Origin of the sequence: Phenylobacterium sp. LjRoot219 (assembly GCF_964252995.1) — a bacterium.
Taxonomy (GTDB): domain Bacteria; phylum Pseudomonadota; class Alphaproteobacteria; order Caulobacterales; family Caulobacteraceae; genus Phenylobacterium.
The window spans coordinates 1,046,707-1,159,439 of record NZ_CAXUQI020000001.1 but is presented as its reverse complement, the minus strand read 5'-3'; the positions used below and the strand labels follow the sequence as shown (position 1 = coordinate 1,159,439).

Here is a 112,733-nt window from a genome sequence, read left to right as displayed (position 1 = left end):
TGGAGTCGCTGTTCAGCGGCGGCCGCAGCAGCCTGTTCGACGACTTCTTCGGCGATTCCTGGGGCGGGCGGTTCGGCGGCGATCCGTTCGAGCCCGCCGCGGCGGAGGAAGGCGGCGCCCGGAGCGGCGCGCCGCGACCGCGCCGCAGCTCGACCGAGAACCTCAGCGAGCACGCCAAGGAGATCCTGCAGAAGGCCGCGCAGGAGGCGGTCGAGATGGGTCGCCGCGAAGTCGACACCCAGCATCTGCTGCTGGCTTTGACCGAGAGCGACGTGGTCCGCACCATCCTGGACCAGTTCAAGGTCTCGCCCGACGAGCTCCGCCGGCAGGTGCGTGCCGAGGCTCCGGCCGCAACGCCGACGCCGGCGGAGGCCGGCGACGAGGTCGGCGTAGCCCCGAGGGTCAAGGACGCGCTGTCGCGCGCCTTCGCCGCCGCGCGCGACTTCGGCCACTCCTACATCGGGCCGGAGCATCTTCTAATCGGCCTGGCCGAAGAGGGCGAAGGGATCGCCGCCGACGTGCTGCGACGGCTGGGCCTGACGCCGCAGGCGATCCGCCAGCAGGTCACCAAGGTGGTCGGCCGCGGCGCGGAGGAAGGCCGCGTCGATGCGCCGACCAACACCCCGAACCTCGACAAGTACTCGCGCGACCTGACCAAGCTCGCCAACGCGGGCAAGCTCGACCCGGTGATCGGCCGGGCGTTGGAGATCGAGACGACGATCGAGGTGCTGGCCCGGCGCAAGAAGAACAACCCGGTGCTGATCGGCGAACCAGGGGTCGGCAAGACCGCCATCGTCGAAGGCCTCGCCCAGCGGATCATCGCCGGCGAGGTGCCCGAGGCGCTGCGCGGCAAGCGGCTGGTGGAGCTGTCGGTGAACTCGCTGGTCGCCGGCTCCAAGTACCGCGGCGAGTTCGAGGAGCGGGTGCAGCAGATCCTGCAGGAGGTCACCGACCGCCAGGACGAGCTGATCCTGTTCATCGACGAGATCCACACCATCGTCGGCGCCGGCTCCGGCGGCGGCGAAGGTGGACTGGACGTGGCCAACACCTTCAAGCCGGCGCTGGCCCGCGGCGAGCTGAACCTGATCGGGGCGACGACGCTCAACGAGTACCAGAAGCACATCGAGAAGGACGCCGCGCTGGAGCGCCGCTTCCAGCCGGTGTTCGTCCCCGAACCGACCGTCGCCCAGACGATCATGATCCTGCGCGGCCTGCGCGACACGCTGGAGGCGCACCACAAGGTGACGATCACCGACGAGGCGGTCATCGCCGCGGCCGAGCTGTCGGACCGCTACATCACCGGCCGCTTCCTGCCGGACAAGGCGATCGACCTGATCGACCAGGCCGCCGCGCGGGTGAAGATGTCCTCGTCCTCCCGGCCGGTGGAGGTGCAGGACCTGGAGGCCGAGAGCCGCCAACTGAAGCGCGAGCAGGACTACGCCAGCTCGCGCAAGCAATTCGACCGCGCCCACGACCTGCAGGCCCAGCACGAGGCCAAGGCCAAGCAGCTCGAGGAGGCCACCGAACGCTGGCGGCGCGAGCGCGGCTCGGGCTCGGCCGACGTCCGCGTCGAGCACATCGCACAGGTGGTCTCCAAACTGACCGGCGTGCCGGTCAACGAGCTGACCAGCGAGGAGCGCGAACGGCTGGTGAAGATGGAGGACCGGCTGCGGCAGCGGGTCGTCGGCCAGGAGGAAGCGGTGAAGGCGGTCAGCGACGCCGTACGGCTGGCTCGCGCCGGCCTGCGCGAGGGCCGCAGCCCGATCGCCACCTTCCTGTTCCTGGGCCCCACCGGGGTCGGCAAGACGGAGCTCGCCAAGACGCTCGCCGAGACGGTGTTCGGCGACGAGGACGCGATGATCCGCATCGACATGAGCGAGTACATGGAGCGTCATGCGGTCGCCCGGCTGATCGGCGCGCCGCCGGGCTACGTCGGCTACGAGGAAGGCGGCCAGCTGACCGAGCGGGTCCGCCGGCGGCCCTACAGCGTCGTGCTGCTGGACGAGATCGAGAAGGCCCACCCGGACGTCTACAACGTGCTCCTGCAGGTGTTCGACGACGGCCGGCTGACCGACGGCAAGGGCCGGGTGGTGGACTTCACCAACACCGTGCTGATCGCCACCAGCAACCTTGGCTCCGACATCATCCAGCGCAACCTGCGCCACCGCGGCACCCAGGAGGAGGACCCCGCCCGGCTGAAGCGCGAACTGATGGACGTGCTGCGCGGCCACTTCCGGCCGGAGTTCATCAACCGGATCGACGAGATCATCGTCTTCCACGCGCTGGGCCGCGAGCAGATCCGCTCGATCGTCGAGCTGCAGCTGGAGCGCGTGCGGCGCACCGCCCACGGCCAGGGCATCGAGCTCGCGGTCGCCGACTCGCTGGTCGACCACCTGGCCGAGGAGGGCTTCCGGCCCGAGTTCGGCGCCCGCGAGCTGCGCCGGCTGATCCGCTCCGAGCTGGAGACCGAACTCGCCCGGGCGATCCTGTCCAACGAGGTGCAGGAGGGCGACAAGGTGCTGGCCCGCTGGGACGGGGCGACGAACACGATCGTCCTGGAGGCGGAACGCCGGCCAAAGCCGGCCAGGCGCAGCGCGACCGGCGAGCCGGCGAGCTTCACCGCCCAGCCGGGCGACGGCGCCGGGACCGAGCCGCCGCCGGAACCGCCGAGCCGGCCAGAACCGGACGCCGGAACCGGGCCGTCGGTGCACTGAGGCCGAGATAAAACCCCGTCATCCCGGACGGCCGAGTGGCCGATCCGGGACCCAGGGGCCGTGCCCGCCGCCCTGAGTCCCGGCTCTACGCTACGCTCCGGCCGGGATGACGGAGGATGTGAAGCCGATCACATCCCCTGGACGATGATCGCCCGGAAGTCGGCGGCCTTCTTCCGGTGCGGCAGCGCCGCCTGATAGGCCGGGCTCTCGTACCAGGCCCTGGCGTCCTCGACGGTCGGGAACTCCAGCATGATGACCCCGTCCGGGGCCTGGCCTTCGAGCGGCGTCACCGCGCCGTAGATCACCCGCGGCGTCAGCTTCCAGTCGCCGCCGGACATCTGCCGGGTCTGGGCCTGGTACCGCTCCATCTCGGCCGGGTCGCGGACCGGGCTCTCGCGGTAGACGATCAGATAGGCCGCCATGGTGTCTCCCTGGGTTCTTGTCTTGGACCCTGTTCGTTAGCCGCCGGCGGGCCCAGCGACCTGACAGAAGCCGACAAAATACCCGGTGGCGCTACGGATGACGGGCGCGACGCGCGGCCGCCACCACCCGCCAGGCGATCAGGCCGGCGACCAGCAGCACCACCGGCACCAGCAGCGGGGCCGCCAGCGCCAGGATCGAGCCGCCGAACGCCGCCACGTCCTCGGCCAGCGACAGCGCCGGATTCGCCAGCCCGCCGGTGGTCGCGGTGCTGGCCACCCGGGTGGTGGCCTGGGCCGAGTGCACGGCCAGCGCCGCGGGCGCGCCGATGATCAGCCCGGCGATCGCCGCGGCGGTCGGGTCGAGGTTGCTGAAGGCGGCGGCGGCGACCAGCGCGCCGGCCGCGGGGCGCGCCAGCGTGCCGACCAGGCTGAGCGCGTGGTCGACGAACGGGATCTTGTCGGCCGCCAGCTCGACCGTCGTGGCGACCGCCAGGGCGGCGACCGCGGCGGTCGAGCCCAGCCAGGCGAACGGGCCGGAAAGCTCCAGGCCGAACAGATGGAACCGGGCCGCCACCGCCATCATTAACAACGGAACGAGGTCTTCAGCCCCGTCGACGCGGCGAGGCCGAGCCCGAGCAGCGCTGGTAAAATCCAGGTGTCCATCACCGCCTAACGCCGGCCGCCGCCAGGCGCCCTCGAAAAGTTGACCGCCGTCGGGACACAAAAGCGTCGCCTGCGGAGTTTAGTTTCAGTCAGGTTTCCTAAGGCGCGATTCGGATGGACTGCATGAAATGGCGTCGGGTCCTGATCTGGGCCCTCCCCGCGGCGATCTTCGCCTTCTGCTGGGCCTGGGCGGCTGCCTCCTGGGGCCCGACGGGCGTCTATGTCGGCTGGATTCCCGCAGTGATCGCGGGCCGTCTGGCGGCGATGGTCACGTCGCTGGCGTGGGGGGTGGTGATGCTGGCGGTGCTGCTCTCCTGGCACCTGCGCGCCGCCGAGCCCGGCGAAACCGACCAGTCGGGCCTGTCGGCCTGACCCCCGGGGCCTGACCCCGCCCCGATCCTCAAGCCAAGCTTGTCCCACACGGCGCCGCGCGCTGTTGGCGCGGGCCGCCGCCGTTGCGCGGCTGGCCGATCCGGTGATACGCGTCCGGCCACCATCAGTGTCCGGGATTTCCCGGATGGGTGGGACGGCGTGGCGACGTGCTCGCACACGGCGGTAGGTCGTGAATGCGGGCGTCGCCTTGGCATGCGCACCGCCAAGGGCCACATCCGCTGGAGCGCACGCGCCGTCTCAAATCGAAGGACCGAAGCGATCCCCATGACCTTCCGCACGCTGCTCCGAGAACAGGCCTACATCGACGGTCGCTGGTGCGACGCGGACAACGCCTCGACCTTCGCCGTCACCGATCCGGCGACCGGCGAGACGCTGGGCCAGGCGCCGAACATGGGCGCGGCCGAGACCAAGCGCGCGATCGCCGCGGCCGAAGCCGCCCTGCCGGCCTGGCGTGCGCTGACCGCCGGCGCGCGGTCGAAGATCCTGCGCAAGTTCTACGACCTGATGATGGCCAACCAGGACATCCTGGGCGAACTGCTGACCCGCGAGCAGGGCAAGCCGCTGGCCGAGGCCAAGGGCGAGATCGCCTACGCCGCCGGCTTCCTGGAATGGTTCGCCGAGGAAGGTAAGCGCGCCTACGGCGAGGTCATCCCGAGCCACGCCGCGGACAAGCGGATCGTCGTGCTGAAGCAGCCGATCGGCGTCATCGCGGCGATCACGCCGTGGAACTTCCCCTCGGCGATGATCACCCGCAAGATCGGCCCGGCGCTGGCCGCCGGCTGCACCGTGGTGCTGAAGCCGGCCTCGGCCACCCCCTACTCCGCCCTGGCGCTGGCGGTGCTGGCCGAAGAGGCCGGCGTGCCGAAGGGCGTGTTCAACGTGATCACCGGCAGCGCGCGGGCCATCGCCGGCGAGCTGACCGCCAACCCGGTGGTGGCGAAGATCAGCTTCACCGGCTCGACCGAGATCGGCGCCGAGCTGATGCGTCAGTCCGCCGACACCATCAAGAAGCTGTCGCTGGAGCTCGGCGGCAACGCGCCGTTCCTGGTGTTCGACGACGCCGACGTCGACGCCGCGGTCGAGGGCGCGGTGGTGTCGAAGTTCCGCAACGGCGGCCAGACCTGCGTCTGCACCAACCGCTTCTACGTGCAGGACGGCGTCTATGACGAGTTCGTCGCGAAGCTCGCCGCCCGCGTCGCCAAGCTGAAGGTCGGCTCCGGCCTGGAGGCCGGCGTCGACGTCGGTCCGCTGATCGACTCCAAGGCCGTCGCCAAGGTCGAAGAGCACCTGACCGACGCGGTCTCCGGCGGGGCGAGGGTGCTGGTCGGCGGCGAGCGCGGGACGAGCGAGAACTTCTTCCTGCCGACGGTGCTGGCCAACGTCACCGCCGACATGCTGCTGGCCCGCGAAGAGACCTTCGGCCCGCTGGCCGGGGTGATCCGCTTCAAGGACGAGGCCGACGCCATCCGCCAGGCGAACGACAGCGAATACGGCCTGGCCAGCTACTTCTACGCCCGCGACCTGTCGCGCGTCTGGCGCGTCGCCGAGGCGCTGGAGGCCGGCATGGTCGGCATCAACACCGGCCTGATCTCCACCGAGGTCGCGCCGTTCGGCGGCGTCAAGCAGTCCGGCCTCGGCCGCGAAGGCTCGCGCCACGGCCTCGATGACTACATGGAGATCAAGTACCTCTGCATGGGCATCTGAGGCCCGCCCGAGGACCTGAAACGCCAAAGCCGGGGAGCCTCGCTCCCCGGCTTTTTTGCGTCCGCCCTCACGGCATGGTCGGCGTCTCGACCGGCCGCCGGGCGCCCAGCAGGCTGCCGAGGGCGGCTGGGGCCACCAGCGGCGCGACCGCCAGGATCAGCAGCGGCAGCCTCGGGTCCTGGGATGCGTAATGCCCGTATTGCAGGGCCGGGCCGATCCCCGCCGCCAGCGGCAGGATCAGCGGCAGGAGCGAGGTTCCGGCGGCCGCCGACAGCCTCATCCCCAGCGACCGTGTTGCGGCGGCGTGGTTGATGAGCCAACCGATCGCGGCGAACACGCCGCCGCCGATCAGATAGAAAAGCGCGTTCACCAGGATGGAGGTGCTCACGTTCAGGCCCTCGAGTTAGCTTGGAGGCTTACTCAACTCTGAATTGCCACAATCGCCCATAACACAACTTTTACGATTGGTAGAGTCCGCCTCACTAGGCGCGCGAGGGCTGCGCGCAAGTGACCGCGTTTAAGCCCAATCGAAGGCCAGCGGCGCCTCGCGGAAGGCAAAGCGGTCCAGGTGGGTGGCGACCACCTGCTTCATGCGCTCGACCGTGGCCGGGTCGGCCGCCTCGATGGCGACGGTCAGCGCCTCGGGCCCGGCCTTCAGGGTGGCGACGGCGTCGGGGAAGCGCACCGTCCCCTCGCCGTCCGTGAACTCGACCTCCAGCTTGTGCGCCCAGTGCTTGCAGAGCTGCTGCAGGTATTTCGCGCCGGAGGTCGTCGGCACGTGGGCGGTCGCGACGGCCATGATCAAAGCCTCTCGACGTTGCTCGCCGCCTGGTCGATCAGCGCGGCGACTTCCAGGATGATCGCCTTGTCCACGCCCTCTTGGCTGAGCCGGTTGTGGACGGCGGTCTTGAGGTTCTGCATCGCCCGCGCCACCGGGGCGGCGTCGGTGCGGCCGCGCACCTCGGCGAGCATCTGCAGCTTGGCGAACGCGGCCTGGGCCTCGGCCTCGTGTGCGGCGAGGTCCGCGCGGCCCGCCTCGGTGATGGCGAACAGCTTGCGGGCGGTCTCCCCGCCGGTCTCCTCGATCAGCCCCATGTCCAGCAGCAGGGTGGTCATCGGATAGACCACGCCCGGGCTGGGGGCGTAGGCGCCGCCGGTGCGGGCCTCGACCTCGCGGATCAGGTCGTAGCCGTGACGCGGCTGCTCGGCGATCAGGCTGAGCAAGACCAGCCGCAGCTCGGTGGAATCGAACATCCGGCGGCGACGGCCGCCGTGGCCCTCGCGTCCGAAACCTTCCTCCGCGCCGCCGCGGCCGCGCCGGCCTTCATGCCCGTGATGTCTGTGATTGCGCATGTGAGATCCTCTCTTAAGACGCATCTTGATGCACTCAAGATATATCTTGATAGTTAGTTTGCAAGGGGTCGAGCGCAAACGGCGTCAGAAAATGACGGCTGAGGGTGAGCGGAGACGGCCTGCGCACACGGACAGGCCAAAAAAAAGCCGCGCCCGAAGGCGCGGCAAGTAAGGGAGGAAACGCCCAGGAAGGGCAGCCCCAATCTGAACGATGCTTAGACTCGCTGCAAGCGAGAATCCGGCCCGGATCCCGCCGGAACCTGCGACAAAATGGCCGACGCCCGCAGGTCACGCGCCTCAAGCTCGGCCGGGCCGCGCACGCCGCCCGCCAAAAGATTGCGGAGATCAAATCTTCCCAAGAGCCGTTCCCCAGCCGGCGGCGCCTAACGTCGCGCCGACTTCGAGGAGGCTCGAGTGGCGGCGTCACGTCCTGTACTTCTGTTCTGCGGCGACCTCGGCGGCACCGGCGTCGCGCGCAACACGGTGCTGGCCGCCAACGCGCTTCACGCGCGCGGCGTCGTGGTCGAGGTGATCGCCGCGCGCAGCGGATTTCTCGCCGACGAGCTCGCCGGACCGCGGCTGACGGTGCTCGACCCGCCCTTCCCCCGGCCGCGGCCGCTGGCGCTGGCCAGCGCGACGCTGCAACTGCGTCAGGAGATTGTGGCACGGGTCCCGCGCCTGGTGGTCTCGATGGGCAACCACGCCCACCTGTGCCTGTGGGCAGCGCTGCGCGGCCTGCCGGAGTTCAAGCGCGCCTACCGGATCAGCAACGACCTCGAACACGGCAAGCCCGGCAGCCTGTCGGCCTGGCAGCGGCGCGCCACCGCCGCCCTGCTGGCCGCCGACGCCGACCGGCTGCTCTGCGTGTCCGAGGCGCTGGCGCACACCCGCGCCTTCACCGCCGCCCGACGCCAGGGCCGCGTGGCCGTGCTGCCGAACGGCGTCAACGCCGAGCGCGTGCGCGCCCGCGCGGCCGCGCCGGTCGCCGAGGCGGCCGCGCCGCCGGGGCCGCCGCTGATCGCCGCGGTCGGGCGGCTGCATCCGCAGAAGAACTACCCCGCCCTGCTGCAGGCCCTGGCTGTGTGCCGCGCCGAGGGCCGCGAGCTGCAGGCGGTGATCATCGGCCAGGGGACCGCCCGCCAGCGGACCGAGCTGCAAAGGCTGGCCCGTCGCCTCGGCGTCGCCGACCTGGTCCGCTTCACCGGCGAGCTCGACAACCCCTTCCCGCTGGTGCGGCGCGCCTCGGTCTTCGCCCTGCTCTCGCTCTGGGAAGGCAATCCGAACAGCCTGCTGGAGGCGCTGGCCTGCGGCACGCCGGTCGTCGCCGCCCGCAGCGCCGGCGCGGCGACGGAGATCCTCGGCGGCGGCGCGTTCGGCCGGCTGGTCGATCCCGCCGATCCCGCCGGGATCGCCGCGGCCCTGATCGCCCAGGCCGACGGCGGCGGCGCCTGCGTGCGCCCCGGAGACCGGGCGCTGGCCTTTGACCAGCGCGCCGCCTCGACCCGCTTCGTCGGCGAGATCCTGAACCTGGTCGCCGCCGACGCCGGACTGGCGGCCAAGCCGCGCGCCGGCTGGCGGCTGTCTGACGAAGTTCAAATCCTGGCGCGAACAGAAGGCCATCGCTCCTGACGAAGATGATCCTGGTTGGGAGGCGAAGGAGATCGACCCCATGAAGATGCTGCTTGCAACCACGGCCGCCGCGGCGGCCCTCGCGACGACGGCGCTGGCCCAGCCCCCCGCTGCGCCGGCTGTTGTCCCGCTGAAGCAGGCCGTCGCCGCCGCCGAGCGCGCCGTCGGCGGCAAGGCGTTCGACGCCGAGCTCGACACCGAACACGGCCGGCTGGTCTACGAGATCAGCCTGGTGAAGGACGGCCGCGCCGTCGAAGCAGAGATCGACCCCGCCACCGGCAAGCTGTTGCGGCAGAACCGCTCGGCCCCGCCGCTGCCGTGGGATTCTTCGAGCCTGAAGGCCGCACAGAGCGCGCCCAAGTCGCTGACCCAGACCATCTCCATGGTCGAAACCTCCACCAAGGGCCGGGTGACCGACATCAGCCTGGAGCGGCGCAACGAGCGGCATTACTACGAGGTGGAGCTCGCCGGAGCGCAGGACCGCGAGGTCCGGGTCGATCTCCAGACGGGCGCGATCACGCCGGTGATCGACGACTGAAGGGTCAGGTGCAGGTCGGATGCATGTGCTTGTGGTCGAGGATGACGCGCGGGTCGCCACCCATGTGGTGAAGGGCCTGAAGGGCGCGGGCTATCTCGTCGACCACGTCGCCGACGGCCGTGAGGCGCTCTTCCGGGTCGCCAGCGAGAGCTACGACGTGATCGTGCTCGACCGCATGCTGCCCAACGTCGACGGGCTGAAGATCCTGCAGACCATGCGCGCCTCCGGCGACTCCACGCCGGTGCTGATCCTCAGCGCCCTGGGCGACGTCGACAACAAGGTGAAGGGCCTGCGCAGCGGCGGCGACGACTATCTGGCCAAGCCGTTCGCCTTCTCCGAGCTGCTCGCGCGGGTCGAGGCCCTGTCCCGCCGCAAGGGCGCGGTCGAGGAGGTCACCGAGCTGCGCCTGGCGGACCTGGAGATGAACCTGCTGACCCGCGAGGTGAAGCGCGCCGGCCGGCCGATCGACCTGACCCAGCGCGAGTTCCTGCTGCTCGAGCACCTGATGCGCAACGCTGGGCGGGTGGTCAGCCGCAGCATGCTGCTGGAGGCGGTCTGGGACTACAACTTCGACCCGCAGACCAACATCATCGACCAGCACGTCAGCCGGCTGCGCCAGAAGGTCGACCGCGATTTCGGTCCGCCGCTGATCCAGACGGTGCGCGGCCTGGGCTATGCGATCCGGGCATGATCTGGCCGCGTCCGTTCCGGAACCTCACCTTTCGCCTGACCCTCGCCTACATGGCGCTGTTCTGCGGCTCGTTCGCGCTGATGCTGGGGGCGAGCTATGCGGCCGGGGTCTGGCGGCCGCTGCAGCAGGTCGAAGCCGAGGTCCGCGTCGAAAGCGACGCGCTGGTCCGCACCTATGAGGCCGGCGGCCGCAACGCGCTGATCCGGGCGCTGGAGGCGCGCGCGCAGAACGCCGCCCCGCGCGCCCGCTACCATGTGCTGCTCGCCCCCAACGGCGCGGTCGTGGCGACCAACCTGATCGACTGGCCGCGGCAGCAACAGCGCGAGTGGCTGCGCTATGAGTTCGGCTCCTACGCCAGCGGCTCGGAGGAGGAGCACGAGGCGGTGGTCCGCGACCTGCTGCTGCCCGGCGGCTACCGCCTGCTGGTCGGCATCGACACCGAGGATCTCGACGAACGCGAGGACATGATGCTCGACGCCCTGTTCTGGGGCGCGGGCATGACCCTGTTGCTCGGCCTGATCGGCGGGCTGGCGATCAGCGTCGCCGTCTCGCAGCGGCTGGAATCGATCAACCGCGCCGCCCGCGCGGTGATCGGCGGGGATCTGTCCGGCCGCGTGAAGCTGCGCGGCTCCGGCGACGACTTCGACCAGCTGTCGGCGACCCTCAACGAGATGCTGGCGCGGATCGAACGGCTGGTCGCCTCGATCAGCCGGGTCTCCGACAGCATCGCCCACGAGCTGCGGACCCCGCTCAGCCGCCTGATGGCGGAGCTGGAGGACCTCGCCGCCGCTGAGGACGCCGCCGAGATCGAGGCGCGCACGGCCGCGGCGCTGGAGGAGGCCGCCCGCCTGCAGCGGCTGTTCGAGGCGCTGCTGCGGCTCGCCCGCGTGCAGAGCGGCGGGCGCGTGGCGAGCGAGCCGGTCGACCTCAGCCGCCTCCTGGCCGACGCCGCCGAGCTGCACGGCCCCGCCGCCGAAGAGCGCGGCCAAGCGATCGCGCTCGACGTCGAGCCCGGCCTGGTGCTGCAGGGCTCGCGCGACCTGCTGTTCCAGATGGTCAGCAACCTGCTCGACAACGCCGTGAAGTTCTCGCCGGCCGGCGGGGTCATCCGGCTGGGCGCGGCGCGCCGCCCGCGCACGCTCGACGTCTGGGTCGAGGACCAGGGGCCGGGGATCGCGCCCGCCGAGCACGGCCGCGTCTTCGAACGGTTCTACCGGAGCCCCGGCGCCGAGGCCGCGCCAGGCTTCGGCCTCGGCCTCAGCCTGGTGTTGGCGATCGCCGAACAGCACGCCGCGACGGTCGCCCTGGAGGACGCCGTCCCGGGCCTGCGGGCGAAGATCAGCTTCCCGCTCGGCTAGTCGCGCAGGGTCGCGTCGAGGAAGGCCGTCGCCTGGGCCCAGGACAGCTTGTCGATGAGCGGGTCGTAGCGGACGCCCGGCACGCTCGCCTTCTCCGGGTTCGGGTCGGTGAAGGCGTGCCAGCCTTCGCCGTAGACGGTGAGCTGCCAGTCCACGCCGGCCTCGGTCAGTTCGCGCTGCAGGCCCGCCACCGCATCGGCTGGCGCATAGGGGTCGCGCCCGCCGGTCAGCACCAACACCTTGGCCTTCACCTCGCCGGCGCGCGCCGGCAGGCTGGTGTGCAGCAGGCCGTGGAAGCTGACCACCCCACGGGCCGCAGCCCCGCTGCGCGCCAGCTCCAGCACGCACTGCCCGCCGAAGCAGAAGCCGATCGCCCCCATGCGGGCTTGGTCCACCTCCGGACGGGCGCGCAGGGCTTCGAAGGCGGCGAGAACCCGGCCGCGCAGACGCTGCGGATTCTCCTGCAGATCGAGGAAGAATGGACCGACCTCCGTCTGGCCGGTGAACAGCTTGCCCCCCCCGTACATGTCGGTCGCCAGCGCCGCATAGCCCAGGTCGGCCAGCGCCAGCGCGCGCCGTCGCACGTGGTCGCCCAGGCCGTGCGCGTCGTGCATCACCAGCACCGCCGGATGCGGCCCAGGCCCGGCCGGCAGCGCCAGCTCGCCCTTCAGCAGAACGCCCTCGTGCTCGTAGTCCAAGGCGCGCAGCTCGCCCATGGCAGGCCTCCCTCCAAGTTTCTTGTCGGCGCGAGAGTGCTACGGTTTCGCCCGTTCGGCCAGCCGAACGGATGTTCGCATTCGGCGGATATCGCCCGGCTGATGACGGGCCCTCTTTCGCCGGGCCTGCGACATGCTAAGCGTATGCACAGCAACCGGGGCTGTGCGGCCTTGACGCTTCGGCGCGCGCCGCCTTATGAGCCACAGTGGATCGCAAAGAGCGGCCGGAGCGTGAACCGGCCCGAGGAATTCGGGGGAGAGCCATGAAGAAACGGATCTTGTTGGCGGCGGCCGCCTGCCTGCTTCTGGCCGGCTCCGGCGTCGGATCGCTCGCCCTCAGCAGCGACGATTCCACCGCCGCGGTGAACTGGACGAACACCGGCGGCCCGCTCGACGAGAGCGGCTTCAGCCGGCTCGAGCAGATCAACGCCAAGAACGCCGGCAAGCTCGGCCTGGAATGGGCGCTCGATCTCGAGGGCGAGGTGACGCTGGAGGCGACGCCGATCGCGGTCGACGGCGTGCTGTATTTCTCCGGCAGCTACGGCAAGGTCTATGCGGTCGACGCCGTCGCCGGAAAGGTGCTGTGGACCTACGACCCGCAGATCTGGAAGCGCACCCCTTCGAAATTCCGCTCCAACTTCGGGGTCAACCGCGGCGTCGTCTACGCCGACGGCCGGATCTTCCTCGGCGCGCTCGACGGCTACCTGACGGCGCTGGACGCCAAGACCGGCCAGGAGCTCTGGAAGACCCAGACGGTGCCGGAAAAATCGATCCACACCGTCACCGGCGCGCCGCGGGTGTTCAACGGCAAGGTGATCATCGGCAACGCCGGCGCCGACGCCAACATGCGCGGCTTCGTCACCGCCTACGACCAGAAGACCGGCCAGCAGGTCTGGCGCTTCTACACCACCCCGGCCAAGCCCGGTGAGAACGGCGGCGATCCGGTCATGGAGATGGCCGCCAAGACCTGGACCGGCGAGTACTGGAAGGTCGGCGGCGGCGGCGGCACCGTCTGGAACGGCATCACCTTCGATCCCGAGCTGAACCGCATCTATCTCGGCGTCGGCAACGCCGGCCCCTACAACCCGAGGGCCCGCAACCCGGGCGGCGGCGACAACCTGTTCGTCGCCTCGATCGTCGCGCTCGACGCCGACACCGGCAAGTACGTCTGGCACTACCAGCAGAACCCGAACGAGGCCTGGGACTACAAGGCCACGGCCAACATGATCTCGGCGACGCTGATGATCGACGGCAAGCCGCGCAAGGTGCTGATGCAGCAGCCGACCAACGGCTTCTTCTACGTGCTCGACCGCGAAACCGGGAAGCTGATCTCGGCGGAGAAGAGCGGCAAGGTCACCTGGGCCGAGCGGATCGACCTGGCGACCGGCCGTCCGGTCGAGGCGAAGAACATCCGCTACGAGACCGGCGAGACGATCATGTGGCCGAGCATGATCGGCACGCACAACTGGCAGGCCATGTCGTTCAACCCGAAGACCGGCCTGGTCTACATCCCGCACATGCAGCTCGGGGCTCGCTACACGACCAATGTGAAGCCCGGCGACTTCGCCTTCGGCGGCATGTCGGTGTCCGGCTACAAGGACCCCAAGGACCCGAACGACGGCAAGGGCGCGCTGCTGGCCTGGGATCCGGTGCGCCAGAAGGCGGCCTGGAAGGCGCCGCTGGAGACCATCTGGAACGGCGGCACGCTGACCACCGGCGGCAACCTGGTGTTCCAGGGCGCCGGTGACGGCTGGTTCCGCGCCTACAACGCCAGCAGCGGCAAGCCGCTGTGGAAGTTCAACGCCGGCCTCGGCATCGTCGGCGCGCCGATCAGCTACGCGGTGAACGGCAAGCAGTACGTCTCGGTGCTGGTCGGCTACGGCGGCACCACCGCCGCGCTCAGCGACTTCCTCAACGTCGGCTGGAAGTACGGCGCCCAGCCGCGCCGGCTGCTGACCTTCGCCCTCGACGGCAAGGCGACGCTTGCGCCCTCGCCGGGCCCGGACATGCAGGTGCACGCCGTCGACGACCCGTCGATCCAGATCGACGAGAAGGACGTGGCGGTCGGCCGGCAGCTGTCGATCGCCTGCATCGCCTGCCACGGCGTCGGCCTGAAGGCCGCCGGCTCGCCGGCGCCGGACCTGCGGGAATCGCAGATCGCGCTCAGCCAGGACGGCCTGAAGGAAGTGCTGAAGGGCGGCGCGCTGGCCGAGCGCGGCATGCCGCAGTTCGACTTCACCGACGGCCAGATCCGCCAGCTCCACGCCTATATCCGCGCCACCGCGCGCGAAGCGCTGGGCACCCGCAAAGCCTCCGACGAAGCGCCGCTGCCGTCGCGCTTCTGATCCTCCCTTCACCCCCAAGGAGCCTTCCAATGCGTGCAATCCTCGTCGCGGCCGCCCTCGCCGCCACCGCCCTGACCGCCGTCCCGGCGATCGCCGCCGACGCCGCCCAGCCGGCTTATTCGACCGCCGAGACCTCGATCGGCGACCTGGTGGCCAATCCCGAGACCAAGGCGATCTTCGACAAGTACCTGCCGGGCGTCTCCGACAACGAGCAGTTCGAAATGGCCAAGGCGATGACCCTGCGTCAGGTGCAGTCCTACGCACCGGACCAGTTCACCGACGAGGCGCTGGCGAAGATCGACGCCGACCTCGCCAAGCTGCCGGCGAAAAAGTGAGCCGACGGCGATCCGCAGGCGCTACCCTGCGGATCGCCGCATCGTCTGAGAGAGCGTTCCGCATGCGTAATTCCCGCCTGATCGCCTTGTCGCTGCTGCTCGCCGCAGCCGCGCCGCCGGCCATGGCGCAGGACGCAGCCGCCGGCGCCGTCGTCTTCCGGCAGCGCTGCCAGACCTGCCACACGACCACGCCGGGCCAGCGCCACGGGGTCGGCCCGAACCTCGCCGGTCTCCCCGGACGCGCCGCGGCCAGCACCGACTTCAACTACTCGAGCGCAATGAAGGGCTCGGGGCTGGTCTGGAACGCCGCCACCCTCGACCGCTTCATCGCCGCGCCAAGCAAGGTCGTCCCTGGCACCCGGATGCTGATCCCGGTCACCGACGCCAAGCAGCGCGCCGACCTCGTCGCCTATCTCGCCAGCCTGAAGTAGCCGCTCGGAACCTCGGACAGACCGCTCCGTTCCGCCCGAGCGCCGCCGTGCGGCGCCCGGAGCTTGCGATGTCCCGACCTGCGCCCGCCCCCCGCAAGGGCATGCCCAGCCCACAGCTGGACGAGGCGACCTTCAAGGCCAGGTTCCTGCAGCAGTTCATCGATCCGGCCTTTCAGCCGCTGACCGCCGAGCTCCATCGCATCGCCGCGGCGGCCTGGGACGCCTACCACCACCACCGCAAGGCGCCGCAGACCCGCGCCGCCGGCCCGGGCTACGCCGATCCCGCTTACGAGCTCGCGCTCGACTGGCTGGCTGCCAAGGCCGCGATCGAGGCGGCGCAGGCGCGCCACGACGACGCCGACGGACCGTGCCGGGTGCTGCTGATCAACGGCTCCTCGCGCAGCGAGCACACCTGCCCCGGCGAGATGTCGAAGTCCTGGCGGCTGCTGGAGATCGCCCGCTCGGCGCTGGCCGGCGAGAACGTCGCGGTTCAGGTGCTGGACCTCTCGCGGCTCGCCTCCGAGTACGGCCGCAACATCCACCCCTGCAAGGCCTGCTTCTCGACCGCGCCGGCGCTCTGCCACTGGCCGTGCTCCTGCTATCCGAACTACGCGCTCGGCCAGACCCAGGACTGGATGAACGAGATCTATCCGCTGTGGGTCGAGGCCCACGGGGTGATGATCATCACCCCGGTCAACTGGTACATGGCGACCTCGCCGCTGAAGCTGATGATGGACCGGCTGGTCTGCGCCGATGGCGGCAACCCCGACCCCACCCTGACCCACGGCAAGGACGCGCAGAAGGCCAAGGATCTGGAGATGGCGGGCTGGCCCTATCCCAAGCATCTCGACGGCCGGGTGTTCTCGGTGGTCGTGCACGGCGACGTCGAAGGGGCCGAGAACGTCCGCCGCAGCCTGTCCGACTGGCTGCGGTTCATGGACCTGTCGCCGGCCGGCGTGAACGCCGAGATCGATCGCTACATCGGCTACTGGCAGGAGTACGCGACCAACCATGAATCGCTCGACGCCGACCAGGCGATCCAGAACGAGGTGAAGAACGCCGCCCTGACCCTGGCCGAGGCGGCGCACGCCAATCACGCCGGACGGCTGCTGCAGGCCGGCCGCCACCTGCCGCCGGCGCGCCAGAAGTAACCTGTTCTCTCAGCCGATCACCCCGGCGAAGGCCGGGGCCCAGGTGAAACCCACCAAGCGCTCAGACTGGATCCGGATACCGGCCTTCGCCGGTAAGAGCGGGGCTTGGTCGCCTAGACCTTCGTCCGCTGCGGGGCCGGGCGGCACTTCAGCAGTTCGTCGCGCGTGGTGTTGAGGATTTCCGCGGCGAGGTCCTTGTCCTGGCCGACCTGGGCGGCCAGCGAGGTCGCGCCGACCAGGGCGGCGAAGCTCAGGATGGCGTGCGCGCGGTCGGAGCCGGCCTCTTCGCCGACCTTGTCGATCACCGCCCGCAGGTGGGCGACATAGGTGTCCTGAATCTTACCGGGCCGGCGCGCGACGTCGGCGCCGAGAATGGCCGCCGGACAGGCCGGATTGTTCTCCGAGGTCACCAGGTCGCCGGCCAGATAGGTGTCGAGGAAGCTCGCCCACTGCTCATCGTCGCCGAGCTTGCGGGCCAGGCCTTCCCACTGGTGCGCCGTCTCTTCCAGCGCCGCCACGCAGGCGTCGGAGATCAGCGCCTCCTTACTCGGGAAGTAGCTGTAGAAGCCGCCGTGCGTCAGCCCGCACTCGCGCATGATTTCGTCGACGCCTACTCGATCGACGCCCTTCTCCATGAACAGGCGGGCGGCGGTTTCGACGATCCGGCGACGGGTCTCGTCCTTCCGGCTGACGGCTAGATTCAAGGCGCTTCCTCTGATTTTCCCAACTCTTAGCAGCTTCCAACGCGCCACCAAGCGCGGGGGCCGCGCTGCAGCGCACAAAAATACTCACGTTACGCGTGCATCTTCCTCTTGATCCTACCCGGCCAAGCTCCACATGACGGTCATCATACCATGACGTACGTCATACAATATGACGCTCGTCATCTGGAGAGCCCGGGGGATCTGGCCATGCCGCAGCAACTTCAACGCCATTTGCCGTCGCTCGCCGCGGCCGCCGTGCTGCTGGCGACGACCGGCCTGCAGGGCTGCACCCGCGCCGAGGCGCAAGGCCCCGCGCCGGAACCGCCCGCCGTGACCGTGGCCGCGCCGCTGGTGAAGATGGAGGCCGAGTGGTCGGAGCACTCCGGCCGCTTCGTCGCCGTCGAGACCGTCGACGTCCGTCCGCGCGTCGCCGGCTACCTGCAGACCGTGCACTTCAAGGACGGCCAGTACGTCCAGAAGGGACAGCTGCTGTTCACCATCGATCCGCTGCCGTTCAAGGCCAGGGCCGACCGCGCCCAGGCCGAGCTCGCCCAGGCGGACGCCCGGCTGGACCGGGCGAAGAGCGAGCTGCGCCGCGCCGAGACGCTGCGCGCCGCCGACGCCATCTCGGCCGAGGAGTTCGACAGCCGCAAGGAAGCCCAGGCCCAGGCGATCGCCGCCCGCGCCGCCGCCCAGGCCGCGCTGCAGGGCGAGTCGCTCGACCTCAGCTACACCCGCGTCTACGCGCCGATCTCCGGCCGCATCTCCGACCGCCGCGTCGACCCGGGCAACCTGGTGCGCAACGGCGAGACGGTGCTGACCCAGATCGTCTCGGTCGACCCGATCCACTTCGAATTCTCCGCGCCTGAGGGCGCCCTGCCCGCCGAGGCCTTCAACCAGCCCCAGAAGGCGCTGCTGAAGCTCGAGGGTGAAGGCGGCTTCGACCATCCCGGGACGCTCGACTTCGTCGACAACCGCATCGACGCCGGCACCGGCTCGATCCGCGGCCGGGTGGTGATGGCCAATCCCGGCGGCGGCTTCACGCCGGGCCAGTTCGGCCGGGTGCGGGTGTTCTACGGCGCGCCCAAGCCGACGGTGCTGGCTCCGGACACGGCGATCGGCTCGGACCAGTCGCGCAAGTTCGTGCTGGTGGTGAACGCCCAGGGCCAGGTGGAGCACCGCCAGGTCGAGCTCGGTCCGCAGGTCGGGTCCCTGCGCGTCGTGCGCACCGGCCTGCAGCCCACCGACCGGCTGATCATCCGCGGCATCCAGCTCGCCCGCCCGGGCCAGAAGGTGAAGCCCGTCCCCGGCCGCATCGCCGATCTCGCCACCGCCTCCATCGCCCAAGCCGCCGCCCCGCGCGGCTGAGCTTGCGATCTCTAGAAAGGGTTAGGCGATGAGCCTGCCGCGCTTCTTCATCGACCGGCCGGTGTTCGCCGCCGTGCTATCGATCGTCATCACCCTGGCCGGCCTGATGGCCGTCGGGCGGCTGCCGATCTCCGAGTATCCGAACGTCGTGCCGCCGACGATCTCGATCACGGCCAGCTACCCGGGCGCCAGCCCCGAGACCCTGGCCGAGACCGTCGCCGCGCCGATCGAGCAGGCGGTGAACGGGGTCGAGGGGCTGATGTACGTCACCTCTCAGGCGACCACCGACGGCCAGCTGACGATCAACGTCAACTTCAAGCTCGGCACCGACCTGGATAAGGCCCAGGTGCTGGTGCAGAACCGCGTCGCCACCGCCGAGCCGCGCCTGCCCGAGGAGGTCCGCCGCCTCGGCGTGGTCGTCGACAAGAGCTCGCCGACCTTCCTGATGGTCGTGCACCTGCTGTCGCCGGACGGCCGCTACGACCCGCTCTACATCTCCAACTACGCCAGCCTGAAGGTTCGCGACCAGCTGGCGCGCAACTCCGGCGTCGCCGACGCCCGGCTGTTCGGCGCGCGCGATTATTCAATGCGGATCTGGCTGGATCCGGAGAAGATCGCCGCCCTCAATCTGTCGCCGAGCGACATCCTGGCCGGCCTGCGCCGCCAGAGCATCCAGGTGGCGGCGGGCTCGCTCGGCGCCGAGCCGCAGCCCAACGGCGCGGCCTTCCAGATGACCGTCGAGGCCCCCGGCCGCCTGATCGATCCCGAGCAGTTCGCCGAGGTGGTCGTGGCCCGCGGGCCCGACGGCGCCCTGGTCCGGGTGCGCGACATCGGCCGTGTCGAGCTGGGCGCCCAGACCTACCAGATCGACGCCTCGCTCGACGGCAAACAGGCGGTCGCCATCGGCATCTTCCAGCGCCCCGGCTCGAACGCGCTGCAGACCGCCGACGAGATCAAGGCGGAGATGGCCCGGCTGTCCAAGGACTTCCCGGACGGGCTGAAGTACGAGATCGTCTACGACACCACCCGGTTCGTGAACTCGTCGATCGAGAAGGTCGAGCACACCCTGTTCGAGGCGGTGATCCTCGTCGTCCTGGTGGTGTTCCTGTTCCTGCAGAGCTGGCGCGCGGCGATCATCCCGGTGCTCGCCATCCCGGTGTCGATCCTCGGCAGCTTCGCCTTCCTGTCGGTGACCGGCGGCTCGATCAACACGCTGTCGCTGTTCGGCCTGATCCTGGCGATCGGCATCGTCGTCGACGACGCCATCGTCGTGGTCGAGAACGTCGAGCGGAACATCGCCAGGGGCCTGTCGCCCAAGGAGGCGGCGCGGGTCTCGATGGACGAGGTCGGCGGCGCTTTGATCGCCATCGCCCTGGTGCTGACCGCGGTCTTCCTGCCGACCGCCTTCATGGGCGGGGTGGCCGGCGAGTTCTTCCGCCAGTTCGCCCTGACCATCGCCAGCGCCACGCTGATCTCCTGCTTCGTCTCGCTGACGCTGTCGCCGGCGCTCTGCGCCATCCTGTTGAAGCCGCATACCGGGCACGGTCACGGGCCGCTGGCGCGCTTCTTCGGGGCGTTCAACAAGGGCTTCGACTGGCTCAGCGAGCGCTACGGCCAGCTGACCGCCCGCTCGGTCCGCATGCTCGCCATCGTCGGCATCCTCTACGGCGGCCTGCTGCTGCTGACCGGCGGCGCCTTCATGGCCACGCCGAAGGGCTTCATCCCGCAGATGGACCGCGGCTACGGCATCGTGCTGGCGCAACTGCCGGAAGGCGCCTCGCTGCAGCGCACCCGCGCGGTGGTGCAGGACGCGGTGAAGCGGATCCACACGGTCGACGGCGTCACCCACGACGTCAGCTTCATCGGCTTCTCGGCCGCCACCGGCGCGCAGGCGACCAACATCGCCACCATCTTCGTGCCCTACGCCGACGCCGAGGAGCGCGCCCGCAACGGCCGCACCGAGGCGGCGATCCAGGCCGACATCCGCAAGGCGCTGGCGCCGATCCAGGACTCCATCACCGTCGTCGTCAGTCCGCCGATGATCATGGGCCTGGGCTCCAGCGCCGGGGCCAAGATGTTCATCGAGGACCAGGACGGCAAAGGCTACGCCGCGCTGGAGGCCGCCACCCAGGCGGTGGCCGGCGAGATGATGAAGGATCCGCACATCGCCTTCGCCTTCTCGCCCTACGAAGCGCGCACCCCGCGCCTGAAGGTCGACGTCGATCGTGACAAGGCCGAGGCCGCCGGCACGCCGGTGTCGGAGATCAACGACGCTCTGCAGGTCTATCTGGGCTCGGCCTATGTGAACGACTTCAACTACCTGGGCCGCACCTATCGGGTGACCGCCCAGGCCGACGGCGAGTTCCGCCGCACGCCGGAGGACCTCAACCGGCTGTGGGCGCGCAATCTCGACGGCCAGATGACGCCGCTCGCCAGCGTCATCACCGCCCACGACGCCACCGGCCCCGGCCGGGTGCCGCGGCACAACCTCTATCCCGCCGCCGACCTCAGCGCGGCGGCCGCGCCGGGCTCCTCGTCGGGCCAGCTGATGGAGGCGATGGAGAAGGCGGCGATCAAGGCCCTGCCGCCGGGCTTCGGCTTCGAGTGGACCGAGCTCGCCTACCTGCAGAAGACCGAGGCGAGCGGCGCCATCGCCGTCTTCGCGCTGGCCACCCTGTTCGTCTTCCTGGTGCTGGCGGCGCAGTACGAGAGCGTGACCCTGCCGATCTCGGTGCTGCTGGTAGTGCCGATGTCGGTGCTGGGGGCGCTGGCCGGCCTGCTGATCCGCGGTCTGGAGATCAACATCCTGACCCAGGTGGCGCTGGTCGTGCTGGTCGGCCTGGCGGCGAAGAACGCCATCCTGATCGTCGAGTTCGCCAAGCAGCTCGAGGACCAGGAGGGGCTGGATCCCCGCACCGCGGCGATCCAGTCGGCGAAGCTGCGCCTGCGGCCGATCCTGATGACCTCGCTGGCCTTCATCCTGGGGGTCATGCCCCTGGCGTTCTCGACCGGCGCGGGCTTCGAACAGCGGGTGGCCATCGGCACCGCGGTGTTCGCCGGGATGATCGGGGTGACCATCCTCGGGCTGATCCTGACGCCGGCCTTCTACGTGATGACCCGCGAACTGACGCGCCGGCTGCCGCCGGTCCGCCTCCCCTGGCGCCGCCGCGCCGCCCCGGCCGAATAGGAGCCCGCCGATGCGAAAGGTGATCATCGGGGCGCTGCTGGCGACGGCGCTCGCCGCGCCGGCCCTGCAGGCGGCCGAAGCCCCACGCCCGCCCCTGCTCGCCGGCCTGACGCTGGATCCGGCCGCCCCGCGCACCGACTGGTGGGCCGGGATGCAGGATCCGCTGCTCGACCAGGTCGTGAGCTACGCCCTGCGCCGCAACCGCGACCTCAAGGCCGCGGAGGCCGACGTGCGGCGCGCCCGAGCGCTGGCCAAGGTCGAGGGCTGGAACCTGATGCCGAGCGGCAATGTCGGGTTCGGCGGCGGCCGCCAACGGGTCGCCAACCTCGACAGCGAAGGCGGCTTCCTCGCCGCCGACGGCGAGGTCGCCTGGGAGGCGGACGTCTTCGGCCGGCTGCGCAACAGCGCCCGGGCCGCCAAGCTCGACGCGATCAGCCAGGACGAGGCCCGCCGCGGGGTGATGACCACCATCGCCGCGCAGATCGCCTCCACCTATGTCGAGCTGCGCGGAGCCCAGGTGCGGCTCGCCGCCACCGAGACCAACGCCGCCGCCCAGGCCGCCACCCTGCGGCTGACCGAAGTGATGCGCGACGCCGGCCGATCGACGCCGCTCGACGTCATGCGCGCCAAGGCCCAGCTGGAGTCGACGCAGTCGGCCGCCCCGCTGCTGCGCGCCCAGATCGACGGGGCGATCGCCGCCCTCGACGTGCTGGCCGCCGGGCTGACGCCGGAGATGACCGCGGCGCTGCGCGCCGACGGCGCCGTGCCCGAACCGCCGCAGCGACTGGCCATCGGCACGCCGCAGGACCTGTTGCGCCGCCGGCCCGACATCCGCCAGGCCGAGGCCCGGCTGCAGGCCTCCCAGTCCCGGGTGCGCGCCGCCCGCGTCGACTGGTGGCCGCGGCTGAGCTTCGTCGGCCAGGCGTCGAGCCTCGGCGCCAACCTCGCCGATCTCGGCCAGGAGACCGGCTTCTCCTTCCTGGTCGGGCCGCGCATCGACTGGCCGGCGCTCGACTTCCGGCGCAACGCCCTGCGCCTGGAGGCCGCGCGCGCCGGGGCCGACGCCGAGTACCAGCGCTACGAAAACCTGGTGCTGGGCGGGGCCCGCGACCTCGACGCGTCGCTGGCCAGCCTCGGCGGCGCGCTGCAGTCCGAGGCCCGGCTGACCGCGGCGGTCGACTCCGCCCGGCGCGCGGCCGAGGTTTCGCGGCTGCGCTATCGGGAGGGAGCCGAATCCTTCTTCGCCGTGCTCGACGCCGAGCGCAGCCTGGCCGGGTTCGAGGACAATCTCGCGGTGGCCCGAACCCGCTCGGCCCTGGCCTACGTCCGCGTCGGCCAGGCGCTGGGCGCCGGCTGGAGCGACGGCGAAGTGCGGCCCGAGCGGCGGGCGGACGTGCGCTCGGCGCGACTCGGCGGCTGAAGCCCCTCGCAAATCTCAGTCGTCATCCCGGACGGCCTGCAAGGCCGATCCGGGACCCACGGGCCGTGCGCACCGCCCCTGGGTCCCGGCTCTGCGCTGCGCTCCGGCCGGGATGACGGCGAAATTTTACCTAAGCCAACTGCCGCGCCGGGGCCGCAGGCTCGTCGAACAGACGGTAGAGCGTCGAGCGCCGGCGCAACGTGCGGCCGGCGGACTCCGCGGCCTCTTGCAGCTCGGCGACGCTGACTTCCTGGCCGTGCTCGGCGCCCGCGGCGCGGCTGATGCTCTCGTTCATCAGCACCCCGCCGAGGTCGTTGCAGCCGGCCGCCAGGCAGGCGGCCGCGCCTTCGAGGCCGAGCTTCACCCAGGAGCACTGGATGGAGTCGATCGCCCCGTGCAGCGCGATCCGGCCGACCGCGTGCATCAGCACCGACTCGCGCCAGGTCGGCCCGCGCCGGGCCTTGCCCTTCAGGTAGAGCGGCGACTGCATGTGCACGAACGGCAGCGGCACGAACTCGGTGAAGCCGCCGGTGTCCAGCTGCAGGCGACGGATCGCCAGGATGTGCCGCGCCCAGTGCTCCGGCCGGTCGAGGTGGCCGAACATGATGGTCGAGGTGGTCGGCAGGCCGACTTCGTGGGCGGTGCGCACCACCTCCAGCCACTCGGCGGTGTTCAGCTTGTCCGGGCAGATGTGGCCGCGGACCTCGTCGTCGAGGATCTCGGCGGCGGTGCCGGGCAGCGAGCCGAGGCCGGCGTCCTTCAGCCGCATGAGGTAGTCGCGCAGGCTCATGCCCAGGGTCTGCGCCCCGGAGCTGACCTCCAGCGGCGAGAAGGCGTGGACGTGCAGGTCCGGGACCGCCGCCTTCACCGCCTTGAGGATGCCGAGGTAGGTCTCGCCGGTGTAGCTCGGGTGGATGCCGCCCTGCAGGCAGACCTCGGTCGCGCCGTTGGCGACCGCCTCGACCGCGCGCAGGGCCACCTCCTCGTCCGCCAGGACGTAGGGCTTGTCGCGGGTGCCGGCCTTGGTCGAGGTCTTCGAGAAGGCGCAGAAGCCGCAGCTGTAGGTGCAGATGTTGGTGTAGTTGATGTTGCGGTTGACGACGTAGGTGACGACGTCGCCCTTCGTCGCGAAGCGCAGCGCGTCGGCCGCCCGCACCACCGCCGCGGCGTGGGCGCCGCGGGCGGAGAACAGGCTGACGATCTCGGCTTCGCTGAGCTCGCGACCCGCCGCGGCCTTGTCCAGCACCTTGTCGAGCGCGCTGCCCGGCCCAATCGCCGGCGCGCCGAGCGGCAGCTTCGCCGTGCCCGGCGCATGGGCCGGCGACCCCGGACACCAGGCGCCGTCGCGCGCCAGGCCTTCGGTGTCGCTGAGCTTCAGCGCCGGCGTGCGCAGCTTCGCGTCGAGCCAGTGCTCGCGCGCATGCAGGTAGCGCGGATAGACGGTCAGCCGCTCGACCAGCGGCCGGCCGGCCTCGGCGCAGACTTCGGCCAGCGCCTCGATCTGCGGCCAGGGCGCTTCCGGGTTCACATGATCGATGGTCAGCGGCGAGATCCCGCCCCAGTCATCGATGCCGGCGTCGAGCAGCGCCTCCAACCGGCTGTCGTTGAGGTTCGGCGGCGCCTGCACCGAGACCTCGTCGTCGAGGATGATCCGCGCCCAGGCGATCGCCCGATAGAGCGCCGCGTCGGACGGCTCCTCGGCCAACGCCATCTTGGTGTCGCTCTTGGCCCGGAAGTTCTGGACGATCACTTCCTGCAGGTGGCCGTGCTGGCGATGCAGATCGCGCAGCACGAGCAGGGCGTCGATCCGCTCCTCCTCGGTCTCGCCGATGCCGATCAGGATGCCGCTGGTGGTCGCCACCTTGGCTTCGCCGGCCGCCGCCAACGAGGCGATGCGCACCGCCGGCTGCTTGTCCGGCGAGCCGAAGTGCGGGCCGCCGCGCTCGCAGAGCCGCTCCGAGGCGCTCTCCAGCATCAGCCCGGTCGAGGCCGAGACCGCGCGCAGGCGCTGGTGATCCTCCAGCGTCAGCACGCCGGCGTTGATGTGCGGCAGGAGGCCGGTTTCGGCCAGCACCCGGGCGGCGACGTGCTCGAGGTAGTCGACGGTGCGTTCGAAGCCGAGCTCGGCCAGCGCCGCGCGGGCGGCCGGATAGCGGCGCTCGGGCGCGTCGCCGAGGGTGAACAGCGCCTCCTTGCAGCCCAGGGCCGCGCCCTTGCGGGCGATCTCCAGGACCTCGTCCGGCGAAAGGTAGGGCTTGGCCAGCTCGCGCGGCGCCTTGGCGAAGGTGCAGTAGTGGCAGACGTCGGCGCACAGCTGGGTGAGCGGGATGAAGACCTTGCGCGAATAGGTCGTGCGCGCCGGGCCGCGGGCGTCGCGGCGCGCGCGCGCCTCGGCCAGCAGGCTCTTGGTCGGGGCGGCCAGCAGACGGCGCTTGAGTTGGTCGTCCAGGCTCATGGTCACGCTCGCCTCCTCGGTACTTTTCTTATGGTTCGACGGCGACGCCAGCGGCCGCGAGGGTCGCTTTCGCCAAAGCGATGCGATCAGCTTGCGACCGCATGATGGCGGGCGCGGCGTCGACCGCAATTCCCAGGGCCTCGACCCGCGGGGCTTCCGCGCGGTCCGCCTCGTCGACGATCAGCTTGTCGATCAGGCCCTGATAGTGGCGCGCGACGCCGACCACGTCGACGCTGGCGCCCAGTTCGGTCATCAGCTTGGCCGTCGGACCCTTGATCGCCTGGCCGCCGACGATCGGCGAGACCGCCACGCGCGGGACGTGGAGTTCGGCGAGCTGCTGGCGCACGCCCGGCAGCGACAGCAGCGGGTCGATGCTGAGGTAGGGGTTGGACGGGCAGACGATCACCGCGCCCAGGTCCTTGCGCGCCAGCGCGGCGGCGAACCCCGGCGAGGGCCGCGCCTCGCGCGCGCCGGCGAAGCCGATCGCCCGGGCCACCGGGTGGCACTGCTCAGCGACGAAATAGCGTTGGAAATCCAGCAGGCCGTCCTCGGTCTCGACCTTGGTGCGCACCGGATCGTCGCTCATCGGGACCAGCGCGGGGCCGATGCCGAGGCGTTTGGCCAGGTCGGCGGTGATCTCGGACAGCGTCTCGCCTGCGCGCAGCCGGCGGGTGCGGGCGATATGCATGGCCAGGTCGCGGTCGCCGAGCCGGAACCAGTCGGGCTCGCCCAGCCGGCCGAGCTGCTCGATCGCCTGCCAGCTTTCGTCGGCGACGCCCCAGCCGCGCACCTCGTCGGCCAGGCCGGACAGGGTGTAGACGACGGTGTCGATGTCCGGCGACACCGACAGGCCGACGTGCTCGAAGTCATCGCCGGTGTTGATGACGATGGTCAGCCGCTCGGGCGGCAGCACGGCGGCCAGGCCGGCCGCCAGCTTGGCGCCGCCCACCCCGCCGCAAAGCGCAAGAACGTGCTGGCTCACCGGAACAGATCCTCTTTCGTCGGGCGCAGCACCGCAGCCGCCCCCGGCCCGTCGGCCGCGCTGACGAAGCGCTCCGCGCCGCGGACGATCACCGCCGGCACGCCTTCGGCCCCCTCGCCCATCACCAGCACCGCGGCGGCCGCCAGGCTGTCGGCGATCGCCACCAGCGTGGCCTGCAGGGTTCGGCCGAACAGGTCGGCCTCGCCGCGCCGGTCGTCGACGACCGCCAGGCCGGCGACGCCGATCGCCGTGCCGATCGTGCCCAGCCGCCAGGCGCGGCCCAGGCTGTCGGCGATCACCACCGCCGGCGCGACCCCGCTCAGTTGCTTGAGCTCGGCACGTATCGCCCGGGCGCTATCGTCCGGGTCGACCGGCCAGAGCAGCACCGCGTCGTCGGCGCCGCCTTCGACGTTCGAGGCGTCGATGCCGGCGTTGGCGGCGACGTGGCCGGTGCGGTGGCGAGCGATCACCACCGCCGGCGTGGTGCGCACCACCGCCTCGCTCTCGTCCAGCATCAGCTGCATCAACGGCGCCGGCCGGCCGGTCTCGGCGGCCATGGCCTCCGCCTGCGGACCGGCGGCCACGTCGCTCAGCCGCACCGCACGGCCTCCGCTCTTGGAGACGATCTTCTGCGCCACGACCAGCACGTCGCCGGCCGACAGCGCGATCCCCTGCCGCGCCGCCGCGGCCAGCGCCTCGCGCGCCACGCTCATACCGGCTGAGAACAGCGGCAGGCCCTCGAGCGGCAGGACGCTCAATGGCGCCGCAGCCCTGCGCACGCCCGCAATCCCTGATGCTTCACTCATGCGGCGTCAGGATGCGAATACGAAGATTGAGCGGAAGGGCGTTGCGCGGCCACGATGTGCGTCCGGTCGGGCCGCCCATCCCGGCGCGGCCGCATGCTGGTCGTTGAAAGCGTCGCCGGCCGCCCATCCCGGTGCGGCCGCGTGAAGTTGCGAGAGGCTGACGGAAGCGCCGGGGCTTTGCAACCTTGCCCGCGGTCCGATAGGGGCATAGCCCGACAAACATCGCTACTACGAACGAAACGTCACCGAGGGGAACACAGGAATGGCCAAGATCGCAGTCGTGGGCGGCACCGGGGATCTGGGCAACGCCATCGCCAAACGCTTGGTGAAGGCCGGCCATCAGGTCCTGATCGGCTCGCGCCGGGCGGAAGCCGCTGCGGACGCCGCCGCCGCGCTGGGCGCTGACGTCGGCCACGGCGTGAATCCCGAGGTCGCGAAGAACTGCGACTTCGTGATCGTCACCGTCCCCTACTCGGCCCAGGCCAACACCCTGAAGGACATCAAGGACTCGGTCGGCCAGGCGATCGTCGTCGACACCACGGTGCCGCTGGTCCCGCCTAAGGTGATGCGCGTGCAACTGCCCGCCGCCGGCTCGGCCGCGCTCGAAGCCCGCGAGCACCTCGGCCCCGAGGCGCGGCTGGTTTCGGCCTTCCACAACGTCGCCGCCCACAAGCTGGCGACCGACGAGGCCGTCGACTGCGACGTGCTGGTGTTCAGCGACGACGTCGAGGCGCGTGGCCAGGTGGTCTCGCTGGTCGGCGACATCGGCATGCGCGGCCTGGCGGCCGGCAGCCTCGCCAACTCCGCCGCGGCCGAGGCGCTGACCTCGATCCTGATTTTCTTCAACAAGACCTATCAGGCCGACGGTGCCGGCGTGCGCTTCACCGGCCTGAAGACCGCCCCGCCGATCGGCTGAGGCAAGCCCGAACCTGACATGTCATCCCGGAAAGCCGCGCCAGCGGCTTGTCCGGGACCCAAGAACACGAAGGCTCCCGGACCGCACGCAGCGGCGCCGCTTCTTCCAATCCCAGCTGCCGTGTTCTTGGGTCCCGGTCTTCGCTCCGCGAAACCGGGATGACAGCCTGGGAATCCCCTTGTTCCCCCTGCGAAAAGATGGTCTCGCCGCCGCCATGACGTGCTGGGTCGTGATCCCCATCAAGGCGCCTGAGGCCTGCAAGACGCGGCTGCGCCCGGCGCTGGGCGAGGCGGCGCGGCGCGAGCTGGTGGCCGGGATGCTGCGCCATGTGGTCGAGGTCGCCGGCGCCGAGCCGGCCGTCGACGCGGTGCGGCTGATCGGTCCATCGCGCCACGGCCTGCCGGCGGAAGTGCAGTTGCTGGCCGATCCCGGCCAGGGGCTGAACCCGGCGCTGGCCGCGGCCCTGACGGCCGCCGCAGCCGCCGGCGTCACCCGGCTGGTGGTGCTGGCCGGCGACCTGCCGCGGCTGGCCGCCGAGGATCTCGCCGCGCTGGCCAGCCTCGACGCCGGCGAGCTCGGCGTCGCCCCGGACCGCAAGGGGCTGGGCACCAATGCGCTCTCGCTGCCGCTGCCGCAGGCGCGGGACTTCCACTTCCAGTACGGGCCCGACAGCTTCGCGCGCCACGCCGCCGAGGCCGTGCGGCTGGGCCTGAAGCTTCAGACGGTGCGCTCCGAGACGCTCGGCCTCGACGTCGACGACCCGGCCGACCTCGCCGCCCTTCCGACAGCCCTGTCATCGCCGCTGCGATGACGGGCAGGCGGCGTTGACCCCCTCGGGGGCGGGCCGACATAGTCGCCCCCGCGGCGCCGCCAGAAGCTCCGCACCGGCCTTGCTCGCGCGGCAAGCCCACTGCGCGAGGAACCCCAGGACGTGAACCCGAACGACCTTCTGCTCAAGGACCAGGTGGCCGTGGTCACCGGCGGCGGCGGCGGCCTGGGCCGCGCCATCGCGCTCGCCCTGGCGGGCGCCGGCGCCGACGTGGTGATCGGCGACATCGTGCCGGCCCGCTGCGAGGAGACCGTCGCCCGCATCCAGGAACTGGGCCGCCGCGCCGTCGGCGTGCCGACCGACGTCATGGACACCGCCCAGGTGGAGGCGCTGGTCGCCCGCGCCGAGAGCGAGTTCGGCCGGCTCGACATCCTGGTCAACAACGCCGGCGGCACCGCGCTGCGCCCCTTCCTTGACCAGAACGAAAAGTCCTGGCGCAAGCACATCGACCTGAACTTCGTCAGCATGCTGGCGGCGACCTCGGCGGCCGCGCCGATCATGATCAAGGGCGGCCGCGGCGGGGCGATCCTCAACGTCTCCAGCATCGAGGGCTCGCGAGCGGCTCCGTATGCGGCGGTCTATTCGGCCTGCAAGGCGGCGATGAACAACTTCACCCGCACCATGGCGGTGGAGCTGTCCGACCACGGCATCCGGGTGAACTGCATCGCTCCGGACTTCACCGAGACGCCCGGCCTGCGCGGCAACGACCGCAACGGCCCGGTCGATCCGTCGACCTGGTTCCCGGTCAGCGAGACGCAGCAGGCCGGCATGGCCCGACGCATCCCGCTGCAGCGGGGCGGCGTCGACAGCGAATGCGGCCAGGCCGCGCTGTTCCTCTGCTCGCCGATGGGCAGCTACGTGACCGGGACCATCCTGCCGGTCGACGGCGGCACCTGGGCCTCGGGCGGCTGGGTGCGCAGCAAGACCGGCCGCTGGGTGCTGAGCGAGATCGACTAGCCCCGCCGCCACACCATCATCGCCACAAGACAGACAGAGAAAACCGAGGGAAGCGCCGTGAAGATCAACGTCACCATGCCGTTCGACAGGCTCGATGCGTATGAGGAGTTTGTGCGGCCCGAGGCGGTCGCCGAGATCGGCAAGGTCCTCGACCAGACGGGCTTCCACGCCGCCCTGGTAACCGATCACCCCTGCCCGACCGGCCGCTGGCTGGACGCCGGCGGCCACTACGCCCAGGACCCGTTCGTGATGCTGTCGCTGATCGCGGCGCACACCAGCCGCATCCGGCTGCAGACCGGCATCCTGGTGCTGCCCTACCGCAACCCGTTCATCACCGCCCGTTCGATCTCGACCCTGGACGTCTTCTCCGGCGGCCGGGTGACGCTGAGCGTCGGCGCTGGCTACCTGAAGGGCGAGTACAAGGCGCTCGGCGCCGACTTCGACAACCGCAACGACGTCATGGACGAGTACATCCTCGCCATGAAGGAGGCCTGGACCAAGGACGAGTTCACCTTCAAGGGCTCGACCTACGAGGCGCTCGGCAACCGAATCCTGCCGCGGCCGGTGCAGAACCCGCATCCGCCGATCTACATCGGCGGCAACTCCAAGCGGGCGATCCGCCGCGCGGTCGAGATGGCCGACGGCTGGAACCCCTTCTTCACCCCGGCCCAGCTGTCGGCGACCAGCCGCACCAAGGCGATGACCGACGAAATGGACCTGGCGGACAGCCTCGCCTACCTGCACGAGCACTGCGAGAAGGTCGGCCGGGCCACGCCGCCGGAGATCGTGCTGGCCAGCGTCACCCAGCCTGGCGAGAAGCTCAGCGCCCAGGAGTTCCTCGACCGGGTCGGCAAGTACACCGAGCTCGGCGTCACCACCGGCGCCACCAACTTCCACGTCGACACCCGCGCCGAGTGGATCGAACAGGCCCAGCGCTTCAACGAAGAAGTCATCGCCAAGCTGAGTTGAGCGCTCGCCTGCTTTTCCTTCGTCATCCCGGCCGGAGCGCAGCGGAGAGCCGGGACCCAGGGGCGGCGTGCACGGCCCTGGGTCCCGGATCGGCCTTTCAGGCCGTCCGGGATGACGGGGTTGTTTACCCCTCCAGCTCGCGGAGCTCCGCGGCGATCGACATCCGCTCCCAGAGGTTCGTGCCGCCGGTCTGCTGATTGAGCAGCTCCAGCGCCGCGCGCTTCACCTCGCGGGCGGGCTTGGAGCCCGGCTCGGCGACCAGCGCGATGTCCAGCAGGTGCAGCGCCTCCAGCGGCTTGCCCGCGGCGACGAAGCCGCGGGCCCGTTCGGCCAGCTTGTCCGCCCCGCCGGCCAGCTCGGCGATCGCCGGCGCCACGCTCGAGGCCGGAACCCCGTAGAGGTCGGTGATCCCCCGCGCCGGGTCCTGCCAGCCGGTGTACTCGTGCCAGATCGCCCGCACGTTCCAGGCCACCTTGCCGTACTCCTCGGTGAGCGTGAGCTCCGGCGGCGGCACGACCTCGGCCATCAGGGCGCGCAGGTCCTTGCCGGCGTTCATCCCCTCGACGGTGCGGTCGTGCACCCACTGCACCGAGTCGATGATCCGGGTGGTCTCGCGCTGGATGTGCTCGGCCCCGCGGATGTCCTCGTGGCCGGTCAGCACCTGCTCAGGCTTCAGGGCGCGCAGCGTCTTGATCGAGTCGATGAACTGCAGCGCCCAGCGGGGCTTGTCGCCGCGCAGGGTGTTGAGGTTCGGCTGGTTGCCGAACAGCGGGCCGAACAGATTGCCGACGACGGCGATCTTCTCGTCCGGCAGCCAGACGATCACCGCCGAACGGGTCTCGCCGCCGGGCGTGTGGATGATCTCGAACCGCCGGCCCCCGAGTTCGAAGGCGTAGCCCTCGTCGCCGATCAGCAAGTCGGGGGCGACCTCCTGCGTCGGCACGATGTCCTCGGTCCGGCCGGTGATGCCGCCGAAGATCCGTCGCGAGCCGCGCCGGTAATGTGCGCTGAGCGCCTCCGAATAGACCCGGTCCTCGGGATAGGTCTTGTGGGCGATGATCACATTGTCCGGCGTCTTGTAGACCTCCAGCCCGCCGTACTGGTTGGCGTGGCTCTGGGTCAGCACGATGTAGCGGACCGGCATCTGCGAAACCTGGGCGAACCGCTCGCGCCCGCGCCGCGCGTCGCCGAGCGTGCCGGCGTTGACCAGCACGTCGCCGGCCGGGGTGGTCAGCAGGTAGCTGTTGCCGACGCCGCGGCTCTCCCAGACGCCGGGCGCCCGCTCGATCGGCGCGGTCTGGCCTTCGCCGGATTGCACCATCTCCGCCACCTTCAGCCCCTTGGGCGACAGGCTCGTATCCGTAGTCATCGCAGGTCTCCTCCGTCTCCGGCAGCTTCCGGAAGCGCCGCGGCGGGCGCAACCGACCACGGCCGGCCTGCAGCCTCCGGCAGGGTCTAAGCGGCCCGGATTCGGCCATATGGCCCGCCAACGGCTTTGCGGCGGCGGACATCGACGCTCATCATTCGCGCCAGTTCCAACGACGGGCCACGGCCGCAGCGCCGGGACCCAGGGAGATGACGATGAAGGTGGCGGTGCTCCACGGTCCCGGCGACCTGCGGCTCGACGATGCGCAACGGCCGACGGCCGGCCCGGGCGACCTGGTGATCAAGGTGGCGGCGGCCGGGATCTGCGGCACCGACCTGCACTTCCGCAACATGGGCCCGCGGTTCGAGGCGCCGATGGCGCTGGGCCACGAGTACGCCGGCGAGGTGATCGAGGTCGGCCCCGAGGTGAAGAGCTTCAAGCTCGGCGACCGCGTCGCCTACAACTCCAACAACAGCCCCGCCGACATGGGCCGCGGCGGCGAGTGCGGCGGCTTCGCCGACTACGTCGTGCTGCGCGACATCGACAACCAGACCCAGGCGCTTTGCCGGGTGCCGGACAACGTCAGCCTCGAGCACGCCGCCCTGGTCGAGCCGCTGTCGGTCGCGGCGCACGCGGTCAACCGCGCCGACCCGAAGCCCGGCGAGAGCGTGGCGATCTTCGGCGTCGGGCCGATCGGCCTCGGCATCGTCGTCGCCCTGCGCATGAAGGGGATCGAGGACATCGTCGCCTTCGACCTGTCGCCGCTGCGCCGCGAGCGCGCCCTGGCGCTGGGCGCCAAGGCCGCCTTCGACCCGCGCGAAAATCCGCCGGCCGAGATCCTCCGGGAGCTGCGCGGCGCGGGGACGATCTGGGGCGTCGAGTACCCGAAGACCGACATCTACTTCGAAGTCAGCGGCGCGCCCGGCCTGCTGTCGCAGATCGCCGACTTCTGCATGAAGCGCAGCCGGATCATCACCGTGGCCATGCAGCGCCACCCGGTGACCTTCGACGGCACCAAGCTGATGAGCAAGGAGATCAGCGTCATCGGCGCCTCCGGCTATCCGACCGAGTTCCCGGAGGTGATGGAGGAGCTGGCGGCCAAGGTCGTCGATCCCGAGGCGATGATCACCCACCGCTTCCCCTTCAGCGACTTCCTCAACGCCTTCGAGGTCGCCAACGACGCGGACCATGCGGCCAAGGTCGTGCTGACCTTCGACTGAGCCGACCTCGCCTTCCGCACTTCCCTGTCACTCGGGCGAGACGCCCCCAGTTTTGGATTCACGATGGCTTTGACCTTTGACGACGTCGTCGACGCCGCCCGCGCGAAGACCGGCGGCCTGCCCCTGCCCGACATCGATTCCTGGCAGGAGGGCCTGCAGATCCTGCTGAAGGACCACGCCAAGGCCGACCGGCTGACCGAGCGTGGCTGGGGGATCGTCAAGAACCGCTACGTCGAGGCGCTGGCGACGCGGATGGCGGTCGACGACTACATCCGGCGGAATCCCGCCGTGACGGAGGTCGAGGTGAAGCGGCCGGTGTTCATCCTCGGCATGCCGCGCACCGGCACCACCGTCGCCAGCTACCTGCTCGACACCGACCCGGCGAACCGCTCGATGCTGCGCTGGGAGGCCTACAACGTCGCCCCGCCGGCCGCGCCGGGCGCGCTGAAGTCCGATCCGCGCTGCCTGGCCGAGGTTGCCAAGGACGAAATGATGCTGAAGGCGAACCCGAAGACGGCCGCGGCGCACTGGGAGCCGGGCGACGGGCCGACCGAATGCGTCCACCTGGTGGCGCAGGACTTCCGCTCGCTGATGCTGGCGGTGATCACCACCGCGCCGACCTATCACGACTGGATCCTGTTCACCGACATGGAGACCGCCTTCGCCCATCGGAAGCGCGTGCTGCAGATCCTGCAGAGCACCAACCCGGGGCGCTGGATGCTGAAGATGCCGTCGGACTCGCTGTTCATCCGCCAGCTGTTCAAGACCTTCCCCGACGCGAAGGTGATCTGGGCCCACCGCGACCCGTACGCGACCTTCGCCTCGTCCATCAACATGCGCGGCGGCTCGCGGCCGATCTTCGAGAAGGACGAAGGCCGCGAGTACATGCGCCAGCGCTTCCCGCTGCAGATGGCGCTGCATGTCGCCCGCCCGCTGGAAGTCGCCAAGGAGCGGCCGGACGACATCTACAACCTCTACTACGACGACATGCTGGCCGACCCGCTGGCGCAGATGCGCAAGGTCTACCGCTGGCTCGGCGACGAATGGACCGACGCGACCGAGACCGGCATGCGCCAGTGGCTGCAGGACAATCCGCAGAACAAGCTCGGCAAGCACAGCTACTCGCTGGCCGACTGGGGTTTCAGCAAGAAGGACCTCGAGCCCTACTTCTCCGACTATCTCCGGGCCCACCCGGTCGCCACCGGCCAGGAGGCCTGATCCATGTCGCGTAACCTCTTCGATCTCACCGGCCGCGTAGTGCTGGCCGCCGGCGCCAACAGCGGCATCGGCCTGGGCTTCCTGATGGGCTGCGCCAAGCAGGGCGCCGACGTGGTGATCTGGGGCCGCCGCGCCGACCGCAACGTCGAGGCGCTTGAGCAGCTGAAGGCCGCCGGCGCCGGGCGCACCCACCACGAGGCGGTCGACGTCGCCGACGAGGCGGCGGTCGAGGCGGCGTTCGCCTCGACGCTGAAGGCGCTGGGCCGGGTCGACTGCGTGTTCGCCAACGCCGGCTTCACCTCGCGGGCGCCGTCCTTCCCGGACATGACCAGCGAGATGTACCACGCGCTGCTCAACGTGAACCTGCACGGGGCCTTCTACACCCTGCGCGAGGCCACCCGGCACATGCGCGCCCGGGCCCAGGCCGGCGATCCCGGCGGCTCGCTGGTGGTCTGCGGCAGCCTGTCGATCTTCCACGGCATCCAGGGCATGGAGCACTACGCCGGGGCCAAGGGCGCGCTGGCGGCGATGGTCAAGGGCCTGGCGGTCGAGATGGGCCAGTACAAGGTCCGCGCCAACATGCTCGCGCCGGGCTTCATCATGAGCGAGATGACTGAGGGCTCGACCCAGGTCGCCGGCATGATCGAGCACTTCTCGAAGATCACCCCGCTCGGCCGGCCGGGCTATCCGGACGACATCGAGGGGCCCGCCGCCTACCTCGCCTCTGACGCCTCGAAGTTCCACACCGGCGACATCCTGGTGATCGACGGCGGCCGGACGGTGAAGTCGCTCTAACGCAAACACCGAACGCCCCCTCCGTCTCGGCGCTGTCGCGCCGCTCCACCTCCCCCGCTTCGCGGTGGAGGATCTGGGCGCAAGATGCTCCACCGCTTTAGCGGGGGAGCTGTCCGCGCAGCGGACTGAGGGGCGTTTTTCCTCGACACCACAAGGACAAAGACCGTGGCCAACCCCACCCTGAAATGCGGCTTCATCGGCATGGGCAGCCAGGGCGCGCCCATGGCCCAGCGGATGATCGACGCCGGCTTCCCCGTGACCCTGTGGGCGCGGCGCGCCCAGACGCTCGACCGCTACCGCGGCACCGCCGCCAGCTTCGCCGAGACGATCGCCGAGCTCGGCGCGGCGGTCGACCACGTCGGCGTCTGCGTGGTCGACGACAACGACGTGCGCGAGGTCTGCGCCCAGCTGATCCCGGCCATGCGCCCGGGCGCGCTGATCGCCATCCACTCGACCATCCACCCGGAGACCTGCCGGGCGCTGGAACGGCAGGCGGCGGCGCGCGGCATCCGGCTGATCGACGCGCCGGTCAGCGGCGGCACGCCGGTCGCCGAGCTCGGCGAGCTCACCGTCATGGTCGGCGGCGATCCCGCGGCGTTCGAGGCCGCCCGGCCGGTGTTCGAGAGCTTCGGCAAGCTGATCGTGCTGCTGGGCGAGGTCGGAGCCGGCCAGAAGGCCAAGCTGGTCAACAACGCCCTGCTGACCGCCAACCTCGGCCTGGTGCACAACGCCGTCGCCGGCGGCGTGGCGATGGGCGTCGACCGCACCGCGCTGATCGAGCTGCTGAAGGAAAGCAGCGGCCGGAGCTACGGGCTCCAGATCTATGCGCGGATGACCCAGCTGGCGAACTTCGCCCACCCGGCGATGCTGCTGGCCAAGGACGTGCGGCTGCTGGGCGAGACGCTCGGGCCTGACCACCCGGCGTTCGAGGTGATCCGCGATGCGGCGACGCCATTCCTGGCGGCGGTGGAGGGGGCGGCGAAGGGCTAAACGCCCCCTCCGTCTCGCGCCTGCGGCGCGATCCACCCCCGCTTCGCAGGGGAGGAGCGAGCGCACGCTGCTCCCCCGCGCGCGGGGAAGCTGTCAGCGAAGCTGACTGAGGGGGCATTCGGCCCGCGCGCTACATCCCCAGCCCGTAGCGCTGGCGCACGCCGTTGAACCGCGCGTGCAACTGGGCCACCCGCTCCTCGGGCGTGACCTTGGCGCTGTCGGCCGGCAGGGCGCTGGCCAGGTCGGCGCGCTTCACCAGCAGCGACGCGAACGGGGTGACGTTCTGGCTCAGCAGGTTGCGGTAGGTCAGGTTGCCGCGCTCGAAGCCCTGGGTGTCGAGCCAGTTGTGATAGCCGGGGTCGTCGTGGGCGATGATCAGCCGGACCTTGCCGTCACTGTCGACCTTGGTGCGGGCCGGCGTGTAGCTCACCGGCCGGTAGAGATAATCGAGGCTGTTGAAGAACACCCCCATCATCGCCGCCATCCAGAAGCCGTCATGGCTGTTGAACTCGACAATCAGCGCCTCGTCGGGCTTCAGCGCCCAGCACATGTTGACCGCCATCCGGCCGCGCTTCTTGTCGGAGGCGGCGTCGCCGGGCGGCTCCGGCGGGAAGGCGTTGAGGTTCACCGGGTCGGCCCCGCCGGAGATGTACGGGTGGTCCGGCCAGTCGCCCATCACGCCGGTGAGGAAGCTCCCGGCCCAGTCCATCGCCTGCACCAGGTCCGCCGGCGTCGCGGCCGGCCGCGGCTCGGCCATGTCGACCCGCTCGATGCGCATGGTCGCTGGCCGTTCGTCCCAGCGGTCGAAGCCCTGGCGCAGGAACAGCTTGCGCGAGCCCGGCGTGGTCGGCAGCCAGTTCGGCCCGCGCTTGGGCCCGCCGATGTAGAGCTCGAACGAGCCGTCCCAGCCGCACTCCAGCTGGTGGCCGAACAGGTTGGCCTCGGGGATGTCGCCGAACGGCTCGTGCAAGCTGCGGATCTCGGTCCCCGGCATCTTCTCCGGCCGCGGGCCCTGGACGGTGATGTTCAGGAACCGGCAGGTGCCGCGGTTGCCGGTGATCTTGTAGACCGACTGGCCGTCGATCCAGGCCTGCTGATAGGCGAAGTCGGCGGCGTCGCCGCCCAGCTTGCGGTGCGGGCCGGCGAAATGGTGCAGCTCCGGAAACCGCGTGTTCTTGCTCTCGAGCGACAGGTCGAAAGCCTGGCCGAGGTTCTGGGTCAGGAAGCGGAAAGCGTCGGCGCGGTGCAGCGGCGTCGCCGGATTGTAGTCCTTGAACACCTGCTCGCCGGCGGCCTGCAGCCGCTCGCAGAAGGTCTTCCAGGCGTCGCTCAGGGCCTGGTCGTCGGGGCTGTCGCGAAAGGCCATCGAAGAGCTCTCCTTGTATCCGTCCGGCCTGCAGGCAGGCCGCGCGCGCCTTACGTCACGCCCCGCGGGCGCTAAGAAAATCGCCGAGCCAGTCGGCCGTCCGCCGGCACGCCGCCGCCCGGCCCTCCTGGTCGATCCGGGGCCCCAGGAGCTCCAGGTCGAAGGCCCCGGCGTAGCCGGCGTCGAGCGCCCAGCCGAGGATCCGCTCCAGCGGAATGGCGCCGTCGCCCGGCACGGCGCGGCACGGCGAAGCCCGGTCGCCGAGCACATAGTCGGCGACCTGGATCAGATGGCAGCGCGGCATGGCGCGCGCGATCGACTGCTGCAGCCCGGCCTCGGTCCAGCAGGTGAAGACGTCGAGGCAGACACCGATGCCGGCCATCTCCGCCAGCTGCACCGTGTCGCGCAGCGAGTGGGCGATATGGATGTCGGCGAAGACCGTGGAGGCCGGCTCGATCATCAGCCGCACCCCGGCGTCGCCGGCGCGGGCGACGCACGGCGCGATCGCCTCGCTGAAGGCCGCGGCCGCGTCTTCCCAGGTGAGGCCGCCCCGGCCGCCGGTGACCATGTAGATCGACCCTGCGCCCAGCGCCGCGGCCGCCTGGATCACCTGGTCGAGCTGCGCGCGCGCCTCGCCCCAGGCGTCCTTCTGCGACAGCTGTCGCGGCGCCAGGAAGGGATGCATCAGGTATTCGAGCGTCCAGTCGCCGGCCTGCACCAGCTCGCGCAGCGCCGGCAGGCCTTCGCTGAACAGCATCGGGCTGACCAGGCTGGTCCGATGCGGCGCAAGCTCACGCAGGTGCGCCGTCACCTCGCGCGCGCTCTCGCCCGGGAAGCAGATGCCGCCGATAGAGATTCTCTCGTGCATGGTCTTCCCTGGTCCTCCCGCGCCCGGTCGGCTGCGCTCTGTGGCGAGGCTCGACGGTCACGGCCGCCACCGTGGGCGCCGGGGTCCAGGGCGTCAAGGCGACGGCGGTTCAATTTCCCTGTCAGCCCGGAAGCCGCGCGGCGTACAGCCGGGGCGTCGGAAAATGCCGATTGACAGCGGCGGTCGCCGGCGCGACCGGGATCCCAAAACAACGATACGCGAACGACAGGGGGACGAACCCGGCGGGCGCGACCCTGCGCTGGCCAAGGCAGGTGGAGGAAGTGATGTCTCTGAACGGCAAAGTCGCGGTGGTGACCGGCGGCGGACGGGGGATCGGCCGCGCGATCGCCCTGCAACTGGCGAAGGACGGCGCCGCCGTGGCGGTTTGGGACCTGCGGCACGAGGAGGCGGAGGAGACCGTAGCAATGATCGAGAAGGCGGGCGGCAAGGCGCTCGCCTGCCCCGGCGACGCCTCGGCCCCCCTCGACGTCAGCGCCAACGCCGAGCGCACCCGCAAGGCGCTGGGGCCGGTCACCATCCTGGTCAACAACGCCGGCATCACCGGCTTCGACGACTTCCAGACCATCAGCCTGGATCATTGGGAGCGGATGCTGCGCATCAACCTGACCGGGCCGTTCCTGTGCACCCAGGCGCTCATCCCCGACATGCTGGCCGCAAACTGGGGCCGGATCGTCAACATCTCCTCGTCGTCGACCCAGACCGGCGCGACCCACATGGCGCACTACGTCGCCTCCAAGGGCGGGTTGATCGGCATGTCCAAGGCGCTGGCGATGGAATACGCCGCCCACGGCATCACCGTGAACAATGTGCCGCCCGGCTTCATCGACACCCCGATGCTGCGGGAGTCGCCGGTCGACATCGAAGACTACGCCGCCACCATGCCGATGAAGCGGCCAGGCCAGCCGGAGGACATCGCCGCGGCGGTCGCCTACCTCGCCTCGGACGCGGCCCGGTACGTCACCGGCCACACCCTGAGCGTCAACGGCGGCCGCTATCTGAACTGAGGCCGAGTGGGGCGAGCGCAGGGGGCGTTAGGAAGATGCAGAAAGGCCTCCCCCGCGGGGCGGGAGAGGCCTTGTCGTCGCCGAAAGGGCTATCGGATCAGGCGCCGGGGAACACCGGCTTGCCGTCGGTCCCCTTGATCTGCTCGGACCACTGCTTGCGCATCATGTCCTTCACCGCGGCCGGCAGCGGCACGTAGTGCAGCTTCGCCGCGGCCTCGTCGCCGTTCTTGTAGGCCCAGTCGAAGAAGGACAGCACGGCGCGGCCCTTGGCGGCGTCGGCCTGCTGCTTGTGCAGCAGGATGAAGGTCGCCCCGGTGATCGGCCAGGCGCCCGCGCCCGGCTGGTCGATCAGCACCAGATAGTTGCCCGGCGCCTTGGCCCAGTCGGCGCCTGCGGCCGCCGCGGCGAAGGACTCGGCGGTCGGGTTGACGAAGGCCCCGTCGCGGTTCTTCAGGCCGGCGTAGCCCAGGCCGTTCTGGCTGGCGTAGGCGTACTCGACATAGCCGATCGCGCCGGCCGTCTGCCTGACGAAGGCGGCGACGCCGTCGTTGCCCTTGCCGCCGATGCCGGTCGGCCATTCGACCGCGTCGCTGGCGCCGACCTTCTGCGCCCAGGCCGGGCTCTGGCCCGCGAGGTAGGTGGTGTAGAGGAAGCTGGTGCCGGAGCCGTCGGAACGGTGCACGACAGTGATCGGCAGGTTAGGCAGCTGCAGGCCGGCATTGGCCTGGACGATCTGCGGGTCGTTCCACTTCTTGACCGTGCCGAGGTAGATGTCGGCCAGCAGGGCGCCGGTCAACTTCAGCTGGCCCGGCTGCACGCCCGGCAGGTTCACCACCGGCACCACGCCGCCGATCACCGTCGGGAACTGGTGCAGGCCGGCCTTGTCGAGATCCTCGGGCTTCAGCGGCTTGTCGGTGGCGCCGAAGTCGACGGTGCGCGCGTTGATCTGCTTGACGCCGCCGCCCGAGCCGATCGCCTGATAGTTCAGGACCTGGCCGCTCTCGGCCTTATAGGCCTCGGCCCAGCGCGCGTAGATCGGCGCCGGGAAGGTCGCGCCGGCGCCGGAGATCACGGTCCCGCCGGCGGGCGGCGCGCCGGCCTTCTGCGCCTGATCCTGGGATTTGCCGCAGCCGAACAGCAGCAGGGCGCTGGCGGCGAGGGCGAGCGTCGTCGTAACGGCGGATTTCATGATGGATCTCACCTTCCGGTTTCAGCGAGGCTTATGCCGAGGCCGTATGACAGATCCGTGACAGTTGATCTGTGTGCTGAATCTCGCCCGGAATGCAGCCGCTCACACCGAAAGCCGCCCTCGATCAGCTGAAAGGCGGCCGCGCCGCTCCTGGCGAACACGCTTACTCGCGGTCGCCTGGGAACCCACGCCCGCGCTCCGCTCGTTACGCCCAACGTGCGAGGAGCCGAACCGATGCGCCGTGACGATCCGGTGGCCTGGATGTGGGCCGATGCCGTGCAGATGATCTCCCAGACCGAGCAGTTGCACCGCCAGATGTTCCGGCCGAACGGCCAGGAGCCCACGCGAACCTGCTGGGAGCCGCCGGTCGACGTGCTGGAGACCGACCATGAACTGCTGATCGTGGCCGCCCTGCCCGGGGTCGATCCGGACGCGGTCGAGGCGGTGATCGACGACGGCGTGCTGATCCTGTCCGGCCGGCGCGTGCTGCCGCCGGAGCTGGAGATCGCCGTCATCCACCGGCTGGAGCTGCCGCAGGGCTGCTTCGAGCGCCACATCCCCCTCCCTGCCGGCCGCTACGACGACGTGCGCCGGCTCGCCGCAAACGGTTGCCTGCTGGTCAGGCTGCGCAAGGCCCGCTGAGCGGAGGCGAATCATGTCGGAACAGCCGAAGGCCCCCGAGGCCGCCCCCGAGCCTATCGCGTTCGATCCGCTCGCCGCCGCGCCCGGCCCTGGCCCTGCAGGCGACGCCCTGGCCATGCCGCCGCTGCCGGCCGACGCGGTGATCATCATCCCCGTGCGCGACGCGGTGCTGTTCCCGGAGATCGTGCTGCCGGTCGCGCTCACCGGCCGCGCCGCGGTCGCCGCAGCCCAGCAGGCGGTGCGCGCGCAGCGGCAGTTCGCCGTGGTGCTGCAGCGGGATGTTGGGACCGAGGACCCCGGCCCGGCCGAGATGCACCGCATGGGGGTGGTGGCCAACCTGCTGCGCTACGTGACCGCGCCCGACGGCGGCCACCACATGATCTGCCAGGGGGTCCAGCGTTTCCACATCACCGAGTTCCTGCCCGGTTGGCCGTTCCTGGTCGCCCGCGGCCTGCACCTGGCCGAGCCGGTCGCCCAGGGCTCAGAGATCGAAGCCCGCTTCCTGAGCCTGAAGCAGCGCGCGCTGGAGGCGTTGTCGCTGCTGCCCAACGCGCCGCCGCCGCTGCGTGACGCCGTCGAGGCGGTGACCTCGCCGACCGCCCTGGCCGACCTCGCCGCCGCGCACATGGACCTGAAGCTGGAGGAGAAGCAGGACATCCTCGAGACGCTCGACCTGATCCAGCGGCTGGACAAGGTCGCGCGCCTGATGGCCCACCGCCTCGAGGTGCTCCGGCTCACCCAGCAGATCAACCAGCGCACCCGCGCCGCCTTCGACGAGCGCCAGCGCCAGGCGGTGCTGCGCGAGCAGATGGCCGCGATCCAGCGCGAACTCGGCGAGGACCAGCCGAACTCCGAGCTGGCCGAGCTGAAGGCGGCGATCGACGCGGCCGGTATGCCGGAGGCGGTCGACGCCCAGGCCCGCAAGGAGCTGCGCCGGCTGGAGCGCACCCCCGACGCCAGCGCCGAATACGGCATGATCCGCACCTATCTGGAGTGGCTGACCGAGCTGCCCTGGAAGTTGCCGGAGCCGCCGCCGATCGACGTCGAGGAGGCGCGGCGGATCCTCGACGCCGACCACTACGGCCTCGACAAGATCAAGCAGCGGATCGTCGAGTATCTGGCGGTGCGCAAGCTGGCCCCCGACGGCAAGGCGCCGATCCTGTGCTTCATCGGCCCGCCGGGCGTCGGCAAGACGTCGCTCGGCCAGTCGATCGCCCGCGCCATGCAGCGCAAGTTCGTCCGTGTCAGTCTGGGCGGGGTGCATGACGAGGCCGAGATCCGCGGCCATCGGCGCACCTACGTCGGCGCCCTGCCCGGCGACATCATCCAGGCGATCCGCCGCGCCGGCTCGCGCGACTGCGTGATGATGCTCGACGAGATCGACAAGATGGGCGCGGGCATCCACGGCGACCCGTCCGCGGCGATGCTGGAGGTGCTCGACCCCGAGCAGAACTCGACCTTCGAGGACAACTACCTCGCGGTGCCGTTCGACCTCAGCCGGGTGGTGTTCATCGCCACCGCCAATATGTTCGACGGCATCCCCGGCCCGCTGCGCGACCGGATGGAGATCATCCCGCTCGCCGGCTACACGGCGCGCGAAAAGCTGGAAATCGCCAAGCGCTATCTGGTCCGTCGGCAGATCGAGGCCAACGGGCTGACCACCGCCCAGGTGGAGATCGAGGACGCCGCGATCGTCCGGGTGATCGCCGACTACACCCGGGAAGCCGGCGTGCGGACGCTGGAGCGCGAGATCGGTCGACTGCTGCGCAGCGCCGCGGTGCGGGTCGCCGCCGGCGAGACCGGCCTGATCCGCATCGGCCCGCCGGAGGTGACCGAGATCCTCGGCCCGGCCCGGTTCGAGAACGAGCTGGCCATGCGCACCAGCGTGCCGGGGGTCGCCACCGGCCTCGCCTGGACCCCGGTCGGCGGCGACATCCTGTTCATCGAGGCCACCCGCACCGCCGGCCGCGGCCAACTGATCCTCACCGGCCAGCTGGGCGACGTGATGCGCGAGAGCGCCCAGGCGGCGCTCAGCCTGCTGAAGAGCCGCGCCGAGGCGCTCGGGCTGCCGGCCGACATCTTCGAGAAGAACGACATCCACGTCCACGTGCCGGCCGGCGCGACGCCGAAGGACGGCCCCTCCGCTGGGGTGGCGATGTTCACCGCCCTGGTCTCTCTGCTCACCGGCCGCAACGTGCGCAGCGACACGGCGATGACCGGCGAGATCAGCCTGCGCGGCCTGGTGCTGCCGATCGGCGGGGTGAAGGAGAAGGTGCTGGCCGCCGAGGCCGCCGGGATCGCCCGGGTGATGCTGCCGGCCCGCAATCGCCGCGACTTCGAGGACATCCCCGAGGAGACCCGCCGGAATCTGGAGTTCATCTGGTTGGAGACGGTCGACGACGCCATGGCCGCGGCCCTCGAGCCCGCCGGCGCCGGCGGCGCGGCGAAGACCCCGCCCGGCCCGGGCGTCCAGCCGCTCGCCGCCAAGAGCTGGGGCCCGCCGACGGCGCATTGAGGGCGCGGTAGGGAAACCGCTCATCCCGGCGAAGGCCGGGACCCAGATCCAGCCGCGGAGCCGATGGCTCGACTCCGCGCATCTCGCGCCCAATCAGCGCCCGCCATCTGGGCCCCGGCCTGCGCCGGGGTGAGCGGTGTTTTGGCGGTTAGCCCGCCGGCAGCATCGCCACCACTTCGTTGGTCTTGGTGATGAAGCGGACGCCCTTCAGCCGAGCCTTCGGGGCGTTGCCCCATTCGCCCTTCACCTCGACCGGGGTGACCGCCGGGGCGACCGCGCCTTGCGGTTTGTAGCCGATGACGTCGACATCATAGATGCCGTCCGGCGGCGCCGCGGCGTTGACCCGCGGCAGGAACGACAGCTGGTAATAGCCCGCGGCCTCGGTCTTGCCGGACGCCTTCAGGGTCAGGCTGGTCTCAGTGTTGCCGGGTTCGACGGTGGCGCTGTCCACCTGCAGGATCTGCTCCTGGCCAGCATAGAGCGTCGCCTGTCGCGACAGCGACTTCCGCGGCGCCGGCGCAGCGACCTCAGTGGCCTCGCTCTTGGACTGTTCGCAGGCCGAAAGGCCCAGACAGGCCGCCAAGCCTGCCGCCATAACGATGATACGCAAAGAATCACCCTCCCCGTTGCCTTGTACGCGGAGGTTGCGCCTGCGGGGAACGCCCGGCAAGCGCTAGGTGAACGATGTTCTCCGGACGCCTAGGCGTCGCCGCGGGTCAGCAGCTCGTCGAAGTAGGCGATGGTCCGGCGCAGGCCCTCTTCCAGTTGCACCGTCGGCTCCCAGCCGAGGATCGCCCGGGCCTTGGTGATGTCCGGCTGGCGCTGCTGCGGATCGTCCTGCGGCAGCGGCCGGTACTCGATCTTCGAGCCCGTGCCGGTCAGCTCGACCACCTTCTCCGCCAGCGCGCGGATGGTGAACTCGCCGGGGTTGCCGAGGTTGATCGGGCCGGTGACCTCGTCCGGCGCATCCATCAGGCGCAGGAAGCCCTCCACCAGGTCGTCGACGTAGCAGAACGAACGGGTCTGCTGGCCCTCGCCATAGAGGGTGATCGCCTCGCCCTTCAGCGCCTGGACGATGAAGTTCGACACCACGCGGCCGTCGTTCGGGTGCATCCGCGGGCCGTAGGTGTTGAAGATCCGCGCGACCTTGATCCGCAGCTTGTGCTGCCGGTGATAGTCGAAGAACAGGGTCTCGGCGCAGCGCTTGCCCTCGTCGTAGCAGGAGCGGAAGCCGATCGGATTGACGTTGCCCCAGTATTCCTCCGGCTGCGGATGAACCGTCGGGTCGCCGTAGACCTCGCTGGTCGAGGCCTGGAAGATCTTCGCCTTCCGCCGCTTCGCCAGGCCCAGCATGTTGATCGCCCCGTGCACCGAGGTCTTGGTCGTCTGCACCGGATCGTACTGGTAGTGGATCGGCGAGGCCGGGCAGGCCAGGTTGTAGATCTCGTCGACCTCCACGAAGAGCGGGAAGGTCACGTCGTGGCGCAGCAGCTCGAAGTTGGTGTTGTCGAGCAACCGCGTCACGTTGCGCCGGGCGCCGGTGTAGAAGTTGTCGACGCAGAGCACTTCATGGCCCTGGTCCAGCAGGCGCTCGCATAGGTGCGAGCCGATGAAGCCGGCGCCGCCGGTGACAAGAATACGTTTCATGGCGAAGGGCCTCAGCCTGCGGCGGTCCGGCGGCGACGCGCCGGCGCGGATTCAGTTTCGGGAACGGATCTCCACAGCCGGTCGTCCGGCTGCAGCGGCCGCATGCGGTCGCGCTCAGCGAGCTTGGCGCGATAGAAGTCGTCGTAGTCCGGGGCCAGCGCCAGCATCTCCTGGGCGTCGTGATCGTACTCGATCGCGGCGCGCAGATAGACGGCCAGGTTGGCGAGATCCGGGGTCGGCAATTCACCCTGCAGATAGTCGGCGCACATGCCGGCGTAGATCGCCTCCAGGCTGGCGGCGAGCTTGTCCATGTCGAACAGGTCGCAGGTGGCGCGGTTCATCTCCAGCTTGGCCTTCAGCGCCGCGACCTCGGCCGGCGCGTTGGCCAGCTCGATCGCCCGGGCCACGAAGGCCTGGGGGGCGTCGCAGATCAGTTCCGGCAAGCCCGCGGCGCGCACCAGGCTGCCGCACACCCGCGAGGCGAAGCTGCGGCCGGACATGGTCAGGATCGGCACGCCCATCCACAGCGCGTCCGAGGCGGTGGTGTGCGCGCCATAGGGGAAGCTGTCGAGGAACAGGTCGGCCAGCGGATAGCGCGCCAGATGCATCGGATTGGCGATCTTCGGCGCGACCACCAGGCGGTGGCGCTCGACCCCGCGCTGCTCGGCGTAGTCGGCCAGGCGCTGGACGGTCTCCGCGCCCGGATCGAGCAGCCACAGCACGCTGTTCGGCACGGCGCGCAGGATCTCCAGCCAGCGGTCGTAAACGTGGCGCGTCAGCTTCTGCACGCCGTTGAAGCTGCAGAAGACGAAGCCCTCCTCGGGCAGGCCGACCTCGGCGCGGGTCGGCCGGTGCGGCGCGACCAGCCGCTTGCGGTCGTTCGGCTGGTAGCAGGGCAGCCGGCGCACCGCCTCGCTGTAGTAGTGCTCGAAGCCCTCGGGGATGATCCAGTCGTCGGCGATGACGTAGTGGTGGTAGGGCGTCCCCATCGTCCCGGGATAACCCAGCCAGTTGACCAGGATCGGCGCCGGCCGGCGCGCGAACAGGTTGCTGCGGCCGTCGCGGGTGTGGCCGTTGACGTCTACCAGGATGTCGATGCCGTCGGCGGCGATCCGCTCGGCGGCGGCGTCATCGCTGATCTCGCGGATGTCGACCCAGTGCTCGACGGCGGCCTTGATGCGGGCGTTCAGCGCGCCCTCGTCGGCCTTGCCGCAATAGTAGGCGAACACCTCGACCTGGGCGCGGTCGTGCACCTCGAACAGCTCGGCCATGAGATAGCCGATGGCGTGGTCGCGCAGGTCCGAGGAGACATAGCCGATCCGCATCCGCCGGCCGGTCAGGTCGATGGCCGCGTCGCGGCGGTCGAACGCGTTCACCTCGGGATCGGGCACAGCCTGTTCGACGAAGCGCACCGAGGTGCCGAGGTGGAGGATCGGATCGTCGGCGTAGGCCGAGACCGACAGCGGGCTGATCCCCATCATCAGGGTGCGGCGCGCGACCCGGTCCGACGGGGCCATGATCGGCCATTCGCATTGGCCCATCCGCAGAGCCACATACTGCTCGATGACGTCGCGCTGCTCCGGGATCAGCTCGAGCGCCTCGCGCAGCGCCAGCTCGGCCATCCCCGGCTGGTGGTGATCGGAGAACACCCGGCCGATCTGCTTCAGCGCCGTGGTCTTCATCTCCACGGCGTTGCCGGTGACCGACTCCACCCGGCCGAGCATCGTCTTCCAGGTTTCGATGCCCTGGTGCGCGGCCCCGCCCCGCTCCAGCACGCCGCCTAGGTTGATGTAGGCCGGGAAAAAATCCGGATTGGCGGCGATCGCGGCCTTCAGCAGGTCCGCGGCCGCGGCCAGATCGCCGGCGTCGCTTTCCAGCACGGCGCAATTGAACTGCGCCACATGCACCTGCGGTTCGGTCGGGTTCAGCCGGATCCACAGCTTGTAGAGCTGGCGTGACAGCTGCGTCTGGCCCGAAGCATTCAACGCCATCGCCGCCTCGATCAGCTCGCGCAGCGAAAACGGTCCGGCGGTGATCTTCTGGATCGCGTCGAGAAAGACGGTGTCTGGCATCTTGCGGCTACCCTGCGCCCAGCCGGCCAGGCGCCGGTTTGAACGATGATTCGGATCAGGAAATCATCGCACGGCGCACCAGCGCGGGCCATCAAGCTCGGCCGGCCGCAAGCGGTGAAGTCACTGGGTCGCAGGCGGTGGAGACGCCGGCCGGATCAGCTCCGGCCGGCGTCGCCGCATCAGGACGCCAGGAGGTAGGCCGCCGCCTGCTCGGTGCTCATCCAGGGCACCTGGGTCTGGGTGAAGCCCGCGAGCTGCGTGGTCGTCATCGAGGTGATGGCGGTCGTTGTCAGCTCGCCGATCTGGCCGGAGGTCAGGCCGCCGATCTGGGTCGCGGTCAGCGTGTCGATCTGGGTGGTCGTCATGCCGCCGATCACCGTCGTCGTCAGCTGGCCGACCTGCGTCGAGGTCAGGGCCTGCACCTGGTCGGTGTTGAGCTGGCCGAACCGCGTCTGGTCGATCGTGCCGAGCTGGCTGCTGTTCAGCCCCTTGATCTGCGTGGCCTGCAGACCGCCCAACTGGGTGGTCGTCAGCCCCGAGAAGTTGCTCGTGCCGACCGCGGCGATCTGCGTGCCGGTCAGGGCGCCCAGCATCGTCGAGGTGAACTCGCCCATGTCGGTGGCCGTCATGGCGCCGAGCTGGCTGGCGGAGATCCCCGTCAGCTGGGTGGCGTTCAGCGCGCCCACCTGGGTGCTGTTGAGGACGGAGAAGTTCTCCGTGCCCAGCCCCGCGATCTGCGTGCCGCTGAGGGCCGAGATCTGGGTGGTGGACAGCGAGGCCGCCGTCTCGGTGCTCAGGCCGCCGAGCTGGGCGGGCGCGAGACCCCTCAGCTGGGTTTCCGAGAGCTGGCCGAACTGGGTGGTGGTCAGCGACGCCAGGGCGGTGGAGCTCACCGCGCCGATCTGGCCGGCGCTCAGCTTACCGATCTGGGTCGAGCTGAATTCGCCGAAGTCGGCGGCGCTCAGGCCCTTCATCTGGGTCGAGGTCAGGCCGCCGATCTGCGTCTCGCTCAGGCCGCGGATCACCGCGGTGTCGAGCGAAGCCAGGTTGGCGTCGGAGAGCGCGCCGAGCTGGGCCGACGAGAAGCCGCTGATCTGGGTCGTCGACAGCTCGCCGAAGTCCGTCGTCGACAGGCCCTTCAGCTGGGTGACGCTCAGGCCCGAGACTTGGTCGCTGCTCAGCGAGCGGATCTGAGCCGTGCTCAGCGCGCCGAGGTTGGCGCCGGAGAGCTGGCCGACCTGGGTCGAGCTCAGGCCCGACAGCTGGGTCGCGGTCAGCGCCGCGGCGCTGGTCGAGCTGAGCCCGTTGAGCTGGGTCGCCGACAGGCCGCCGAGCTGGGTCGAGGTCAGGCCCGAGACGTCAGTGGCGTCAAGGCCCGCCAGCTGGCTCGCCGTCACGCCCTTGAGCTGGTCGGCGCTCAGCGCGCCGATGGCGGTCGAGCTGAGGCCGCCCAGCGCCGTCGGGGTCAGCGCGCCGAGTTGCCCCGAGCTCAGCTGACCGACCTGGGTCGCGTTAAACTCGGCCACGTCGGTGTCCGACAGGCCCTTCAGCTGCGTGACCGTCAGGCCGGAGACCTTGGTCTGATCCAGCACCGCGACCTGGGTCGCGCTCAGGGCCGACACGCCCGCGGCGCTGAGGCCGCCAAGCTGCGTGCTGCTCATCTGGCCGATCTGGGTCGAGGTGAACTCGCCCACGTCGGTCGCCGACAGCCCGGCGAGTTGCCCGGTGGTCAGGCCGCCGATCTGCGCCGTGTTGAGGCCGCGGATCGCCGTCTGGTCGAGCGACGACAAGTTGCTGGCCGACACCGCCCCCAGCTGAGCCGCCGAGAGGCCGCTCACCTGGGTCGCCGAGAACTCGCCGAAGTCAGCGGTCGACAGACCCTTCATCTGGGCGGTCGAGAGGCCGGCGGTCTGGGTCGTGGTCAGCGACTGAACCTGGGTCGAGTTCAGCGCGCCCAAGTTGGCCGCCGAAAGCTGGCCGACCTGCGTCGAGGAGAGCCCCGACAGCTGGCCCGTGGTCAGCTCGGAGACCGCCGTGGTGGTCAGGCCGTTCAGCTGCGCCGAGCTCAGCCCGCCGACCTGGGTCGAGGTCAGGCCCGACAGCTCGTCGTTGGTCAGGCCCTTCAGCTGGGTCGCCGAGAGGCCCGACAGCTGGGTCCCGCTCAGGGCCGCGACATTGGTCGAGGTCAGGGCGGTCAGGGCCGTGGCCGACAGCGCGCCGAGCTGGGTGCTGCTCAGCTGGGTGATCTGGGTCGCGTTGAGTTCGCCCAGGTCAGCCGAGGACAGCCCCTTCATCTGGGCCGTGGTCAGGCCGCCCAGCTGGGTGGAGCTGAGGCCCTGCATCGCCGTCGAGCTCAGCGACGACAGGTTGGCGTCGGAGAGGCCGCCCAGCTGCGCCGCCGAGAAGGCGCCGATCTGGGTCGCCGAGAAGTCGCCGAAGTCCGTCGTCGACAGCCCCTTCAGCTGCGTCGCCGACAGGCCCGAAGCCTGGTCGGCGCTCAGCGAGCGGACCTGCGTCGAGTTCAACGCGCCGAGGTTGGCCGCCGAAAGCTGGCCGACCTGGGTCGAGCTCAGGCCCGACAGCTGGGTGGCGGTCAGGGCCGCGGCGCTGGTGGTGGTCAGGCCGTTCAGCTGCGCCGCGCTCAGGGCGCCGAGCTGGGTCGAGGTCACCGCCGACAGGCCGGTCGCGTCGAGAGCGCCGAGCTGGCCCGCGGTGAGGCCCTTGATCTGGGTGGTGCTCAGGCCGCCGATGCTGGTCGACGTCATGCCGCCCAGCGCCGTCGCGGTCAGGCCGCCAAGTTGCGCGCTGCTCAGCTGGCCGATCTGGGTGGCCGTGAACTCGCCCACGTCGGTGGACGACAGCCCCTTCAGTTGGGCCGCGGTCAGGCCCTCCAGCTGGGTCTCATTGAGGCCGGAAACCTGGGTCGAGGTCAGCGCCGACAGGCCGGCTCCGGTCAGGCCCTTCAGCTGGGCGCCGGTGAGCTGGCCGATCTGGGTCGAGGTGAACTCGCCAAGGTCGGTGGCCAACATGCCGCCCAGCTGGCCCGCCGTCAGGCCGCCGATCTGGGTCGAGCTCAGCCCCTGCACGACCGTCTGGCTGAGCGAGGCCAGGTTGCTGGACGACAGCCCGCCCAACTGGCCGGCCGACAGTCCGCTCACCTGCGTGGTGTTGAACTCGGCGAAGTCGCCGCTCGTCAGGCCCTTCAGCTGGGTCGCGCTCAGGCCGCCGACCTGGGTCGCGCTCAGCGACTGCACCTGGGTCGAGCTCAGCGCCGAGAGGTTGGCCGCCGAGAGTTGGCCGACCTGGGTCGAGCTCAGGCCCGACAGCTGGGTGTTGGTCAGCGCCGCGGTGCTGGTCGTGGTCAGCCCGTTCAGCTGCGCCGAGGACATCGCCCCGAGCTGCGTCGCGGTCAGGCCGGACAGCTCGTCGGCCGCCAGGGACTTCAGCTGGGCGGTCGTCAGCCCCTTCACCTGGGTCGTCGTCAGCGCGCCGATGTCGGTCGAGGTGAAGGCGGTCAGCGCCTCGGTGGACAGGCCGCCGAGCTGGGTCGCGTTCAGCGACTGACGCTGGGTCGAAGTCAGCTCAGCCACGTCGCTCGCCGCCAGCCCCTTCAACTGGGTGGCGGTCAGGCCGGCCAGCTGATCGGAGCTCAGGCCCTGCATGGCCGTCGAGCCAAGCGAGGCCAGGTTGGCGCCGGACAGGGCGCCGAGCTGCTTCGCCGAGAAGGCGCCGACCTGGGTCGTCGAGAGTTCGGCGAAGTCGGTCGTCGACAGGGCCTTCAGCTGAGCCGTGCTTAGGCCGGCGGTCTGGGTGGTCGACAGGGACTGGACCTGGCCGGTGCTCAGCGCCTGCAGGTTGGTGGCCGACAGACCGCCGAGCTGGGTCGAGCTCAGACCCGACAGCTGGGTGGTGGTCAGCGCCGCAGCGCTGGTGGTCGACAGGCTGTTCAGCTGGGACGCCGACAGGGCGCCAATCTGGGTGGAGGTCACGGCGGCGAGCTTCGTCGCGTCGAGCGAGCCGACTTGCGCCGCGGTCAGGCCCTTCACCTGCGTGGTCGACAGACCGCCGATCGCGGTCGAGCTCAGGCCGCCGAGCGCGCTCGTCGTCAGGCCGCCGAGCTGGGAGCCGGTCAGTTGGCCGACCTGGGTCGCGGTGAACTCGGTGACGTCGGTGGCCGACAGCCCCTTCAGTTGGGCGGCGGTCAGGGTGGACAGCTGGGTCGAGCCGAGGCCGGCGACCTGGGTCGAGCTGAGCGCCGACACCGCCGAGGCGCTCAGGCCCTTCAGCTGGGCCGCCGAGAGCTGGCCGATCTGGGTCGAGCTGAACTCGCCGATGTCGGTCGCCGACAGGCCGTTCAGCTGGGCGGCGGTCAGACCGCCGATCTGGGTGGAGTTCAGACCCTGGATCACGGTCTGGTCGAGCGACGACAGGTTGGCCGACGACAGCCCGGCGAGTTGCTTCGCCGAGAAGGCGCCGAGCTGCGTCGCCGAGAAGTCGCCGAACTCGGTCGTGGTCAGGCTCTTCAGCTGTGTAGCGCTCAGACCCGCGGTCTGGTCGGTCGACAGGGCGCGGATCTGGGTCGAGCTCAGCGCCTGCAGGTTGGCGGCCGACAGACCGCCGACCTGGGCCGAGCTCAGGCCCGAAAGCTGGGTGGTGGTCAGCGCCGCCGCGCTGGTGGTGGACAGGGCGTTCAGCTGCGCCGAGCCGAGCGCGCCGATCTGGGTCGAGGTCAGGACCCCGAGCGTGGTGCTCGACAGGCCCTTGATCTGCGTCGCCGTCACCCCCTTCACCTGGGCGGTGCTCAGCGCGCCCACTTCGGTGGACGTCAGCTGGGCGAAGTTGGTCGAGGTCAGGCCGCCGATCTGGGTCGCGGTGAGGCTCCCCAGCTGGGTCGAGGTCAAGCTGTTGACAGCGGTCGTCGTCAGCCCGGCCATCTGGGTGGCCGTGACCTTCGAAAGCTGCGTCGTCGTCAGCTCAAGGCTGAAGTAGGCGTCGTTGGTAAGCTTGGACGACAGGGCTTCGGCAGAGAGGTTGCCGATCTGGGTCGCCGACAAAGCTCCGGTGTTGCCCGGATTGAGGTAGCTGATGTCGTTGGCGGTCAGCCCCTTGAGCTGGGTCGCCGTCAAGCCGGACAGTTGCGTGCTCGACAGGTGCGGCCCGAGCCCGCCTTGGTACATGATCAAGGCAGAGAGGTTCGTCTTCGACAAGGAGCCGAGCTGGCTCGCGGAGAGACCATCCACCAGACTGTAGTTAGCGTAGCCAATGTTCGTGGTGCTCAGTGCATTGAGCTGGGCGGTGCTGAGCGCGCCGACCTGCGTCGAGCTGAGTTGGCCAGCATCGGTGTACGTCAACGCGGCGAGCTGCTGCGTCGACAGCCCCTTGACCTGGCTCGTGGTCAGCGCGCCGATCGCCGTATAGCTCAGGGCGTCGAAGGCGCTGGTCGAGAGCGCGCCGAGCTGCGTGCCGTTCAGCTGACTGATCTGGGTCGCGTTGAATTCGCTAACGTCGGTGGCCGACAGCCCCTTCATCTGCGCCGCCGTCAAGCCGCCGAGCTGGCTGGAGCCGAGGGCGGAGACCTGGGTCGAGCTCAGCGCCGAGAGGCCGGTCGCGGTCAGGCCCTTCAGCTGGGTTCCGCTCAGTTCGCCGATCTGGGTCGAGGTGAACTCGCCGATGTCGGTGGCCGACAACCCGCCGAGCTGAGCCGAGGTCAGGCCCTTCAGCTGGGAAGAGCTCAGCCCCTGGATCACCGTCTGGTCGAGTGCCGACAGGGCGCCGGTCGACAGGGCGGCGAGCTGGGTCCCGCTGAACGCCGCGATCTGCGCCGTCGAGAGGTCGGCGAAGTTGGTGCTCGAGAGACCCTTCAGCTGGGCCGCCGTCAGGCCGGCGGTCTGGGTGGTCGTCAGCGAGCGGATCTGGTCGGAGCTCAGCGCCCCGAGGTTGGCCGCCGACAGCTGGCCGACCTGGGTCGAGCTCAGGCCCGACAGCTGGGTCGAGGTCAGCGCCGCGGCGCTGCTGGTGGTCAGGCCGCCCAGCTGCGCGGCGCTCAGCGAGCCGAGCTGGGTCGAAGTGAAGCCGGAGAGCTCGTCGCCGCCGAGCCCCTTCAGCTGGGCCGCGGTGAGGCCCTTCAGCTGCGAGGTGGTCAGCGCCGCGATATCGGTCGAGCTGAAATTGGCCAGGGCCGAGGTCGAGAGCGAGCCGAGCTGGCCGGCGCTCATCGACTGCAGCTGGGTCGAGGAGAACTCGCCCACATCAGCCGAGGCCAGCCCCTTGAGCTGGGTGACCGAGATGCCCGACATCTGGGTCGAGCTGAAGCCCCGCACCACCGTCTGGTCGAGCGAGGCCAGGTTGGCGGCCGACAGCGAGCTGAGCTGGGTGCTGCTGAAGGCGGAAATCTGGGTCGACGACAGATCGCCGAAGTTGGTCGTCGAGAGGCCCTTCAGCTGGGCCGCCGACAGCCCCGCGGTCTGGGTGGTGGTCAGGCCACGGACCTGGGTGGAGCTCAGCGCCCCGAGGTTGGCCGCCGACAGCTGGCCGACCTGGGTCGAGGACAGGCCGGACAGCTGGGTCGAGGTCAGCGCCGCGGCGCTGGTGGTCGACAGGCCGTTCAGCTGCGCCGAGGTCAGGCCGCTCAGTTGGGTCGAGGTCAGGCCGCCGACGTCACCGGAGTCGAGGCCGCCCAGCTGCGCCGCGGTCAGGCCCTTCAGCTGGCTGGCGCTCAGGCTGCCGATGTCGGTCGAGGTCAGGCCCGCCAACGCCGAGGCGGTGAGGCCGCCGAGCTGCGTGCCGTTCAGCTGGCTGAGCTGGGTCGCGGAGAATTCGGCCATGTCGCTGGCCGACAGCCCCTTCATCTGCGCCGCCGTCAGGCCGCCGATCTGGGTCGAGTTGAGCACCGAGACCTGGGTCGAGCTCAGCGCCGACAGGCCGGCCCCGGTCAGGCCCTTCAGCTGGACGGCGCTCAGCTGGCCGATCTGCGTCGAGCTGAACTCACCGATGTCGGTGGTCGACAGGCCGCCGAGCTGAGCCGACGTCAGCCCCTTCAGCTGGGTCTCGCTGAGGCCCTGGACCAGGGTCTGGTCGAGCGACGACAGGTTGGCGGTCGACAGCGCGCCGAGCTGGGTGCTGTTGAAGGCCGAAATCTGGGTCGCCGAGAAATCGCCGAAATTGGTGGTCGAGAGACCCTTCAGCTGGGTCGCCGACAGGCCAGCAGTCTGGGTGGTGGTCAGCCCGCGAACCTGGGTCGAGCTCAGCGCCCCGAGGTTGTTCGCCGACAGCTGGCCCACCTGGGTCGAGGACAGGCCGGAAAGCTGGGTCGAGGTCAGCGCCGCGGCGCTGGTCGTGGTCAGGCCGTTCAGCTGGGCGGAGGTCAGCCCGCTGAGCTGGCCCGAGGTCAGCGCGCCGAGATTCGTCGCCGACATCCCGCCGAGCTGGGCCGCGGTGAGCCCCTTCAGCTGGCTGGTCGAGAGCGCGGCGACCGCGGTCGAGCTCAGCGCATTGAGCGCGCTGGCCGCGAGCCCGCCGAGCTGGGCGGAGTTGAGCTGGCCGACCTGGGTCGCCGTGAACTCGCCGACGTCGGCCGCCGACATGCCTTTGAACTGGGTCGCGGTCAGGCCGGCGAGCTGGGCCGTGTCGAAGCCCTGAACCACCGCCGAATCGATCGCCGAGAAGTTGGCCGCCGACAGCCCGCCGAGCTGAGCGGCGGAGAAGCCGCCGATCTGGGTGGAGGAGAAGTCGCCGAAATCGGTGGTCGACAGCCCCTTCATCTGGGCCGCGCTCAGGCCGCTCACCTGGGTCTCGCTCAGCGAGCGCACCTGGGTCGCGGTCAGCGCCGAGAACTTGGCCGCAGCCAGGCCGCCGAGCTGCGCGGACGACAGGCCGCTCAGCTGGGTCGTGGTGAAGACCGCCATGTCTTCGGCGGCGATGGAATTCAGCTGGGCCGTGGTGAGCAGGCCGACCTGCGCCGAGGTGAACTCGCCGACGTCGTTGTCGCTGAGCGCGCCGAGCTGCTTGGCCGTCAGGCCCTTCACCTGGGTGCTGGAGAGCCCCTGGACCTGGGTGGCGCTCAGCGACGAGAAGCCGGAGGAGCTCAGGCCGCCGATCGCCGTGGCGGACAAGGCGCCGACCTGGGCGGTGTCGAAGCTGGACAACTGGCCGGTGCTCAGCGCGCCGGCCTGGGCGCCGCTGAAAACCGCCAACTGGGTGGCGCTGAAGACCACCGAGCTCTGGAAGGATTGGATCTGCGCGGCCGTCAGCGACTTGGCTTGAGTCGCGCTGAGCGCCGACACCTGGGTCGAGTTGAGCGCCGCTGCGCCGGTGGTGCTGATCGCCGCGACCTGCGCAGCGCTCAACGAGGAGATGTCGGTCGTCGACAGGCTCTGGAAGAACGAGGCCGACTGACTGCTGATCTGTGCGGCAGAGAGATTCGAGATCGCCGACATGACACCATCCTGGTCGTAACTGGCCGACATTCTGTCGGTCAGGCCGTGAGAGACGAGACGTAGAGCCCCTGAATGCGACTGGCGCACTGCACCTAGAGCAGAGTCACCTTTCCAAATGGTTACGCTTATTAACCTGTGTGGCCGCCGCACGGCGAAGTTGAGGCCGAGGGCGGAGACCTAATGACGCGAGCGCGAGGGGGCGGGCGCGCGAATCAACCGCAGCGCGCGAATCAGCCGGCAAGCCTCAGGAGGCAGACTTCAGGCGTCGCAGGCGCGCGGGGTGTGGGCGACGTGGAACGAGCCGGAGTGCGAGAGCACGATCCAGTCTCCGCAGTGGGCGACCACCGGCCCTTCCGGCGTACGGACCTGCACTGCGCCGGCCTCGGCCAGGATGTGCGCGTCCTCACCGAGCCACATCCACAGCGTCCGCCAGTTCTTGGCGTCGTGCGGCGGCGGCACCCGGAGCGCGGCTCCGTGGTCGAAGTGCATTTGGGAACGACTGGCTCGCATGGCTTCCGATCGTTGGCGACGGAATCCCGATTGGGCTGCGCTTCGGTGACCAGAAGCTTAACCGGCGAAAATCTTCCGGCCGGCCGCGCCGCTCGCGCGCACCCCATAGAGAAAAGGAACTGAGAGCGCGCGTGGTCAGGGCTGTTGATTCGCAGAATCGCCCGGCGTTGACGGCCGCCGGAGCCCTCCGGACGCGCGTTTGGCGGCGCGGAACGCGTCGCCGCCGCCTTAAAACCAACATTTTATGGTCAAGGTTACTAGTTAGACTGGCGGTTCCCTCTTTTCAGCATTGAAATAGAAGCCCTAAGTTGTCGGCGGACACGTGAACCGTTTTTGAGTTCGCGGTCTGTGGAGGAGCAGGGCCGTGAGTGAGGTTTCGACGAAGGCGCCGGATCCCATGGACATCGCCTTGGGCGCTGCGGTGCGAATTCGGCGACGCAGCCTCGGCATCTCGCAAGAGGCGTTAGCCGAGCAGTGCGGCGTCAGCTTTCAGCAGATCCAGAAGTACGAGAACGGGGCCAACCGGATTTCCTTCTCCCGTCTGGTGCAGATCGCCCGCGCGCTTCAGTGCCGGGTGGTCGACCTGATGGACGTGCTGGACACCCCGGACGGCTCGCGCGGCGACCTGGACATCCTGACCCGCATGCGCACGCCGGGCGCGCTGGAGCTGCTGTCGGCGTTCGAGCGGCTGAGCCCGGAGACGCGCTCCAGCCTGCTGGGGCTGATGCGCACCCTGGTCGCCGAGGCGGGCGTCAAGGAAGTCGCCTGAACGGGGGCCTCAGCCCCCGTTGAGCACGTGATCGACCACGGCGCGCGCGTCGGCGCTCGACCAGTCGGCGGCGGCTGACAGGCGCGCGCGCTCGACGCCGTCGGGCCCGTAGATGATGGTGGTCGGCATGCCGGCCGCCGGCGGCTTCACCGCGAACGGCATCTTCATCAGCGGATCGCTGTAGAAGCCGAGCGGCGGATGCTTGGCGATGAAGGCCCGCGCCTTGTCGACGTCCTTCGCCTGGTCGACACTGACCGCCACCACCGCCACCGGCTTGCCTTCATAGGCCGCCGCCAGTTTCGCCAAGGTCGGCATCTCGGCGACGCACGGCGGGCACCAGGTGGCCCAGAGGTTGAGCACCAGCACCTTGCCCTTGAAATCGCTGGCGCTGACCGGCTTGCCGGCCGCATCGTAGAAGGCGTGCGTAGGCGCGACCGTCGCCTCCAGGGGCAAGGTCAGTTTCTTCATCTCGCCGCGGGCGACCGACGCCAGCGCGCCATGCTGCTCAGGTTTGGTGGAAGCCTGGACGATGATGTAGAGAACCGCCGCGACGCCGACCAGTGCGGCGCCCCAGAGGGCCCAGTTCAGGAACCCGCCCCTGGGTTTCGCCCCGGATTGATCGTTCATATGACTGACTCTTCCTCTGACGCCCCGAAGCCCCCCGCCGCCGGTCAGGCGATGTGGGGCGGCCGCTTTTCCGACAAACCCGCCGAGTTGATGCAGGCGATCAACGTCTCGATCGGCTTCGATCGACGGCTGGCGCTGCAGGATCTGGCCGGCTCCCGCGCGCACGCCGCGATGTTGCTCAAGGCGGGCGTCATTTCAAGCGAGGACGCGGCCGCCATCCAGCAGGGGCTCGCCACGATCGGCGAGGAGATCGCCGCCGGGAGCTTCCCGTTCCGCGAGGAATACGAAGACATCCACATGAACGTGGAGGCCCGGCTGCGCGAGCTGATCGGCGCCGCGGCCGGCCGGCTGCACACCGCCCGCTCTCGCAACGACCAGGTGGCGCTCGACTTCCGCATGTGGGTGCGCGAGGCCTGCGAACGGACTGCAGCCCTCATCCAGGCGCTCCAGAAGGCGCTGCTGGCCAAGGCCGAGGCCAACGCCGAAACCCTGATGCCGGGCTTCACCCACCTGCAGCCCGCCCAGCCGGTGACCTTCGGCCACCACCTGATGGCCTATGTCGAGATGTTCGGCCGCGACGCCAGCCGGTTCGCCGACGCCCGCGCGCGGATGAACGAGAGCCCGCTGGGCGCCGCGGCGCTGGCCGGCTCGCCCTTCCCGATCGACCGGCACATGACCGCCGAGGCGCTGGGCTTCGCCCGGCCGACCGCCAACTCGCTGGACAGCGTCTCCGACCGCGACTTCGCCCTCGAGGCGCTGGCCGCCGGCGCCATCAGCGCCCTGCACCTGTCGCGGCTGGCGGAAGAGATCGTCATCTGGATGACGCCGCAGTTCGGCTTCATCCGGCTGTCGGACGCCTTCACCACCGGCTCGTCGATCATGCCGCAGAAGAAGAACCCCGACGCGGCCGAGCTGATCCGCGCCAAGGTCGGCAAGGCGCTGGGCTCGTTCAACCAGCTGTCGGTGGTGATGAAGGGCCTGCCGCTGGCCTATTCGAAGGACATGCAGGAGGACAAGGTCCCGACCTTCGAGGCGTTCGACGCGCTCGAACTGTCGCTGCGGGCGATGACCGGCATGGTCCTGGACCTGGAACCCAACGCCGAGCGCATGGCCGCGGCCGCCGGGGCCGGCTTCTCCACCGCGACCGACTTGGCCGACTGGCTGGTGCGCGAGCTGAACCTGCCGTTCCGCGACGCCCACCACGTGACCGGGGCGGCGGTGAAGCGCGCCGAAGAATTGAACTGCGACCTGCCGGGATTGCCGCTGGCCGAGCTTCAAAAGCTGGAGCCGCGAATCACCCAGGGGATTTACGACGTACTGACCCCGGCGGCCTCGGTCGCCAGCCGAAAGAGCTATGGCGGAACCGCGCCCGACCAGGTGCGGGCGCAGATCAAGCGTTGGAAGGAAGTCCTGCAATGAGCCGTCCCATCCCTGCGCGCGCCCTGACGCTGGCCGGCCTCGCCGCCCTCGCCGTCGGCCTGACCGCCTGCGGCAAGACCGGCGAACTGGAGCGCCCGGGCCCGCTGTTCGGCCAGGGCCGCAGCACCACCAAGCAGGCTGACGAACAGGTGCGCCAGGCGCAGGACCCGTCGCGTCCGGTGAACACCGTCGACCCGCGCGACCAGGCGATCGACCCGGCCCCGTCGCGGACCATCCCGATCCCCGGCCAGAGCCCGGACCCGACCGCCTCCGGCCCGCAAGGCGCCCTTCCCGACCCCTACGCCAACCCCCGCCGATGAACCATTTCGAGCTGCACGACGGCGAGCTTTACTGTGAAGGCGTGCCGCTGGCGGAGATCGCCGCGGCCGTCGGCACGCCGGTCTACGTCTATTCCTCGGCGACGCTGGAGCGGCACTACACGGTGCTGCGCGACGCGCTGCTGGCCCAGGGCCTGCGCGATCCGCTGATCGCCTTCGCCGTCAAGGCCAACTCCAACGTCGCGGTGCTGCGCACCCTGGCGCAACTCGGAGCCGGCGCCGACGTCGTCTCTGAGGGCGAGATCCGCCGCGCGCTGGCCGCCGGCGTGCCGGCCGAACGGATCGTCTTCTCCGGCGTCGGCAAGACCGAGGCCGAGATCGCCTTCGCCCTGGAGATCGGCGTCGCCGAGATCAACGTCGAGTCCGAACCCGAGCTGAAGCTGATCGACCAGGTCGGCCAGCGGCTCGGCAAGCGCGCGACGGTGGCGATCCGCGTCAATCCGGACGTCGAAGCCGGCGGCCACGCCAAGATCTCCACCGGCAAGGCCGAGAACAAGTTCGGCGTCTCCTTCGCCGAGGCCGAGCGGCTCTACGCCAACGCCTCGAACATGGCGGGCCTGAAGCCCGTCGGCGTCGCCTGCCACATCGGCAGCCAGATCACCGACCTCGGGCCGATGGAGGCCGCCTTCCGCAAGATGCGCGGCCTGGTCGAACGGCTGCGCGGCGAGGGCATGTCGATCGAGCGGCTCGACCTCGGCGGCGGCCTGGGCGTGCCCTATTTCAACCAGCCGGAGCCGCCGGGGCCGGAGGAATACGCCGCCATGATCGGCCGCGTGACCGAGGGCCTCGACGTCCAGCTCGCCTTCGAGCCCGGCCGGGTGATCGCCGCCAACGCCGGCGTGCTGCTGGCCCGGGTGCAGCACATTCACCAGCGGCCCGAGGGCCGGCGCTTCCTGGTGCTGGACGCGGCGATGAACGACCTGATGCGGCCGGCGATGTACGACGCCTACCACGACATCCGCCCGCTCAAGCCGCGCGGCGGCTCAGCCGTGGCCTACGACGTGGTCGGCCCGGTCTGCGAGACCGGCGACACCTTCACCCGCGACCGCGCCTTGTCCCCGCTGGAGCCGGGCGACGAGATCGCCTTCATGAGCGCCGGCGCCTACGGCGCGGCCATGGCCAGCGAGTACAACAGCCGGCCGCTGGTCCCCGAAGTGCTGGTCAAGGGCGACCAGTGGGCCGTGGTCCGCCCGCGCCCGACCTATGAGGAAATGCTGGAGCGCGAGCGCCCCGCGCCGTGGCTGTGAATTGATCCTCCCCTTCAGGGGGAGGTGGCCGAAAGGCCGGAGGGGGTTTCAGCCGCCGCGTCTGCGGCCTTCAACCCCCTCACCCGCTCCGCGGGAGCCCCCCTGAGGGGGAGCATCTAGGCTCAATCCAGCGCGCCGACGTACGGCAGGCCGCGGAAGGCCCCGCCGTGGTCCATGCCGTAGCCGACCAGGAAGCGCGCGGGGGCCTCCCAGGCGACGAAGTCCGGCGTCATGGCGCGCGGCTGCGGCCAGGGTTTGCGGGCGAAGACCGCGGTCAGCACCTCGGCGGCGCCGGCGTCCTTGACCAGCCGATGCGCCTCGCTGAGCGACAGCCCGGTGTCGAACACGTCGTCGACGACCAGCGCCTTGCGGCCGACCAGCGGCCGCTGCAGGTCGGCGCGCACTTCGCAGCGGCCGGTGGAGACCCGCTCGTCCTTGTAGGACGCCAGCCACATGGCGTCGAAGCGCACGTGGCGGCCGGCCCGGGCCAGGGCGCGCATCAGGTCGGAGCAGAACCACAGGCCGCCGGTCAGCAGGCAGACGGCGACGGTCTCGTCGTCGATCCGCGGCGCGACCGCCTGGGCCAGCGCCTCGACGCGCGCGGCCACCTCGGCCTCGGTCAGCAGAACGGTCCCAATCGTCTCAGCCATGTTCGGTCGCCGCAGCCGGGGACAACTCCGCCGGCGCAGGCGGCGTCGTGTCGATGGGGTGCTCGCCGCCGACGACGCGCGGGGCGGCCGGCGGCAGGACAGGCGCCGGCGCGACCACCGCCGTGGCGCGCGCCTTGGCCTTTCTCGACGAACTCTCGAAGCGCACCTCGAGTTCGCGCGCCGTCGCCGGCGGATCCAGCAGGGTGACGGAAAAGTGCCGCGTGGCGCCGGCGGGAATGCGGGCGTCCTCCGGCCGGGCGATCTTCGCCGCTACCGGCTGACCGGCGCGGTTCAGCAGCGTCAGCCGCACCGGCGGCGCCTCGACCGGCACGTCGCGGACGTTGCGGATCGCCCCGGTCACCGCCAGCACCGGCCGGCCGGCGAGGAAGGCGGGCTTTACCTGCACCTCCTCCAGCACCAGGCCCGCGCCGCGGACGTCGAAGCCGAGGCCGGCGTAGGCGGCCGAGGCGCCCGGCCACAGCCGGACCACCTGCTCGCGGAAAATCAGCACCCCGGCGATCAGCGCGACGACGACGCCGGCGACGCCGGCCCAGACCAGCGCGCCGCCGCGCCCCTCGGCGCGCACCGGCTGGCGGCTCGAGGCGGCGGGACGACGGATCGGCAGCGGCGGCGGCGCGGGCGGCTCGTCCATCGGGACGACCTCGATGTCCTCCAGCGCGGGGACCGTGTCCTCCGGCTCAGGGGGCGGGGGCGGCGCGATTTCGGCGGCGGGAAGATCCGGGATCGGACCATCGGGACCGGCGGTCCAGCGATGGCTGCAACTGGAACAGCGCACCCGTCGGCCCTGCGCCGGGACGCGCGCATCGTCCACGAAATAGCTGGTGGCGCACTCTGGACAGGTCAGTATCATGACAGCCGAATCGGACGCTCCAGCAACCTCCTTCGAGGTCGCCGATTTCGGCCCTCATGTCCAGAAACCCTATCGCCGGTATGGCGGACGAACCTGACGAGGTTGTTCGTTTCGACGACGTCTCGATGCGCTACGGGCGGGCCCCTGAGGTGCTGCGCGACCTGTCGTTCGGCCTGGCGCCGGGCTCGTTCCACTTCCTCACGGGGCCTTCCGGCGCGGGCAAGAGCTCGCTGCTGAAGCTGATCTACCTCGCCGCCCGGCCGTCGAAAGGGCTGATCCACCTGTTCGGCCACGACGTGGCGCACGCCCAGCCGGCCGACCGGCCGCAGCTGCGCCGCCGCATCGGGGTGGTGTTCCAGGACCTGCTGCTGCTCGATCACATGAGCGCCTTCGACAACGCCGCCCTGCCGTTGCGGATCGCCGGCGGCCGGCCGACGGAGTACCGCGCCGACGTCGCCGAACTGCTCGCCTGGGTCGGCCTCGCGCAACGGATGCACGCCCTGCCGCCGACGCTGGCCGGCGGCGAGAAGCAGCGCCTGGCGATCGCCCGGGCGGTGGTCAACCGGCCGCAGATCCTGCTGGCCGACGAGCCGACCAGCAACGTCGACCACGACATGGCGCTGCGCATCTACCGGCTGTTCGTCGAGCTGAACCGGCTCGGCACCACCATCTTCATCGCCACCCACGACCAGGACCTGGTCGCCCGTTCCGGACGGCCGTCGTACCACCTGGAGAACGGGCGGCTCAGCCTGCGTCCGCCGCAGGGCCCGACGCTCACATGAGCGAGCTGTTCGATCCGGCCCGCTGGCGGCCGGCCCCCTTCCTGCCGGAGCGCGAGACCCGCGACGGGACCCTGGTGTTCGTCGTCGCTGTGCTCTGCTTCCTGGCCTGCGTGACCGCGCTCGGGGTGATCGCCGCCGACCGCGCCGCGCGCGGCTGGGCGAACCAGCTCACCGAGGAGGCGACGGTGATCGTCCGGCCGCGGCCGGGCGAGACGCCGGACAGCGCCGCCGCGCGCGCCGCCGAGACGCTCGCCGGCGTCGCCGGAGTCGCCGAGGTCCGCGCGCTCGAGCCGCAGAAGGCCTACGACCTGGTGCGCCCGTGGCTGGGCGACGTCGCCGACATCGAGGACCTGCCGGTGCCGCGGCTGGTCGCGGTCGGCCTCGACGCCCGCGAACCGGCGACCGCGGCGGCGATGCAGGCCGCGCTGAAGGGCGATGGCGTGGACGCCATCGTCGATGATCACAGCCTGTGGCTGAAAGACGTGCGCCGGGCCGCCGGGATCGCCCGCGGCATGGGCGCGGTGGTGTTCCTGCTGATCGCCGGAGCCGCCGCCGCGGTGGTGGCGTTCGCGACCCGCGCCGGGCTGGCGGCGCAGCGCGACGTGGTCGAGGTGCTGCACCTGTCGGGCGCCGAGGACCGCTTTATCGCCCGGCTGTTCCAGCTGCGCTTCGCCCGGGTGGCGGCGGTGGCCGGCCTGATCGGCGCCGGCGGCGCGGTGCTGGCCGGGGCGATCCTGCGCCTGCTCGGCGGCAGCCAGGGCCTGACGCCGGCGCTGCCGATCGCCTGGAGCGACCTCCTGGCGGTGGCGCCCTGCCCGCTGCTGGCCGCCGCGGTGGCCGCGCTGGCGGCGCGCGTCACCGCCGGCGGGCTGATCCGAGAGATGCAATGAAGTCGATCGCGGCCTTCCTGGTCGTCGTCCTGATCTGGGTCGCAGGCCTGCTGGCGTTCGCCGGCCGGGTGCAGCAGTCGACGCCGTCGCCGGTCCCGGAGCCGGCCGACGGCGTGGTCGCGCTGACCGGCGCCAACTCCAACCTCCGGATCGCCGCGGCCATGGCGCTGCTGCAGGACGGGATGGGCGAGCGGCTGCTGATCAGCGGGGTCAACCGCGACGCGACGCGCGAGGACATCCGCAATGTCTCCAAGCCGGCCCGGCGGCTCTACGACTGCTGCGTCGACCTGGGCTTCACCGCCGCCGACACGGTCGGCAACGCCCGCGAGACCGCCGACTGGGCGCGCGGCATGCGCTACGAAAGCCTGATCATCGTCACCGCCGACTATCACATGCCCCGCGCGATGCTGGAGCTGCGCGCCGTCATGCGCGAACCGGAGTTCCATCTGCAGACCTACGCGGTGCCGACGCCGTCGCTGCGCGGGCGCCGCTGGTGGCGCTCGCCGCGGAGCGCGCGGTTGATGGTGGTGGAGTATTGCAAGTATCTGGCGATCCTCGGCCGCGAAGCCGTCCTGGGACTTGGTCCGCGCGAACCCGCGCCGGGCTCGGTCCAGGACAGCGCGGCGAAACAGTAGGTCCAATCGTGATTGCGTTCCGCTCCGCCCTGTTCGTGGCGCTCTTCTACCTCTGGTCGGTGCTCGTCGCGGTTGGCTTCACGCCACTGCTGCTCGGCCCGCCGAAGGGCATCCTGTGGATGTTCCGCTTCTGGAGCGCCGGGGTCATGGCGCTGCTGCGGGTCGGCGGCATCCGCGTGGAGATCCGCGGCCGCGAACACATCCCGACCGGCCCGGCGCTGGTCGCGCCGAAGCACCAGTGCATGCTCGACGTCTTCGCCCAGTTCGGCGTCCTGCCGGCGACCGCCTTCGTGATGAAGAAGGAACTGGCCTGGATCCCGTGGTTCGGCTGGTACTCGCGCCGGGTCGGCAACATCGTCGTCGACCGCGAGGCCCATTCGGCGGCGCTGCGCAAGCTGGTGCGGGAGGCCAAGCAGCGGTTCGCCGAGGGCCGCCAAGTAGTGATCTTCCCCGAGGGCACCCGCACCGCCCCGGGCGCCGGCGGCGACTACAAGCCCGGCGTCGCCGCGCTCTACCGGCAGATCGACGTGCCGGTGCACCCGGTGGCCACCAACTCCGGCGTCCACTGGCCGGCGCACGGCTTCCTGCGCAAGCCCGGGACGATCGTCTTCGAATACCTGGAGCCGATCCCGCCGGGCCTGAAGCGCGACGCCTTCATGGTGCTGCTGCGCGAGCGGATCGAAACCGCCTCGGACCGGCTGCTGGAGCTGTAGCTCAGAACAGCGCGATCGGGAGGAGGATCGCCAGCAGATAGGCCACGGCGCGGACGAACGCCCAGCCTGCGGTCGCCGCGGCGCGCAGCAGACCGATCGACAGCCGCCGCGAAAACCAGCGCGTCTGGATGACCAGGAACCAGACCGTGGCCGCAGCGACCACCGCTGCGCCGGCGGCGCTCGTCGCCTCGCCCCGCTGGACCAGCACGCCGCCCAGCGAGACCGCCAGGGCGCACGGCGCGGCGAGATAGCACTGCGCGTAGAACGGCCCGCGCAGGGTTTCGCGCGAGACGGGTCGCCCCTGTCTACGCAGCAGGGTCAGGGCGGCGACCAGCGGGATCAGGCTGAAGATCAGCGAGCGGAACAACAGCAGGTTCTGCTGCGACGCCATCAGGATGCGGCTGAGCTCCGTGGTGGCGGTCGGCTTCGGCACATGGGCCGCCCAGGCGATCCCATTGGCCAGCACCAGCGTCACCAGCAGCAGCAGCGGCGGACTGAGCGCGTCGTCGTAGCGCCCCTCGTCAGTCTCCGCCTGCTCGCGATCGGAATAATCCATGGTCGCCAGCGGCCGCAAAAAGATCCGCGCCAGGGTCCGCGGATAGAAAAACAGCCAGCTCGTCACCTCAAAGATGAATTCCTCGAAGCTCCGGAGGATTTTCAACAGATCCACGGCCACTCCTGGAAAAGTTTGAACGGCGCTCTATCCGCGCGGCGCGGGTAGACTTCGGGCACGACCTCGTCGGACATTGCAGAAACATGCCCGCGGTCCCAAGCCCTGCGCGAGATTTCCCGTTCTACAACGGGATTCCCGTCCGCCTGTCCGCCGGGGCCTGGCTGGTCGTCATGGCCGCGGTCGCCGCGGCGTTCGGCGCGCTGATCTACCTGCCGCGGGTCTTGCCTTACCGCCACGACGCCTACCTCGGCGTCGCCGCTTTCGTGGCCCTACCGCTGATCGCCCTGCAGGTGACGGCGAAGCGCGGCTGGACGGCGCTCTTCCATCGGCCGACGGCGCGCGACCTCTGGATCGCCCTGGCGTTTGCGCCGGCGACCCTGCTCGCCTCGGCCGCCGCCGCCCTGCTGCTCATGCGGTTCGGCAAGGTGGTCGCGAACCCGGCGGCGGCGTTCCTGCACAGCTTGGAGGGATCCGAACGCTGGGCGTTCATCGCCGGCACGGCGCCGCAGCTTCTCGGCGAGGAGCTGATCACCCTCCTGCCGTTCCTCGGCCTGCTCAGCCTGCTGCACGCACGGGGAAGATTGCCGCGACGGACGGCTGTCGTGCTCGCCTGGATCGGCTCGTCGTTGATTTTCGGCGCGCTGCACCTGCCGACCTACCAGTGGCAGATGGGCCAGGCGCTGCTGGTGATCGGCGTCGCCCGGCTGGTGCTCACGGTTCCCTACCTGCTGACCAAGAACATCTGGGTCTCGACCCTCACCCACGTGGCCCACGACTGGAGCCTGTTCGCCGTCATCCTGCTGCTCGGCCAGCCGGCTTAAGTCAGGCCGGCCTTGAGTTCCGGCGGCGCTCCGCCGACTGTGTCCGCAAGCGAACAAGGTTCTGGGAGGCCGCGATGCTGGAGTTCTGGCGGGCCGGAGGCAGCGGCGGCAGCACGGCGGTGGCGGCGGCGCGCGCCGTCGAGGCCGAGGGCTGGGACGGCCAGGTGTTCATGGATTCCCAGTCGCTCAGCCATGACCCCTACGCCCTGATGGGCGCCTGGGCGATGGTCACCGAGCGGATCAAGCTGGCGACCGGGGTCACCAATTCGCTGACCCGGCATCCGGCGGTCACCGCCGCGGCGATCGCCACGGTCCACGACCTCTCCGGCGGCCGGGCCGTGCTCGGCATCGGTCGCGGCGACTCCGCCCTCGCCTACCTCGGCTTCGCTCCGGCCCGGCTGCCCGGGTTCGAGCGGGCGCTGACGGACCTGCAGGCCCTGCTCGGCGGCGACGAGGTCTCGTTCGGGGCCTCGACGCCTGGCGGCGACGCGCCGGCGCTGGAGACGCTGTCGCTCGGCGACCGGCCGGCGGCCGCCCGGCTGAAGTGGCTGTCCGAGACCCTGCCCAAGGTCCCGCTCGACGTGGCGGCCACCGGGCCGAAGGTGATCGAGATGGCCGCCCGCATCGCCGAGCAGGTGACCTTCAGCGTCGGCGCCATCCCCGAGCGCATAACCTGGGCGATCGACACCGCCCACGCCGCCCGCGGGGCCGCAGGCCTGCCCGCGGCGGGCGTCTCCTTCGGCGCGCAGATCATCGTCATCTGCCATACCGACCGCGCGGCGGCGCTGGAGATGGCGGCCAGCGCCGTGCCGCCGCTCGCCCGCTTCCAGGTGATCCAGGGCGCGGTGGCCGGCCCGGCCAGCGCCGACGACGCGGCCAACTTCGAGGGCGTGCGCCGCGGCTACGACATGACCCAGCACGACAAGAGCATGGCGACCAACAAGCTGATCGGCGCGGCGCTGACGCCGGCGTTCATCGACCGCTTCGCCATCGCCGGTCCGCCGGAGCACTGCGTCGAGCGGCTGCTCGAACTGGTCCGCTGCGGCCTCGAGCGCGTCGTCGTGGTCGGCCCCGGCTTCTATCCCGAGGCCCGGGGTCCCGGTCCCAGCCTGTTCTCCGCCGAGGTGATGCCGGCGGTCCGCACCGCCCTGCGCCGCTAGACGCCGGCGGTTTTCCCAACTGGTCCAAGGCCTTACGGCGCAGCTCCCAGCGTCGCGTTTCACGCCGGCAAAATAAGCTTGGCTGGAAAATCATAATCGCCTAAATGACACGCGCCGGGTGCCAATAGCGCACCGCCAAACTGGCCGACCCGCCTACGGAGCGGGGTCACTCGGGAGGGAAATTTGACGATCTGGATGCCCGCCATGCTTGCGGGAGCGAGCCTGTTTGCGCTCGCCTCTAGCGTACAAGCTCAGACCACGGATCAATCGGCCGTTCCCGCGGCCGCCGACGAAGTCGCGCTCGGCGAGATCGTCGTCACCGCCCGGCGCAAGTCGGAGAGCCTGCAGGACATCCCGCAGAGCCTCACGGCGATCACCTCCGACACCTTGCAGAAGCTGAACATCCAGCGCTTCGAGGACGTCTCCGCGGTCACGCCAGGCCTTTCGCTGACGACCGCCGCCTCCGGCTTCAGCACGACGGCCTCGGTCCGCGGGGTCACCTTCCAGTCGGAGTCGTCCGCCTCCCCGACGCTCGCCTTCTATCTGAACGATGCGCCGGTCGAGGCGACGACGCTGTTCCAGTCGCTGTTCGATGTCGGCCAGATCGAGGTGCTGCGCGGGCCGCAAGGCACGGTGCGCGGCATCTCCGCGCCGTCGGGGGCGATCACGGTGACGACCCGCCGGCCGAACCTGTCGGAGTACGGCGGCTACATCAACGCCACGATCACCGACCTGCAGGGCCGCAACGTCAACGGCGCGGTCAACGTGCCGGTGATCAAGGACGTGCTCGGCCTGCGCGTGGCGGCGTTGATCGACAACTCCGACTTCGACGGCGTGCGCAGCCTGAACAACCCGTTGCGGCCGAAACAGACCACCAGCGCGATCCGCACGAGCCTCAGCTTCGAGCCGAACGACTCCTTCAACCTGTACGTCAGCTACCTGAACATGGACCGGGCGCTGGAGTCCTTCGCCCAGGTCTCCGGTCCGGGCGCCGGCTACAACGGCCCGGCGATCGCGCCGGATCAGCGGCTCTCGGTCAACGACGAGCTGAGCCACGTTCACCAGCATTTCGACGTGGTGACCGCCCAGATCGATTCCCGTCTCTGGGGCCAGCGGCTGAGCTACGTCGGCGCCTACGCCAAGCAGAAGACGCTGTCGCGCGAGAACGTCGATCGCGGCAACGTCATTTCGGACTTCGAGCTGTTCAACTACAGCTACGTGCCGCAGGAGCGCACCTCGCACGAGATCCGCCTGTCCTCGGAGGCCGCCCCCGGCCGCTTCCTCGACTACACCGTGGGCGGCTTCTACCAGTGGATCGCCACCGACACCGACATCGTCCAGCCGCGGCTGTTCAGCGGCTTCTTCGGCGATCCGCGCACGCCCAGCCCGTTCACGGCCAACCCGCGCTTCGTCTCGCCGCTCAACATCTTCTCCCCGGTCCGGTCGCAGGAGATCTCGCTCTTCGGCAGCCTGACCGCGCACTTCGGCGAGAACACCGAGTTCACCGCCGGCGGCCGGCAGATCTTCGCCCGGGTGGTGCGCACCTCGACCAACACCTTCCTGCCGGGCGGCTTCACGGCCGTGCCGGCCACCGCCCTCGGCGGAAGCTGCGGCGCGCTGGCCAGCAGCTATCCCGGCTATTGCGACCAGCCGGTGTCGGGCCTGGCCGGGGTTCCGGGACGGCTGCACGTGAACGAGCAGCCGTTCATCTACAACCTCTCGCTGTCGCACCGCTTCAGCCGCGACTTCATGGTCTACGCCAACCACGGCACCTCGTGGCGCTACGGGCCGGCGGTGATCGGGATCACCAACGGCTTCAATCCGAACGCCGCCGATCCGAGCCTGCGCCAGCCCGACCCGGTGCTGACCGGCCTCTCCAGCCTGCGGGCCGAAACCTCGCGGTCGTATGAAGTCGGCTTCAAGTCGACCCTGCTGGACGGCCGGGCGCGCCTCAACGTCGCCCTCTTCCGGCAGACCTTCAACAACCTGATCATCCGAACCGAGCCGGTGCGCTACCTGTCCTATGACGGCCGCAGCCTCAGCCCGACGACCTTCAACTTCACCACCCAGGTCCCGGCGGTGATCGAGGGCTTCGACATCGACACCGCCTTGCAGATCACCCCCGACTGGAACGTCACGGCGGCGGTCAGCTACGCCGACGGGCAGATCGAGAATGGCCTTGTCCCCTGCAACGGCGTCATCCCCGCCGGCCAGCGCATCCTGATGTGCCAGACGAACGGATCGGCCTCGCGCGACCCCTACTGGAGCGCCACCGTGACGTCGGAGTACGTCCGGCCGCTGCACGACAACGTCGACGGCTTCGTCCGCGGCCTGTTCACCTACTATCCGGAGAACACCCGCCGGAGCGTTGCGCAGGTCATCGACAGCTACAACCTGCTCAACCTCTACGCGGGGCTGCGCAGCGACGACGGGGCCTGGGAGGTCGCGCTGTTCGCCAAGAACGCCTTCAAGACCGAGGAGACGCTGTCGCGCGACGCCGTCGCCTACACCGTGTCGGGCAACACCCTGCCGGGCACGAGCGGCTACTTCGGCACGACCTTCACGCCGCGCCGCGAGGTCGGGGTGAACGTCCGCTACGCCTTCGGCTCGCGCTAGACCCTGTCCCGCCTGACTTGAGGCAAGTCCGCGTTGATTCAACGCGAGTGGGAAGGGCTCGAGGCCGAGCCGCCTGAACCACGCGGCGACCACCCCTCCGCCGCTTTGTGGTCCCTCCCCCGGCGTCCGGGGGAGGGATTTTTTTAGCGCTTGGCCCCGGCGGGCTCGCGATGCTCGACCATGGTCAGCAGGTGCTCCATGGCGCTGTCGCGCACCCCTTCCTCGCGCAGGTGCGCCACCAGGTCCCGCAGGTAATCGATGTTCGGGCCGGACAGGCCGCGGGCGCCGGCGATCAGCTCGGCCTGGCGCTCCAGGCTCAGATTGCCGGCCCACTGGGCGTGCCGCTCGTCGGACAGGAAGACCAGCGCCTCGACCCGGCGGCCGTCGGCCAGCCGCACCGCCCGGCGCGATTCGATATAGGTCTCGGTCGGCTGCTCGCGCTCGAGCAGATAGGCGTAGACCCGCGGCCAGTCGGTCTCGGCCACCCGGAAGGCCGCGCCGCGCACCGCGCCGCCCGGCGCCAGCCCCAGCACCAGGCCCGGCCGCTCATAGGTCCCGCGGTGGTGCACCGAATAGATGCAGAAGGCGCGCCGGCGGCCATGCAGGGTCGCGACGGCCCGCTCGACGAACTCGAAGCCTGGCCGCCACATCAGCGAGCCATAACCAAAGACCCAGCGCTCGTCCGACATCCCGCCCCGCGCTAATGTAGCGCCATGTCTCTGCCTGATCCGCTCGCCGCCCGCAAACCCCGAAGGCTCGGCCTTTATCTTCCGTTCGTCCTGCTGCTCATCGCAGCAGTGGGCTGGACGGTCTTCTGGCTCTGGGCGCGAGGCGAGGTGCAGAAGCGCCTGGACGCCTCGGTCGCCGACCTCGGGCGCGCCGGCTACCAGCTCAGCTGGAAGGAGCGGACCATCGGCGGCTATCCGTTCCGCATGGACGTGACGCTGCGCGAGGCCCGCGTGCGCGAGCCGTCCGGCTGGGGCCTGGACGCGCCGGAGATCGCCGGCGAGGCCTTCCTCTATGCGCCGACCCACTGGGTGATCGCCGCGCCGCAGGGCCTGACCTTCGTGCGGCCGCGCGGCGGTTCGGTCGCGGTGGGCGGCAAGCTGCTGCGCGCCAGCCTGAACGGCCTCGAAAAGCGGCCGCCGAACTTCTCCTTCCAGGGCCAGGGCCTGACCTTCACTCCGGTCGCCGGCGCCGAGCCGTTCGCCCTGCAGTCGGCCGAGCTGGTCGAATTCCACCTGCGCCCCGGCCCCAACGACGAGGGCGGGGTGTTCGCCCGGCTGGACAACGGCAAGGCGCGGCTCAGCGGCCTGTTCGGCCAGATCGCCGGCGACAAGCCGGTCTCCCTCGTCTGGAACTCGACCCTGTCGAAGATCAGCACCTTCCATGGCGCCGACTGGGCCGATGCGGTGCGCCGCTGGTCCGACGCTGGCGGGCGGATGACCGTGCGCGACGCCAAGCTGACCGCCGGCGAGGCGCTGATCGAGACCAGCGCCAGCACGCTCGCCGTCGGCCGCGACGGACGGCTGCGCGGGGTGATGCCGGTCAGCCTGCGCCAGGCGCCGCGCGCCCTGGGCGCCATGGCCCAGACCGGCGTGCTGCCGGAGACCACCGCCAGCGCGGCCAGCGCGGTGGCGGCGGCGCGACAGACCGGCGAGACGACCCGCGCGACGCTGAACTTCGAGGCCGGCCAGATGACGCTCGGGCCGGTGGCGCTGGGCCCGGCCCCGCGGATCTACACGCCGCGTTGAGCCGTCAGGCCGCGCGCGGCGAGCAGCCGGCCGACCGCGGCGGCCGCCTCGGCGGTCGCATCGACCACCGGCCGCGGCGCGGGCTCGGTCCAGGCCCCGTCGCACAGGCGGATCAGGCCGCGGGCCTGCAGGCCGGCGACGAAACGCTGGTGCGTCGCGCGCAGCTGCGGGGTGAACACCTCGACCGGATGTGGCGTCGCCAGCGCCTCGGAGACCATCGAGGTGCTGTCGCCGGTGACCACCAGCCGGTCGGCCAGCGCCAGCACGCCGAGGTAGGGATTGTCGCCGTCGCGGCCCCAGACCCAGAGATCCGGATCGGCCTCGGCGGCCTCGGCGAACAGCGCCAGCACCGCGTCCGGCGTGCGCCGCGACGGCACGACGGCGACGCCGCCGCCGCTGGCCGCCTGCATCGCCCGCACCCGCTCGAGCAGCGCACGGCCTTCCTCGACACCGAACGCCGTGCGCCCGGCCGGGCCGCCGAGGATCACCCCGATCAGCGGCCGGCGCAGGCGCGAGAGCCGCGCGCGCCATTGCTCGGCGGCGGCCGCCAGCTTGGCCGGCGTGACGTCGTGCAGGGCGGTGGCGACGCGGACCACATTGGCCCCCTGCACCCGGTCGTGGTCCATGGCGACGATCAGGTCGAAGGCGCCGGCCCCGGCGCGCGGATCCTGCACGTGCACCAGCAGCGGCCGCCCGCCGGCCAGCCGGCGCGCCTCGCGGGCGATCAGCGCCGAACGCCGGCCGGAGGAGACGATCAGGTCGGGCCAGGGCGCCGCGATCCGATCACTGTCGGCGGTCAGCCCGCGCAGGATCAGCCGGCCGGACGGCAGCTTGCGCCACGGCGGCCGCGAGGTGATCACCTTCTCGACGACCGCCCCGGCGACCGCGCGGGCCAGGCCGCGAGCCTGGGTGCGCATGCCGGCCTCGCCGGTGGTCAGCGCCCAGGCCGTCAGTCCGCTGTGCTGCAGCTCGCCCAAGTCGTCCGCCTTCGGGAATGGCTCCTGCGGGCTGAGTAGCTTGCACCGGCCGGGGGCAGCAAGGCGCGCGGCGCGCCGAGGCCTGACCGTAGGGCGTCGAGAAGCGGCTGCCGGCCGCGGCCGAGCTAGGCCATGGCCGGCGTGCGGGCCCGGGCCGGGACTTCGCGGGTCGGGGCCAGCCGGTACTCGATCACCCCCAGCCAGCCGAGCCCCTCGTAGGTCTCGTAGCCGGGGGTCAGGGCGTAGGCGACCAGCCGGTCGTCCTCGACATAGAATCCGCGCGCGCGGCCTTCGGCCTTGAGCGCATAGGTCTCGTTCAGCGCGCCGCGGCCGTCGGAGGCGGCGATCACCCGGTGCTCGCCGTCGAGCAGCAGCACCCGGGCGTGCTGCTTCTCCTCCTCGGACAGGCCGACCCCGCCGACCACCGCGGCGGCCTGCGGCGCCCAGTCGAAGAAGATGCCGAGCGCACCGATCGGCTGGCCGTCCGGATCGGCGCCAGCGCGGATCGCGGTGGCGTAGGTCGCCGCCGGCGCGCCGCCGAGGGCCGGCGCGCTCGCCACGTCGGCGACTACGTACTGGTCGCCGTCGCGCGTCGCCATGGCGTCGCGGAACCAGGCCTGGCGCGAGACGTCGAGGCCAACCACGCCCGGATAGGCGACCGGCCGGCCGTTGGCCACCACCCGACCGGAGGCGTCGACCACCCAGAGGTCCAGGTAGACGGTGTAGGAGCGCAGGATGGTCGCCAGCCGCTCGGTCGCGTGGGCGGTCGAGGCCGCGCTCGGGGCCTCCAGCGCCTGGACCATCGCGCTGTCGGTCGCCCACCAGCGCACGTCGCAGGAGCGCTCATAGAGGTTGCGGTCGATGATCTCGACGGCGTTGAGCGCGATGTCCTGCAGCCGCGCACCGCGGAACGAGGTCATCATCTCGCCGCCGACCGTCTCGATCTGCGCGACGTTCGCCTGCACCGCCACCCGCAGCTGCTGGGCCACTTCGGTGATGTGATCCGACACGTCGCCCATCTCGTGGGCCACCACCCCGAACGCCGCGCCTGCGGCGCCGGCCCGCCCGGCCTCGATGCGGGCGTTCAGCGCCAGCAATCGGGTCTGCCGCATGATGCTTTCGATCTGCGAGATCTTCTCGCTGGTGACCCGGGAAACTTCCAGGGCGAGAGCCAAGATGTCGTCCTGCACGCGTCTCTCCAACCTAGTACACATGCAAAACAAAAGCCGGAAGTTAAACAGGTACTAACGCCAAAAAACGATCACTTACCTGACTCAAGAGTCGAAAACGTCCCAATTTGATCAATACTCAACCACAGATGTCACAGCGGGACAGATGACCCGCCGTCGAAAGGTGATGATTTAATCATCGCGCCGAGTCATCTGAGCAGTTTTCGCGCAAATCCCGCCGGCGGAGGTTCTGGCCGCCGCAGTCGGACCGGGCCCAGATTTTTTGGTTCGCCTCAGTCCGTCGCCAAGGTGGCGAGGAAGCGCTCGGCGCTCTGCCAGATCACTAGGTCGGCGCCGCAAGCCTCAACCTCCGTCCAGGCCACGCTCTTGGACCACAGGAACCGAACCTCGCGGAACACCGCCGACAGCGCCTCGGCGAAGCCGGCGTCGGCGGCGAAGCTGTCGCCGAAGATCATCACCCGCCGCGGATCCTGAGCCTGCGGATTGCTGAGGCCGAAGCGGGTGCCGCTGTTGCGGCCGGTAAGCGACAAGGTGCGCTCTTCGTAGAGGAAGCCGCCGAGGGGCTTGAGCGCGCCGTACTCCTCCTCAGCCGGTTGCTCGAAGAGGTGGGGCGTGAGGTCGTGGACGCCGCGCGCGCGCGCCGGTACGCGAAGGGCTGCGTCTCCGGATCGGCGCCGACGCCGATGACGCCCAAGAAGTCGAACAGCGCCGCGCAGCAGGCTGAGGGCGTCCAGTGCGAGTTGCGCCGGAAATAGGCCGGACCGTAAGGCTTCGAGGCGATCAGCGCCGGGGCGGCGTAGTGCAGTCGCGTCTGCGGGCCAAGTTCGGGCAACAGCCTGTTCAGCGGCCGCTGGGCGCCGTCGGGAACCGGCGCGGCCCAGCGCTGCTCGGGCAGCACCACCTGCTTCTCCGGGACCACCAGGTTCCAGAGCGCCACGCCGCGCCGCGCGGCCTCGGCCTGCCGCCGCGCGAGGACGTCGCGCCAGCCGGCGAACCACTCGGGCTGGATGTTCGCCCGCCCGAGGTGCTGGATTTCCCAATGGTTCGCGCCGTCGCCGATGAACAGGTGGCCATTAAACCCCGCCACCGCCGCGCCGTTCGGCGAGCGCACGCCGGCCTTCACCTGTCCCGGCACGCGCGCCGCGGCCAAGTCCATCCTGATGTCGAGCCGGCGGATCTCCGACAGCGTCAGGTGCAGAATGTCGGAGGTGGAATCGGCGGCGGTCATGGCTCAGGAGGTGCACTCGAAGTCGGCGAGCAGTCCAGCCTGTGAGCAGCCCGTCCGAGCCCGCGCACAGCCGGCGCGCGGGGAACCGTGGTAGCTGGGGGCGGGATCGAACCGCCGACCTGTGGGTTATGAATCCACCGCTCTAACCATCTGAGCTACCCAGCCACGGGTCTCGCAAGCGGGCTCGCGAGCGAGGCGCGGGTTATAGGGGCAGATTTTCCGCTCTTCAAGCGGCTTGGGCGCAGACGATTGAACCGTTAGGTTCATCCTCCTCATGAGCGTGCTCCACCTCCTAGGCACCTCCGGCGACGGCGGCGCTGAAACGTATTTTCTCGACCTGGTGCGGGCGCTCGCCCGGGCGGGCGTGAACGAGGCGGTGGCGCTGCGCCGCCACCCCGGGCGCGAGGCCGCGCTATGGGCCGCCGACGTCCCGGTGAAGGTGCTGCGGTTCGGCGGACCGATCGACATCCTGACCAAGACCGCCGCGGCCGGCTATGCCCGGCTGAACGGCGCGAAGCTGGCGCTGGCCTGGATGAACCGCGCCGCCCGGCACACGCCGAAAGGTCCCTGGGCGCGGATCGGCCGGCTCGGCGGCTACTACAATCTGAAATACTACGCCGGCTTCGACGAGCTGGTGGCCAACACCGAGGACATCGCCGAGTGGGTGGTGAACCAGGGCTGGCCTGCGGGCCGCGTGCGCTACATCCCGAACTTCGCCGCCGCGCCGGCCAACACCGCCCCGGTCGCGCGCGCCAGCCTGGCCACGCCGGAGGGCGCGCCGCTGCTGCTGGCGATGGGCCGGCTGCACGAATCCAAGGCCCACGACATCGCCCTGCAGGCGCTCGCCCAGCTGCCGGACGCCTGGCTGTGGATCGCCGGCGCGGGCCCGGAAGAAGCGCGACTGAAGGCGATGGCCATCGCGCTCGGCGTCGACCGCCGGGTGCGGTTCCTCGGCTGGCGCACCGACGCCTCGGCGCTCTACCGCAGCGCCGACGTCTGCGTCTTTCCGTCGCGCTACGAGCCGCTCGGCAATGTGGTGATCCAGGCCTGGGCGCACGGCCTGCCGGTGGTCGCCGCCGCCAGCCAGGGGCCGCGCGCGCTGATCGAGCATGAGCGGGACGGCATGCTGGTGCCGATCGACGACGCCGACGCCCTGGCCGACGGCGTCCGCGTGGTGCTCGCCGACCCGGAACTGCGCGAGCGCCTCGCCCGGCGCGGCAAGGAGCGGGTCGCGCTGGAGTTCTCCGAGGCCGCGGTCGTCGCCCAGTGGAAGGCGCTGTTCGCCGACTACGGAGCGGCCTGATGTGCGGCATCGTAGGCTGGCTGAGCCGCGCCCCAGGCGCGGCCGGCGAGGTTCGCGCCCGCGCCATGATCGGCGCGATCACCCACCGCGGCCCCGACGGCGTGCGGCTGGAGACCACCGGGCAGGCGGCGCTGGCCCACGCCCGGCTGTCGATCATCGACCTGGAGGGCGGCTGGCAGCCGCTGCACGCCGACGGCGCGACGGTCGTCGGCAACGGCGAGATCTACAACTACGTCGAGCTGACGCGCGACTTCCAGCTGGCCGGGCGGCTGGCCACCGGTTCGGACTTCGAGCCCTTGCTGCACCTCTACGCCGAGGAAGGCCCGGCCGCCTTCGACCGCCTGCGCGGCATGTACGCCTTCTGCCTGCTCGGCGCCGACGGCCGCGCCTGGCTGGCGCGCGACCCGTTCGGCATCAAGCCGCTCTACCTGCTGGAGCACGACGACGGCCTGGCCTTCGCCTCGGAGCCCAGAGCCTTCTTCGCCGCCGGGCTGGCCCGGCCCGAGCTGGTCGCCGAGGCCGGGCAGGAGCTCCTGGGCTTCAACTACACGGTCGGCGAGCGGACGCCGTTCAAAGGCGTCCGCCGGCTGGCGCCCGGCGAGGTGCTGGAGGTCCGTGACGGCCAGGTGGTCGGCGGCTGGCGGCGGCGGGCGCTGGCGCTGCCCCCTCCACCCCTTCGGGGTCCCCCTCCCCCAAAGGGGGAGGAGATTCGAAGCGTCCGGCCCACCTCTCCTCCCCCACAGGGGGAGGGGGACCGCGAAGCGGTGAAGGGGGCCGCCGCACCGCGGCGGCAAGAGCATCTGAGCGAAGCCGCCCTCCTCGCCCGACTCGACGCGGTGCTCGAGGATAGCGTCGCGGTGCACCAGCGCTCCGACGTGCCCTATGGCCTGTTCCTCTCCGGCGGCATCGACTCGGCGGCGATCGCCACCCTGATGGCGCGGCTGAACGAACGCCCGGTGACCGCCTTCACCTGCGGCTTCGACGCCCCCGGCGCGAAGGACGAGCGGGCCCAGGCCGAGCGGGTGGCCCGCGCGCTGAACCTCGACTGGCGCGAGACTCGGTTCGACGAGGCCGACTTCTGGCGGATCCTGCCGCAGGTCGCCTGGGCGCTGGACGATCCCACCGCCGACTATGCGACGTTGCCGACCTACAAGCTGGCCGAGGCGGCGAAGGACACCCTAACCGTGGTGCTGACCGGCGAGGGCGGCGACGAGCTGTTCGGCGGCTACGGCCGCTATCGCCGCGCGCTGCGCCCGGCCTGGCTGGGCGGCCGACCGGCCGAGCCCCGGCCCGGCGACGCCGGCGCGCTCGCCCGCTGGCGCGAGGAGGCGACCGCGCCCAAGCAGCTGACCGGCCTGCAGCGGGCGCAATGGGCCGACGTCGCAACCTGGCTGCCGAACGACCTTTTGCTGAAGCTCGACCGCTGCCTGATGGCGCACGGGCTGGAGGGGCGCACGCCGTTCCTCGACCCGGCGGCCGCAGCCTTCGCCTTTCCCCTGCCCGACCGCTTCAAGGTGCGCGGCCGCTACGGCAAGTGGCTGCTGCGCAAGTGGCTGGAGCGCGCCTGTCCGGCGGCCGAGCCGTGGGCCCGCAAGCAGGGCTTCACCGTCCCGGTCGAGGCCTGGATCGCGCCGCGCGCCGGCGACATCGGCCCGCGGATCGCCCGGCTTGCGGCGGTGCGCGCGCTGCGCGACCCCGAGGCTGTGCGCCAGGCCTTCGCCAGCGAAGCGCCCGGCCAGCGCTGGCCGCTGCTGTTCTTCGCCGTCTGGTCGCTGATCCACCTGGAAGGCGCGACGCCGCAGGCGGCGCTGGCGGAGGTGGTGGGCTCCATCTAATTCCGTCATCGCCCGGCTTGTCCGGGCGACCCATCCCGAGAAGTCGCTCCGCATCAGCTGCGGCCGGCGCCTTGGGCTGGGCGGCCCGGACAAGCCGGGCCGTGATCGTTATAAACCCAACCGTCCCGCCACCTCGTCGCCAAGCGCCAGCGACGAGGTCAGGCCGGGGCTCTCGATGCCGAACAGGGCGACCAGGCCCCTGATCCCGTGCGCCTCGGGCCCGTCGATGCGGAAGTCCGGCTGCGGCTCGCCGGGACCGTGGATCTTCGGCCGGATCCCGGCGTAGTCGGGGACCAGCGCGCCGTCCGGCAGGCCGGGCCAGAACTTGCGGATGTAGCCGTAGAACTCGCCGGCGGCGTCGGGATCCACGGTGTAGTCGGGGTGATCGACGTAGGACAGGTTCGGCCCGAAGATCCCCTGCCCGCCGAGGTCGCGGCGATAGTGGGTGCCGAGCGCGCCAGGGATCGGCGGCGGATAGACCAGCCGGGCGAACGGCGCCTTGCCGACCAGCCGGAAGTACATGCCCTTGCCGTAGTGGCCGGCCGGGATGGTCTCGGCCGGAAAGCCTGCGACGTGCGCCGCCACCCCTTGCGCCGACAGGCCGGGCGCGGTCACGAGATAGCGGCAGGTCAGCTCCGCCGGGTCGGCCCCGCCGGTGCGCACGGCGAAGCCGCCCTCGGCCAGCGGTTCGGCAGCCTCGAACGGCGTGCTCAGCGCCACCGCGCCGCCGGCGGCCTCGATCTCGCCGCGCAGCGCCAGCATGTAGCCGTGGCTGTCGAACACCCCGCTTTCCGCCGACAGCAGCGCGGCCTCGCAGGCCAGCTCCGGCTCCAGCGCCAGCGCCTCTGCCCGGGTCAGCCGCTGCATGCCCTCGACGCCGTTGACCATCGCCTGGTCGTAGATCCGCTCGAGCTGGGCGGCGCCCGCCGCGTCGGCCGCCACCACCAGCTTGCCGCAGCGATCGAAGTCGACGTGGTGGGTCTCCAGGAAGGCGTAGAGCTGGCGCCGGCCCACGACGCACAGCCGCGCCCGAAGCGAGCCGGTCGGATAGTAGAGGCCGCCGTGGACCACCTCGGAATTGCGCGAGGAGACGCCCTGGCCGATGGCGGCCTCCTGTTCGAGCACCACCACCGAGAGCCCGCGCTGCGCCAGCGCATAACCGCAGGCCAGCCCCACGGCGCCCGCGCCCACCACCACCGCGTCGAAGTCGTACTCGGCCATAAGGCGAGGCTAGCGCGCAGCGGGCTGGGGTGGAACATCAGACGACAATCGCCCTCTCCCCGCAGGACAGTCGCCCTCTCCCCGGTGGGGAGAGGGTTGGGTGAGGGGCGACGCTGAGGTTGAGGCGTGCAGGCGGTGGAACGAGGATGCTCGACCGACCATCCGGTGATGCGGCGACACCGAGCCGCCCTTCACCCTGCCCTCTCCCCGCAAGCGGGGAGAGGAATTCTCAGTGCGGCTGAAAGTGCAGCCGGATGGTCTCGCGGAACAGCAGCGCCTGTTTGCTGATCGCCGCCGGGTCCTCCAGCGCCTTGGCCAGCGTCATGCCGCCGTAGGTGAAGGCGAGGATGGCGTCGGCGAAGTCGGCGGCCTGCAGGTGGCCGCGCGGCGGGTGGACCTCGGCGATCTCCTCCAGCCACGTGACGAACAGCGCCCGCCAGGCCAGCACGTTGTCGGCGTTCATCTTCCGCATCTCGCGGTCGAAGCTGAGGTCCTGGAAGCTGACCGTGGCGACGAAGCAGCCGGGATGCAGGTCGACCAGCTCCTCCATCGCCTCGGCGTAGAACTTCAGGAAGATCAGGAAGCTGTGCAGCGGATCGTCGCTCAGCTCGCGGGCGCGCTGGACCATGCCGTCGAGGAACACCGTGTTCTCGTCGGAGTGCCGCTCGATCAGCTGCCGCGCCAGGTCGCGCTTGTCCTTGAAGTGGTAGAAGAAGCCGCTCTTGGTGATGCCGGCGGCCTCGACCAGCTCCTCGATCGAGGTGGCGGCGAAGCCCTTCCGGATCAGGGAGTCGTAGGCCAGATCGAGCAGCTTCTGGCGCGTACGTTCGCCCTTAGACAGGGCGTCGGACTGCACCTGGGGTGCAGTTTTCTCCGCAAGCTGGCGTGCCATCGGTCGGGACCCTCAGCTGACCTGTTCGCAAACCATTGTTTTTTCGACGTTCTTGTTTTCGCCGAGAACCGACCGCGCGCTCGCTAGAGCCGACGCCCGGAGGAGATCAACCTCGCGCCCAACTTTCGGGAGCAACGCGATGACCATCCGAGATCACCAGGGCTTTGTCCTGACGGGCGCCAGCGCCGAGGCGGCGGAAAGCTATCGGCGGGCGCTGCATTCATACCATTGTTACGCCGGCGACGCCATCGGAGCGGCCGACGCGGCGATCGACGCCAGCCCGACTTTCGTCATGGCGCAGATCCTGAAGGCCTACATGCATATCCTGGGCACCAACCAGGAAGCCGCCGCCGTCGGCGCCGCGGCCTACGCCCAAGCCCGCCCCCTGCCGGCCAACCACCGCGAGCAGGGCCATCTGGCGGCCGTCGGCGCGCTGCTCTCCGGCGAGATGCGCAAGGCGGCGCGGATCCTGGAGGACGTCGCGATCGACTATCCGCGCGACGTGCTCGCCCTGCAGATCGGCCAGATGCTGGACTTCTTCCTGGGCGAGCAGCGGATGCTGCGCGACCGCATCGCCCGGGCCCTGCCGGCCTGGTCGCGGGACATCCCCGACTACCACGTGGTGCTCGGCTGCCTGGCCTTCGGGCTGGAGGAGACCGGCCAGTACGAACGCGCCGAGGCGGTCGGCCGCGAGGCCGTCGCGCTGGAGCCGCGGGACAACTGGGCGCAGCACGCCGTCGCCCACGTGCTGGAGATGCAGGATCGCCGCGAGGAAGGCGTCACCTGGATGACCCGCGAGGCGACCGGCTGGCAGGACGAGAGCTTCTTCGCCGTGCACAACTGGTGGCACACCGCCCTCTTCCACCTCGGCCTCGGCGAGCCCGACCAGGCGCTGGCGCTCTACGACGGGCCGATCTACGGCCAGGCCTCGACCTTCGCCCTGGACATGGTCGACGCCGCGGCCCTGCTGTGGCGGCTGCATCTGCAGGGCGTCGAGTTGGGCGACCGCTGGACGCCGCTGGCCGACGCCTTCGCCAGCGAGCCGCGCGGCCAGTACGCCTTCGACGACGCCCACGCCATGCTGGCCTACGTCGGCGCCGGCCGCGACGCCGCCCAGCGCCAGGTGCTGGACCGCCAGGCCGCCGCCCTGACCGGCCCCGGCGACAACGCCTACTTCGTCAGCGAGGTCGGGCTGGCGGTGATGCGCGCCATCCAGGCGTTCGGCCGCGACGACTACGGCCGCGCGGTCGAGCTGCTGCGCGGCGTGCGCAACAAGGCGATGCGCTACGGCGGCAGCAACGCCCAGCGCGACCTCCTGGACCTGACGCTGATCGAAGCCGCCCGCCGTGACGGCCAGGACGCCCTGCACCGGGCGCTGCTCGCCGAGCGCGAAGCGGCTCGGGCTACGCCGACGCGGTCGGCCGCGCGGCTGGCCGCCGAGTGACGCCCTGAATGGCGGCGGCGTTGGGGCCGCCGCTCATCTCTCCGAAGGCCGAAAGCCCCCGTCCATGCTGCTCCTCAGCCCCCATTCCGACCTGTTCTGGGCTGCCCTGTGGCCCTCCGCCAGCTTCGGCCTGACCGCGCTGGTGTTCGCCGCCCTGCTGGTGTGGCTGTGGCGCGCGCCGGCGGTCCCCGCCCCTCGCGGCTGACGCCTCCCTCACGTGTCATCCCGGTTTCGCGCAGCGAAGACCGGGACCCAAGAACACGGCGCGACGTGCCTAGCCGCTACGGAGCCGTCGCACTCTGGCAGCGCCGTGTTCCTGGGTCCTGGACAAGGCGCTGGGGTGCCTTCCCGGGAAGACAGCAGGGGTTAGGTTGGGGCAACCCGCTCCCACGCCGCCCACAGCTTCACTTCCTCGGCCTTCGCCGGGCCGATCGCGGCCTGCTTCACGTGGCCGAAGCCGCGGATCTGTTGCGGGACGGCGGCGATCTGCGTGGCCAGCGCCAGCCGTTGCGGCGTCAGCTCGGCGGCCAGCCGGTCGAGGCCGGCCTCGTAGTCGGCGAGCAGATCGCGCTCCAGCTTGCGCTCGGCGGTGCGGCCGAACGGGTCGAGCGGCGTGCCGCGCAAGCTCTTCAGCCTGGCCAGCGTCGGGAAGCCCAGCTTCAGCATCCAGTCGCCGAACGCCCGCTTCTTCGGCCGCCCCTCGGCGTCCTTCGGCGCCAGCATCGGCGGGCTCAGCAGCACCTTGGCCTTGCCGCCGGTGAAGGTCGCCGCGCGCAGGCTCGCGAACCGGCCGTCGCTGTAGAGGCGGGCGACCTCGTACTCGTCCTTGGTGGCCATCAGCTTGTAGAGGCTGATCGCCGCCGCCCGGGTCAGCGCCTCGGAGCCATGTTTCGCCTCGGCGGCGCGGACCTGCTCCACCCGCTGCAGGTAGCGACGGGCGTAGGCGGCGTTCTGGTAGGCCGTCAGCTCCTGGGCGCGATGGGCGATCAGCTCGTCCAGCGGCATCGCTTCAGGCGTGACCGGCGGCTGCGCCTCGGCCCGATCGTGCGGCGCGAACGCCGCCTGCCGCCCCAGCTCGAAGGCCGCGAGGTTGGCGTCGGCGTCGACGTCGTTCAGCCGGATCGCCCGGTAGAGGGCGCGGCTGGAGATCGGGATCACGCCCTTCTGCCAGGCGAAGCCCAGCATGATCATGTTGGCGTAGATCGCGTCGCCGAGCTCGTGCTCGGCCAGGCTGTGGGCCGGGGCGGAGTCGTAGGACTTCACCGCCGCGGCGATCCGCCGACCTTGCGCGCCCGCGTCGAAGGTCGCGTCGCGGTCGGTGACGAAGTCGGCGGTTGGGGCGAAGTCGCCGTTGCCGACGGCGACGGTGCGGTCCTTGGCGTAGAGCGCCAGCGCATCGGCGCCGGCCGCCACCAGCAGGTCGCAGGCGATCAGCACATGGGCGCTGGCCTGGGGCACGCGGCCGCCGACCATCGCCTGCTCGGTCTCCCCAAGCCGCACGTGGCTGAACACCGCCCCACCCTTCTGCGCCAGGCCGGTCATGTCGACCACCGAGGCGGCGCGGCCGTCGACGTGGGCGGCCATCGCCAGGATCGCGGCGACGGTCGTCACCCCGGTGCCGCCGACGCCGGTGAAGACGATGTTCTTCACCCCGTCGAGCGTCTCGAACTCGGGCAGCGGGATGCTGTTCGCGGTCAGCGCCGGGCCGGCCGGGCGGCGGGCTTTCTCCGCGCCCTCCACAGTGACGAAGGACGGGCAGAAGCCCTCCAGGCAGCTGTAGTCGGTGTTGCAGCTCGACTGGTTGATCGTCCGCTTGCGGCCGAACTCGGTCTCCAGCGGCTCGACCGAGACGCAGTGGGACTTGGCCGAGCAGTCGCCGCAGCCCTCGCAGACCAGCGGGTTGATCATCACCCGCTTCGTCGCCACGGGCATGCTGCCGCGCTTGCGCCGCCGCCGCTTCTCGGTCGCGCAGACCTGGTCGTAGATCAGCACGGTGACGCCGGGGACCTCGCGCAGCTCGCGCTGGGTCTTCATCAGCTCGGCGCGCGGCCGCACCTCGACGCCGGGCGCCAGGTCGCTGACGCCGGCGTAGCGCTCGGGCTCGGCGGCGACGACGACGGTCCGGGCCACCCCCTCGGCGGCGAGCTGCCGGGTGATCTGCGGGACGGTGAAGCCGCTCTCGGCCCGTTGGCCGCCGGTCATCGCCACCGCGTCGTTGAACAGCAGCTTGTAGGTGATGTTCGCCCCGGCCGCGATCGCGCCGCGGATGGCGAGCGAGCCGGAGTGGTTATAGGTGCCGTCGCCGAGGTTGGCGAAGACGTGCTTCTGCTCAGTGAAGGGCGCCGCGCCGACCCAGGTCAGCCCCTCGCCCCCCATGTGGCTCGCCAGGTCGGTCGCCGGATCGCTGAAAGTCGCCATGTAGTGGCAGCCGATGCCGGCCAGGGCGCGCGAGCCCTCCGGCAGCCGGGTCGAGCTGTTGTGCGGGCAGCCGGAGCAGAAGAACGGCTTGCGCTGCTGGTCCGCGCCCAGCGTCACCGCCGCCATCGAGGCGGCCGACACCCGGCTCAGATAGTCGTGGACCCGCTCCATGTGAGGTCCGGGCGGCAGCCGGTCGGCCAGCGCCAGGGCGATCTCCGCGGTCGACAGCGCGCCGGTGTCCGACAGCAGCGGATAGCCGCGCTCGTCAGTCTTGCCGATGATCCTCGGCCGCGCCTGGGCCGGCAGGTCGTAGAGCGCCGCGCGCGCCTGGGTCTCGACCAGTGGCCGCTTGTGCTCGATCACCATCAGGGTCTCGAGCCCGGCGGCGAACGCCTTCAAGCCCATCGGCTCCAGCGGCCAGGGCATGCCGACCTTGTAGATCGAGATCCCGAGGTCGGCGGCCTGGGCCGGCGACAGCCCCATCGCCGACAGCGCCTCCAGCACCTCCTTGTAGGCCTGGCCCTGGCAGACGATGCCCAGGCGGGGCCGCCTGGCCTCCAGCACCACGCGGTCGATGCGGTTGGCGCGGGCGAAGGCCAGGGCGGCCGGCAGCTTGTAGCCGCGCAGCCGCCGCTCCTTGTCGACCGGCGCGTCCTTGGTGCGGATCCCCAGGCCGCCGGCCGGCAGGCGGAAACCGTCGGGCGTGACGAAGCGGTGGCGGGCCGCGCCGACCTCGATGGTCATGCCGCAGTCCATGGTGTCTGCCAGCGCGATCAGCGACACCCACAGGCCGGAATGGCGCGACAGCGCATAGCCCAGCAGGCCGTAGTCCAGCACCTCCTGCACGTCGGCCGGCGACAGCACCGGCATCTCCAGGTCCTGGAAGGCGAACTCCGACTGCGAAGGCAGGGTCGAGGACTTGCAGGCGTGGTCGTCGCCGGCCACCGCCAGCACCCCGCCCTTCGGCCAGGTCCCGGCGAAGTTGGCGTGGCGGAACGCGTCGCCGGTGCGGTCGACGCCCGGCGCCTTGCCGTACCACATGCCGAAGACGCCGTCGTAGCGGGCGCCGGGGAACAGGTTGGCCTGCTGGCTGCCCCACACCGCGGTGGCGGCGAGGTCCTCGTTGAGGCCCTCCTTGAAGACGATCTCGGAGCCGCGGAGCAGCTTTTCGGCCCGCTGCGCCTGCTGGTCGAGGCCGCCCAACGGCGAGCCGCGATAGCCGGAGAGGAAGCCGGCGGTGTTCAGCCCGGCGGCGACGTCGAGCCGGCGCTGGTCCAGAAGGATGCGCAGCAGGGCCTGGACGCCGGTGATGAACACCCGCCCCTCCGTGAGGAGGAATTTGTCGTCCAGCGTCACATCGAAGTGCCGCATTGCAATTTGTTTCCTTCCGACCCTCCCCAGGTCCGTTAGAAGATCATATAAGGACGCAGCAAATGCTTGCCAAAAGCATGCCCCCGAATTCCGCCTCCAGGGCAGAATGCTGCGGCTTCACCGTGGAGGATGGAGGAAAAATTGCCCGAGCAGCTCGACGCAGTGGACGCGAAGATTCTCGACCTGATTCAGCACGACGCCGGTCTGTCGGTCGCCGAGATCGCCGAACGGGTGGGTCTTTCCTCCAGCCCCTGCTGGCGGCGCATCAAGCGGCTGGAGGACGCCGGCGTCATCCAGCGACGGGTGACCATCCTCGACCGCGAGCGGCTCGGCCTGACCTTCGAGGTGTTCTGCACCGTCAAGCTCAGCCTGCCGACCAAGGACAACCTCGACGCCTTCGAACTGGCGATCGCCAAGATGCCGGAGGTGGTGCAGTGCGCCACGGTCACCGGCGCGGCGGACTACGAGCTGCGGGTCATCACCCGCGACATGCACGCCTTCGACGCCTTCCTGCGCAACGACCTGCTGTCGCTCGGCCTGATCTCCAACATCGAGAGCCGGATCGTCATCCGCTCGGTCAAGCACACCACCGCCGCCCCGCTCGGCCTGGTCAGCGCCTATGTGAGCGCGCAGCGGTAGGGACCGGGATGCTCCCCCTCAGGGGGAGTTGTCGCGCAGCGACTGAGGGGGTTGAAGCCCCGAACGCTGCGGCTGAAACCCCCTCCGGGCCTCCGGGCCACCTCCCCCTGAGGGGGAGGATCTTTTCGGCGCCAGCTGACACAAGAGCGCGTTAAGTCGGCATATCTCCGCAGCTAGGACGTTCCCATGATCGAGCTCGTCATCGACCAACGGCGCAAGGATCTCGGCGGGTTCGAGGTCGGGCGGGTGCTGCCGTTCGCCCAGCGGCGTATGGTCGGGCCGTTCATCTTCCTCGACCACATGGGCCCGGCGGAGTTCGCCTCCGGCTTCCCGCGCTCGGTCGACGTGCGGCCGCATCCGCACATCGGCCTGTCGACCCTGTCCTACCTGTTCGAAGGCGAGATGACCCACCGCGACTCCACCGGCGTCACCCAGCCGATCCGGCCGGGCGAGGTCAACTGGATGACCGCCGGGCGCGGCATCACCCACTCCGAGCGGTTCGAGACGCTGCGCGACCACGGCGGGCGGATGGACGGCATCCAGACCTGGATCGCCCTGCCGCTGGAGGACGAAGAGACCGATCCGGCCTTCTCGCACCACGCCGCCGGCGAGCTGCCGGAGTTCACCGAGGCCGGGCTGACCGCCCGGCTGATCGCCGGCGAGGCGTTCGGCGCCCGCTCGCCGGTGAAGGCGCATTCGCCGATGTTCTACCTGCACTGGGCGCTCGCCGCCGACGCCCGCGCCGAGCTGCCGGCCGACTATTCGGAACGCGCGGCCTACGTCGCCCGCGGCGTCGTCGAGATCGACGGCCAGACCCTGCACGAAGGCCAGATGGCGGTGTTCGCGCCGGGCGGCGCCGTCGCGGTGCGGGCCGTCACCCAGGCGATCGTCATGATGCTGGGCGGCGAGCCGGTCGGGCCGCGGTTCATCGAATGGAACTTCGTCGCCTCCTCGAAGGAGCGCCTCGAGCAGGCCAAGGCCGACTGGCGCGCCGGCCGGATGAAGCTGCCGGACGCCGACGACAAGGAGTTCATCCCGCTGCCCGGCGATCCGCCGCCGCCGGCCAACCCGATGAGCTGACGCGCGGTCGGATCGCGGCGGCCTTGCGCGTCCTTGAGACTTCAGGCGACCTGCGGGCGCCATGGCCAGGAGCAGAGACCCCATGACGTTGAGCGAAACCGGCGTGGCGCGCCTGCAGGCGCTGCTTGAGGACCACGTCGCCCAGTGCTCCGCCCCTGGACTGGTGGGCCTGCTGTCGCGCGGCGAGGAGACCCGCATCGTCACCGCGGGACGGATGTCGCTGGACGACGGCGCCGCGCCGATGCCGTGGGACGCGATCTTCCGGCTCGCCTCGATGACCAAGCCGGTCACGGCCGCCGCAGCGCTGATGCTGATCGAGGACGGCAAGCTCAGCCTGGACGAGCCGGTCGAGCGGCTGCTGCCCGAACTCGCCGGCCGGCGAGTGCTGCGCACCCTCGCCTCGCCGCTGGACGACACGGTCCCGGCGGAGCGGCCGATCACCGTCGCCGACGTCTTCACCTTCCGGCTGGGCTGGGGCGTGCTGTTCGATCCCGACCTGCCGATCCAGGCGGCGGTCGCCGACCTGCCCGGCTTCGGCATGCCCGACCCGACCTCGCCGCTGACGCCGGACGCCTACATGGCCAGGCTCGCCGACTTGCCGCTGATGGCCCAGCCCGGCGCGCGCTGGCTCTACACGGTCGGCTCCAATGTGCTGGGCGTACTGGTCGCCCGCGCCGCCGGCCAGCCGCTCGACGTCTTTATCCAGGAGCGCATCCTCGGGCCGCTCGGCATGATCGACACCGGATTCTGGATTCCGCCGGAGAAGATCGACCGCACGGTCACCGGCTACTTCCCGCAGGACGGCAAGCTCGAGCTGTTCGATGCGCCGGACGGCCGCTACACGCAGCCGCCGGTCTTTCCGGCCGGGGACAGCGGCCTGGTCGCGACCGCCGACGACTTCGGCCGGTTCGCGCGCTTCCTGCTCACCGGCCGCGCCCCGGACGGCCGCCAGCTGTTGTCGCCGGCCTCGCTGCGCCTGATGCAGACCAATGCGTTAACCGAGGCGCAGATGGACGACGGCCGCGAGATCCTCGGCCCCGGCTGGGGCTGGGGCCTGGGCGTCGGCGTGCAGGTCGGCGAAAACCCCTATGGGATCGCCCGCGGGGCCTACGGCTGGAACGGCGGCTTCGGCACCTCCTGGTTCAACGACCCGGCCAACGGGCTGGTGGCGATCCTGCTGACCCAGCGGGTGTTCGACGGCCCCGACCCGCCGCAGTTGCACAAGGACTTCTGGCGCGCCGCCTACGCGGCGATGGCGTAGCCATCAAAAATCCCGCTCATCCCGGCGAAGGCCGGGAGCCAGATGGCGAGCACGGCACGGGTCCAAGCGGTCCTGCGCTCATCCCATCAGAAACCCGCGCCTGAATCTGGGTCCCGGCCTTCGCCGGGATGAGCGGATTTGGGGAGGCCGCTTAATCCCGCAGCGCCTTGCGGGTCTGTTCCCAGTACTGAGCGCCGGTGACGATGGTGACGATGGCTGCCAGCCAGAACAGGCCGTGCGCCAGGGCGGTCACCGGGCCCTGCACCGCCGGATCGTCCGGCAGGCCGAACGCGCCCCAGGACGAGACCAGCAGCTCCAGCGCCAGCGCGGTGAGCTGCAGGGTGGTCTTCCACTTGGCCAGCACGGTGACCGGCAGCTTGATCCCCTTGCCGGCGCCGACCTCGCGCAGCGCGCTGACGGTGAACTCGCGGAACAGGATCAGCCCCGCCGGCAGCACGACCATCGGCTGCGGCCCGAGCGCCAACAGGCCCAGCACCGCGCCGCAGACCAGCACCTTGTCGCCGATCGGGTCGAGGATCGCGCCCCAGACGCTGGTGGCGTCGAGCTTGCGCGCCAGCCAGCCGTCGACGAAGTCGGTCACCGCCGCGACCACAAAGGCGATCACCGCCCAGCGTTCCAGCGCGAACTGCTGATCGGGCGTCAGCTCGTCGCCAAGAAACGGCACGGCCCCCGCCGCGGCGGCCAGCGCCACGAACATGAACAGCGCCAGCACCAGGCGCAGGGAAGTCAGGATGTTCGGCAAAGCTTTCATGCGGCGCACCTTGGCAAGCTGAACAGCGGGGTCAACGCGTGAGAGCGGATTTCATCTATCCGTTCATCCCGGCGAAGGCCGGGATCCAGATGGCGGGCTCGGAGATGGGCGCGGGCGCACCTGCGCTCATCCATCGAACTCCCGCGGCTGAACCTGGGTCCCGGCCTTCGCCGGGATGAGCGGATCGAGAAGGCCCTACGCCCCGAACAGCCCTTCCCAGGCGCGGCGCAGGAAGCCGGGCAGCCCGCGCTCCTCCAGTTCCGGCGGCGGCGCAGGCGGCGGGGGCGGCGGACGCACCCGCTCGACCAGGCCGGCGTCCAGGCCGCTGGCGACGAAGGTGCGCCAGATCTGCGCCGGCAGGCCGCCGCCGGTGACGCCCTGCATCGGCGAGTGGTCGTCGTTGCCGACCCAGACGCCGACGATGATGTCGCCGGTGAAGCCGACGAACACCGCGTCGCGATGGTCCTGGGTGGTGCCGGTCTTGCCGAACACCGGCTGGCCGACATAGGCGGCATGCGCGGTGCCGTTGCGCACCGCCGCCGACAGCAGCTCGAGCAGCGCCATCCGCTGCTCCGACGGCAGCGCCCGCGGCGCCTGCAGCGGCTGGTGGCCGTCGAGCAGGGCGTAGGGCTGCACCGGCGCGTGGCCGGCGGCCACGCCGGCGTAGGCCGAGGTCAGCTCGATCAGCGTCATTTCCGAGGTGCCGAGCGGCAGGGTGGCGTCGCGCACCAGAGGGCTGGCGACGCCGAGCTCCTGGGCCGCCTCGATGACCTTGTCGCGGCCGACGGTCTCGGCCACCCGCACCGCGGCGATGTTGCTCGACTGGGCGAAGGCGTCCTCCAGCGTCATCAGCCCGCCGGAGGTCCGCTCGAAGTTGCGCGGTGTCCAACCGCCGACGGTGATCGGCGCCTCGGAGACCAGCGAGTCCGGCCGGGCGCCGTCGCGCAGCGCCGCCAGGTAGACGAACAGCTTGAAGGCCGAGCCCGGCTGACGCTTGGCCTGGACCGCGCGGTTGAACTGGCTCTGGTCGTAGTCGCGCCCGCCGACCATCGCCACCACCGCCCCGTCGGGCCGCATGGCGACCAGCCCCGCCTGGGTCGCGCCCTGGCGGCGGCCCTGACCGTCCAGCCAGTAGCGCACCGCCCGCTCGGCGCGGCGCTGCAGCCGGGAGTCCAGCGTCGTGCGCACCTGCATCCGGCCGTACTGCGGATCGAGCGCCTGCTTCAGCTGCGGGGCGGCCCAGTCGGCGAAATAGCCGCCCACCGGCAGCGGCTCGGCGGTGCGGATGCGCACCCGGCGCGCGCGCTGGGCCTGAGCGTCGGTGATCGCCTTGGTCTCGACCATGGCGGCCAGCACCACCCGCTGGCGCTTCAGCGCCGCCTGCGGATGGTCGGCCGGATTGAGCTTCGAGGGCGCCTTGACCAGCCCGGCCAGCATCGCCGCTTCGCCGACGCTGAGCTTCTCCGGCGGCTTGGCGAAATAGTGCAGCGAGGCGGCGCGCAGGCCGAACACCCCGTCGCCGAAATAGACGCTGGAGAGATAGCGGGAGAGGATCTCCTGCTTGGTCAGCCGCGCCTCCAGCCAGATCGCGATGAACACCTCCTGCAGCTTGCGCCGCACGGTGCGTTCCGGGCTGAGGAAGGCGGTCTTGGCCAGCTGCTGGGTCAGGGTGCTGCCGCCCTGGCGGATGCCGCGCTCGCGCAGGTTGGTCGCCATCGCCCGGCCGATGCCGACCAGGTCGATGCCGAAGTGCCGGTAGAAGCGCCGGTCCTCGATCGCCACGAAGGCGGCCGGCACGTGCGCCGGGAGTTCCTCGACCACCACCGGCCGGTCCTTCAGCGCGCCGCGACGAGCGAACGGATGGCCGTCGGCGCTGACCAGCACCAGCGCCGGACTCGGCAGGGGATCGAGCGCACGCGACACCGGCAAGCGCCAGCTCAGCCACCCGACCAGCAGGGCGAACAGCCCGACGGCGACCGCCAGACCGATCAACACTCGGCGCAGGGTGAAGAGCCGCCGACGTGGCGGTTTGAGGACGGCGTCCGGCTGGGCGCCCGCTTCCGCAGGGCTGAACTCCACGCCGTCATAGCCGTAGTCGTAGTGCGGCTTGCGCTGCGGCCCGCCGGCGTCGTCCATCTGCGACTCAGATCTTTCCTAGATCGTCCCGTCCCAGACATACGGCGCTTCGCCGTCGGCGGGAATGCGCCGCGGCGTCGCTACCTCGGCCATGGCCGGCGCGCCGTCCAGCCAGTGGCCGAGATCGCGCCCGATCAGCTCGGAGAGGTGCGCCACCTCGTCCGCCAATGTCTCACGGATACAGGCGCGCATCTCCGGCGACAGCGCCGCAACTTCCGCCGGCGCGTGGTTCCAGCGCAGCAGCGCCTTGCGGCCGGCCAGGATGGCCCGGATCGCCGCCGGATCGGTCCGCCGCCCCTCGAGACTGCGGACACGCTCGCGGAATTTGTCGCCGGCCAGCACCTGGCGGGTCACCTTCGGCGGCCGCTTCAACAGCCGCTGCAGCCAGGCGATCTTGTAGCCGCGCCCGGCGCGCCGCGGCGCAAAGTCCTCGCGCGGATGCGGCGGCAGCTCGAGGAAGCTGAGCAGCCGTTCGTAGACCCCCTCCGGGTCGGCGGCGAGGTCGTCGAAGACGACGACAAAGCAGCGTTCGCGGCCGACAGCGTCGAAGAAGGCCGCGACATGCGCGCCCAGCCTTCCGGCCTCCTCGTACTGGAGCAGCCGGGGATCGATGCAGCTCGGCGGGACCGCGCGGCCCTGCCGCCGCTCGGCCATCAGCGCCCAGGCGCGTTCGAAGTCGGTGACCGTCTCGTCGCCGGTGTAGAGCAGGCGCAGGTGCAGCGACGGCAGCATCTCCAGCGGGTCGCGCACGGCGATGACGAACTTCGCGTTCGGCCAGGCGCGCAGGATCGGCGCCATCTGCTGCGGCGCATAGAGGTACGAAACCGAGCCCTCGGCGAGCAGCCGCCCGTCCACGTGATGCGGGAAGTAGCGCGCGAGGTACTGGCGGGACAAGACGCCGCCGAGCTCGTCGGGCGCCAGGCCACTGAGGTCCAGTTGCGAGAAGAAGTGCGGCTCCTTCACCCGCGAGAAGCAGACGTCCGGATGATCCTGGAGAAAGCCCGCCAAGGAGGTCGTGCCGCTTCTCGGCGCGCCGACAATGCAGACGAAATCTTCGCCTCGACACCCGACCGTTGACGCTGCGACCTGGATCCTGGTCATCGCCGCCCTCTCAGCGGCCGAACTCTGCCATCAGCGGCCGGCGATCGGCGCCCGGACAAACCCTGACAAGCGGAGCGGGATTTCCCAGGCCTGCAGCGGCGCGCGAGGATTGGGCGCCGGCGATCGCCCGGCCCGCGAGCGCCGGATTTTCGCTTCGCGGCCGGCGGCTTCCGCCCTTATCCTTCCCCCCGGGCGGGCTCCGAACGGTGGAGAACGCGCGTGCGCACGCCAGTCCTGAGCGCAGCCCTTTTCATCGGTCTGCTGGCCGCCGCGCCGGCGCGCGCCGGACTGTTCGAGTCCTGGCTCGCCTGCGTCGGCGACAACGGCGTCGGTCCGGCGCAGCAGATCGATGGCTGCACCGGCGTGATCCAATCCCGGCGCGAAATCCCCGACCACCTGGCGGTGGCGCATTTCAACCGCGGCGTCGTCCACCAAGCCCAGGGGGCGCTGGAGTCCGCACTGGTCGACTATGACGAGGCCGCCCGGCTCGACCCGACGCTGGCCGAGGCCTACGCCGGCCGCGGCGGGGTGCACTACGCCAAGGCGGACTACGCCCAGGCCGAGGACGACTACGACGCCGCCGTGCAGCTGAAGCCGGACTTCGTCGACGGCTGGCTGGGCCGGGCCACGGCGCGGGCCGCGCGCGGGAACACCGCCGGCGCGCTCGCCGACTACGACCAGGCGGTCGAACTGGCGCCGCCGTCGGCGGAACTGCTGGACCAACGCGGCCTGGCCTTGCTGCGCGCCGGCGACGCCGACCGCGCCATGGCCGACTTCACCGCGGCGCTCAAGCTGCAGCCGAACCACGCCCCGGCGCTGGCGCACCGCGCCGGGGTCTACGCCGGCCGTAGGGACTTCGCGCTGGCGCTGGCGGACTACGACGCGGCGCTGAAGGCCCGCCCCGACTTCGCGAAAGCCCGGCTCGGCCGCGCCGCGGTCTGGACCGCCCAGGGCGATCTGGCGCGCGCCGGCGCCGACGCCGAGGCCGCGCGCCAGGCGGCGCCGAAGGATCCGCAGGCGCTGTTCCAGCTGGCCTATCTGCAGGCCGCCCGCGGCCGGTTCGACGCCGCGGTGCTGACCTACGGCGAAGCGATCGCCCGGGCCCCGCAGGACGCGGCCGCCTACAACAACCGCGGCGACGCACGGGCGAGCCAGGGCGACCTTACCGGCGCCCGCGCCGACTTCGACCAGGCGCTGGCCTTGCGGCCCGGCTACACCCTGGCGCTGGCCAACCGCGCCCAGCTCCGCATGCGGCTAGGCGACGACGCCGGCGCGGCCGCGGACCTCACCGCGGTGCTCGACCAGCAGCCCGACGACCTCGCCGCCCGCCTGCGCCGGGCGGTGGCCTATGAGTCGACCGGCGCGCACGACCAAGCGTTCGCCGACGCCGAGGAGGCGGTGCGCCGGTCGCCCAACTCTGCGGAAGCGCTGGCGACCCGCGCCTGGGCGCGCGCGCTGGCCGGCCGCGATCTCGACGCCGCCCTGGCCGACGCCGACGCGGCGATCGCGCGCGATGCGCAACTGGCCGAGGCCTACGAGACCCGCGCCCTGGTGCGCCTGCAGCGCGGCGAGAGCGCGCCGGCGCTCGCCGACTATCAGGCCGCGCTGAAGCTCAAGCCAGTCTTGGCCAGCGCCCTCTACGGCCGCGGCCTGGCCCAGCAGCGGCTGGGCGACGGCGCCGGCGCCAAAGCCGACTTCGCCCAGGCCGCCAGCCTCGACCCCGACGTCGCCGCCCGGTTCGCGAAGTATGGGCTGAAGTGAAGCCTCCTCTCCCCTTGCGGGTCCTTGCGGGAGCCCTTCTCCCCCTTGCGGGAGAAGGTGGCCCAAAGGGCCGGATGAGGAGTCTCTCAGACCTCGCCGATGCCGCAGCAGCTTCCACAGGCTGCGCTCGGTCGCGGGCGCGGACTGCCGCAACCGTCTCGCCTGTTCGATGCTCGCCTCGCGGCCCATGGCAGCATGGCGCAAGCGGTCGCGATCTTCGACCCCTCATCCGACCCGCTTCGCGGGCCACCTTCTCCCGCAAGGGGAGGAGGCCCCCTTAGGCCTTCCGGAAGTAGTCGAAGATCCGCTGAGCGAGCGCTTCGCTGACGCCCTCGACCTTGGCCAGATCGTCGGCCGAGGCGCGGCTGACGCCGCGGGCGGAGCCGAAGGCGTGCAGCAGGGCGCGCTTGCGGGACGGACCGACGCCGTCGATCTCGTCGAGCGGGTTCTTCTTCATCTCCGCCGAGCGCTTGGCGCGATGCGTGCCGATGGCGAAGCGGTGGGCTTCGTCGCGCAGGCGCTGCAGGTAGTAGAGCACCGGCGACTTCGGCTCGAGCATGAAGGGCGTCTTGCCCGGCATGAAGAACCGCTCCAGCCCCGCGTCGCGGTCCGGGCCCTTGGCCACGCCCACCACCGGGATGTCGTCGACGCCGAGGTCGGCCATGATCTCCGTTGCGGCCACGAGCTGGCCCGCCCCGCCGTCGATCAGCACCAGGTCGGGACGGATGGCGCCCTCGCCCTCCTCCTCTTCCTTGACCAGCCGCGAGAAGCGCCGGCGCAGCACCTCGCGCATCATGCCGTAGTCGTCGCCCGGGGTGAGCTCGGACGAGCGGATGTTGAATTTGCGGTACTGGCTCTTCTGGAAGCCCTCGGGGCCGGCGACGATCATCCCGCCGACCGCATTGGTGCCCATGATGTGGCTGTTGTCGTAGACCTCGATCCGCTCCGGATTGCCCTCCAGGCCGAAGGCCTCGCAGACCCCGGCCAGCAGCTTCGACTGGGCCGAGCCCTCGGCCATCTTGCGGCCCAGCGCCTCGCGGGCGTTGGTCAGGGCGTGGTCGACCAGCTGGCGCTTTTCGCCGCGCTGCGGCCGGCTGATCTCCACCTTGCGGCCGGCCTTGAGGCAGAAGGCGTCGGCCAGCAGCTCCTTCTCCGACGGCTCGACGTTCACCAGGATCACCTTGGGGATCGGCTTGTCGTCGTAGAACTGGCCGAGGAAGGCGTTCATCACGTCCGGATCCTCGTCGCTCTTGTCGACGCGCGGGAAGTAGGCCCGGTTGCCCCAGTTCTGGCCGGCGCGGAAGAAGAACACCTGGACGCAGGCCTGGCCGCCGTCGGCGTGCAGGGCGAAGACGTCGGCCTCCTCCAGCGTCTCGGGATTGATCTGCTGCTCCTGGGCGATCGCCGCCAGCGCACGGATCCGGTCGCGCAGCCGCGCGGCGCGCTCGAACTCCATCTCGTCGGAGGCTTCCTGCATCTCCCTGGCCATCCGGGCGACCACCGCCCGGCTCTTGCCGCGCAGGAAGTCCTCGGCCTGCTCGACCAGCGCGCCATAGTCCTCGACGCCGATCAGCCCGGTGCAGGGCGCCGCGCAGCGGCGGATCTGGTGCAGCATGCAGGGCCGGGTGCGGCTCTCGTAGACGCTGTCGGTGCAGGAGCGGAGCAGGAAGGCCTTCTGCAGCGTGTTGAGCGTGCGGTTCACCGCCCAGGCCGAGGCGAACGGCCCGAAATAGTCGCCCTTGATGGTGTGCGCCCCGCGGTGCTTGCGCAGTTGCGGCGCGGCGTGGTCGCGGCGGATGACGATCTCGGGGAAGCTCTTGTCGTCGCGCAGCAGCACGTTGAAGCGCGGCTTCAGCTGCTTGATCAGATTGATCTCGAGCAGCAGGGCGTCGGTCTCGGTCCGGGTGGAGACGAACTCCATCGCCCGGGTGAGGTCGACCATGTGGGCGATGCGTTGGGTGTGGAAGCGCCCTTGCGCGTACTGCAGCACGCGCTTCTTCAGGCTCCGCGCCTTGCCGACGTAGAGCACCTCCCCGGCCTCGCCCAGCATCCGGTAGACGCCTGGCGCGTCGGGCAGGCGTTGGACCTCGTCCTTGATCAGGGCGGCGCCTTTCAGCGGCGCTTCGGCGCTTTCGAGCATGGGCCGATCATATAGGCTTCTTCGCGCGAAGCGGCACTGGCCTGCGGCGAAACCAGCTAGGCTGTTGTGCGTTCAAGCATTTTCCCGGGGGTTCCACTTGAACAACGGCCATGGATGATGCGGGCGCGGCGCTCATGACGGCCAGCCGGACCCCGGACTTCACCGCCCTCTTCCAGGCGCTGCCGAGCCCGCACATGGTGCTCGACCGGAACCTTCGGTACGTCGAGGCGAACCCGGCCTATTGCGCGGCCACCGAGCGGCGGCGCGAGGAGCTGATCGGCAACTACATCTTCGACCTCTTCCCCAACGACGGACCGAGCGGCCAGCGGCTGCGCCATTCCTTCGAACAGGTGCTGGCGACCGGCCGACCACACAGCCTGCCCTTGATCCCCTATCCGATCCCGATGCCCGCCAGCCGCGGCGGCGGCTTCGCCATGCGCTACTGGTCGGCGGTGCACACCCCGTTGCCCGCCCCGGACGGAAGCGCCGAGTTCATCGTCCAGAACACCGTCGACGTCACCGAGCTGCAGCAGCTGAAGCAGATCGCCTACGGCGCCGGCCGACGCCGGCCCGCGCCTGGCGAGGCCGACCTGTTGCAGCGCGCCCGCGAGGTCGAGGCGGCCAACGCGGCGCTGCTGCAGGAGACCGAGGGACTGCGCGACCTCTTCCTGCAGGCGCCGGGGTTCATGGCGGTGCTGACCGGGCCGGATCTGCGCTTCGCCCTGGCGAACGCCGCCTACCAGCACCTGATCGGCCATCGTCCGGTGATCGGCCGGCCGATCCGCGAAGCCCTGCCGGAAGTGGCGGACCAGGGCGTTCCCGAGCGGCTCGAAAAGGTGATGCGCGAGGGCGCGCCCTACGTCGGCCGGGCCAACAGCGTCTTCCTGCAGCGCGCCGCGGACGTGCCGCCGGAAGAGCGCTTCCTCGACTTCATCTACCAGCCGATCCACAACGCCGCCGGCCAGGTCTGGGGCGTCTTCGTCGAGGGCGCCGACGTCACCGACCGGGTGAAGGCCGAGGAACAGCAGAAGCTGCTGGTCGACGAGCTGAACCATCGGGTGAAGAACACCCTGGCCACGGTGCAGGCGATCGCCGCCCAGACCTTGCGCACGACGGCGGAGCCGGCGGCGTTCAAGCAGGCCTTCCAGGCGCGGCTGATGGCGCTGTCGGCGACGCATGACCTGCTGACGGCGACCAACTGGCGCAGCGCGGCGCTGACCGACGCGCTGAAGATCGAGCTGCGTCCATTCGGCGCCGGCCGCTACCGCTGCGACGGCCCCGAGCTCGACCTGCCCCCGAGCGAAGCCCTGGCGCTGGGGCTGATCTTCCACGAGCTCGCCACCAACGCCGCCAAGTACGGCGCCCTCTCGACGCCGGCCGGCTGCGTCATGGTCGCCTGGTCGGTGGTCGACACGGACCTTCCGCGGCTCGAACTCGTCTGGCGCGAGACCGGCGGGCCCACGGTGCAGCCGCCGACCCGCCGCGGATTCGGTTCACGCCTTATCGAGCGCAGCCTCGGCGCCGACGGGGCGAGCGTGCTCGACTTCGATCCCGCCGGCCTGGTCTGCCGGATCAGCCTGAAGCTACCCGGCGACCGCTGAAGATCCTCCCCTCAGGGGGAGCATCGGACCTCGTGTCTCAGACCCGGCCGGTCACCGGGACCAGCGCGCCGGTCACCGCGCTCGCCTGTTCGGAGGCGAGGAACAGGATCACCGTCGCCAGCTCCTCGGCCTTCACCCAGGTGGAGAAGTCGGCGTCGGGCATGTCGGCGCGGTTGATCGCGGTGTCGAGGATCGACGGCAGCACGGCGTTGACCGTCACGCCGGTGGCCTTCAGCTCTTCGGCCAGGGCCTCGGTCAGCTTGTGCACGCCGGCCTTGGAGGCGGCGTAGGCGCCCATGCCGGTCCCGGCCTTCACCGCGCCGTTGGCGCCGATGTTGACGATCCGGCCCGACTTGCTCGCCTTCAGCGCGGCCAGCGCGGCGCGGCTGATGTTGGAGTTGGTCTGCACGTTCATCTGGAACATCTTGCTCCAGGTCTCCGGATCGCCGCCCTCGTGCATCTCCCAGCGGAAGCCGCCGGCGACGTTGATCAGCACGTCGAGGCCGCCGAAGCGGGCGACGATCGCGTCCACCGCCGCCTTGGCCGCGGCCGGATCGGTCAGGTCGACGCCGCCCAGCGCCAGCACGTCGTCGCCGGCGGGCAGGCCTTGCGGGGCCGTGGTGGCGAAGTCGATCAGCGCCAGCCGCGCGCCTTGCGCCGCGGCCGCCTTGGCCACCGCCGAACCCAGCACGCCGAACGCGCCGGTGATCGCGTAAACCCGTCCAGTCATCGCACCCTCTTCTCTTCGATCTATAGCGCCGCTCTTGATCCCGCCGGCGCGGAAGCGCAAGGGGCCGCGCGCGGTTAGCTCGGCCGGCCGAACGTATCGCCCAGAATCGCGGCCAGCCCCTCGGCGTCGACAGCGTCGAACGCCGCCGGGGTCTCGGAATCGACGTCGAACACCGCGATCAGCCGCCCCGCGGCGTCGAACACCGGCGCGACGATCTCGCTCGCCGACCGGCTGTCGCAGGCGATGTGGCCCGGGAAGGCGTGCACGTCGGGCACCAGTTGCAGCTCGCGGGTCGCCGCCGCGGTCCCGCAGACGCCGCGGCCGAACGCGATGCGCAGGCAGCCCAGCGTGCCCTGGTAAGGGCCGACCACCAGCTCGTCCGGCCGGTCCGGATCGACCACATAGAAGCCGGTCCAGAAGTAGTGGTCGAAGGTGGCCGCCAGCATCGCCGCGACCGTCGCCATCCGCGCGGTCAGGCTCGGTTCGCCGGCCAGCACCGCGGCGATCTCCTCGCGCGCCTGGACATAGAGCTCCGCCTTGGAGCCGGTCAGGCGCTTGTCGTTGAAAGCTTCGGCCATGGCGGGGGTGTAGCGCGGGAAGGCGGGCGAGGCGATGGCCGCCAGGACTTCCGGCTCACCCGGCAATGAGCTCGGCGACGCAGGCGGTGACGGCGCTGGCCGCGGGCGAGCTGGTCCGCCCCTTCAGCCGCACCACGCCGATCTCGCTGCGCCGCGCCGGGATGTCGGCGACGTCCAACAGCGCCAGCCGCCCGGCGGCGAGGTCGTCGGCGACCATCTGCGGCGAGGACATCCACACCGCGTCGCCGTCCAGCACCACCTGGCGCAGGATCTCGTAGTTGTCGCAGAACAACGCGCCGCCGCGGGCGAACCGGCTCTCGGCATGCAGCTCCTCTGCTGCGGCATGGGCCGAATGCGCGATTGGATAGGCGACGACGTCGGCCAGCGTCAGCCCGGTCTTGCCGGCCAACGGGTGTCCCGCCCGCACGATCATCGCCAGGGTCACCGCCTGCAGCGGCTGGATGGCGATCTCCGGCGTGCGGGTGATCTGCTCGGTCGCGCAGAACAGCATCTCGATCTCGCCGTCCGCCAGCTCGCGCAGCAGGACATCGGCCGACTTCACGGAGCAGCGGATCTGCAGCTGCGGCCGGGCGGCCATCATCTGCGCCGCCAGCTTGCGCAGCGTCAGGCTGGCGATCAGCGGCCCCATGCCGAAGGCGACCTTGCCGGCCTCGCCGCGGGCATAGAGGTGGAGGTTCTGCTCCAGCGAGCGCGCGTCGCGCAGCAGCGCCTCGGCGTCGGCCAGCACCAGCGCCCCGACGGCGGTCGGCGCGGCCCCGCCGCGGCCGCGTTCGAAAATCCGGAACCCGAACCGCTGCTCGAGCGCCGCGACGCTGCGGCTCAGCGCCGGCTGGGTGATCCGCAGCTCCTCCGCCGCCCGCGAAAAGCTGCCGGTGCGGGCGATCACCAGCAGATGGTTCAGTTTGGCGAGGTCGACATCCATGTCTTGATGTTATCCAACATTGATTTCGTATGCATTAGACATCATGCATCGACCACCTATCCTCCGGGCCCAGGAGGAGAAGCCATGCAGCAGTACTTCTTGTGGGTCACGATCGGGACGGTGGTCCTGCTGGCGGCCGAGCTCGTGGCTGGGCGGCACAAGGGCGCCTACCGCAAGAGCGACGTCCCGATCCTCATCGGCGCCTTCGCCGGCCGCAAGTTGATGACGCCGGTCGCCACGCTGCTGGTCGCCAGCGCCTACGGCGTCCTGCTGCCCTCGCAGTACAAGGACGTGCTGAAGGGAACGCCGCTGTGGATCGCCTATCCGGCGGTGCTGCTGGCGGTGGAATTCTGCTTCTACTGGGTGCACCGCTGGGCGCACACCACCGCCGCCTCCCGCGTGCCGGTGCTGTGGAAGATCCACCGCACGCACCACTCCGGCCAGCACATGAACACCAGCCTGCTCCTGCGGCTGAACGTGTTCTGGTATTTCGTCCTGCCGACCGGCTGGGTCACCGCGCTGGCGGTCTACCTCGGGCTTGGCGAGGCCGCCGCGGCGACAATCCTCACGCTGCAGGCCTGGAACGCGATCACCCACGCCAACTTCCGCTGGGACGACCCGATCCGTCGGCATCGCGTCTTCGGCCCGGCGTTCCGCGCGCTGGAGCACGTGATCGTCTCGCCGGGCATGCACCACACCCATCACGGCTACGGCCGCGACGGCGCCGCCTACCGCAACTTCGGCATCGTGCTGTCGGTGTGGGACTGGGCGTTCGGCACCCTGCACATCCCGCAGGGCCGGCCGTCGCGCTACGGCCTGCCGGGGCACGAGGCCCACTGGCTGGAAGAACTGTTCTATCCGCTGGTGCGCATCAAGCCGAAAGCTGAGACCTAGGCCGCACGGCGGCGGGCGATCTTCTGGCGGACCACCGCCTCCAGCTCGTCGACCATCGCCGCCACCGCCTCGACCTGCTCCGGCCCCACCTGCAGCAGCTTGGCGATGGCGCGGAAGTGCACCTCCATCACCTCGGGCTCGCAATGCTGGTGGCCGCCCATGGCGTCGACGTACTCCATCAGCAGCGTCGCGGCGCGGCTGACCGCCAGCGCCCGGACCTGGTGGGCGCGGAAGCTGGTGTGCTGCATCACCCGGTAGATCATCTTCAGCGCGTCGCGGTCGAGGCCGCGGCGGGCGGCGACCAGGGCGCGCAGCGCTTCCAGCTCGACGCCGATGGTCTCGCGGATCGCCGCACGCTCGGCCTCGTCGACGATCTCGTCCGGATCGCCCTGGCGCCGCAGTGGCCCGGTGTAGCTCAGCTCGATGCGGCGGCGCCGATCGGGGCCGATGTAGTCGGCGCTGACGATGAACGGCCGCGGCCGCAGCAGCACCAGCTGCACCCGCGACAGCAGGCCGGCCGGCGTGAAGGGCTTGATGACGAACTCGTTGACCCCGCACTTGCGGGCGTTCTGCACGTCGGCCTCGCTGCGGTGACCGGTGACGACGACCACCGGCACCTGCGGGTTGGGGATGCGCGGGTCCGGGTGGAGCGCAGCGCGGCGGATCGAGCGGGTCAGCTCCAGCCCGCCCATCACGGGCATGCTCCAGTCGGTGAAGACGATGTGCGGGTCCCAGCGGCCGATCATCTCGCGCGCCTTCATCCCGTCGCTGGCGGTCTCCACCCAGCCGACGCCGCCCGCGCGCAGCACGTCGCAGATCAGCCGCTGGACGTTCATGTTGTCGTCCACCACCAGCACCTTCAGGCTGGCGAGGTCCTCGGGCTTCATGCTCGCCCTTGGCAGGCTCCGGCTCATCTCTCTGGCGCGCGCTTTCTGGCGGTAGGAGCCCGCGAGGCTAGCGGCCGGCGATTGAAAAGCGGTTTATGCGCGAACGCGCTCGCCCTCCGCCGGAGAGCGAGCCCTGAGTCCGCAACGCGCTGACACCCGCGCCTCGGTCAGGTGAGGATCCAGCCCTGCTGCAGCGACGTGCTCGCGATGCCGGCCAGCGCCAGCACATCGCCGGTGCTCAGGGTGATGAGGGTGTCCACCCCGGCCTGGGTCACGGTGTAGGTCGCGCCGGGGTCGAGTTGGATCCGGTCGCCGGCCAAGCCGTCGAAATCCGTGATCCAGTCTGTCCCGCCCGCCGCCTGGAAGTGGAAGACATCGGCGCCGGTCCCGCCGGTGACGGTGTCGTTGCCGCGGTCGGCGTAGAGGTGATCATCGCCCGCGCCGCCGCGAACGATGTCTTCGGACTGGCCGCCACGAACCGTATCGGCCCCGGGGCCGCCGGTGACCGTGTCGTTGCCCATGTTGCCGTTGATGATCACGTTGCCCGCGAAGGCGGTCACCTGATCGTTGCCTTGGCCGCCCAGGAGCCAGTCGTTGCCGCCATCGCCGCCCGTGATGGTGTCTTCGCCCTGGTTGCCGTTGATGTCGTCGTAACCATCGCCGCCAAAGATCGCGTCGCTGCCCAGCCCGCCGCGGACATAGTTGAAGCCGGTGGAATCCGGCGCGCCGAGGGTGTCGTTCCCGTCCCCGCCCATGATGGTGTTGTTGCCGACGCCGCCGTCCAGCACGTCGCCCGCGACGCCGCCGACCAGCATGTCGTCGCCGCCGAAACCGCCCAGCACGTTGCCGGGATTGTTCGAGGCGGTCAGGACGTCCGGGCCAGCGAACATCGCCTCGATGCCCTGCAGCGTCTGACCGTTGACCGCCCAGGACTGGAAGGCGCCGACCGGGACGCTGATGCCGGTCAGATCCACGACGACCTGCCCGTTCAAGCGCTCCTGGATGCCCGTGATCGCGCCGCCGGTCGGGAAGTTCTGCGCGCCGTAGGTGAAGTTGTCGCCGACGAACGTGACCCCGCGCCCGCCGCCAAGGTCCAAGGTGTAGTTTGCGGCATTCCTGGTCACCACAGCGCCGTTGATCAGCGCGCTGAGGTCAAACTCGGTCATGTCGAAGCCAGCCGGCCCCGCGACAACCTGCGCCATATTGCTCTCTCCTCCGCTACCGGTTGTAGCGCCCCCAAAGCACAGATTGCGTCGAAGACGGCCGAGCTGCCGTATCATTTGAAATTCAAGGCATACGGCGGGACCTTAAGAAGTGACGGCGCGGGCCGGATCGCGGGCGAAGGCCCGCCATCTCGCGGTCGGTCAGCCTGAGAACTGGACGAGCAGCGGCTTGAGGTGCGGCCAGGCGAACTGCGCCTGGAGGCGCGCGTACTGCATGCGCACCCATGGACGCTGCGCAGTTCGGGGCACGACGGCCCCGCAGATCGACGCCGCCGCCAACAGCTGTGCGTCGGTGGTGTTCCTGACCAGCCGGGTGTTCGCCAGCCCGGCCACCACGTCCCAGTCCACGCCGCGCGGCTGACGGGTCAGGTCGGCGATGTCCATCAGGTGCCGCAGGACGAACTTGCCGCGCCAGTAGCCGCCGTCCTCGAACTGGTCGTGCAGCACCAGCAGGAAGACCTGCAGCGCCGGGCTCGGCGCCTTGGCGCGCACGCCGTCCCAGCTCACCGTCGCCAGCTCGCCGTCGAGCGCCATCGCGGCGCGCGCCTCGGCTTCCCGGCCTGGCGGGCGGCGGTGGAGATCAATGACCCCCACGCAATCCGGGCGGCCGAGATCCGCCGCCACGTATTTGCCGGGGTCCTTCCAGAGCTTGTGCGCGACGTAGCCGGTGGCTTCGAGCGCGCTCAACGCGGCGGCGGCGTGCTCGTCGCCGACCAGCAGATCGATGTCGGTCAGCATCCGGTCGTGTTCGGCCGGCCGCCCCAGCGCCACCCAGTGCGCCGCGCCCTTGAGCAGCACCGGCTCGATGCCGGCCGCATTGAGCGTCGCGATCGCCTCCCGCAGCTGCTCGAACAGCCGGCGGTTACGCTCGCGGTTACGCAGCCAGACCTCGTGCAGGAAGATGCGGACCTCGGACGGAAACTGCGACACGGTCCCGGTCTGCAGCGCCGCCGAATAGATCTGCGGCGTGACCAGCGCCTCGTTGGCCAGCGCCAACACCGACATCCAGTCGACCTTGACCGGCAGGTCGCCAGCGAGCAGGGCGGAGAGGGTCTTAAGCGGCTTCAGCCTGGACACCGGCGAGCTCCCCGATCGCCTGCACGGCGGGCCCCAGGTCCGAATACTCCAGCCGCACGCAGACCGCGCGCTCGAGGGTCGCCGCAAGATTGCACAGCGCGTCGCCGGTCATGCACCAGCGGCGCGCGTAGGCGCTGTGCACGATGGCCCCCAGCGCGTCGACCGCCGAGATCGGCTTGACCTCGGCCGCCGCGCCGGGACGGCGCGCCAGCGTGACGACGACGCTCAGCGGCTGCGGCGTCTGGGCCCGCTGCGGCGGCAGCAGGTAGCGCGCCCGCTGACCATCGGTCCTTTCCCATTCCGGCAGGCGCTCGAGCTCCGGCCAGAACCCGTGCAGCAGCGATACGCCGCCGCTCTTCACGGCGGCGGCGAAGGGGACGCCGCGCGCCGCGCCCTCCGGACTGAGGCGGACGATGTCGTCGCTGCCGTATCGCCACCCGACGGCCGCCAGCGCCAGGGCCAGCGTCGTCTTGCCCGCGCCGGGCTCGGCGCTGAGCAGCAGCGAGCAGTCGCCGTTTTGCAGCAGGGCGCCATGGGTGAGGAAGCCGTTCTCCACGGCGTCGACATAGAGGTCGGTGAGGATCGCCTTGACGTGCGCGACCAGGCCTTCCGGCCCGCTGGCGAGCACTAGGCGGCGCTCGACGTAGAACAGCAGCTGGCCGGCGTGCTCGACGATCGACAGCCGGCTGCGCGCGCCGTCGCGGTTCGCGTAGAGATGGCCGAACACCAGGTCCAGCTCGCGGCACGCGACGCCATGCAGTCGAAGGTCGACGACGAGCTCGTCCAGGACCAGGGTCCGGTCGGCGGCGCCGCGCGCCAGCAGTTCCTCCAACGCCAGCGGCGCCAGGAAGCCGGCGGCGGTCCATTGCAAGGCTGTGTCCCGGATGAGCTCCGCCGCTTGCGCGGCGGACAGGCCGAGGTCGGCGAATTCGCCGGCCGCGGCGGTCACGGATCCGGCAGCCGCCAAGGCTCGCCAGATCCGATCCGCTGTCTCATTCAGCTCCAGGACCTGCTGGTGATCCTGGGAATAGAGCAGGCAACGTCCGTCGAGACGCAAAAGCCGGACCCCGGGGGTCGGTGCGTACGACTCCCGGACCGCGGCGCAATCAAGCGACGTCACCGTGTGTACCGACTAGACGCCGTTCTTCCAGCTACCCCACCACTTGCCAGACCAGTTACCCCACCAGCCGCCCCACTTGCCGCCGCCGCCGCCGCCGCCGCCGCCGCCGCCGCCGGGTCCGCCGGCGCTGGCCGAGCCGTTCGAGCTGCTCGATCCGCCGGAGCTGGTCGAGCCGCCGCCGCCGCCGCCGCCGCTATAGCTGCCGACGCCGGACGCCGCGATCGCGGGCGACGAGAGGCTCGTCGACAAGAGCATCGTCATGGCGGGCGGCGTCACTAGCGCGAACTTGCCCGCCGTAGTCAGAAAGGCGCGGCGATCCACGGCGGCCCGCGGGCCATCTTCCTTTTTTTCCATGCCTAGCTCCTCTTTCCGCCTTGGGCGCGCGGGGCCGACGCTTCCGCCGGATGCGCGTCGGCTCCTGTTCTGCCGGTGCGAAGTCATCCTTCTGCAGCACCAATACGCGCACCGGAGGTAGTCCATCCTGTCGGAAGTTAATCTGCACCTCAAAAGTTTGCCGATCCCCACAGAATAGTGTTCAAGAGACGGCAACTATAGATCCTCGACGCAGTATCGAAGCTTTGCTGTAGATCGCCGGAAGCTCTGCCGTAGAGCTAAAGACTGCAACACGAGGCGGACTGGTAACGGATCCTTGAACTCCCAAGCTTGACCGTATCCGCCGGCGCACGCGGGTCGAGTTCTGGACCCGACGAACGAACACTGGCCTCGACGCAGTCACGAGGCGCTGCCAAAAGAGATCGCCAACGCGTTTACTTGATCCCGCGCGCCCGCCGCCGAACCGCCCCCCGCGGGCAAGCACCACCTTAAGCTTCAGGAGACGGCCATGAGTTCGAGCGCGCCAGATCGCAGCCTGCAGATGACCTCCACGCTGACCGCCGCCGGCGACCTGGTGCTCGACCTGGCGACGGTCCAGACGCCCGCCCCCGGACCGGACGAGGTGCTGATCCAGATCGAGGCGACGCCGGTCAATCCGTCGGATCTCGGCGTGCTGCTCGGGCCGGCCGACCCCGCCCGGGCACGGCGCGAGGGCGCCAGGACCGTCATTCCGCTGTCGCCGGCGGCGCTGAAGGCGGCCAGCCGGCGGCTCGGCCACACCCTGACCATCGGCAACGAGGGCGCGGGGCTGGTGATCGCCGCGGGCGACCAGGCGCGCGACCTGCTCGGCCGGCGCGTGGCCCTGCTCGGTGGCGGCATGTACGCCCAGCACCGGCTCGCCAAGGCCGCCGACTGCCTGGTGCTGCCGGAGGGAACGACCGCGGCGGAGGGCGCGGCGGCCTTCGTCAATCCGCTGACGGTGCTGGCGATGATCGAGACCATGCGGCTCGAGGGCCATACCGCCCTGGTCCACACCGCCGCCGCCTCCAACCTCGGCCAGATGCTGGTGAAGGTCTGCGCGGAGGACCAGATCCCGTTGGTCAACGTCGTGCGGCGGCCAGAGCAGGCGGAGCTGCTGCGCGGCCTGGGCGCTGAGCACGTCTGCGACTCCAGCGCGCCCGGGTTCGACGACGATCTGCGCGCCGCGGTCGCAGCGACCGCCGCGACGCTGGCGTTCGACGCGATCGGCGGCGGCCGGATCGCCAGCCAGATCCTCGCCGCCATGGAGGCTGCGGCGACCGCGCGGATGACCGACTTCAGCGTCTACGGCTCGATCGAGCGCAAGCAGGTCTACATCTACGGCGTACTCGACACCGGCCCGACCGAGCTGCTGCGCAACTTCGGCATGACCTGGAACGTCGGCGGCTGGCTGATGCCGCCGATCCTGATGCGGCTCGGGCCAGAACGGGCGGCGCAGCTGCGCCAGCGGGTGCTGGCGGGACTGAAGACCGTCTTCGCCAGCCACTACAGCCGGGAGATCTCGCTGGCCGAGCTGCTGGAGCCGGAGGTGCTGCTCGCCAGCACCCGCAAGGCGACCGGCGAGAAGCTGCTGATCAATCCGACGAGGTAACCGTCAGGGCTTAGGCAGGCCGATGTCGCCGAGTTGGCCGCGCAACAGGTGCAGGATGGCGGAGAAATCCTTGCCGCCGGCCCCCAGCCGCTCGAACAGGGCGTAGAGCCCCTCGGCCTGCGCCCCCATCGGCGTCGCCGCGCCGGCCTTGGCGGCGGCGTCCTGGGCGAGCTTCAGGTCCTTCAGCATCATGGCGGTGGCGAAGCCGCCCTCGTAGCCGCGGTTCGACGGCGCCGCCGGCACCGGCCCGGGCCACGGATAGTAGCTGGTGACGCTCCAGCACTGGCCCGACGACTTCGAGGTGATCTCGAAGAAGCGTTCCGGGTCCAGGCCGAGCTTCTCGGCCAGCGCCACGGCCTCGCACACCGCGATCATCGAGATGCCCAGCACCATGTTGTTGCAGATCTTCGCCGCCTGGCCGGTGCCATGATCGCCGGCGCGGATCGTGGCGCGCGACATCGGCGCGAGGATCTCCTCGACCAGCGCGAAGTCCGCCTCGTCGCAGCCGACCATGAAGGCCAGGCTGCCGGCGTCGGCCGCCGCCGTGCCGCCGGACACCGGGGCGTCGGCGAAACGGAAGCCCGCCGCCTTGACCTGGGCGGCGACCGCCCGCGCGCTCTCCACGTCGATGGTCGAGCAGTCGACCATCACCGTTCCCGGCCGGGCGTTGGGCAGCACCTGCTCGTCGTAGACCTTGCGCACGTGCGGGCCGGCCGGGAGCATGGTGATCACCACGTCCGCCTCGCGCACCGCCTCGGCGGCCGAAGCCGCGGCCTTGCAGCCCGCCTCGACGGCGCGCTTCAGGGCGGCCTCCGACAGGTCGAAGGCCAGGACGTCGCGGCCAGCCTTGGCCTGGTTGGCGGCCATGCCGCCGCCCATGTTGCCAAGGCCGATGAAAGCGATGCGAGAAACGGACATGATGCGCAGCCCTACTTCATCGTCGGAATGACGAAGGCGGAGTCTTCGACCGAGCCTTCCGGCCAGCGGGCGGTGACGGTCTTCACCTTGGTGTAGAACCGCACGCCTTCCATGCCGTACTGGTTGGTGTCGCCGAAGCCCGAACGCTTCCAGCCGCCGAACGAGTGGTAGGACACCGGCACCGGGATCGGCACGTTGACGCCGACCATGCCGACCTGCACCCGGCTGACGAACTCGCGCGCGGCGCGGCCGTTGCCGGTGAAGATCGCCACGCCGTTGCCGTACTGGTGCTGGCTCGGCAGGGCGACCGCCTCGTCGAAGCTGTCGGCGCGGACGATCTGCAGCACGGGTCCGAAGATCTCCTCGTTGTAGGTGCGCATCGAGGTCTTCACGTGGTCGAACAGCGTCGGGCCCATGAAGAAGCCCTTCTCGTAGCCCTGCAGCGCAAAGCCGCGGCCGTCGACCACCAGCTCGGCGCCTTCGTCGACGCCCAGCTGGATGTAGTCGCTGACCTTCTGCTTGTGGGCCGCCGAGACCACCGGACCGTACTGGGCGGCGGCGTCGGTGGAGACCCCGACCTTCAGGGTCTCGATCTCCGCCAGCAGCCGCTCGCGCAGCTCCTCGGCGGTCTTCTGGCCGACCGGGACCACCACCGGCAGCGCCATGCAGCGCTCCCCGGCCGAGCCGTAGGCCGCGCCCATGATGTCCTTCACGGCCTGGTCCATGTTGGCGTCCGGCATGACGATGCCGTGGTTCTTCGCCCCGCCCATCGCCTGCACCCGCTTACCGGTGGCGGTGCCGCGGGCGTAGACGTACTGGGCGATGTCCGACGAACCGACGAAGCTGACCGCCTTGACGTCCGGATGGTCGAGCAGCGCGTCGACCGACAGCTTGTCGCCATGGACGACGTTCAGCACGCCCTTCGGCGCGCCGGCCTCCATGAACAGCTCGGCCAGGCGCACCGGCACCGACGGATCCTTCTCCGACGGCTTCAGCACGAAGGTGTTGCCGACCGCGATCGCCACGCCGAACATCCACATCGGGATCATCGCCGGGAAGTTGAACGGGGTGATGCCGGCGCAGACGCCGAGCGGCTGGCGCATCGAATAGACGTCGATGCCCGGGCCGGCGCCCTCGGTGTACTCGCCCTTCAGCGCCTGCGGGATGCCGCAGGCGAACTCGATCACCTCCAGGCCGCGCTGGATGTCGCCCTTGGAGTCGGCGACCACCTTGCCGTGCTCGGCCGACAGCATCTCGGCCAGCTCGTTCATGTTGGCTTCGAGCAGCCGCTTGTACTCGAACATCACCCGCGCGCGCCGCTGCGGGTTGACCAGCGCCCAGGTCTGCTGCGCGCGCAGCGCGGACTGCACCGCGGCGTCGACTTCGCCGACCGTCGCCAGCTGCACCCGCGCCTGAACTTCGCCGGTGTTCGGGTTGAAGACCTCGCCGTAGCGGCCGGAGGTCCCCGCGACGGACTGGCCGTCGATGAAGTGTGTGATGTCTCGCATGCTTGTCCGCTATCAGCCGGGGCGGCGCCGCGCTATTGCAATAATGCGGTACTGATCTTGCAAATTTGCAATTCCCGCGATTGCGCAACCTTGGCGCGAGTAAGCCCAATTTGGGCCTCAACTCGCTTGCGGGTTGCGCCAACGACTTGCCATCGAAGGTCATTGAACCCCGCGGCGCCAGATCAACCTGTGATTGGGAGCCCGATCTCGAACGCTCATGTCGAGTATAGGCCCCGAATTGTCGAGCAGCCGCGCCCTCACCCTGCAAGAAAACTACCCGCGGGTGGCCAGCGAGTTGTTGCGGCCGCTGCTCAACCTCTTCACCTCGGCGCGCGAGGTCTGCGACGGCGACGTCGACAAATTCCTCATCCTGCTGGCTATCGCCATGCGCACCACCGAGCACCCGCAGTTCAAGACCCTGGCGCATGCGGCGATCATGGCCGGCGAGCCCGAGGTGCTGCCGAGCCTTGGCACCAACATCCGCTCGATCGCCGCCTCGGTCGCCATTCCTAAGGAAACCGCGCGGCGCAAGCTCGCCGATCTGGTCGAGGCGGGCTGGCTGGTCCGCCAGGGCTGGGACTTCCGCATGACCGCCAAATGCTACGCCGCGCTCGAGCCGGTGCGGCTGCGGCTGCAGACGCTGGCGCTGAGCTACCACGACCTGTTGAGCGAACTGCTTGGGCGCTGAACCTCCGGGCCGATGGCGGGTTCTCCTATGGGCGACCGTCGATGGGAGCGTTCGGTGAAGAAGCGACGTGAGCGCGAAGAGCCCCGACCCGCTGAAGAGCGCGTGATCCCGACCTCCGAGCAGCAAGACATCGAGGCGCGCGAGGCGATGCTCGACGAAGCGCTCGAGGACACCTTCCCGGCGAGCGACCCGCCCGCCATCCACAGGATCACCTAGGCCGCCCGCGGCGCTGGCGGCCGTTGCGCGGCCGGCCGATCCAGGCCATTGCCGGAGGGCAGCCGCCGGACCCCGCCGCCATGACCGATCGAAGCGCCGCCGCAATGTCGCCAAGCTCGGCCCCTTCCTGCCGGTGATGCGTCTGCGCCGGCCGATTCCGTTCCTCGCCCTGCTGCTCGCCGGCGCGCTCGCCGCGAGCGCGGCCCAGGCCCAGGGCTATTCACGCGCCGCCGAGGCGGTGCTGTCACAGGCCTTCACGGCGACCGGCGGCAAGGGCTGGTACCTGCTGCGCGGCTGGCGCGAGACCGGCCGGCAGGACGGCCGCGCCTACGAGGCCTGGATCGACCCCTTGCGCTACGGCCTGCGCAGCGAGGTCCGCGAGCCCGACGGCCTGCGCATCGACGGCTTCAACGGCCAGGCGGTCTGGCAGGTCGCGCCGGGCGGCGAGATCACCGCGGTGAAGGACCACCCGACGCTGGCGAAGGCGCGCACCGAGGCCTTCTTCGCGGCCAACGGCTTCTTCTTCCGCGGCCGCTTCGACGGCCGCGGCGACTATGTCGGCATACGCCAGCTGGGCGGTCGCGCCTACGACGTGCTGCGCGTCCAGCCCGGCGGCGGCGAGCCGCGCGAGCTGTGGTTCGACCGCAAGAGCCACCTGCTGCGGCGGATCGTCGACCGCGCCGGCCCCCAGACCAGCGCACTGCAGGTGTCGGACTACCGAAAGGTGGGGCCGGTGCTGATCGCCTTCCGCATCGCCCC

The 112,733-nt window shown here is 70.6% G+C and carries 95 protein-coding genes, 1 tRNA gene and 3 pseudogenes (2 of these 99 only partly in view); 52 read left to right on the top strand and 47 right to left on the bottom strand.

Features of this window, described 5'->3' with window-relative positions; all coding sequences use genetic code 11:
* On the top strand, positions 1–2,714 hold the 3' portion of the coding sequence (locus ACSQ14_RS05660; protein ID WP_436010590.1) for an AAA family ATPase. The gene continues 142 nt to the left of window position 1, outside the view; the window shows 2,714 of its 2,856 coding nt (coding positions 143–2,856); its start codon lies off the left edge, out of view; its stop codon occupies positions 2,712–2,714.
* Between the two features lie 128 nt (positions 2,715–2,842).
* Here ACSQ14_RS05660 and ACSQ14_RS05655 read toward each other — a convergent pair whose 3' ends face one another.
* Both ACSQ14_RS05655 and ACSQ14_RS05650 read right to left on the bottom strand, forming a co-directional pair.
* Entirely contained in the window at positions 2,843–3,136 is a 294-nt protein-coding gene (locus ACSQ14_RS05655; protein ID WP_436010588.1) for a DUF1330 domain-containing protein, read from the bottom strand.
* A 91-nt stretch (positions 3,137–3,227) separates the two neighbouring features.
* Positions 3,228–3,725 (bottom strand): DUF4126 domain-containing protein, encoded by a 498-nt coding sequence (locus ACSQ14_RS05650; RefSeq protein ID WP_436010586.1) that lies wholly within the window; start codon positions 3,723–3,725, stop codon positions 3,228–3,230.
* A 197-nt stretch (positions 3,726–3,922) separates the two neighbouring features.
* On the opposite strand from ACSQ14_RS05650, the gene ACSQ14_RS05645 reads away from it, so the two are divergent.
* Together ACSQ14_RS05645 and ACSQ14_RS05640 are read left to right on the top strand one after the other, a co-directional pair.
* Positions 3,923–4,171, top strand: coding sequence for a hypothetical protein (locus tag ACSQ14_RS05645; RefSeq protein WP_436010584.1), 249 nt, complete (start codon positions 3,923–3,925; stop codon positions 4,169–4,171).
* A 285-nt stretch (positions 4,172–4,456) separates the two neighbouring features.
* A complete protein-coding gene (locus tag ACSQ14_RS05640; protein WP_436010582.1) occupies positions 4,457–5,896 on the top strand; it encodes an NAD-dependent succinate-semialdehyde dehydrogenase in 1,440 nt (479 codons plus the stop codon).
* Between the two features lie 67 nt (positions 5,897–5,963).
* Here the strand turns inward: ACSQ14_RS05640 and ACSQ14_RS05635 are convergent, their stop codons facing one another.
* The 3 genes from ACSQ14_RS05635 to ACSQ14_RS05625 all read right to left on the bottom strand — a co-directional run bounded on the left by ACSQ14_RS05635 (position 5,964) and on the right by ACSQ14_RS05625 (position 7,249).
* The gene (locus ACSQ14_RS05635; protein WP_436010580.1) at positions 5,964–6,284 is read right to left on the bottom strand and encodes a hypothetical protein; all 321 of its coding nucleotides are present in this window, start codon (positions 6,282–6,284) and stop codon (positions 5,964–5,966) included.
* Between the two features lie 129 nt (positions 6,285–6,413).
* The gene (locus tag ACSQ14_RS05630) at positions 6,414–6,695 is read right to left on the bottom strand and encodes a DUF2218 domain-containing protein (protein ID WP_436010578.1); all 282 of its coding nucleotides are present in this window, start codon (positions 6,693–6,695) and stop codon (positions 6,414–6,416) included.
* Between the two features lie 2 nt (positions 6,696–6,697).
* Positions 6,698–7,249 (bottom strand): PadR family transcriptional regulator, encoded by a 552-nt coding sequence (locus ACSQ14_RS05625; RefSeq protein WP_436010576.1) that lies wholly within the window; start codon positions 7,247–7,249, stop codon positions 6,698–6,700.
* Positions 7,250–7,663: 414 nt separating this feature from the next.
* Between ACSQ14_RS05625 and ACSQ14_RS05620 the strand changes: the two genes are divergently transcribed.
* From ACSQ14_RS05620 to ACSQ14_RS05605, 4 genes are read left to right on the top strand one after another with little or no spacing between them, the layout of a single operon-like run.
* A complete protein-coding gene (locus ACSQ14_RS05620; RefSeq protein ID WP_436010574.1) occupies positions 7,664–8,878 on the top strand; it encodes a glycosyltransferase in 1,215 nt (404 codons plus the stop codon).
* 40 nt (positions 8,879–8,918) lie between these two features.
* Positions 8,919–9,416 carry a PepSY domain-containing protein gene (locus ACSQ14_RS05615; protein WP_436010572.1) on the top strand — a complete coding sequence of 166 codons (498 nt, stop codon included), beginning with the start codon at positions 8,919–8,921 and terminating at the stop codon, positions 9,414–9,416.
* 19 nt (positions 9,417–9,435) lie between these two features.
* Entirely contained in the window at positions 9,436–10,107 is a 672-nt protein-coding gene (locus ACSQ14_RS05610; RefSeq protein ID WP_436010570.1) for a response regulator transcription factor, read from the top strand.
* A complete protein-coding gene (locus ACSQ14_RS05605; RefSeq protein ID WP_436010568.1) occupies positions 10,104–11,465 on the top strand; it encodes an ATP-binding protein in 1,362 nt (453 codons plus the stop codon). Before ACSQ14_RS05610 ends, ACSQ14_RS05605 begins: the two co-directional genes overlap by 4 nt.
* Here ACSQ14_RS05605 and ACSQ14_RS05600 read toward each other — a convergent pair.
* Positions 11,462–12,181, bottom strand: coding sequence for a dienelactone hydrolase family protein (locus ACSQ14_RS05600; RefSeq protein ID WP_436010566.1), 720 nt, complete (start codon positions 12,179–12,181; stop codon positions 11,462–11,464). The genes ACSQ14_RS05605 and ACSQ14_RS05600 overlap by 4 nt on opposite strands.
* Positions 12,182–12,444: 263 nt before the next feature.
* Here ACSQ14_RS05600 and ACSQ14_RS05595 point away from each other — a divergent pair, with 263 nt between their 5' ends.
* The 4 genes from ACSQ14_RS05595 (at position 12,445) to ACSQ14_RS05580 (ending at position 16,443) form a co-directional block, all read left to right on the top strand.
* The gene (locus ACSQ14_RS05595) at positions 12,445–14,526 is read left to right on the top strand and encodes a PQQ-dependent dehydrogenase, methanol/ethanol family (RefSeq protein ID WP_436010564.1); all 2,082 of its coding nucleotides are present in this window, start codon (positions 12,445–12,447) and stop codon (positions 14,524–14,526) included.
* A 29-nt stretch (positions 14,527–14,555) separates the two neighbouring features.
* On the top strand, positions 14,556–14,861 hold the full coding sequence (locus ACSQ14_RS05590; protein ID WP_436010562.1) for a hypothetical protein: 306 nt from the start codon (positions 14,556–14,558) through the stop codon (positions 14,859–14,861).
* Between the two features lie 62 nt (positions 14,862–14,923).
* Positions 14,924–15,292, top strand: a complete 369-nt coding sequence (locus tag ACSQ14_RS05585; protein ID WP_436010560.1) for a c-type cytochrome — start codon at positions 14,924–14,926, stop codon at positions 15,290–15,292.
* A 68-nt stretch (positions 15,293–15,360) separates the two neighbouring features.
* Entirely contained in the window at positions 15,361–16,443 is a 1,083-nt protein-coding gene (locus tag ACSQ14_RS05580; protein ID WP_436010558.1) for a flavodoxin family protein, read from the top strand.
* A gap of 113 nt (positions 16,444–16,556) precedes the next feature.
* Here the strand turns inward: ACSQ14_RS05580 and ACSQ14_RS05575 are convergent, their stop codons facing one another.
* Complete coding sequence (locus tag ACSQ14_RS05575; protein WP_436010556.1) at positions 16,557–17,147, bottom strand: TetR/AcrR family transcriptional regulator; 591 nt, start codon at positions 17,145–17,147, stop codon at positions 16,557–16,559.
* A gap of 207 nt (positions 17,148–17,354) precedes the next feature.
* On the opposite strand from ACSQ14_RS05575, the gene ACSQ14_RS05570 reads away from it, so the two are divergent.
* From ACSQ14_RS05570 to ACSQ14_RS05560, 3 genes are read left to right on the top strand one after another with little or no spacing between them, the layout of a single operon-like run.
* Positions 17,355–18,515, top strand: coding sequence for an efflux RND transporter periplasmic adaptor subunit (locus tag ACSQ14_RS05570; RefSeq protein ID WP_436010554.1), 1,161 nt, complete (start codon positions 17,355–17,357; stop codon positions 18,513–18,515).
* 28 nt (positions 18,516–18,543) lie between these two features.
* Positions 18,544–21,702 carry an efflux RND transporter permease subunit gene (locus ACSQ14_RS05565; RefSeq protein ID WP_436010552.1) on the top strand — a complete coding sequence of 1,053 codons (3,159 nt, stop codon included), beginning with the start codon at positions 18,544–18,546 and terminating at the stop codon, positions 21,700–21,702.
* Between the two features lie 10 nt (positions 21,703–21,712).
* Positions 21,713–23,122 (top strand): TolC family protein, encoded by a 1,410-nt coding sequence (locus ACSQ14_RS05560; RefSeq protein ID WP_436010550.1) that lies wholly within the window; start codon positions 21,713–21,715, stop codon positions 23,120–23,122.
* A 130-nt stretch (positions 23,123–23,252) separates the two neighbouring features.
* Here ACSQ14_RS05560 and cofH read toward each other — a convergent pair whose 3' ends face one another.
* From cofH to cofE, 3 genes are read right to left on the bottom strand one after another with little or no spacing between them, the layout of a single operon-like run.
* The gene (gene cofH, locus ACSQ14_RS05555) at positions 23,253–25,577 is read right to left on the bottom strand and encodes a 5-amino-6-(D-ribitylamino)uracil--L-tyrosine 4-hydroxyphenyl transferase CofH (protein ID WP_436015369.1); all 2,325 of its coding nucleotides are present in this window, start codon (positions 25,575–25,577) and stop codon (positions 23,253–23,255) included.
* A 28-nt stretch (positions 25,578–25,605) separates the two neighbouring features.
* Positions 25,606–26,559, bottom strand: a complete 954-nt coding sequence (gene cofD / locus ACSQ14_RS05550) for a 2-phospho-L-lactate transferase (protein WP_436010548.1) — start codon at positions 26,557–26,559, stop codon at positions 25,606–25,608.
* Positions 26,556–27,338, bottom strand: a complete 783-nt coding sequence (gene cofE, locus ACSQ14_RS05545) for a coenzyme F420-0:L-glutamate ligase (RefSeq protein ID WP_436010546.1) — start codon at positions 27,336–27,338, stop codon at positions 26,556–26,558. The genes cofD and cofE overlap by 4 nt, the downstream gene beginning before the upstream one ends.
* Positions 27,339–27,609: 271 nt before the next feature.
* Between cofE and npdG the strand changes: the two are divergent.
* The 5 genes and pseudogenes from npdG to ACSQ14_RS05520 all read left to right on the top strand — a co-directional run.
* A pseudogene (gene npdG, locus ACSQ14_RS05540) lies at positions 27,610–28,281 on the top strand (NADPH-dependent F420 reductase); the annotation flags it as partial.
* 214 nt (positions 28,282–28,495) lie between these two features.
* The gene (gene cofC, locus ACSQ14_RS05535; protein WP_436010544.1) at positions 28,496–29,092 is read left to right on the top strand and encodes a 2-phospho-L-lactate guanylyltransferase; all 597 of its coding nucleotides are present in this window, start codon (positions 28,496–28,498) and stop codon (positions 29,090–29,092) included.
* Between the two features lie 120 nt (positions 29,093–29,212).
* Positions 29,213–30,067: an SDR family NAD(P)-dependent oxidoreductase gene (locus ACSQ14_RS05530; protein ID WP_436010542.1), complete on the top strand. Its 855-nt coding sequence runs from the start codon at positions 29,213–29,215 to the stop codon at positions 30,065–30,067.
* Between the two features lie 57 nt (positions 30,068–30,124).
* Entirely contained in the window at positions 30,125–31,036 is a 912-nt protein-coding gene (locus ACSQ14_RS05525) for an LLM class F420-dependent oxidoreductase (RefSeq protein WP_436010540.1), read from the top strand.
* A 23-nt stretch (positions 31,037–31,059) separates the two neighbouring features.
* Positions 31,060–31,164 (top strand): annotated as a pseudogene (locus ACSQ14_RS05520) (hypothetical protein); the annotation flags it as partial.
* Here the strand turns inward: ACSQ14_RS05520 and ACSQ14_RS05515 are convergent.
* Positions 31,161–32,357: an alkyl sulfatase dimerization domain-containing protein gene (locus tag ACSQ14_RS05515; RefSeq protein WP_436015367.1), complete on the bottom strand. Its 1,197-nt coding sequence runs from the start codon at positions 32,355–32,357 to the stop codon at positions 31,161–31,163. The pseudogene ACSQ14_RS05520 and the gene ACSQ14_RS05515 sit on opposite strands and share 4 nt — an antisense overlap.
* A 254-nt stretch (positions 32,358–32,611) precedes the next feature.
* Between ACSQ14_RS05515 and ACSQ14_RS05510 the strand changes: the two genes are divergently transcribed.
* The 4 genes from ACSQ14_RS05510 (at position 32,612) to ACSQ14_RS05495 (ending at position 36,625) form a co-directional block, all read left to right on the top strand.
* A complete protein-coding gene (locus tag ACSQ14_RS05510) occupies positions 32,612–33,622 on the top strand; it encodes a zinc-dependent alcohol dehydrogenase (RefSeq protein WP_436010538.1) in 1,011 nt (336 codons plus the stop codon).
* A gap of 63 nt (positions 33,623–33,685) precedes the next feature.
* Positions 33,686–34,840 (top strand): sulfotransferase family protein, encoded by a 1,155-nt coding sequence (locus tag ACSQ14_RS05505; protein ID WP_436010536.1) that lies wholly within the window; start codon positions 33,686–33,688, stop codon positions 34,838–34,840.
* 3 nt (positions 34,841–34,843) lie between these two features.
* On the top strand, positions 34,844–35,635 hold the full coding sequence (locus ACSQ14_RS05500; RefSeq protein ID WP_436010534.1) for an SDR family NAD(P)-dependent oxidoreductase: 792 nt from the start codon (positions 34,844–34,846) through the stop codon (positions 35,633–35,635).
* A 165-nt stretch (positions 35,636–35,800) separates the two neighbouring features.
* Positions 35,801–36,625 (top strand): NAD(P)-dependent oxidoreductase, encoded by an 825-nt coding sequence (locus tag ACSQ14_RS05495; RefSeq protein ID WP_436010532.1) that lies wholly within the window; start codon positions 35,801–35,803, stop codon positions 36,623–36,625.
* A 130-nt stretch (positions 36,626–36,755) separates the two neighbouring features.
* On the opposite strand, the gene ACSQ14_RS05490 is transcribed toward ACSQ14_RS05495, so the two are convergent.
* Complete coding sequence (locus ACSQ14_RS05490; RefSeq protein WP_436010530.1) at positions 36,756–37,991, bottom strand: DUF1214 domain-containing protein; 1,236 nt, start codon at positions 37,989–37,991, stop codon at positions 36,756–36,758.
* 55 nt (positions 37,992–38,046) lie between these two features.
* Complete coding sequence (locus tag ACSQ14_RS05485; protein ID WP_436010528.1) at positions 38,047–38,859, bottom strand: sugar phosphate isomerase/epimerase family protein; 813 nt, start codon at positions 38,857–38,859, stop codon at positions 38,047–38,049.
* A 284-nt stretch (positions 38,860–39,143) separates the two neighbouring features.
* On the opposite strand from ACSQ14_RS05485, the gene ACSQ14_RS05480 reads away from it, so the two are divergent.
* Positions 39,144–39,884 (top strand): SDR family NAD(P)-dependent oxidoreductase, encoded by a 741-nt coding sequence (locus ACSQ14_RS05480; RefSeq protein ID WP_436010526.1) that lies wholly within the window; start codon positions 39,144–39,146, stop codon positions 39,882–39,884.
* Positions 39,885–39,981: 97 nt separating this feature from the next.
* Here ACSQ14_RS05480 and pstS read toward each other — a convergent pair whose 3' ends face one another.
* Positions 39,982–41,073, bottom strand: coding sequence for a phosphate ABC transporter substrate-binding protein PstS (pstS, locus tag ACSQ14_RS05475; RefSeq protein WP_436010524.1), 1,092 nt, complete (start codon positions 41,071–41,073; stop codon positions 39,982–39,984).
* 234 nt (positions 41,074–41,307) lie between these two features.
* Here pstS and ACSQ14_RS05470 point away from each other — a divergent pair, with 234 nt between their 5' ends.
* Both ACSQ14_RS05470 and lon read left to right on the top strand, forming a co-directional pair.
* A complete protein-coding gene (locus ACSQ14_RS05470) occupies positions 41,308–41,715 on the top strand; it encodes an Hsp20/alpha crystallin family protein (RefSeq protein ID WP_436010522.1) in 408 nt (135 codons plus the stop codon).
* 13 nt (positions 41,716–41,728) lie between these two features.
* Entirely contained in the window at positions 41,729–44,230 is a 2,502-nt protein-coding gene (lon, locus tag ACSQ14_RS05465; protein ID WP_436010520.1) for an endopeptidase La, read from the top strand.
* Between the two features lie 148 nt (positions 44,231–44,378).
* Here lon and ACSQ14_RS05460 read toward each other — a convergent pair whose 3' ends face one another.
* From ACSQ14_RS05460 to ACSQ14_RS05440, 5 genes are all read right to left on the bottom strand, one after another.
* The gene (locus tag ACSQ14_RS05460) at positions 44,379–44,840 is read right to left on the bottom strand and encodes a hypothetical protein (RefSeq protein ID WP_436010518.1); all 462 of its coding nucleotides are present in this window, start codon (positions 44,838–44,840) and stop codon (positions 44,379–44,381) included.
* An 89-nt stretch (positions 44,841–44,929) separates the two neighbouring features.
* On the bottom strand, positions 44,930–45,877 hold the full coding sequence (locus ACSQ14_RS05455) for a UDP-glucuronic acid decarboxylase family protein (RefSeq protein ID WP_436010516.1): 948 nt from the start codon (positions 45,875–45,877) through the stop codon (positions 44,930–44,932).
* Between the two features lie 11 nt (positions 45,878–45,888).
* On the bottom strand, positions 45,889–47,949 hold the full coding sequence (locus tag ACSQ14_RS05450; RefSeq protein ID WP_436010514.1) for an O-linked N-acetylglucosamine transferase family protein: 2,061 nt from the start codon (positions 47,947–47,949) through the stop codon (positions 45,889–45,891).
* Positions 47,950–48,128: 179 nt separating this feature from the next.
* Entirely contained in the window at positions 48,129–56,384 is an 8,256-nt protein-coding gene (locus ACSQ14_RS05445) for an ice nucleation protein (RefSeq protein WP_436010512.1), read from the bottom strand.
* Positions 56,385–56,642: 258 nt separating this feature from the next.
* Positions 56,643–56,894: a hypothetical protein gene (locus ACSQ14_RS05440; protein WP_436010510.1), complete on the bottom strand. Its 252-nt coding sequence runs from the start codon at positions 56,892–56,894 to the stop codon at positions 56,643–56,645.
* 364 nt (positions 56,895–57,258) lie between these two features.
* Between ACSQ14_RS05440 and ACSQ14_RS05435 the strand changes: the two genes are divergently transcribed.
* Complete coding sequence (locus tag ACSQ14_RS05435; RefSeq protein ID WP_436010508.1) at positions 57,259–57,663, top strand: helix-turn-helix domain-containing protein; 405 nt, start codon at positions 57,259–57,261, stop codon at positions 57,661–57,663.
* A gap of 9 nt (positions 57,664–57,672) precedes the next feature.
* Here the strand turns inward: ACSQ14_RS05435 and ACSQ14_RS05430 are convergent, their stop codons facing one another.
* Positions 57,673–58,290 carry a TlpA disulfide reductase family protein gene (locus tag ACSQ14_RS05430; RefSeq protein ID WP_436010506.1) on the bottom strand — a complete coding sequence of 206 codons (618 nt, stop codon included), beginning with the start codon at positions 58,288–58,290 and terminating at the stop codon, positions 57,673–57,675.
* Here ACSQ14_RS05430 and argH point away from each other — a divergent pair, their 5' ends adjacent.
* From argH to lysA, 3 genes are read left to right on the top strand one after another with little or no spacing between them, the layout of a single operon-like run.
* Positions 58,291–59,709 carry an argininosuccinate lyase gene (argH, locus tag ACSQ14_RS05425; protein ID WP_436010504.1) on the top strand — a complete coding sequence of 473 codons (1,419 nt, stop codon included), beginning with the start codon at positions 58,291–58,293 and terminating at the stop codon, positions 59,707–59,709.
* On the top strand, positions 59,706–60,029 hold the full coding sequence (locus ACSQ14_RS05420) for a hypothetical protein (RefSeq protein WP_436010502.1): 324 nt from the start codon (positions 59,706–59,708) through the stop codon (positions 60,027–60,029). Before argH ends, ACSQ14_RS05420 begins: the two co-directional genes overlap by 4 nt.
* Entirely contained in the window at positions 60,026–61,294 is a 1,269-nt protein-coding gene (gene lysA, locus ACSQ14_RS05415) for a diaminopimelate decarboxylase (protein WP_436010500.1), read from the top strand. Before ACSQ14_RS05420 ends, lysA begins: the two co-directional genes overlap by 4 nt.
* A gap of 122 nt (positions 61,295–61,416) precedes the next feature.
* Here the strand turns inward: lysA and ACSQ14_RS05410 are convergent, their stop codons facing one another.
* The 3 genes and pseudogenes from ACSQ14_RS05410 to ACSQ14_RS05400 all read right to left on the bottom strand — a co-directional run.
* Positions 61,417–61,944 (bottom strand): phosphoribosyltransferase, encoded by a 528-nt coding sequence (locus ACSQ14_RS05410; RefSeq protein ID WP_436010498.1) that lies wholly within the window; start codon positions 61,942–61,944, stop codon positions 61,417–61,419.
* Entirely contained in the window at positions 61,937–62,596 is a 660-nt protein-coding gene (locus tag ACSQ14_RS05405; protein WP_436015365.1) for a DUF3426 domain-containing protein, read from the bottom strand. Before ACSQ14_RS05405 ends, ACSQ14_RS05410 begins: the two co-directional genes overlap by 8 nt.
* 120 nt (positions 62,597–62,716) lie before the next feature.
* Positions 62,717–62,815 (bottom strand): annotated as a pseudogene (locus ACSQ14_RS05400) (MJ0042-type zinc finger domain-containing protein); the annotation flags it as partial.
* Between the two features lie 80 nt (positions 62,816–62,895).
* On the opposite strand from ACSQ14_RS05400, the gene ACSQ14_RS05395 reads away from it, so the two are divergent.
* Genes ACSQ14_RS05395 through ACSQ14_RS05380 form a run of 4 tightly spaced genes read left to right on the top strand, consistent with a single transcriptional unit; the run spans position 62,896 to position 65,835 of the window.
* Positions 62,896–63,597, top strand: a complete 702-nt coding sequence (locus tag ACSQ14_RS05395; RefSeq protein ID WP_436010496.1) for a cell division ATP-binding protein FtsE — start codon at positions 62,896–62,898, stop codon at positions 63,595–63,597.
* On the top strand, positions 63,594–64,487 hold the full coding sequence (locus ACSQ14_RS05390) for a cell division protein FtsX (protein WP_436010494.1): 894 nt from the start codon (positions 63,594–63,596) through the stop codon (positions 64,485–64,487). Before ACSQ14_RS05395 ends, ACSQ14_RS05390 begins: the two co-directional genes overlap by 4 nt.
* Positions 64,484–65,122, top strand: coding sequence for a YdcF family protein (locus ACSQ14_RS05385; protein WP_436010492.1), 639 nt, complete (start codon positions 64,484–64,486; stop codon positions 65,120–65,122). The genes ACSQ14_RS05390 and ACSQ14_RS05385 overlap by 4 nt, the downstream gene beginning before the upstream one ends.
* A gap of 8 nt (positions 65,123–65,130) precedes the next feature.
* Entirely contained in the window at positions 65,131–65,835 is a 705-nt protein-coding gene (locus ACSQ14_RS05380; protein ID WP_436010490.1) for a lysophospholipid acyltransferase family protein, read from the top strand.
* Between the two features lies 1 nt (position 65,836).
* Here the strand turns inward: ACSQ14_RS05380 and ACSQ14_RS05375 are convergent, their stop codons facing one another.
* Positions 65,837–66,505 carry a hypothetical protein gene (locus tag ACSQ14_RS05375; protein ID WP_436010488.1) on the bottom strand — a complete coding sequence of 223 codons (669 nt, stop codon included), beginning with the start codon at positions 66,503–66,505 and terminating at the stop codon, positions 65,837–65,839.
* 86 nt (positions 66,506–66,591) lie between these two features.
* Between ACSQ14_RS05375 and ACSQ14_RS05370 the strand changes: the two genes are divergently transcribed.
* The 3 genes from ACSQ14_RS05370 to ACSQ14_RS05360 all read left to right on the top strand — a co-directional run bounded on the left by ACSQ14_RS05370 (position 66,592) and on the right by ACSQ14_RS05360 (position 71,105).
* Positions 66,592–67,329 (top strand): CPBP family intramembrane glutamic endopeptidase, encoded by a 738-nt coding sequence (locus ACSQ14_RS05370; RefSeq protein WP_436010486.1) that lies wholly within the window; start codon positions 66,592–66,594, stop codon positions 67,327–67,329.
* A 74-nt stretch (positions 67,330–67,403) separates the two neighbouring features.
* Positions 67,404–68,489 (top strand): LLM class flavin-dependent oxidoreductase, encoded by a 1,086-nt coding sequence (locus ACSQ14_RS05365; protein ID WP_436010484.1) that lies wholly within the window; start codon positions 67,404–67,406, stop codon positions 68,487–68,489.
* A gap of 183 nt (positions 68,490–68,672) precedes the next feature.
* Complete coding sequence (locus ACSQ14_RS05360) at positions 68,673–71,105, top strand: TonB-dependent receptor (RefSeq protein ID WP_436010482.1); 2,433 nt, start codon at positions 68,673–68,675, stop codon at positions 71,103–71,105.
* Between the two features lie 143 nt (positions 71,106–71,248).
* Here the strand turns inward: ACSQ14_RS05360 and ACSQ14_RS05355 are convergent, their stop codons facing one another.
* Positions 71,249–71,794, bottom strand: coding sequence for a gamma-glutamylcyclotransferase (locus ACSQ14_RS05355; protein WP_436010480.1), 546 nt, complete (start codon positions 71,792–71,794; stop codon positions 71,249–71,251).
* A 24-nt stretch (positions 71,795–71,818) separates the two neighbouring features.
* On the opposite strand from ACSQ14_RS05355, the gene ACSQ14_RS05350 reads away from it, so the two are divergent.
* Positions 71,819–72,859: a DUF2125 domain-containing protein gene (locus tag ACSQ14_RS05350; RefSeq protein ID WP_436010478.1), complete on the top strand. Its 1,041-nt coding sequence runs from the start codon at positions 71,819–71,821 to the stop codon at positions 72,857–72,859.
* Here ACSQ14_RS05350 and ACSQ14_RS05345 read toward each other — a convergent pair.
* From ACSQ14_RS05345 to ACSQ14_RS05325, 5 genes are all read right to left on the bottom strand, one after another.
* Positions 72,844–73,836: a mitochondrial fission ELM1 family protein gene (locus ACSQ14_RS05345; protein ID WP_436010476.1), complete on the bottom strand. Its 993-nt coding sequence runs from the start codon at positions 73,834–73,836 to the stop codon at positions 72,844–72,846. The genes ACSQ14_RS05350 and ACSQ14_RS05345 overlap by 16 nt on opposite strands.
* A 125-nt stretch (positions 73,837–73,961) precedes the next feature.
* Positions 73,962–75,026 (bottom strand): cache domain-containing protein, encoded by a 1,065-nt coding sequence (locus ACSQ14_RS05340; RefSeq protein ID WP_436010474.1) that lies wholly within the window; start codon positions 75,024–75,026, stop codon positions 73,962–73,964.
* Between the two features lie 272 nt (positions 75,027–75,298).
* Positions 75,299–75,481 (bottom strand): hypothetical protein, encoded by a 183-nt coding sequence (locus tag ACSQ14_RS05335; protein WP_436010472.1) that lies wholly within the window; start codon positions 75,479–75,481, stop codon positions 75,299–75,301.
* On the bottom strand, positions 75,481–76,254 hold the full coding sequence (locus ACSQ14_RS05330) for a hypothetical protein (protein WP_436010470.1): 774 nt from the start codon (positions 76,252–76,254) through the stop codon (positions 75,481–75,483). Before ACSQ14_RS05330 ends, ACSQ14_RS05335 begins: the two co-directional genes overlap by 1 nt.
* Before the next feature lie 88 nt (positions 76,255–76,342).
* Positions 76,343–76,419 (bottom strand) — tRNA-Met (locus tag ACSQ14_RS05325).
* 109 nt (positions 76,420–76,528) lie between these two features.
* Between ACSQ14_RS05325 and ACSQ14_RS05320 the strand changes: the two genes are divergently transcribed.
* Both ACSQ14_RS05320 and ACSQ14_RS05315 read left to right on the top strand, forming a co-directional pair.
* On the top strand, positions 76,529–77,557 hold the full coding sequence (locus tag ACSQ14_RS05320) for a glycosyltransferase (protein WP_436010468.1): 1,029 nt from the start codon (positions 76,529–76,531) through the stop codon (positions 77,555–77,557).
* The gene (locus ACSQ14_RS05315) at positions 77,557–79,392 is read left to right on the top strand and encodes an asparagine synthetase B family protein (protein WP_436010466.1); all 1,836 of its coding nucleotides are present in this window, start codon (positions 77,557–77,559) and stop codon (positions 79,390–79,392) included. The genes ACSQ14_RS05320 and ACSQ14_RS05315 overlap by 1 nt, the downstream gene beginning before the upstream one ends.
* 108 nt (positions 79,393–79,500) lie before the next feature.
* Here ACSQ14_RS05315 and ACSQ14_RS05310 read toward each other — a convergent pair whose 3' ends face one another.
* Positions 79,501–80,613 carry an NAD(P)/FAD-dependent oxidoreductase gene (locus tag ACSQ14_RS05310; RefSeq protein WP_436010464.1) on the bottom strand — a complete coding sequence of 371 codons (1,113 nt, stop codon included), beginning with the start codon at positions 80,611–80,613 and terminating at the stop codon, positions 79,501–79,503.
* Between the two features lie 229 nt (positions 80,614–80,842).
* Positions 80,843–81,469 carry a TetR/AcrR family transcriptional regulator gene (locus ACSQ14_RS05305; RefSeq protein WP_436010462.1) on the bottom strand — a complete coding sequence of 209 codons (627 nt, stop codon included), beginning with the start codon at positions 81,467–81,469 and terminating at the stop codon, positions 80,843–80,845.
* Between the two features lie 175 nt (positions 81,470–81,644).
* Here ACSQ14_RS05305 and ACSQ14_RS05300 point away from each other — a divergent pair, with 175 nt between their 5' ends.
* Both ACSQ14_RS05300 and ACSQ14_RS05295 read left to right on the top strand, forming a co-directional pair.
* A complete protein-coding gene (locus ACSQ14_RS05300; protein ID WP_436010460.1) occupies positions 81,645–82,949 on the top strand; it encodes a tetratricopeptide repeat protein in 1,305 nt (434 codons plus the stop codon).
* Between the two features lie 64 nt (positions 82,950–83,013).
* On the top strand, positions 83,014–83,154 hold the full coding sequence (locus ACSQ14_RS05295; RefSeq protein ID WP_436010458.1) for a hypothetical protein: 141 nt from the start codon (positions 83,014–83,016) through the stop codon (positions 83,152–83,154).
* 161 nt (positions 83,155–83,315) lie between these two features.
* Here ACSQ14_RS05295 and ACSQ14_RS05290 read toward each other — a convergent pair whose 3' ends face one another.
* Positions 83,316–86,738, bottom strand: a complete 3,423-nt coding sequence (locus ACSQ14_RS05290) for an indolepyruvate ferredoxin oxidoreductase family protein (protein ID WP_436010456.1) — start codon at positions 86,736–86,738, stop codon at positions 83,316–83,318.
* 141 nt (positions 86,739–86,879) lie between these two features.
* Between ACSQ14_RS05290 and ACSQ14_RS05285 the strand changes: the two genes are divergently transcribed.
* The 3 genes from ACSQ14_RS05285 to ACSQ14_RS05275 all read left to right on the top strand — a co-directional run bounded on the left by ACSQ14_RS05285 (position 86,880) and on the right by ACSQ14_RS05275 (position 89,718).
* On the top strand, positions 86,880–87,377 hold the full coding sequence (locus ACSQ14_RS05285; RefSeq protein ID WP_436010454.1) for an Lrp/AsnC family transcriptional regulator: 498 nt from the start codon (positions 86,880–86,882) through the stop codon (positions 87,375–87,377).
* A gap of 186 nt (positions 87,378–87,563) precedes the next feature.
* Positions 87,564–88,457, top strand: coding sequence for a pirin family protein (locus tag ACSQ14_RS05280; protein ID WP_436010452.1), 894 nt, complete (start codon positions 87,564–87,566; stop codon positions 88,455–88,457).
* A gap of 82 nt (positions 88,458–88,539) precedes the next feature.
* The gene (locus ACSQ14_RS05275) at positions 88,540–89,718 is read left to right on the top strand and encodes a serine hydrolase domain-containing protein (protein ID WP_436010449.1); all 1,179 of its coding nucleotides are present in this window, start codon (positions 88,540–88,542) and stop codon (positions 89,716–89,718) included.
* Between the two features lie 151 nt (positions 89,719–89,869).
* Here the strand turns inward: ACSQ14_RS05275 and pgsA are convergent, their stop codons facing one another.
* From pgsA to ACSQ14_RS05260, 3 genes are all read right to left on the bottom strand, one after another.
* Positions 89,870–90,490, bottom strand: coding sequence for a CDP-diacylglycerol--glycerol-3-phosphate 3-phosphatidyltransferase (gene pgsA, locus ACSQ14_RS05270; RefSeq protein ID WP_436010447.1), 621 nt, complete (start codon positions 90,488–90,490; stop codon positions 89,870–89,872).
* Between the two features lie 195 nt (positions 90,491–90,685).
* Positions 90,686–92,626, bottom strand: coding sequence for a transglycosylase domain-containing protein (locus ACSQ14_RS05265; protein WP_436010445.1), 1,941 nt, complete (start codon positions 92,624–92,626; stop codon positions 90,686–90,688).
* Between the two features lie 18 nt (positions 92,627–92,644).
* Complete coding sequence (locus ACSQ14_RS05260) at positions 92,645–93,727, bottom strand: sulfotransferase family protein (protein ID WP_436010443.1); 1,083 nt, start codon at positions 93,725–93,727, stop codon at positions 92,645–92,647.
* A gap of 219 nt (positions 93,728–93,946) precedes the next feature.
* Here ACSQ14_RS05260 and ACSQ14_RS05255 point away from each other — a divergent pair, with 219 nt between their 5' ends.
* Positions 93,947–95,488 carry a tetratricopeptide repeat protein gene (locus ACSQ14_RS05255; protein ID WP_436010441.1) on the top strand — a complete coding sequence of 514 codons (1,542 nt, stop codon included), beginning with the start codon at positions 93,947–93,949 and terminating at the stop codon, positions 95,486–95,488.
* 277 nt (positions 95,489–95,765) lie between these two features.
* Here ACSQ14_RS05255 and uvrC read toward each other — a convergent pair whose 3' ends face one another.
* On the bottom strand, positions 95,766–97,628 hold the full coding sequence (gene uvrC, locus ACSQ14_RS05250; RefSeq protein ID WP_436010439.1) for an excinuclease ABC subunit UvrC: 1,863 nt from the start codon (positions 97,626–97,628) through the stop codon (positions 95,766–95,768).
* A gap of 110 nt (positions 97,629–97,738) precedes the next feature.
* Here uvrC and ACSQ14_RS05245 point away from each other — a divergent pair, with 110 nt between their 5' ends.
* On the top strand, positions 97,739–99,229 hold the full coding sequence (locus ACSQ14_RS05245) for a sensor histidine kinase (RefSeq protein ID WP_436010437.1): 1,491 nt from the start codon (positions 97,739–97,741) through the stop codon (positions 99,227–99,229).
* 37 nt (positions 99,230–99,266) lie between these two features.
* On the opposite strand, the gene ACSQ14_RS05240 is transcribed toward ACSQ14_RS05245, so the two are convergent.
* From ACSQ14_RS05240 to ACSQ14_RS05230, 3 genes are all read right to left on the bottom strand, one after another.
* Entirely contained in the window at positions 99,267–99,959 is a 693-nt protein-coding gene (locus ACSQ14_RS05240) for an SDR family NAD(P)-dependent oxidoreductase (protein WP_436010435.1), read from the bottom strand.
* 74 nt (positions 99,960–100,033) lie between these two features.
* A complete protein-coding gene (locus ACSQ14_RS05235; protein ID WP_436015363.1) occupies positions 100,034–100,537 on the bottom strand; it encodes a GAF domain-containing protein in 504 nt (167 codons plus the stop codon).
* Positions 100,538–100,592: 55 nt separating this feature from the next.
* Complete coding sequence (locus ACSQ14_RS05230; protein ID WP_436010433.1) at positions 100,593–101,480, bottom strand: LysR family transcriptional regulator; 888 nt, start codon at positions 101,478–101,480, stop codon at positions 100,593–100,595.
* Between the two features lie 84 nt (positions 101,481–101,564).
* Between ACSQ14_RS05230 and ACSQ14_RS05225 the strand changes: the two genes are divergently transcribed.
* Positions 101,565–102,374 carry a sterol desaturase family protein gene (locus ACSQ14_RS05225; RefSeq protein WP_436010431.1) on the top strand — a complete coding sequence of 270 codons (810 nt, stop codon included), beginning with the start codon at positions 101,565–101,567 and terminating at the stop codon, positions 102,372–102,374.
* Here the strand turns inward: ACSQ14_RS05225 and ACSQ14_RS05220 are convergent.
* The 5 genes from ACSQ14_RS05220 to ACSQ14_RS05200 all read right to left on the bottom strand — a co-directional run bounded on the left by ACSQ14_RS05220 (position 102,371) and on the right by ACSQ14_RS05200 (position 107,035).
* A complete protein-coding gene (locus ACSQ14_RS05220) occupies positions 102,371–103,261 on the bottom strand; it encodes a response regulator (RefSeq protein ID WP_436010429.1) in 891 nt (296 codons plus the stop codon). The two genes, ACSQ14_RS05225 and ACSQ14_RS05220, sit on opposite strands and share 4 nt — an antisense overlap.
* A gap of 167 nt (positions 103,262–103,428) precedes the next feature.
* Positions 103,429–104,541, bottom strand: a complete 1,113-nt coding sequence (locus ACSQ14_RS05215) for a calcium-binding protein (RefSeq protein WP_436010427.1) — start codon at positions 104,539–104,541, stop codon at positions 103,429–103,431.
* An 84-nt stretch (positions 104,542–104,625) separates the two neighbouring features.
* Entirely contained in the window at positions 104,626–105,561 is a 936-nt protein-coding gene (locus ACSQ14_RS05210; protein WP_436010425.1) for a nucleotidyltransferase family protein, read from the bottom strand.
* A complete protein-coding gene (locus ACSQ14_RS05205; RefSeq protein WP_436010423.1) occupies positions 105,539–106,510 on the bottom strand; it encodes a hypothetical protein in 972 nt (323 codons plus the stop codon). Before ACSQ14_RS05205 ends, ACSQ14_RS05210 begins: the two co-directional genes overlap by 23 nt.
* A gap of 183 nt (positions 106,511–106,693) precedes the next feature.
* Entirely contained in the window at positions 106,694–107,035 is a 342-nt protein-coding gene (locus ACSQ14_RS05200; protein WP_436010421.1) for a hypothetical protein, read from the bottom strand.
* 487 nt (positions 107,036–107,522) lie between these two features.
* On the opposite strand from ACSQ14_RS05200, the gene ACSQ14_RS05195 reads away from it, so the two are divergent.
* Positions 107,523–108,644 (top strand): alcohol dehydrogenase catalytic domain-containing protein, encoded by a 1,122-nt coding sequence (locus ACSQ14_RS05195; protein ID WP_436010419.1) that lies wholly within the window; start codon positions 107,523–107,525, stop codon positions 108,642–108,644.
* A 3-nt stretch (positions 108,645–108,647) separates the two neighbouring features.
* Here ACSQ14_RS05195 and mmsB read toward each other — a convergent pair whose 3' ends face one another.
* Both mmsB and ACSQ14_RS05185 read right to left on the bottom strand, forming a co-directional pair.
* Complete coding sequence (gene mmsB, locus ACSQ14_RS05190; protein WP_436010417.1) at positions 108,648–109,562, bottom strand: 3-hydroxyisobutyrate dehydrogenase; 915 nt, start codon at positions 109,560–109,562, stop codon at positions 108,648–108,650.
* 11 nt (positions 109,563–109,573) lie between these two features.
* Positions 109,574–111,070: a CoA-acylating methylmalonate-semialdehyde dehydrogenase gene (locus ACSQ14_RS05185; RefSeq protein WP_436010415.1), complete on the bottom strand. Its 1,497-nt coding sequence runs from the start codon at positions 111,068–111,070 to the stop codon at positions 109,574–109,576.
* A gap of 217 nt (positions 111,071–111,287) precedes the next feature.
* Between ACSQ14_RS05185 and ACSQ14_RS05180 the strand changes: the two genes are divergently transcribed.
* From ACSQ14_RS05180 to ACSQ14_RS05170, 3 genes are all read left to right on the top strand, one after another.
* The gene (locus ACSQ14_RS05180; RefSeq protein ID WP_436010413.1) at positions 111,288–111,758 is read left to right on the top strand and encodes a hypothetical protein; all 471 of its coding nucleotides are present in this window, start codon (positions 111,288–111,290) and stop codon (positions 111,756–111,758) included.
* A gap of 54 nt (positions 111,759–111,812) precedes the next feature.
* Positions 111,813–111,974 (top strand): hypothetical protein, encoded by a 162-nt coding sequence (locus ACSQ14_RS05175; protein WP_436010411.1) that lies wholly within the window; start codon positions 111,813–111,815, stop codon positions 111,972–111,974.
* 133 nt (positions 111,975–112,107) lie between these two features.
* A protein-coding gene (locus ACSQ14_RS05170; protein WP_436010409.1) for a hypothetical protein crosses the window boundary here: on the top strand, positions 112,108–112,733 show its 5' portion. It continues 172 nt past the right edge of the window; the window shows 626 of its 798 coding nt (coding positions 1–626); its start codon is at positions 112,108–112,110; its stop codon lies beyond the right edge, outside the window.

What these genes read in the sequence shown, in the direction of transcription:
- ACSQ14_RS05515 (WP_436015367.1), bottom strand. Translation starts at nt 32,357, where the DNA reads ATGGTGCAATCCGGCGAAGGCCAGACCGCGCCGATCGAGCGGGCGCCC.
- ACSQ14_RS05565 (WP_436010552.1), top strand. Translation starts at nt 18,544, where the DNA reads ATGAGCCTGCCGCGCTTCTTCATCGACCGGCCGGTGTTCGCCGCCGTG.
- ACSQ14_RS05240 (WP_436010435.1), bottom strand. Translation starts at nt 99,959, where the DNA reads ATGACTGGACGGGTTTACGCGATCACCGGCGCGTTCGGCGTGCTGGGT.
- ACSQ14_RS05280 (WP_436010452.1), top strand. Translation starts at nt 87,564, where the DNA reads ATGATCGAGCTCGTCATCGACCAACGGCGCAAGGATCTCGGCGGGTTC.
- ACSQ14_RS05355 (WP_436010480.1), bottom strand. Translation starts at nt 71,794, where the DNA reads ATGTCGGACGAGCGCTGGGTCTTTGGTTATGGCTCGCTGATGTGGCGG.
- ACSQ14_RS05490 (WP_436010530.1), bottom strand. Translation starts at nt 37,991, where the DNA reads ATGGCCTTTCGCGACAGCCCCGACGACCAGGCCCTGAGCGACGCCTGG.
- cofH (WP_436015369.1), bottom strand. Translation starts at nt 25,577, where the DNA reads ATGAGCCTGGACGACCAACTCAAGCGCCGTCTGCTGGCCGCCCCGACC.
- ACSQ14_RS05275 (WP_436010449.1), top strand. Translation starts at nt 88,540, where the DNA reads ATGACGTTGAGCGAAACCGGCGTGGCGCGCCTGCAGGCGCTGCTTGAG.
- ACSQ14_RS05310 (WP_436010464.1), bottom strand. Translation starts at nt 80,613, where the DNA reads ATGGCCGAGTACGACTTCGACGCGGTGGTGGTGGGCGCGGGCGCCGTG.
- ACSQ14_RS05595 (WP_436010564.1), top strand. Translation starts at nt 12,445, where the DNA reads ATGAAGAAACGGATCTTGTTGGCGGCGGCCGCCTGCCTGCTTCTGGCC.
- ACSQ14_RS05580 (WP_436010558.1), top strand. Translation starts at nt 15,361, where the DNA reads ATGTCCCGACCTGCGCCCGCCCCCCGCAAGGGCATGCCCAGCCCACAG.
- ACSQ14_RS05290 (WP_436010456.1), bottom strand. Translation starts at nt 86,738, where the DNA reads ATGCGGCACTTCGATGTGACGCTGGACGACAAATTCCTCCTCACGGAG.
- ACSQ14_RS05405 (WP_436015365.1), bottom strand. Translation starts at nt 62,596, where the DNA reads ATGGACGAGCCGCCCGCGCCGCCGCCGCTGCCGATCCGTCGTCCCGCC.
- ACSQ14_RS05625 (WP_436010576.1), bottom strand. Translation starts at nt 7,249, where the DNA reads ATGCGCAATCACAGACATCACGGGCATGAAGGCCGGCGCGGCCGCGGC.
- lysA (WP_436010500.1), top strand. Translation starts at nt 60,026, where the DNA reads ATGAACCATTTCGAGCTGCACGACGGCGAGCTTTACTGTGAAGGCGTG.
- ACSQ14_RS05195 (WP_436010419.1), top strand. Translation starts at nt 107,523, where the DNA reads ATGAGTTCGAGCGCGCCAGATCGCAGCCTGCAGATGACCTCCACGCTG.
- ACSQ14_RS05350 (WP_436010478.1), top strand. Translation starts at nt 71,819, where the DNA reads ATGTCTCTGCCTGATCCGCTCGCCGCCCGCAAACCCCGAAGGCTCGGC.
- ACSQ14_RS05430 (WP_436010506.1), bottom strand. Translation starts at nt 58,290, where the DNA reads ATGAACGATCAATCCGGGGCGAAACCCAGGGGCGGGTTCCTGAACTGG.
- pgsA (WP_436010447.1), bottom strand. Translation starts at nt 90,490, where the DNA reads ATGAAAGCTTTGCCGAACATCCTGACTTCCCTGCGCCTGGTGCTGGCG.
- ACSQ14_RS05260 (WP_436010443.1), bottom strand. Translation starts at nt 93,727, where the DNA reads ATGACCAGGATCCAGGTCGCAGCGTCAACGGTCGGGTGTCGAGGCGAA.
- ACSQ14_RS05300 (WP_436010460.1), top strand. Translation starts at nt 81,645, where the DNA reads ATGACCATCCGAGATCACCAGGGCTTTGTCCTGACGGGCGCCAGCGCC.
- ACSQ14_RS05200 (WP_436010421.1), bottom strand. Translation starts at nt 107,035, where the DNA reads ATGGAAAAAAAGGAAGATGGCCCGCGGGCCGCCGTGGATCGCCGCGCC.
- pstS (WP_436010524.1), bottom strand. Translation starts at nt 41,073, where the DNA reads ATGAAATCCGCCGTTACGACGACGCTCGCCCTCGCCGCCAGCGCCCTG.
- ACSQ14_RS05610 (WP_436010570.1), top strand. Translation starts at nt 9,436, where the DNA reads ATGCATGTGCTTGTGGTCGAGGATGACGCGCGGGTCGCCACCCATGTG.
- ACSQ14_RS05645 (WP_436010584.1), top strand. Translation starts at nt 3,923, where the DNA reads ATGAAATGGCGTCGGGTCCTGATCTGGGCCCTCCCCGCGGCGATCTTC.
- ACSQ14_RS05600 (WP_436010566.1), bottom strand. Translation starts at nt 12,181, where the DNA reads ATGGGCGAGCTGCGCGCCTTGGACTACGAGCACGAGGGCGTTCTGCTG.
- ACSQ14_RS05470 (WP_436010522.1), top strand. Translation starts at nt 41,308, where the DNA reads ATGCGCCGTGACGATCCGGTGGCCTGGATGTGGGCCGATGCCGTGCAG.
- ACSQ14_RS05560 (WP_436010550.1), top strand. Translation starts at nt 21,713, where the DNA reads ATGCGAAAGGTGATCATCGGGGCGCTGCTGGCGACGGCGCTCGCCGCG.
- ACSQ14_RS05225 (WP_436010431.1), top strand. Translation starts at nt 101,565, where the DNA reads ATGCAGCAGTACTTCTTGTGGGTCACGATCGGGACGGTGGTCCTGCTG.
- ACSQ14_RS05480 (WP_436010526.1), top strand. Translation starts at nt 39,144, where the DNA reads ATGTCTCTGAACGGCAAAGTCGCGGTGGTGACCGGCGGCGGACGGGGG.
- ACSQ14_RS05370 (WP_436010486.1), top strand. Translation starts at nt 66,592, where the DNA reads ATGCCCGCGGTCCCAAGCCCTGCGCGAGATTTCCCGTTCTACAACGGG.
- ACSQ14_RS05235 (WP_436015363.1), bottom strand. Translation starts at nt 100,537, where the DNA reads ATGGCCGAAGCTTTCAACGACAAGCGCCTGACCGGCTCCAAGGCGGAG.
- ACSQ14_RS05230 (WP_436010433.1), bottom strand. Translation starts at nt 101,480, where the DNA reads ATGGATGTCGACCTCGCCAAACTGAACCATCTGCTGGTGATCGCCCGC.
- ACSQ14_RS05410 (WP_436010498.1), bottom strand. Translation starts at nt 61,944, where the DNA reads ATGGCTGAGACGATTGGGACCGTTCTGCTGACCGAGGCCGAGGTGGCC.
- ACSQ14_RS05485 (WP_436010528.1), bottom strand. Translation starts at nt 38,859, where the DNA reads ATGCACGAGAGAATCTCTATCGGCGGCATCTGCTTCCCGGGCGAGAGC.
- ACSQ14_RS05215 (WP_436010427.1), bottom strand. Translation starts at nt 104,541, where the DNA reads ATGATACGGCAGCTCGGCCGTCTTCGACGCAATCTGTGCTTTGGGGGC.
- ACSQ14_RS05605 (WP_436010568.1), top strand. Translation starts at nt 10,104, where the DNA reads ATGATCTGGCCGCGTCCGTTCCGGAACCTCACCTTTCGCCTGACCCTC.
- ACSQ14_RS05445 (WP_436010512.1), bottom strand. Translation starts at nt 56,384, where the DNA reads ATGTCGGCGATCTCGAATCTCTCTGCCGCACAGATCAGCAGTCAGTCG.
- ACSQ14_RS05390 (WP_436010494.1), top strand. Translation starts at nt 63,594, where the DNA reads ATGAGCGAGCTGTTCGATCCGGCCCGCTGGCGGCCGGCCCCCTTCCTG.
- ACSQ14_RS05315 (WP_436010466.1), top strand. Translation starts at nt 77,557, where the DNA reads ATGTGCGGCATCGTAGGCTGGCTGAGCCGCGCCCCAGGCGCGGCCGGC.
- ACSQ14_RS05265 (WP_436010445.1), bottom strand. Translation starts at nt 92,626, where the DNA reads ATGGACGACGCCGGCGGGCCGCAGCGCAAGCCGCACTACGACTACGGC.
- ACSQ14_RS05185 (WP_436010415.1), bottom strand. Translation starts at nt 111,070, where the DNA reads ATGCGAGACATCACACACTTCATCGACGGCCAGTCCGTCGCGGGGACC.
- ACSQ14_RS05440 (WP_436010510.1), bottom strand. Translation starts at nt 56,894, where the DNA reads ATGCGAGCCAGTCGTTCCCAAATGCACTTCGACCACGGAGCCGCGCTC.
- ACSQ14_RS05420 (WP_436010502.1), top strand. Translation starts at nt 59,706, where the DNA reads ATGAGCCGTCCCATCCCTGCGCGCGCCCTGACGCTGGCCGGCCTCGCC.
- cofC (WP_436010544.1), top strand. Translation starts at nt 28,496, where the DNA reads ATGACGTGCTGGGTCGTGATCCCCATCAAGGCGCCTGAGGCCTGCAAG.
- ACSQ14_RS05295 (WP_436010458.1), top strand. Translation starts at nt 83,014, where the DNA reads ATGCTGCTCCTCAGCCCCCATTCCGACCTGTTCTGGGCTGCCCTGTGG.
- mmsB (WP_436010417.1), bottom strand. Translation starts at nt 109,562, where the DNA reads ATGTCCGTTTCTCGCATCGCTTTCATCGGCCTTGGCAACATGGGCGGC.
- ACSQ14_RS05365 (WP_436010484.1), top strand. Translation starts at nt 67,404, where the DNA reads ATGCTGGAGTTCTGGCGGGCCGGAGGCAGCGGCGGCAGCACGGCGGTG.
- ACSQ14_RS05630 (WP_436010578.1), bottom strand. Translation starts at nt 6,695, where the DNA reads ATGGCCGTCGCGACCGCCCACGTGCCGACGACCTCCGGCGCGAAATAC.
- ACSQ14_RS05590 (WP_436010562.1), top strand. Translation starts at nt 14,556, where the DNA reads ATGCGTGCAATCCTCGTCGCGGCCGCCCTCGCCGCCACCGCCCTGACC.
- ACSQ14_RS05510 (WP_436010538.1), top strand. Translation starts at nt 32,612, where the DNA reads ATGACGATGAAGGTGGCGGTGCTCCACGGTCCCGGCGACCTGCGGCTC.
- ACSQ14_RS05385 (WP_436010492.1), top strand. Translation starts at nt 64,484, where the DNA reads ATGAAGTCGATCGCGGCCTTCCTGGTCGTCGTCCTGATCTGGGTCGCA.
- ACSQ14_RS05450 (WP_436010514.1), bottom strand. Translation starts at nt 47,949, where the DNA reads ATGCCAGACACCGTCTTTCTCGACGCGATCCAGAAGATCACCGCCGGA.
- ACSQ14_RS05455 (WP_436010516.1), bottom strand. Translation starts at nt 45,877, where the DNA reads ATGAAACGTATTCTTGTCACCGGCGGCGCCGGCTTCATCGGCTCGCAC.
- argH (WP_436010504.1), top strand. Translation starts at nt 58,291, where the DNA reads ATGACTGACTCTTCCTCTGACGCCCCGAAGCCCCCCGCCGCCGGTCAG.
- ACSQ14_RS05640 (WP_436010582.1), top strand. Translation starts at nt 4,457, where the DNA reads ATGACCTTCCGCACGCTGCTCCGAGAACAGGCCTACATCGACGGTCGC.
- ACSQ14_RS05335 (WP_436010472.1), bottom strand. Translation starts at nt 75,481, where the DNA reads ATGATCTTCGGCGACAGCTTCGCCGCCGACGCCGGCTTCGCCGAGGCG.
- ACSQ14_RS05320 (WP_436010468.1), top strand. Translation starts at nt 76,529, where the DNA reads ATGAGCGTGCTCCACCTCCTAGGCACCTCCGGCGACGGCGGCGCTGAA.
- ACSQ14_RS05245 (WP_436010437.1), top strand. Translation starts at nt 97,739, where the DNA reads ATGGATGATGCGGGCGCGGCGCTCATGACGGCCAGCCGGACCCCGGAC.
- ACSQ14_RS05500 (WP_436010534.1), top strand. Translation starts at nt 34,844, where the DNA reads ATGTCGCGTAACCTCTTCGATCTCACCGGCCGCGTAGTGCTGGCCGCC.
- ACSQ14_RS05655 (WP_436010588.1), bottom strand. Translation starts at nt 3,136, where the DNA reads ATGGCGGCCTATCTGATCGTCTACCGCGAGAGCCCGGTCCGCGACCCG.
- ACSQ14_RS05395 (WP_436010496.1), top strand. Translation starts at nt 62,896, where the DNA reads ATGGCGGACGAACCTGACGAGGTTGTTCGTTTCGACGACGTCTCGATG.
- ACSQ14_RS05615 (WP_436010572.1), top strand. Translation starts at nt 8,919, where the DNA reads ATGAAGATGCTGCTTGCAACCACGGCCGCCGCGGCGGCCCTCGCGACG.
- ACSQ14_RS05570 (WP_436010554.1), top strand. Translation starts at nt 17,355, where the DNA reads ATGCCGCAGCAACTTCAACGCCATTTGCCGTCGCTCGCCGCGGCCGCC.
- ACSQ14_RS05585 (WP_436010560.1), top strand. Translation starts at nt 14,924, where the DNA reads ATGCGTAATTCCCGCCTGATCGCCTTGTCGCTGCTGCTCGCCGCAGCC.
- ACSQ14_RS05330 (WP_436010470.1), bottom strand. Translation starts at nt 76,254, where the DNA reads ATGACCGCCGCCGATTCCACCTCCGACATTCTGCACCTGACGCTGTCG.
- uvrC (WP_436010439.1), bottom strand. Translation starts at nt 97,628, where the DNA reads ATGCTCGAAAGCGCCGAAGCGCCGCTGAAAGGCGCCGCCCTGATCAAG.
- lon (WP_436010520.1), top strand. Translation starts at nt 41,729, where the DNA reads ATGTCGGAACAGCCGAAGGCCCCCGAGGCCGCCCCCGAGCCTATCGCG.
- ACSQ14_RS05505 (WP_436010536.1), top strand. Translation starts at nt 33,686, where the DNA reads ATGGCTTTGACCTTTGACGACGTCGTCGACGCCGCCCGCGCGAAGACC.
- ACSQ14_RS05220 (WP_436010429.1), bottom strand. Translation starts at nt 103,261, where the DNA reads ATGAAGCCCGAGGACCTCGCCAGCCTGAAGGTGCTGGTGGTGGACGAC.
- ACSQ14_RS05180 (WP_436010413.1), top strand. Translation starts at nt 111,288, where the DNA reads ATGTCGAGTATAGGCCCCGAATTGTCGAGCAGCCGCGCCCTCACCCTG.